This is a genomic window from Citrobacter sp. Cpo109, assembly GCF_030332565.1.
In the GTDB taxonomy this organism is placed as follows: Bacteria; Pseudomonadota; Gammaproteobacteria; order Enterobacterales; family Enterobacteriaceae; genus Citrobacter; species Citrobacter portucalensis.
In genome coordinates, this window is sequence record NZ_JAOWHQ010000062.1 from 173,015 (window position 1) to 288,357 (window position 115,343).

Here is a 115,343-nt window from a genome sequence, read left to right on the forward strand (position 1 = left end):
ACCAGATTGAGTTTGCCGCCTTTGAGCTGCATATTCTCAAACGTCCGGGAGCCGAAGCAGATTACACCGCGGATGAGATAGCTCAAGTGGGTGAGCGTTTCGCCACCATGAGCGAAGAGGACAAGGCGCGGCTGACACGAAACATTATTGCCGGTCTGCCAGGCGCCGAAGAAGGTTACACGTTGGACCAATTCCGTAGCCACCTGGCGACTTATCAAAATATCGACAAAGCGGCCCTGCGCGAGCACTTTGCCTTTTTCCTGCGGGCTATCATCCCGGTTGCGGAAGAGGTTGGCGTACGCATGGCCGTGCACCCAGACGATCCGCCGCGCCCAATTCTTGGTCTGCCGCGTATTGTCTCCACCATCGAAGATATGCAGTGGATGGTGGAAACCGTCAACAGTATGGCGAATGGCTTCACAATGTGTACAGGCTCTTATGGGGTGCGCGCAGACAACGATCTGGTAGATATGATTAAACAGTTCGGCCCACGGATTTACTTTACCCATCTGCGCTCCACGCAACGCGAAGATAATCCCAAAACCTTCCATGAAGCGGCACATCTTTCCGGTGATGTCGATATGTACAACGTGGTGAAAGCGATAGTCGAAGAAGAAGAGCGCCGTAAAAATGATGGTAACGCCGTCTTGATCCCCATGCGACCAGACCATGGTCACCAGATGCTTGACGATCTGAAAAAGAAAACCAATCCCGGTTATTCCGCTATTGGGCGTCTGAAAGGTCTGGCTGAAGTACGTGGTGTTGAGCTGGCTATCCGGCGCGCCTTTTTCAGTTAATCAGATTATTGCCGCATGGTGTCCATCGCTATGCGGTTTTTCATTCCGTCAGGACCGGTCTTTGATAGCACATCATCAAAGAAGATCTTCAATGACAGGAGGTTGTCATGGAACAAAATCTCGCCAACGCTCAGATTTCCACCCCGCGCCCATGCTGGGATCGTTCACGCCTGGTTTCTCGAATCGTACATCTTGGCTGTGGGGCCTTTCACCGAGCCCACCAGGCACTTTATACCCATCATCTGCTGGAAAGCAGCGATAGCGACTGGGGTATCTGCGAGGTTAACCTGATGCCCGGAAACGATGCCACGCTAATTCAAAATCTAAAGGCGCAGGATCTGCTTTATACCGTTGCCGAGCGTGGGGCGCAAAATACAGAACTTAAAATCATCGGTTCGATGAACGAAGCTCTGCATCCAGAATTCGATGGCGGAGATGCAATTATCCGCGCAATGGCGCGCCCGGAAACCGCCATTGTTTCACTGACGATTACCGAGAAAGGTTATTGTACCGATCCCGCCAGCGGCGAACTGGATCTGAATCACCCGTTTATCCAGCATGACATTGTAAACCCGCAGTCACCAAAATCGGCGATTGGCTATATTGTCGAAGCTCTGGCATTGCGTCGCAAGCAGGGATTAAAGGCCTTTACCGTGCTTTCCTGCGACAACGTGCGAGAGAACGGCCATGTCGCGAAAGCAGCTGTCCTGGGGCTGGCAGCGACCCGCGACCCGCAACTGGCCGATTGGATAGCCGCGCATGTTACGTTTCCTTGTACGATGGTGGACCGCATTGTCCCAGCGGCAACGGATGAGGCATTAGCGCAAATCGCCGGGCAGCTTGGCGTGTACGATCCCTGTGCCATTGCCTGCGAGCCGTTCCGCCAGTGGGTTATCGAAGATAACTTTGTTAATGGTCGTCCGGACTGGGATCGGGTTGGCGCGCAGTTTGTGGAAGATGTAGTGCCGTTTGAAATGATGAAGCTGCGTATGCTCAACGGCAGTCACTCTTTCCTCGCATACCTTGGTTATCTGGGTGGCTACGAGACGATTGCCGATACGATGACAAACCCGGCGTATCGCAACGCTGCGCTGGCGTTAATGCTTGATGAACAGGCTCCAACGCTGTCGATGCCTGAAGGTACAGACCTGGCAGGTTATGCGGAGTTGCTGATCGCAAGGTTTAGCAATCCATCGTTGAAGCACCGAACCTGGCAAATTGCTATGGATGGCAGTCAGAAATTACCGCAACGCTTGCTGGACCCCATTCGGCTTCATCTTGAACAAGGAGACAACTACCGTCGCCTGGCTCTGGGCGTTGCAGGCTGGATACGCTACGTCAGTGGTATAGATGAAAAAGGCAATCCAATTGAAGTGGTCGATCCTTTGGCGGAACAGTTTAGGGCTATTTATCAGCACTATCCATCAACTGGGGAGCGTGTCAGGGCACTACTGGCAATTGACACCATCTTTGGGCGGGATCTGCGCGATAACACCGACTTTGTTGAGCATGTCACCGCTGCCTGTCAGCAATTGCACAGCTTAGGCGCGCGTGCAGCGGTAGCCGCTCTGAGTTATTAACGCTTATTGTTTCAAAGACCCACGATCTGCCTGACGTAAGCCAGATGTTCCAGAGATTTTTGATAAGCGCCGTCAGCATCCGCCTGGCGAATCGCATCCACAATTGCTTTATGTTGCTGATTCATACTGGTTAACACATCCCGGTTGCCGGAGCGTTTGTCCAGTCCGGCATACGGGATGTTAACGCGTTGCTCCCACAACATACGCGACATATCGAGCAAAACGCGGTTCTGACTGGCTTCAGATACCGTTAAATGGAATAGCTTATCGAGAGAGTAAAAACCGTGGACATTGTTTTCACTAATGGCTTTTTCCATGCTGAGGTGCAGCGCTTCAAGCTGGCTAATTAGCTCATCTTTCCCGGCCTGGGCAGCAAGACGCGCACAATGGCTGTCGACTAACTCACGTGAATAGAGGATTTCTTCAACCGTATAATCACTGGCAGAATGCTTTTTATCAGTAACAATCACGCCATTACCGGACTGGATGGTGATCCACCCTGAGATCTCAAGCACAATCAACGCTTCTCTGAGCGATGCCCGACTCACGCCAAGTTGCTTCGCCAGTTCACGTTCAGGGGGCAAGAAGCTTCCCGGCGGAAAAATACTATCGTTGATGAGCTTAATGATGAGATTGGCTATCTTTTGATAGAGCCGCTCCTGTTTTACCTCAGGAATAACCATGTGCATCCCGTTCCCTTCTGTGTACGATTTTTAACTGATTTATCTTATCATTCCCGGAGTTAAGAAACGCATGCCTGAGTCAGTTCCTTGTAACAGAGGTAAACAAATTCACTCACCAGATACCAAATCCTGTGCGCATGCCCAGGCACTCGACCACGCCCACTGGAAGTTATAGCCTCCCAACCAGCCGGTGACGTCCATCACTTCGCCGATAAAGTAGAGCCCTGGCACTTTGCGGGCTTCCATCGTGCGCGATGACAGCTCGTTGGTATCGACGCCGCCCAACGTGACTTCAGCGGTACGATACCCTTCCGTACCGTTCGGCTGTACCCGCCACTCGGTCAGCGTCTCAACCAGCGTTTGCTGATCGCGCATGTTAAGCTGCTTCAGCGAAACATCTGGGATTTGCCCTAACTGCTGTAAACATTCCACCAGGCGCTTTGGCAACTGCATCGCTAACGTGTTCTTTAAGCTCTGGTTAGGGTGTGCGCTACGTTGTTCGTCGAGGAAGCTTGCGAGGTCAACATCCGGCAACAAATTAATGCTGACAAATTCGCCTGGCTGCCAAAAACTGGAAATCTGCAAAACAGCTGGGCCCGAAAGTCCTCGGTGTGTAAAGAGCAGATTTTCACGAAATACGGTGCCGTCTTCGGCGGTGATAACGGAGGAGACCGACACGCCAGAGAGCACCTGAAGCTGCTCCAGCAGTGGCTTATGCAACGTAAAGGGCACCAGTCCCGCGCGCGTTGGCAACACCTTCAGACCAAACTGTTCGGCAATTTTATAACCAAACGGCGTTGCCCCCAGACCCGGCATGGAAAGCCCACCTGAAGCGATAACCAGTTTTTTCGTGCCGACCGTCATGCCATTCAGTTCGAGGGTGAAACCTTCATCATCCTGCACCACGCTCAGGACTTCGCTCCGTAACCGCATAGTTACGTTACCTTTTTCACACTCGTCTACCAGCATATCGACAATTTGCTGAGCGGAATCATCGCAGAACAGCTGACCCAGCGTTTTTTCATGCCAGGCAATACCGTGTTTGCCCACCAGGTCGATAAAATCCCACTGCGTGTAACGCGCAAGTGCCGATTTGCAAAAATGGGGGTTTTGGCTCAAATAGGCGGCCGGTTCGACATAAAGATTGGTAAAGTTGCAGCGTCCCCCGCCAGACATGAGAATCTTGCGCCCTGGCTTTTTACCATTATCAATCAGCAGTACTCGACTACCTGCTTGTCCTGCCTGCGCGGCACAAAACATACCCGCTGCGCCAGCGCCTATAATAACGGTATCAAACCTTTCCACGTTGCGATCCTCTCTAAAAAGCGGGTGTGAATTGTAAAGATTCCTCAGTGGTCGCACCAGCACCAAACTACCGATAAAGTGTATTTAACTGAAATATATAGGATAATTCTTTAGTGGTGTAAAACAAAGCAGGAGACAAATCAAAAAAACTCTATATTTCACTTTGCCCGCGCCGCCAAAGTCACTGATAATGCGCCGCGTTCATGTCCTCAAAATGGCGTAACGTCCTATGCTACATTTGTTTGCTGGCCTGGATTTACATACCGGGCTTTTACTATTGCTTGCTCTGGCTTTTGTGCTGTTCTACGAAGCAATTAACGGCTTCCATGACACAGCCAATGCTGTCGCAACCGTGATCTATACCCGTGCAATGCGTTCGCAATTGGCGGTGGTCATGGCTGCGTTGTTCAACTTCTTTGGTGTTTTGCTGGGTGGTCTCAGCGTGGCATATGCCATCGTGCATATGCTACCAACGGATCTGCTGCTTAATATGGGATCGTCACATGGCCTTGCCATGGTGTTCTCCATGCTGCTGGCGGCAATTATCTGGAACCTGGGTACCTGGTACTTTGGTTTACCTGCATCCAGCTCCCACACGCTGATTGGCGCCATTATCGGTATTGGTTTAACCAATGCACTGATGACCGGCACCTCGGTGGTGGACGCACTTAACATTCCGAAAGTTATCGGTATTTTTGCTTCGCTTATCATCTCGCCAATTGTTGGTCTGGTGGTTGCAGGCGGTCTTATTTTCATTCTGCGTCGTTACTGGAGCGGTACAAAAAAACGTGCCCGTATCCACCTGACGCCAGCAGAACGTGAAAAGAAAGATGGCAAGAAAAAGCCGCCGTTCTGGACCCGTATTGCACTGATCCTCTCCGCTATCGGCGTAGCGTTCTCTCATGGCGCTAACGACGGGCAGAAAGGCATTGGTCTGGTGATGCTGGTGCTGATTGGCGTAGCGCCTGCAGGCTTCGTGGTGAATATGAATGCTTCCGGTTACGAGATTACCCGTACCCGTGATGCAATCAATAACGTCGAAGTCTTCTTCCAGCAGCGCCCTGACCTGCTTAAACAGGCCACAGGCGTAGACCAGCTGATTCCGTCCCCGACGGACGCGGCCCCCGCGACGACGACAGAGTTCCATTGCCACCCGGCGAATACAATCAACGCGCTGGAACGTGCGAAAGGTATGCTGGCGAACCTGGAAACCTATGACAAGTTAAGCGTCGAACAGCGTGGTCAGCTGCGCCGTATTATGCTGTGCATCTCTGATACCACCGATAAAGTGGTTAAGCTGCCTGGCGTAAGCGCTGACGATCAGCGTCTGCTGAAAAAACTGAAAGCTGACATGCTGAGCACCATTGAGTACGCGCCTATCTGGATCATTATGGCCGTCGCACTGGCGCTGGGTATTGGTACGATGATTGGCTGGCGTCGCGTTGCCACCACCATCGGCGAGAAAATCGGTAAGAAAGGCATGACTTATGCCCAGGGGATGTCGGCGCAGATGACCGCCGCAGTCTCTATCGGCCTCGCCAGCTACACCGGTATGCCCGTTTCCACCACCCACGTTCTCTCTTCTTCCGTTGCGGGGACGATGGTTGTTGATGGCGGCGGATTGCAGCGTAAAACGGTAACCAGCATTCTGATGGCCTGGGTCTTCACCCTGCCGGCTGCGATTATTCTTTCCGGGGTGCTTTACTGGCTGTCCCTGAAGCTTATCTAAGCGAATGCACGGTAAAAAAGCGGGTCAGGAAGCTGACCCGCTTTTTTTGTATCTGTTGTTGGAATCAGTGCCAGATAATCAGCGCAACCATGCTGATTAGCACCAGGCCACATAGCGCGCTGGTGAGAATGAACTGACCGCGAACCCGCTCACAGCGGCGAATAAATTCATCATCATGATGATCGCGGTAACGCTGAGCGTAGATATACCACACCAGACGCATCTGCTTGTTCGGTTGCCCATGCGAGGTAAAAAAGCCCCCTCCATCTACATACTGGTAAAGTAATGGATCGCAACCACGAAGTACCACTAACAGTGCGCGTAGCGAAGAAAAATAGCGCGCCATATTAACAATGCAAACGACACATAAAGCCCAGAATAATGCAATGGTGCTTATCATACCTCCTCCCCGGCGACCCGCCCACGGAACTCCTTTCCGGGACTACCGCTCCCCGATACCCTGCCAAACCATTCAATGAAGAGTGCAGCCGAAACCGTTCGTGTTAGTATCACGCATCCGAACGCCTCTTTAGATAGTGTAGGAGATTAGTTAATTTTTTTGCCATAAGGTTAATCGCTATCAATGCAATTAACTAAAAAATTTGTTTAACTATTTGGCAAGCAAGGCGGATTGACGGATTATCCTGGTCGCTATAATGTAAGGATAGTCCTTATATGGTACGTTTTTACGACTGGGCTAGCCCCGCGCACAAGGTTCGCAGGACGCGGATGACGCGGCGGCATATAACGCCAGCAGGCTAGTCATCGACAACTTATGGAAGGAGTAACACTATGGCTTATAAACACATTCTTATCGCGGTTGATCTTTCTCCGGAAAGCAAAGTTCTGGTTGAAAAAGCGGTTTCTATGGCGCGACCTTACAATGCTAAAGTCTCCCTTATCCACGTTGACGTAAACTATTCTGACCTGTACACCGGGCTTATCGACGTGAATCTGGGCGACATGCAGAAACGCATTTCTGAAGAAACCCACCACGCGTTAACCGAGCTGTCCACCAATGCAGGCTACCCTATCACCGAAACCCTGAGCGGTAGCGGCGACCTGGGTCAGGTTCTGGTTGATGCCATCAAAAAATACGACATGGATCTGGTCGTCTGTGGTCACCACCAGGATTTCTGGAGCAAACTGATGTCCTCCGCGCGCCAACTGATCAACACCGTCCACGTCGACATGTTGATTGTTCCGCTGCGTGACGACGAAGAAGCATAAAATGCTTGCCGCCGGAAGTTAACCCGGCCCACTGCAAGTCGTTAAGCCTGTAAACGCCCGCCTTTGCGGGCGTTTTTGTTTTTATCATTCGGTCACAATTAGTACATCCATCCAGCTAATAAATCATAATTAGTGTGATCAACTAATTGGATCGAAAACCATCTCTATAATACTCTACCCTTGCGGCCAATAACCGCAGTCTATAACAAAATAAGACTTTTTCGGCGCGTTTAAGCATACGCGTTCATACTTTTCGGGATGGCTTTGAAAGGCGATGGAATATGAATAAAACTGCACCTACGGGCTTGCTGCAGCAACCTCGTCCGTTCTTCATGATCTTCTTTGTGGAATTATGGGAACGATTTGGCTATTACGGCGTACAGGGCATCCTGGCGGTATTTTTTGTTAAGCAGCTCGGATTTTCACAAGAACAGGCATTTGTCACCTTTGGTGCCTTTGCCGCACTGGTTTACGGCCTGATCTCGATCGGCGGCTACGTCGGCGACCACCTGTTAGGCACCAAGCGCACGCTGGTACTCGGTGCCATTGTGCTGGCAATCGGCTACTTCATGACCGGAATGTCGCTGCTTAAGCCGGATCTAATCTTTATTGCTTTGGGTACCATTGCCGTTGGTAACGGGCTATTTAAAGCCAACCCGGCAAGCCTGCTGTCAAAATGCTATCCCCCGAAAGACGCCCGTCTGGACGGTGCTTTCACCCTGTTTTATATGTCGATTAACATCGGTTCGCTGCTGTCACTGTCGCTGGCGCCGGTGATTGCCGATAAGTTTGGCTACGCTGTGACTTACAACCTGTGCGGAGCCGGACTAATCGTCGCGCTGCTGGTCTACTTTGCCTGCCGCGGAATGGTGAAAAATATCGGCTCTGAGCCAGACCATAAGCCACTGAACTTCCGTAACCTGCTGTACGTGCTGGCCGGTACGGTAGTGATGGTATTTATCTGCGCCTGGCTGATGCACAACGTGCAGATTGCCAACCTGGTGCTGATCGTCCTGTCGATTGTCGTGACCATCATCTTCTTCCGTCAGGCATTCAAACTGGATAAAACCGGGCGCAACAAGATGTTCGTGGCCTTTATCCTGATGCTGGAAGCGGTGGTGTTCTACGTGCTGTACGCGCAGATGCCGACATCGCTGAACTTCTTTGCGATCAATAACGTACACCATGAAATTCTTGGTTTCGCCATCAACCCGGTGAGCTTCCAGGCGCTGAACCCGTTCTGGGTGGTACTGGCGAGTCCGGTACTGGCCGCAATCTATACCCGTCTGGGCAACAAAGGCAAAGACCTGACCATGCCGATGAAATTTACGCTCGGTATGTTCCTGTGCTCATTGGGCTTCCTGACGGCCGCCGCTGCCGGGATGTGGTTTGCCGATGCACAAGGGCTGACGTCGCCGTGGTTTATCGTGCTGGTGTATCTGTTCCAGAGCCTGGGTGAACTGCTGATTAGCGCCCTGGGACTGGCTATGGTCGCTGCTCTCGTGCCACAACATCTGATGGGCTTCATTCTTGGGATGTGGTTCCTGACGCAGGCCGCGGCCTTCCTGATGGGGGGTTATGTCGCTACGTTCACCGCCGTACCAGAGAACATCACCGACCCGCTGCAAACGCTGCCTATCTATACCAACGTCTTCAGTAAGATTGGCCTTGTCACCCTGGCCGTAACGGTCGTGATGGCGATTATGGTGCCATGGCTGAACCGCATGATTAATACGCCGAGCACCGAGCAATAACCTTCAGTGCCGGATGGCGGCTATTGCCCCTGTCTGGCCTACATTCAACATGCCCGGTCGCCTTGCGCTATCGGGCATTTTCACTCACTACCCTTTACGCGCGTCTATCCACTCCTGCACTTCTACCACAAAAGTGTCCGGCGCTTTGCGGTACATTTTGCGCGCCAAGTCCAGAATCGTATGCTGGCCGAGCGCTTCTTCCATTCGCTGCTGGGCCATGTCCATTACCGAACGCACGCCACAAATGCCTTCACAGGCCCACTCCGGTGGATGTTCCTCAAATACCGCCAGCCGCTGGCGAATTTCACGACACTCAAAGATGCGCTTATCGCCATCAATAGCATTCACCACATCCAGCACCGTGATGTGTTCAGCGGGTTTAGCTAACTGGAAACCGCCACCTTTGCCTTCAATGCTGCGCACCAGACCCGCTTTGGACAGACGGGTGAAAATTTTTGCCAGATAGTCATACGGTACGCTTTGCAGTTCGGCTATTTCCCGCACGCTCATATCCCGCGCGTCGCCCTTACTGTCGACCATACACATCAGGCTATGAATGCCGTACTCAACTCCCGAACTGTAGAATGCCATTCTCTTATCTCAGCCAAAATGAATCTGAGTTTATTGTAGCTTTTTCATCTCATTCATTCCAGACAGCAAAGTAACCCCTTTTCAAAACATAACTTTAAATACATATTTATCAAACAGATAATCAAAAAACATCGCTCTTTGAGGCAAAAAGGATCTCGATCGCATTGCAATTCATAACTACGACAAATAAAATCCGAGTAAATAATTCGTAGTCACCAGTGAGAAAACCCCAATGCGTAAACAAATTCTGATCGTGGGCGCCGGCTTTGCCGGTATGTGGGCAGCATTAAGCGCCGCACGACTAGCGGATAAACATCAGCAGGCAATTGATATTACAGTAATTGCGCCACAGCCGGAGCTGCGTGTCCGCCCACGATTTTATGAAAGCGCCGTTCATACGCTGGTCGCACCACTGCAACCGTTGTTTGACGTTACCGGCGTCAACTTCCTGCAAGGTCACGTCGAGCAAATCCTCCCGGACTCTAAAGAGGTGAGCTGGAAAGATGCCAACGGTGACACTCATCTGCGTCGCTATGACCGCCTGGTGCTCGCCAGCGGAAGTCATGTAAACCGCGACGCCGTCGCCGGTGCCGCCGCGCACGCGTTTGACCTCGACCAACTCGAAAGCGCCGCCGTACTGGAGCAGCACATTAACAATCTGGCATTACAACCGGAAAGTGAGGCTCGCAATACCGTGGTGGTCTGTGGTGGTGGTTTCACCGGGATAGAGATGGCGCTGGAATTACCGGGTCGTTTGCGCGAAATATTGGGTGCTGATGCTAAGACCAGAGTTGTCGTAGTTGAACGCGGTGCTCAGCCAGGCGGACGCTGGAGCCAGGAATTACGTGACGTGATTATCGAAGCCTCTGCTGAACTGGGCGTCGAGTGGCTGGTCAATGCGGAAGTAGAAAGCGTGGATGCCTCCGGCGTCACGCTGAAAAATGGGCAGGTGATTGCCTCTCAAACGGTTATCTGGACCGTCGGCGTACAGGCCAATAGCCTGACAGCACAGATTAATGCCCCGCGCGATCGCCAGGGCCGTCTGCATGTGAATACCAATCTGCAGGTTGTGGGTCACGATGATATCTACGCCACTGGCGATGTGGCCTATGCCGCCACCGACGACAAAGGCAACCATGCGTTAATGACCTGTCAGCACGCGATTTTGTTGGGTAAATTTGCCGGTAATAACGCTGCGGCAGACCTGTTAAACGTAACACCACTGCCATATCGTCAGGAAAACTACGTCACCTGCCTGGATCTTGGTGCCTGGGGTGCGGTGTATAGCGAAGGATGGGATCAGCAGGTAAAACTGACGCGCGCAGAAGCGAAGAAGCTGAAGGTGTCGATTGTCAGCGAGCTGATTTACCCACCGAAAGCAGACCGAGCAGTAGCATTTGAGATTGCCGACCCGCTGGCACCGTTTGTTTAATGGATAATGCCGGATGCGGCTAACGCCTTATCCGGCCTACAAAGACACGCTGCCGTAGACCTGATAAGCACAACGCATCAGGCAGCACAGCGCACAGACCTACAAACTATGCTGTCCCAGCGTAGATATCAAACCGATGCCCTTTCGTCACAACCGCGTTCGGCGTGGCGACATCCGCCAGCGGCGGCGCGTAATCTGGGCGCTTCACCACCACACGTTTGGTGGCCAACTGACGCGCAGGCTCCAGCAGCCCATCCGCATCTAAATCCGGCCCCACCAATGACTGAAACACCCGCATTTCTTTTTTCACCAGCGCGCTTTTCTGCTTATGTGGAAACATCGGATCGAGGTACACCACCTGCGGGCGCGGCGTGATATCGGTTAACGCCGTCAGACTCGACGCATGGATCAGCTGTAAACGTTCCTGCAGCCACGGACCGATTTCCGGGTCGGCATAGCCGCGCGCCAGGCCATCATCAAGCAGTGCCGCAACCACCGGATTACGTTCCAGCATTCGTACGCGGCAGCCTACCGAGGCCAGTACAAACGCATCGCGCCCCAGCCCAGCTGTCGCATCGACCACATCCGGCAGGTAATCGCCTTTAATGCCAACCGCCTTCGCCACCGCTTCACCGCGTCCACCGCCAAATTTGCGCCGATGGGCCATCGCACCGCCCACGAAATCCACGAAGATACCACCGAGTTTGGGTTCATCACGTTTGCGCAGTTCCAGATGTTCCGGCGTCATCACCAGCGCCATCAGGTTATCTTCATCGTGTTCCAGTCCCCAGCGGGCGGCAAGAACAGATAAGGCGCCGTCTCCGGCGCCTGTTTCATCTACTAAGCAGATTTTCACGTGAATAATCAGCCTTTGATCCCGTAATGCTCCAGCATTGCATCCAGCTGCGGCTCGCGGCCACGGAAGCGCTTGAACAGTTCCATCGGCTCTTCAGAACCGCCACGGGTAAGGATATTATCGAGGAACGATTGTCCGGTCTGACGGTTGAAAATCCCTTCATCTTCGAAGCGAGAGAAGGCATCTGCCGCCAGTACGTCTGCCCACAGATAGCTGTAGTAACCCGCTGCATAGCCACCAGCAAAAATATGGCTGAAGGCATGCGGGAAGCGGCCCCACGTTGGGCCCGGCACCACGGCGACCTGTTTTTTAATTTCCGCCAGCGTCTCGAGGATTTTAGCCCCTTGCTGCGGGTTAAACTCCGCGTGCAGACGGAAATCAAACAGACCGAACTCCAGTTGACGCAGAATAAACAGCGCTGCCTGGTAGTTTTTCGCCGCCAGCATTTTATCCAGCAGTTCCTTCGGCAGCGGTTCACCGGTCTCAAAGTGACCAGAGATAAACGCCAACGCTTCCGGCTCCCAACACCAGTTTTCCATAAACTGGCTCGGCAGTTCGACCGCATCCCATGGCACACCGTTGATACCGGAAACGCCCGCGGTTTCGACACGGGTCAGCATATGGTGCAGACCGTGGCCGAACTCGTGGAACAGGGTGATCACTTCATCGTGGGTAAACAGCGCAGGTTTACCGTTCACCGGACGGTTAAAGTTACAGGTCAGGTAAGCGACCGGCTTTTGCAATGTGCCGTCTGTCTTACGCATCTGGCCGACACAGTCGTCCATCCACGCCCCACCGCGTTTGTGTTCACGGGCATACAGATCAAGATAGAAGCTGCCGCGCAGCTCGTTGTTTTCGTCGTACAGCTCGAAGAAACGAACTTCCGGATGCCAGACGTCAACATCGGTGCGCTCTTTGGCGGTGATGCCATAAATACGTTTAACCACTTCAAACAGGCCGTTAACGGCTTTGTTTTCCGGGAAGTAAGGACGCAGCTGCTCGTCGCTGATGCTGTAGAGATGCTGTTTTTGTTTCTCGCTGTAGTAAGCGATATCCCACGGCTGCAGCTCATCAACACCAAATTCCGCTTTCGCGAAGGCGCGCAGCTGAGCCAGTTCTTTCTCACCCTGCGGACGGGCACGTTTCGCCAGGTCGGTCAGGAAGTCGAGTACCTGCTGCGGGTTCTCCGCCATTTTGGTAGCCAGAGATTTAAAGGCGTAGCTTTCAAAGCCCAGCAGCTGTGCCAGCTCGTGGCGCAGCGCGAGGATCTCTTCCATTATCGGGCTGTTGTCCCATTTGCCCGCGTTTGGCCCCTGGTCAGACGCGCGCGTGGAGTAAGCGCGATACATCTCTTCACGCAGCCCCTGGTTATCACAGTAGGTCATCACCGGCAGGTAGCTTGGGATGTCCAGCGTTAACAGATAGCCTTCCTGCTCTTTGGCTTCAGCCTGAGCTTTTGCGGCGGCCAGCGCGCTTTCCGGCATCCCGGCAAGTTCCGCTTCGTCGGTCACCAGCTTAGTCCAGCCCATCGTAGCATCGAGGACGTTATTGCTGTACAGGTTGCCGAGCTCAGACAGGCGGGTAGCGATCTCACCATAGCGCTGCTGTTTTTCCTTCGGCAGACCAATACCAGAAAGCTCAAAATCGCGCAGCGCGTTATCAACCGCTTTTTTCTGTGCAGTGTTCAGAGTGGCGTAATGATCGCCATCACGCAGATCGCGGTACGCTTTGTACAGGCCTTCATGTTGTCCAACCCAGGTGCTGTATTCAGACAGCAGCGGCAGCGTTTGTTCGTAGGCTTCTCGCAGTTCCGGGCTGTTTTTCACCGAGTTCAGGTGGCTAACAGGAGAGAAAATACGCCCCAGCACATCGTCAACTTCCGCCAACGGCTGGCAGAGGTTTTCCCAGGTGTACGGCGCGCCCTGCGCAACAACTCGCTCAACATTTTCACGGCAATCGTTCAACGCCTTAGTGACGGCAGGCACAACGTGCTCTGGCTGAATTTTAGAAAACGGCGGCAGTTCGAAGGGAGTCAGCAATGGATTGGTCATTAGCGCGGTCCTGTTGAAAAGAGTGAATGAAGCGCGTATCCGGCGCTGTGCATATTAATTTGTACAATGGGGTTAAGTGTAGAGGATTTCAATGCTAACCGTGACGGAAAGACGCCCGGTAGCGCTGCGCTTACCGGGCCTACGGGTAATCTGTGCCGATCTGCTGTAAACTGTGGCAAATCGTCATTTCAGCGGAATTTCATTACCCATGCTCAGTTATCGCCACAGTTATCACGCAGGCAACCACGCCGACGTCCTTAAACATACCGTTCAGAGCCTGATCATCGAGTCGCTCAAAGAGAAAGAAAAACCGTTTCTCTATCTGGACACCCATGCTGGCGCTGGCCGTTATCAGCTGAGCAGTGAGCATGCCGAACGTACCGGTGAATATCTGGAAGGGATCGCCCGTATCTGGCAGCAGGACGATTTGCCTGCCGAACTGGAACCCTACATTGGCGTAGTGCAGCACTTCAACCGTAGCGGTCAGTTGCGCTACTACCCAGGCTCTCCGTTAATTGCTCGCCAGCTGCTGCGCGAACAGGACAGTCTGCAATTAACTGAACTGCACCCGAGCGACTTCCCTCTGCTGCGCGGCGAATTCCAGAAAGATGAGCGCGCTCGCGTGGCCAAAGCCGATGGTTATCAGCAGCTGAAAGCAAAATTACCGCCGGTTTCCCGTCGAGGGTTGATCCTTATCGATCCACCCTACGAAATCAAAAGCGACTACCAGGCAGTAGTGACCGGTATTAACGAAGGCTACAAACGTTTCGCGACCGGCACCTATGCGTTGTGGTATCCAGTGGTTCTGCGCCAACAAATCAAGCGCATGATCCACGATCTGGAAGACACCGGTATCCGCAAAATTCTGCAAATTGAGTTGGCGGTGCGCCCGGACAGCGATCAGCGTGGCATGACGGCGTCCGGCATGATTGTGATTAACCCGCCGTGGAAGCTGGAGCAGCAGATGAACAACATCCTGCCGTGGCTACATAGCAAGCTGGTTCCCGCAGGAACCGGACACACTTCCGTAAGCTGGATCGTGCCGGAGTAATCGCAGCCATCGGTGGAACCTTTTAATTTCAGGTATACAATCGCGAATATTTTGGCGGATGGCGTAACGCTTCTCCGCCCTACAATGAACATGAAGGAGCGGTCATGACCAAGCACTACGATTACATCGCTATTGGCGGCGGCAGCGGCGGTATTGCCTCCATTAACCGTGCAGCAATGTACGGCCAAAAATGCGCACTGATTGAAGCCAAAGAGTTAGGCGGCACCTGCGTTAACGTTGGCTGCGTACCGAAGAAAGTGATGTGGCATGCCGCACAGGTCCGCGAAGCGATCCACATGTACGGTCCGGATTACGGTTTCGACACCACCATCAATAAGTTCGACTGGGATAAACTGATCGCCACGCGTACCGCTTATATCGATCGTATTCATACCTCGTACGACAACGTGCTGGGCAAAAATAATGTCGATGTGATCAAAGGCTTTGCGCGCTTTGTGGATGCCAAAACCATTGAAGTAAACGGTGAAACCATTACTGCCGATCATATTTTGATTGCCACCGGTGGTCGCCCGAGCCATCCGAACATTCCTGGCGTGGAATATGGTATTGATTCTAATGGTTTCTTTGAGCTGCCAGCGCTGCCAAAACGTGTAGCCGTTGTTGGCGCAGGCTACATCGCCGTTGAACTGGCTGGTGTGATTAACGGCCTGGGCGCAGAAACTCACCTGTTCGTGCGTAAACACGCGCCGCTGCGCAGTTTTGATCCGATGATCGTCGAGACGTTGGTTGAGGTGATGAACGCCGAAGGCCCGACTCTGCATACTCACGCGATTCCAAAAGCGGTTGTTAAAAACGCTGACGGCAGCCTGACCCTGCAACTGGAAGATGGTCGTAGCGAAACGGTAGACTGCCTGATTTGGGCGATTGGTCGTGAGCCAGAAACGGACAACTTCAATCTGGCTGTTACCGGCGTGAAAACCAATGAAAAAGGCTACATCGTCGTTGATAAATTCCAGAACACCAGCGTGCCGGGTATTTATGCCGTCGGCGACAACACCGGTGCCGTTGAACTGACGCCGGTTGCCGTTGCCGCGGGCCGTCGCCTGTCCGAGCGTCTGTTTAACAACAAACCGGACGAACATCTGGACTACAGCAACATCCCGACCGTGGTCTTCAGCCACCCGCCAATTGGCACCGTGGGCCTGACCGAGCAGCAGGCTCGCGAACAGCACGGCGATGACCAAGTGAAAGTGTATAAATCATCATTTACCGCGATGTATACCGCTGTCACCTCACATCGTCAGCCGTGCCGCATGAAGCTGGTTTGCGTCGGTCCGGAAGAGAAAATTGTCGGTATTCACGGTATTGGTTTTGGAATGGATGAAATGCTGCAAGGCTTCGCGGTCGCGCTGAAAATGGGCGCAACCAAGAAAGACTTTGATAACACCGTTGCGATTCATCCAACGGCGGCAGAAGAATTCGTTACCATGCGTTAAGCAATAAATAAACCGGATGGTGCTTTGCCATCCGGTTTTCTCTTATTTACCCTGCATATATGGCGTATACACGCCGTTTAAGCTTTCGAGGAACGCCACGATATCGTCGATATCTTCCTGCGGCAGTTCTTTACCCACCTGATAACGCAGCATCAGTTTTACCGCACCATCGAGCGTAGGCACATCACCGCGATGGAAATAAGGCGCGGTCAGCGCAACGTTACGCAAGCCCGGGACTTTTTGACGCAGCTTGTCACGTAATTCATTAGTGACGTTCATGCGGCCAATATCTGCGGCAGTGACCTCACCGAAATTAAAGTCCTTTTTCAAACCCAATGGCTCAAATGAGCGCCCGCCTAAAATAATACCGCCATGACAGGTCGCACACTTATTATCTTTAAACAATTGATAGCCATGTTTCTGCTGAGCAGTTAACGCTGCTTCATCGCCGCGTAGCCATTTATCAAACGGCGAATTTGGCGTAATTAGCGTTTTCTCAAACTCAGCAATCGCATCGGTAATATTATCCCCGCTGAATCCCTGCGGATAAACCGCGATAAACTCTTGCTTCAATTGCGGATCTTTATCCAGTTTCTGGATAATTTCATCCCAGGATTTAGACGCCATTTCGATAGGGTTCAACGGCGGGCCGCCTGCCTGCGCCTGCAATGTTGGCGCACGACCATCCCAGAATTGTTCAACGTTGAAGACCGAGTTAAACACCGTCGGCGCATTAATCGGGCCAACGGCGCCGCCTACGCCGATCGACGTTTTCCGGCCATCCACGCCGCCTGCATTCAGAGCGTGGCAATGCGCGCAAGAAATCGTGCTGTCACCTGAAATACGCGGGTCGTGGTAAAGCGTAAAGCCAAGCGCTACTTTGCGGGCATCGGTTGGGATGCTTTCTGGTATCGGCTGCACCGGTTCATTACGATGCTGCGTGGCGGTATCGTTACTGGCGTAATACTGCTCACGCTGTTTCGCAATCCAGCCCAGGATCTCGGCTCGCTCCGTATCGCTGACCTTCCCGGCCCAGTGCAGCGCGGTATATCGCGTTGGCGGCATGGTGTCGTACTGCATCACCCACTCAATTTTATTCAGGTCGCTTTGCGAAACGGGTTTATCTGCGACCAGCGCCGCACGAACGGCTTCAAGATTGAATGATTTGTATCCCAGTTGAATATCATAATTCATCAACTGCTTAGCGACAGGAAAAGAAGAATAGAAAGGTAATTCAGCTGAAGGCGTGTGACAATAATCGCATCCTTTTTCGCGTAAAAATCCTAATACCTTATTATTTTCTTCCAGCGTAGAGGCCTGAACATCAGCCTGTTTGCTACGTTGATTATCGTGATACCACACATAACCGGATAATCCAAAATAACAAATCACGATGCCAGCTATGGCAATCGCGGTAAGACGGGTAATGATTTTCATTATTTTACCCTCACCGTTGTGAGTTATTGTGACCCAGAAAATTAGAATAATTAATGCGCAGTCTTTGTCAGACCTGACCATCATAGGAAATGAGGGAATTACTATTTTGATAAGTATCAAGCAATTACATGGGGGAGAACTATCAATAGAATAGCCTGCGCCTATTATAGAGATAAGGCGTTACCTGTCTCTGTTCACACCTCGTTGCAATCGAATGCTCTGAAAATGGAATATATTCAGATCATGCAGAAATTTGAATTATCCATTATTTTCATTGGGATAGTCTGATTCTTTAAATTTTGCTCAGCATTAAAACGTGATCAACCGCACGCTTTACTCACCCGACACCGAAGCGAATGTCTACGCTTAACTGACGACCGGGCAATAGCCTTAATCTTTCAACGTCCATCGGAGGTCTTTCTCATTATGCTCAACCAGAAACTACCCCACGCCCCTTCTGAAGAAATGACGATCGACATCGATCTGCTTTATGAAATGGATCCGTGCGAGTTAAAGCTGGATGAAATGATTGAGGCGGAGCCTGAGCCGGAGATGATTGAAGGGCTCCCCGCTTCAGATGCGTTAACCCCTGCCGATCGTTATCTCGAACTGTTCGAACACGTCCAGTCATCCAAACTGTTTGCGGATAGTAAAACCTTCCCAGATTGTGCGCCCAAAATGGACCCGCTCGACATTTTAATTCGTTATCGCAAGGTTAAACGCCATCGGGACTTCGATCTGCGACGCTTCGTCGAGAACCATTTCTGGCTCCCGGAAACGCCCTCCAGCGAATACGTTTCTGACCCGGAAAGTTCGCTGAAAGAGCATATCGATCAACTGTGGCCGGTGCTGACGCGCGAGCCGCAGGATCACATTCCCTGGTCCTCGCTACTGGCGTTACCGCAGTCATACATTGTGCCAGGCGGGCGTTTTAGCGAAACCTACTACTGGGATTCCTACTTTACCATGCTGGGTCTGGCAGAGAGCGGCCGCGAAGATCTGCTGAAATGTATGGCAGATAACTTTGCCTGGATGATTGAAAACTATGGTCACATCCCGAACGGCAACCGCACTTACTATCTGAGTCGCTCACAGCCGCCGGTATTTGCGCTGATGGTGGAACTGTTTGAAGAGGATGGCGTACGCGGCGCGCGTCGTTACCTTGATCATCTAAAAATGGAGTACGCGTTCTGGATGGATGGCGCCGATTCCCTGGTACTCAACCAGGCCTACCGCCACGTGATCAGAATGTCTGACGGCTCTCTACTTAACCGCTATTGGGACGATCGTGATACGCCACGCGATGAATCATGGCTTGAAGACGTCGAGACCGCCAAGCATTCGGGTCGCCCGCCCAATGAAGTGTATCGGGATTTACGCGCGGGCGCGGCTTCTGGCTGGGATTATTCATCGCGCTGGCTACGCGACGCAGGCCGCCTTGCCAGCATACGCACCACGCAGTTCATCCCAATTGACCTGAACGCATTCCTCTACAAGCTGGAAAGCACTATTGCCAATATTTCCGCGCTAAAAGGTGACAAAGAAACGGAAGCACTTTTTCGCCAGAAAGCCAGCGATCGTCGTGATGCGGTAAACCGCTATCTCTGGGACGATGAAAACGGCTGCTATCGCGATTACGACTGGCGGCGCGAACAAATGGCCCTGTTCTCTGCCGCCAGTATTGTGCCGCTGTATGTCGGTATGGCAACGCATGAACAAGCCGATCGGCTTGCTAACGCGGTGCGCAGTCGCCTGCTAACGCCCGGTGGCATTTTAGCCACGGAGCATGAAACCGGTGAACAGTGGGATAAACCCAACGGCTGGGCGCCGCTGCAGTGGATGGCGATCCAGGGCTTCAAACTGTACGGTGACGACCATCTCGGGGATGAAATTGCCCGTAACTGGTTGAAAACGGTGAATCTCTTTTATCAGGAACACCACAAACTTATCGAAAAATACCACATAGCTGACGCCGCGCCGCGCGAAGGCGGCGGCGGGGAATATCCGTTGCAGGACGGCTTTGGCTGGACCAATGGCGTGGTGCGCCGACTCATCGGTTTGTATGGCGAACCCTAGCGGCTGACGGTCTGAGTCATCAGGCTTTCAGTTAATTGCATCGTACAGCTCGGCGTGAATTTTCTGCCATTTCTTGTTCTCAGGGCTTGGCTGGGCGCGAACACGCAGCTCGGCCTGCTCAAGATCATATTGCTGACGCGCAACGACCGCAGGCACGGAACAAAAACTTTGCAGATAACTTTTATGCAGCGAAGTGAGCGATGCCCCATTCGACATCGCATGGCTGAGCGTAGTCATAAACTGTCGGCATGGTTTGCTTTCATCCATCTGCGAAGGGTAACGCAGCAGCAGTCTCAACACCTCAGTATTGCCCGCCGAAAACGCCTGCTCCGTCCACGCCAGCTTCCAGTCCATCCCGCCCTGCAGAAAAAGTGACGTCACGCGGGTGTCATTGCGATCGATAGCCGCCCGCATGTTAAAGGCATCCCAGGTGATGCCCATTCGGGTCACCGCCTCCCGTGCGCTGGGGGCATCACGCCGTGGCTTCTCTTGTACGATTTCAACGGACTGTCCGGAAGACGCCTGTGGCGCTGGCGAAGTAAATAACCAGAACGCACCCAGCGAAATCGCCAGCACCATCACGCCGACCGCTACCCACAACATACCGGAAATCAGCTGTTCACGTTCTTCCGCCGTGCGCTTGGCCCGCTTTTCCGGCGGATCAATACTGTCTGCGATTTCATGCTTATCGCCTCCCGCTTGCTCGTCTTTTTGCTTTGCTGTTTCCCAAAACTGGCGGACCATGGCCTCATCAGATTCCAGATACGACGCAGGATTAATGCGCGTACGCCGTTCTTCAAATGCCCGTTGCACAGGATGAGTTATCTGTCGGTACTGGTAGTCCAGCAACATCAGTTGTACCGACGTCAGCGGCTGCTGCGCGATAACGCAGTTACGAGCCAGGCGGCAATCATCCAAAAACATGCGTAGCGTGATGCGCGGCTCAACAAATGACATGAGCACTGAGGTATCGTTAAAAATCTGCGTAAAGTGGCGAACGAATAATTTCTTATCGACGACCATCAGCGCCAGCTCGCTAAACATCATACCGTCCAGCGCATCTCGTCCTTCGCCCAACTTTAGCCAGCGACGCAGACGTTCACCACCAAAGTGCTGTTTCAGAAAGCTGTTGAGAGGATGTTGATCCGGCCATACCCGTGCAATCAGAGATTTGAGGGTTAATTCTATTGCGCGAAGTTGACGCTGCGCCCGCATCTGAGCATCCGGCTCCACAGGTGCAATTTCGGTTTGATACTTCAGGATGGGCTGTTGCTGGCGTAATTGTTCCAGAGAAGCCACAAAGCGCAGCGCTGAAATCAGCTGGTTTTCACTGACGTCCTGGCCATTTTCATATTGGGGTACACTCTGTTGAAGATGACGTAGCCGCAGAGTGAACTGGCTCAATTGCGCATCATTCATCTGCAACCGTCTGGCGACAGCCCCCCAGCCGCCCAGATTCAGTCGTGCCTGATCCAGCTGTTCGAGAAACCACCGCGGGTCTTTGCCTTCTGCAGCATGTACGCCTAGAAGCAGTAATATTTCTACCGACGCCTGGCGGATAATCCCCAGACAATGTTCAAAGGGTGTACATGTCGCTTGTAACGCGCTATTGGTCATCATCTTCCCTAAAAGGACCCAAAACGTGCGGCCTCACAATGGTATGTAATTATCTTTTTTAAACGCAACGTTGTGCCGATGTAGACTAGAACACATTCATATAGCAAATAAATAAGTTTTACAGTGACTTCCGCACAATCATTGAAAATTATTCTGGAGATAAGCCTGTGCCTGTACTGCAAACATCACGTCTGCTCTGCCGCCCACTGACAGAAAATGACTGGACGTTCTTCTTAACGCTACAGCAGAACCCAGATGTGATGCGTTTTGTCGCTGACGCACGTACTGAAGAGGAAGTACGGACAGCCTTCGACTCCCGCCTGCCTGAATGGTTTCCCGGCAGCCCGCACTGGCTATGTCTGCTCTTGTGCGATAAGACATCGGGAGCACCGCTTGGCGTGACCGGATACATTCAGGAGAACAATGAATGTGCCGAGGTTGGCTTTCTGCTCGCCCCAGAGGCGCAGGGTAAAGGTTATGGCGCTGAATCTCTGCATGCCGTGTGTGAATACGCCTTTGCCAGCGGCGGTCTGCGGCGACTGACCGCCTGTGTCACCGCAGGAAACGAAGCCTCACGGTGTCTGTTGGAAAAGGTCGGGTTCATTCATGAAGGCACGCTACGCGCAAGCTACTGGCTACATCAAACCTGGCACGATGACTGGATTTTTGGTCTGTTAAAACAGGAATATCAGCCGCCCAAGGCATAGGTCGTTTTGCGGTAAATACTGGCTGTCAGGCAACTAGCGTAACGGCGTGTTTTTTTTAGAATAGGTCTCTTTGCACAGAGATGATTATGCCGCTGCGTTCGACACATTTCACGCCCGCCTGTATCGCATTTATTAAGCAATGGCAGGGCCTGTCGCTGGAAAAGTATCAGGACAAAAAAGGCATCTGGGTCATTGGTTACGGGCACGAAATCTCCGCCAATGAATCCTTTGATACCCCAATTACGGTGATGCAGGCAGAAACATTGCTGCTCGCAGATATGAGTATCTGCGAGGCATTCATCCATAAGGAAATGACGCAAATAAAAGACAGGTTTCAGCTGGAAGCATTAATTACGTGGATATTCAGCGTGGGAATTACCCAATTTTGCGCTAAAAATATCTGGCCGGTGTCTATTTCACAGCCAGAAATATTCTGACTGTGAAATATGTTCCTAGTAAATAGTGTTGTTTAACATCATTGCCGCCTGCGTACGGTTTTTTACCTCCAGGCGCTGATACAACGACTCAAGATGGGCTTTTACCGTTCCGGTACTGATATTTAACAGTCGACCAATTTGTTTATTAGATTCTCCGGCGGCCAGCATGGTCAAAATCTCCCGCTGGCGCGCGCTGAGCAATCTGATATTTTGCCCACCGCTTTCGGTAGCGGTTATGCAGTCTCTGGGGATAAACATCATACCCATCGCGACGCTATTGAGGGCCAGCGTAAAGGTTTCCGCATCAGAATCGCGCGGAACAATGGCCAGCACGTTCAGTTTAGTGACCTCTTGCAACCATTTTTTACGGCAGTCCGTTGCGGTCACCAGCACCTTCACCATCGCAAAGCGCTCTGCTATCTGTTGCAGCAAGCTACAGCAGAACTCAGCATCAAGGTCGCCATCCAATATAACTAATGCCTCGGGTTTATCTTCCAGCGTCAGCCAAAGTTCACCTGCCTGACTGACACCCTGAACATCCACTCCTGGAATACGTTGCTGCAAACTTACATTCATTCCATGAATAAATATTGACTGCCTGTCAAACATTACTACCTGCATTATTTATCTCCATCCGAATAGGATATTAGCCTTAACATGCGGAAGGGTATTACCCATAGGGTAAAATAAGAAGTCACCATTTGGCGGGGGCCATTTTACCGATAGACAGAGAAGAAAGAAGCAGAAGTTATGAATAGTTACAGCTCAACCCGAAGGATCATACAAATGAACAAAAACAGGTTCGAAAACTAGGGAAAGTCTTAATATTCGATGCTCATGATAAGACAATGAATATTAATTAATATGATTTTATATTTTTAGCTAAAAATAAGATATCAACGACAATGGATAAATCTGTTACAAAATACAATCTAGCATTAAGTGCTTATTCAACGCATGCCGTGACCTGTTGAATAAGCACCTTATGGGTTTACAGGAACATTCCGCCGGATACTTCGATACGCTGTGCCGTCATCCAGGCCAGTTCATCGCTGAGCAGCGCAGCAATGGCGTCGCCAATATCATCAGGTAAACCAACGCGTCCCAGCGCCGTTTGCGATGCAATGTACGCATTCAATTGCGCATTATCCCGCACATTTCCGCCGCTAAAATCCGTTTCTATTGCGCCTGGCGCAATAATATTCGCCGTTATGCCGCGCTCTCCCAGCTCTTTTGCCTGATAACGGGTTAGCACTTCCATCGCACCTTTCATGGCTGCGTATGCGCTGTAACCCGGTAGCGCAAAGCGGGCAAGCCCGGTAGAGACATTGAGGATGCGACCACCTTTATTTATCAGCGGTAGCAGGCTCTGCGTCAGGAAAAAGGGCCCCTTAAAATGGATGTTCAAAAGTTGGTCAAATTGCGCTTCAGTAAATGCCGGATACGGTGCGTTGATGCCGATTCCGGCATTGTTCAATAAATAATCAAACGCGTTACTTTGCCACTGCGTTTGTAACGTTCCCTGCACCTGTTGAACAAACTGAGGGAATGTAGAAATATCGCCGACATTTAACGGTAATGCCGCCGCTTTACCGCCAGATTGGCGTATTTCACCCACAACCTGCTGCGCTTCTTTTTCATTGCTGTTCCACGTCAGGATAATACCGATTCCTTTACTCGCCAGCTTCAGCGCCGCGTTTTTACCGAGTCCGCGGCCGCCGCCAGTCACCAATGCGATACGTTGCGTCATAAGAAACCTCATTTCAGGTGTTGTGAAGATTGAGACAAAGCTTATTAGGTGATAGAAGAACAATAAATACTGCTAACTGCGCATTACTGTTTCATTTAGAACAACAATAGGGCATGAGAATGGATAAAATTCACGCAATGCAGTTGTTCATCCGCGTCGCAGAACTGGAGAGCTTTTCGCGCGCCGCAGACACCCTCGGACTTCCTAAAGGTAGCGTATCGCGCCAGATCCAGGCTCTGGAAAATCATCTGGGCACGCAGTTGTTGCACCGCACCACCCGCCGCGTTCAGCTCACGCAAGACGGCATGATCTATTACGAACGCGCGAAAGATCTGTTGAGTAATCTGGATGAGCTGGATGGGCTGTTCCATCACGATCCGTCCAGCATCAGCGGCAAGCTGCGCGTTGATATGCCGGTCGGTGTAGCAAGAAACCTGGTGATGCCCCGCTTACCGAGCTTTTTGCATCAGTATCCGGGCCTGGAACTCGAACTCAGCAGCAGCGACCGCCTGGTGGATTTGATCCGCGAAGGTTTCGACTGTGTGGTACGCGTGGGCGCGCTGAAAGATTCAGGGCTGATTGCGCGTCCGCTGGGGAAACTCACGCAGATTAACTGCGCCAGCCCGCAATACCTCGCCCGCTTTGGTTATCCGGAAAATCTGGAGGATCTTGCCTCGCATGCGGTGGTGCACTACTCGGTCAATTTAGGAACGCGTGCGCAAGGTTTCGAAGTGGCGACAGAAAATGGCACGCAATGGGTTAAAACCGGCGGCATGCTAACGGTAAACAGTACCGAAACCTATCACGCGGCATGCCTTGCCGGTCTGGGCATTATTCAGGTGCCGCGCGTTGGCGTGCGTGATGCCCTGCGCGCCGGTACGCTGGTCGAAGTGTTGCCGCAATATCGCGCCGAGCCAATGCCAGTCTCTTTGCTTTATCCGCATCGGCGCAACCTCTCCCGCCGGGTACATCTGTTTATGGAATGGCTGACTGGTGTGATGAAAGACTATGTGGATTAGTCCATTTTTCAGGATGCGCCCCTGAGCAGGCTATAATGTCATGAGTGAACAAAATAAGGACAACCGATCGGATGACGCAGGAACAAGACGCAAAACACCCTACGCCAGAACATAAACCAGCCTCCGCCGAGCCGGAGAAAAACGCTAAAGCGAACCAGGCGCTGAAAACGGCTCTGACCTTCGCCGATAAAATTCAACGTCAGCCCATCATCGCCCATCTTATTCGTGCCGCAGAGCGGTTTAACGATCGTATGGGAAATCAGTTTGGTGCCGCCATTACCTACTTCTCGTTTCTGTCGATGATCCCAATCCTGATGGTGTCGTTTGCCGCCGCGGGTTTTATTCTCGCTTCGCACCCTACGCTGTTGCAGGATATCTTCAGCAAGATTTTGCTGAACGTCAGCGATCCGACGCTCGCTTCTACGCTGAAAAACACCATCAATACCGCCGTTCAGCAACGTACAACTGTAGGTCTGGTAGGGCTTGGCATCGCGCTCTATTCCGGCATTAACTGGATGGGGAACCTGCGCGAAGCGATTCGTGCCCAGTCGCGGGATGTTTGGGAACGTACGCCGCAGGATCAGGAAAAAATTTGGGTCAAATATCTGCGTGATTTTGTTTCCTTGATTGGCTTACTGGTTGCGCTGATTGTTACTCTGTCCATTACCTCTATCGCCGGTTCCGCCCAGCAGATGATTATCTCTGCGCTGTATCTCGACGGTATCGAATGGCTGAAACCCGCCTGGCGGCTGATCGGCCTGACCATCTCTATTTTCGCCAACTACCTGCTGTTCTTCTGGATTTTTTGGCGGCTACCGCGTCACCGACCGCGTAAGAAAGCGCTCATACGCGGTACCTTTATCGCGGCACTGGGGTTTGAAGTCATCAAAATGATCATGACGTATACGCTGCCATCACTGGTGCAGTCGCCGTCAGGCGCAGCATTTGGTTCCGTGCTTGGACTGATGGCGTTCTTCTACTTCTTCGCTCGTCTGACCCTGTTTTGCGCAGCCTGGATTGCCACGGCGGAATACAAAGACGACCCGCGTATGCCGGGGAAAACCCACCGCTAATTCATCATTTATGGCGGATGGCGCTACGCTTATCCGGCCTACGGGAGAGTTTTGTAGGCCGGATAAGCGTAGCGCCATCCGGCAATTATAATGCCGCCTGCTCTCACTGATTTAGTGAATAAATCCAACTCGTAACTTTTATTTAACCAGAAACCAGTTTTATCATCCAAGTTTTAAATTATGTGAAGCATTTCATGGAAGTGAAATCTCAAGCCTAAAAATTATCCCCTTTTTGCTCTATTTTTGACCGATCTCAAAGTTTGTTACAGATTGAAATGTCTCTTTTGCTGTGCGTAATATGACCTTTCGTTCGGCCAAAAATAAGAAAATATTATGCAAGCAACAGCCACAACACTCGACAACGAACAGGAACACACCCCGGTCAACTCGCGCAATAAAGTTGTCGTCGCCTCGCTCATTGGCACCGCCATTGAGTTCTTCGACTTCTATATTTACGCCACCGCTGCGGTAATCGTGTTCCCGCATATCTTCTTCCCGCAGGGGGATCCGACCGCGGCTACGCTACAGTCCCTCGCCACTTTTGCTATCGCCTTTGTGGCCCGACCGATCGGTTCTGCGGTATTCGGGCATTTCGGCGATCGCGTCGGCCGTAAAGTCACGCTGGTTGCTTCACTACTCACAATGGGGATCTCGACAGTCGTCATTGGCCTGCTGCCGGGCTATGAAACTATCGGCATTTTCGCCCCGCTGCTGCTGGCTCTGGCGCGTTTTGGTCAGGGTTTAGGTCTGGGCGGTGAATGGGGCGGTGCAGCGTTGCTGGCGACGGAAAACGCGCCACCGCGCAAACGCGCGCTGTACGGATCATTTCCGCAGCTGGGCGCGCCTATCGGTTTCTTCTTCGCCAACGGTACCTTTCTGCTGCTCTCCTGGCTGCTGACCGACGAACAGTTCATGAGCTGGGGTTGGCGCGTACCGTTCATCTTCTCCGCTGTGCTGGTGATTATCGGTCTGTACGTCCGCGTTTCGTTGCATGAATCCCCGGTCTTCGCCAAAGTAGCCGCGGCGAAAAAACAGGTGAAAATCCCGCTGGGTACTCTACTGACAAAACATGTTCGCGTGACGATCCTCGGCACGTTCATCATGCTGGCGACCTATACGCTGTTCTATATCATGACCGTCTATTCGATGACGTTCAGTACCGCCGCAGCGCCTGTAGGGCTTGGCCTGCCGCGTAATGAAGTGTTGTGGATGCTGATGATGGCGGTCATTGGTTTTGGCGTCATGGTACCGGTGGCGGGCCTGCTGGCCGATGCGTTTGGTCGCCGCAAGAGCATGCTTATCATCACCACGCTGATCATTCTGTTTGCGCTGTTTGCCTTTAAACCGCTGCTCGGCTCTGGCAATCCGGTGCTGGTGTTCGCCTTCCTGTTGCTGGGCTTAAGCCTGATGGGTCTGACATTTGGCCCGATGGGCGCACTGCTGCCGGAGCTGTTCCCGACCGAAGTGCGCTATACGGGGGCGTCGTTCTCGTACAACGTTTCGTCAATTCTCGGCGCATCAGTTGCCCCATACATCGCCGCATGGTTGCAGGCGAATTATGGTCTGGCGGCTGTCGGTACGTATCTGGCATCGATGGCGGCGTTAACGCTTATTGCGCTGCTGTTGACCCACGAAACCCGCCATCAGTCGTTGTGATTCTTTTGCCGGATGCGGTGTAACCACCTTATCCGGCTTACGTTGAGCATGAAATCCAGGCTGGATAAACATCCGGCCAGACATCACTTCTTCATCTGTGACAGGATCGTCCGGCACTGATTCGCGTCACCCTCTGACGGCGAAATCAGCGCCAACAAGGCCGCCGCAGGAGTGACTAACGTGGCTAATGCGGCAGCAACCGCACCGCGCGCAATCAGCGGTCCGGCCTTCACGCCAGCCTGCGGATTCTTAAAGGTGCCGCGAACATACAGCGGCGAACGCAGAGTAATAATACGAATCCCTTTGCTCTCCGGATCGATGGTTAAATCCAGTTGCTCCGACGCAAAGCTCGCCGTACCAGTGACATTAATGACTGCGTTTTCCGTGTCGAAAGCAAAAATCTGCGGACGCGCCACGCCGTTAACAATATCCAGATTCGCCGCCGCGCAGTTCACCCGCACTTCGTCATCACCAAATATCTGCCCGACAAGATAGTTCCCCAGATTCAAGCCCACAATTTCCATCAGATTCCGGCTGATCAAGCCGTCATTCATCAGCAGTTTCAGGTTGCCATTGCTGTTACCCAGCAGCGCCGCTACCGAGTTTCCACTTCCGCTAAACCGGGCGTCCCCGTTCATTTCACCGAGCGTTTTCTGCATCAGTTCCACATCGGGCATCAGCGCTTTTAGCTTCAGCCGCCGCGCCTGAATATCCGCCTGCCCCCGCATCGGCTTTTTATCTCCTTCCAGATGGATGCTGGAGACAATGCTGCCTCCCGCAAGACCAAATTTCAGCGGTTGCAGGCGCAGGTCGGCATTTTTCAGGATGATATGAGTGGAGAGATCGCTGATCGGCAGGCTACTGCCATGCTCAATACGCCGTCCTTTGAAACGCACGTCAGCGTCCATCACGTTCCATTTATCGGTTTCAAAACGGTCATACGGCAAGACCTTGTCCACAGGCTGAACGCTCTTCTCACCTTTGCGCTGTTCAGATTGTTTTGCCCGTTCCGCCCCTTTACCTGAATCCACCCCGATCAGCGGCCCCAAATCGGCCAGCCTCAGCTGGCGTGATTCCACATCACCCTTCAGCATGGGGCGCGGCTTACCGGTGGTGTAGGCCAGCGTTCCGTGAATATCGCTGTCGCCAATACGGCCATTGAAATCGCGATAATCAAAAACAGAGGATTTTTCCGGGTCAATTTTCGCCACCAGACGTCCGTCGGTTTCAAACGGCGGCGTATCCGGGAGCAGTACGCCGGTCAAATCGTACAAATCCCCTAGCGAATCTCCCGAGAATTTAAGTCGCAGATCCGCCCCGCCCATGTTCATCGGATCGTTTATCGTGCCGATAAACGCTACGCGCGTATTGCCCGAACGGAAATCAGCCTGAATCGGGAAAGGCGTATCTTCGCCACGCAGCGCAAGCATTCCGCCTATTTTTCCGCTACCGCTTAGCGGTTCGCCGTTATATCGCCCTTGCGCTTTCAGCCCAAACACGTAGTCCTCGACGTGGGCGTTGCTCTCTTTACCTTTTGCGCCGGTCACTTCGCTAAAGGGCAACGGTTTACCCAGCGGATCGACCAGGATCTCAATCTCCGACTTCGTCACCTTATCGTTAATGGCGATACGTCCCTGGTCGAACAGAATGTTATCCAGCCGGAAAGACCATGCGGATGGCGGCGCATCAGGATCGCGGTTTTCGTCCCCAGCTAAGTTAAAGGTCCAGTTATTGTTTTTCTCCGACAGGCGGATCAGCCGCGCATCGGGTTTGACCAGCTTGACCCACGGGAGCCAGACAGTTTTTGTCAGCAGTGCCAGCGGGGCGAGCGTAGCTTCAACGCGCGGGAGATGCACCATGGTGACGTCGGGAATGTCCGGCGGGTTGCCGAGGATGATATCTTCAGCATGAACATGCGGCCACGGAACCCAGCTACGCCAGCCAGTTTCCTGCTTCTGGCGTTGCCAAACCACACCCAGATCACCCCGTATAGCAAAGGGCCGGTTGAGTTCTGTAGAGACTTTCTGGTTGATGGTCGGTTTGAGCCGGTTCCAGTCAAATGTCGCAATCACAATGATGAGTACGACGATCAACAACAAGAAAATCCCTATTACTGAAGTGGTTATTTTACCTGTTCTCGTCATGTCTAACCTCCTTACTTCCTTCCTTGCCTGTCCTAAAGATAGTCCAGCAGGATGAAAAGGAGGTGCGCTACGCCCTCATCAAAGTGACAGAATTACGTCTTCGAGGGTATCCAGGGGCACTGGACGAGAGAGAAAATAGCCTTGGGCCGCGAAAGCCGGTGAGTTTTGCACATCACGCCACTCTTCCAGCGTTTCAACGCCTTCGACAATGACACCGCGGCAATAGCGGTTCATGAGCTGTAATAGTAGTGTGAAGAGATTACGTCCCTCCGGCGTCTTGCGCAGCATGACGAACAGATCCCGCGCCACTTTGATATAGTCATAACTCACTTCACTAAGCGCCGAGAAGTTCGCCATTCCGGTACCAAAGTCATCCAGCCAGAGCGGACCGAACTCGCACATTGAGGCGAACGACGCCCCCTTCGGCAAGCGGATATGTTCCACCAGCTCAAAACGCAGCCACGGCAGGCCTTCAATGATTTTCAGGATTTCGGGATCCTGACGCATCGCAATGAGCGTTGGTCCGTCGACGTTCACAGAAGCCAGAAGGTTGTTGGCTCTGAAAAAGCCCCCTTTCAGCTCAAGCTGCAGAAGTTGCTCTTTCACTACATCAACACGATGCCGTACAGCCACTTCAGCAAAATAGCGGTCTGGTGCAATACGTTGGGAAGGGTTATCAGGATGGCTCACGACGGTCAGCAGTTCAACGGCCATCAGCCGTCCGTTGGTCTGGTAAATTGGCTGGTAGGTGTAAGCACGCTCGCACTGCAGCCAATAGCGTCTTTCCAGCAAGCTTTCAATACTCGCATCGGGCGTAATGAGCTGCTGGGTAACCTGCTTTATCATCTGAGATGTCCTGTAAATAAGAGTGTGACTGACCGGACTCGTCAAAGGTTATCGGCGCTCAGAGGAAGAACTTTACGTTCAGCTGTGCGCAAAAATAAAAACTAAGCGGCAAAAACAACGCAGAACACGTGCTGGCTCAAAAAAATAATGGAACGATGTTTTAATATAGTTGACCACTTAACACCCACAGCGCACACTAACGCTAATTTTTTTCAGAGCAGGTTACGACTATGTCCAGAAAGATTGCCGTGATTGGCGAATGCATGATTGAGCTGTCACAGAAAGGCGCTGACGTTCAGCGCGGATTCGGTGGCGACACGTTGAATACATCCGTTTATATCGCCCGTCAGGTCGATGCTGCGGCACTTTCCGTACACTATGTGACTGCACTGGGTACCGACAGTTTTAGCCAACAAATGCTGGAATCCTGGCAGGGCGAAAACGTCGATACCTCATTAACTCAGCGCATGGAAAACCGCCTGCCGGGCCTCTATTACATTGAGACCGATAGCACCGGCGAGCGCACCTTCTATTACTGGCGTAATGAAGCCGCCGCAAAATTCTGGCTGGAGAGCGAGCAGTCTGCCGCGATTTGCGAAGAGCTGGCGACATTTGACTACTTGTATCTGAGCGGAATCAGCCTGGCGATTTTAAGCCCGGCAAGTCGTGACAAGCTGCTGTCATTGCTGCGTGAATGCCGTGCCAACGGTGGAAAAGTCATTTTTGACAATAACTACCGTCCACGCCTGTGGAGCAGTAAAGAAGAGACCCAGCAGGTGTATCAGCAAATGCTGGAATGCACCAATATCGCATTCCTGACGCTGGACGATGAAGACGCACTGTGGGGTGAAAAACCCGTTGCCGAGGTAATTGCCCGTACTCACGCGGCTGGCGTACAGGAAGTGGTTGTGAAGCGTGGCGCAGACTCTTGCCTGGTTTCCATTGCAGGCGAAGAACTGATCGACATTCCGGCCGTTAAATTGCCGAAAGAGAAAGTGATCGATACCACTGCGGCCGGAGACTCCTTCAGCGCCGGGTATCTGGCGGTCCGTCTGACCGGTGGCGATGCCGCCGAAGCCGCAAAACGAGGCCATCTGACGGCAAGCACCGTCATTCAGCATCGTGGGGCGATTATCCCCCGCGACGCCATGCCGCAATAATTTATTGTTCCTGTAGGCCGGATAAGGCGTTAACGCCGCATCCGGCACTGGGTAAGCCGGGTGCGCTTCGCTTGCCCGGCCTGCAGGTTACGATACCCTTTACTGTACAGGCGGGATATCCGTCACTTCAGGGTGTGATTCATCCGTTTCAACAGACGTTGCCGCTGCGGTAACGGGCGCCATAATGCTATCCCACGTCGCCTGCAGATCCTTCATATTGAATTCAGGTTCGCCCTTCGGCTGCAGCAGAATTAACGCCATATCTTGCGATAGCTGCTGACGCAGGTCCTGATTCAGCATCTCAACGCTCAGGCTGTTGAGGAAGCTCTGGCGTAAACGCTGGTACTGTTCAGGCGCAATATCCACCACCTGATTTTGCAGCGAGCGCAAACGCTGGCTGATCAAAATATCGGTATCGGTACGACCATAGGTGGCAAACAGCTTCTGCAGTTCCAGATTCTTTTGCGCTACCAACGCATTGAACTCTTCTTCCGGCAGTCCCTTATCACGCACTTTCGCCAGCTCACGCGCAACCGTACCCAGATTGGCGTTCAGCTTATCGTTCGGCGACTCAACGTTAATCGCGCACTGCGCGCGCAGGAACAGCACCCGGCAGTCAAATCCGAGGCCAATGTCTTTGGCATTGTTTTTGGTTAGCTCTTGCTGAATGTGCCAGAACAGCGCCTCACGCGCTAAATCAGCGCGCCAGTAACGTAATAACGCGGCAGATTCACGGATCGGTTGCCACGGCGTATCCCACATAATAGACAGGCGATCCTGGCGTACCGCATCGGTCATAATGCTCACGGCTTCTGCTCGCAGCGGAGAGAGCGTGGGTACCGGTGCAGGCGTTTCGCGTTTTCCTTTTAACTCGCCAAAGGTTTTATTGATTTGCTCAGCTACGCTGCGTGCATCAACGTTACCGACGATGATCAGCGTCATCGCGTCCGGGGTATACCATTTCTGGTAGAAAGACTGAATTTTCGACGCATCTACAGGCGTTTTCAACGGATCGGCGGGATCGTGCCCCAGCAGGGTCGATCCCTTCAGACGGTAACGCCACCACCCTTCTTTGGTATCTGACGGCCAGGTTGCAACCATATCTTCGCTATTCAGCGCATGATTGACCGTTTCAGAGGTAATGCTCAGTTTACCGGAGATATTCGCCAGATAAGAAAGTGACTCTTTCAGTAGATCGTTACGGCTGTTAGGCAGACTGAGGTTATACAACGTGGAATCATAGGAGACGATAACCGGCGGCATGGGACGTTTGGGATCGAACCCCTGCTGCCACAGTGAACGGGCTTGCGAGGCATCGAGGCCACCGCTTTGCGTCAGCGCGATACGCGGGATCGCATGGCTGAAACCACTCTGTTGCGCACTTTCGGTGAGTGAACCGGTATTAACCAGCAGGCGAACCTCAATACGGTCGCTCGGGCGCTGGGGAGTGGCTAGCACTTGCCACTGTAAACCATTTGCCAGCGTGCCCTGTTGCCATGCTGGATCAGGCTGGAGCGCATCTGCCTGCACATAGCCGGCAGTGGCCATCATCAGCAAGCCGCCCGCTAAAAGTCGAATTTTTGTGCCCTGCATGTGAACCCCTGATCAACTATCCTGGAAATAAAAAGACAGCCCTCGAAAGGACTCTCTGAATATGACGTTAAAAACACTTCGTGTTAGACCGCGAGAACATAAAAATGTCACGGAAGAAGTGAAAAAATCCCGAGCCGCCGAATCGACGGTTTCAGGCACAGGGGGTAATTATGCGCAAACGCCCGCAGTCCTGGAAGGGACTACGGGCATAAGTGACGAGATTAAGAGGATAAATCGTGCGTTTTGCCATCCGGCGCACGATTATTCAACGTGTCATCCAGCTTTTTGGTATCCAATTCTTTCACCCATTTAGCCACAACAACAGTTGCAACACCGTTACCAATCAGGTTGGTCAGCGCACGGGCTTCAGACATGAAGCGGTCAATACCAAGAATCAGCGCCAGACCAGCAACCGGCAAGTGACCCACCGCAGAGATAGTCGCGGCCAGAACAATAAAGCCACTCCCGGTCACACCCGCTGCACCTTTTGAGGAGAGCAGAAGCACCACCAGCAGGGTTATCTGATGGAAGATATCCATGTGGCTGTTGGTTGCCTGAGCGATAAACACCGCCGCCATTGTCAGATAGATTGATGTCCCATCAAGGTTAAACGAGTAGCCCGTGGGTATAACCAATCCGACAACCGACTTCCGACAGCCCAGTTTTTCCATCTTATCGAGCATACGCGGCAGCGCGGACTCGGAAGAAGAAGTCCCCAGAACGATCAACAGTTCTTCACGGATATAGCGGATGAATTTAAAGATACTGAAGCCAGTTGCGCGGGCAATTGAACCCAGCACCAGCACCACAAACAGAATACAGGTGATGTAGAAGCAGATGATTAGCTGACCCAGTTGCACCAGCGTTCCGACGCCATATTTACCGATGGTAAAGGCCATAGCACCGAAAGCACCGATCGGCGCCAGGCGCATGATCATATTAATGATGCCGAAAATAACCTGCGAGAAACTTTCAATCACGTTGAAAATCATCTGGCCCTTGCTGCCCAGACGATGCAGCGCAAAACCAAACATTACCGCAAACAGCAATACCTGCAGGATGTTACCGCTGGCAAACGCGCCAATGACACTCGCCGGGATAATATCCATCAGGAAACCTACGATCCCCTGGTCTTTTGCCTGTTCGGCGTACATTGCAACCGCTTTGGCATCCAGTGTCGCCGGATCGACGTTCATCCCGGCACCGGGTTGCACCACGTTGACGATGATGAGGCCGATGATCAGCGCAATGGTACTAACAATTTCAAAATAGAGCAGTGCAACCGCGCCAGTGCGGCCTACGGCTTTCATACTTTCCATGCCTGCAATGCCGGTAACGACAGTACAGAAGATGACAGGTGCGATGACCATCTTGATGAGCTTAACGAAAGCATCACCAAGCGGCTTCATTTGGGCGCCTAATTCAGGGTAGAAATGGCCAAGGAGAATACCTATGGCAATCGCTGTCAGGACCTGAAAGTAAAGGCTTTTGAATATAGAGGTTTTCATAGGGTGTCCTTAAAGTAAAAACCACAGGTCTTGTAAGGTTTTGTTTAACCTGCGGCCTTAAGGTAACACCCACACAACTTGACAGAAATGTACCTGGATCATAATTGATACAGAAATGTTAAAAATTTTGAGCTGGCTCGCACAAGCGAGACCTTTTTTAACTTTTGTAATCAGCGCTTTCCGGCGCCAGATAACGTTCTTCGAAGATATTTGCCGGGACCGGTCGGGCAAACAGGAACCCTTGTGCCACTTCCACCCCGGCTTGTGATAGCCATTCACGCTGCGCTTCGGATTCGACACCTTCGGCGATCATCTGCAAATTAAGGCTGTGGGCCAACTGAATGATGGCGGAGATCATGCTGCAATCCTCAGGTACCCCATCGACAAACATCTTATCGATTTTGAGGACATCCACCGGTAGCGACTTCATGTGCTGCAGCTGTCGCAGGCCCGCATACCCCATGCCAAAGTCATCCAGTGCGATACGTACTCCCGCATTACGCAATGGGCGCAAAATGGCCACCGCAGCGTGGGGATCATCGATATGTCGGCTTTCAGTCACTTCCAGGATCAACGTACCAGGCTTGATGCGATAGCGGTTTAACAACTCCAGCAGGTCCGAGACCATACTCGGGTGCATCAGCTGTAGCGCGGACAAATTCACCGACAGCGGCAGCATCAGACCCCGTTCCTGCCACGCTGACAGCTGGCGGCACGTCTCTTCCAGCACCCAGTAACCAACCGTCACCATCAGGCCGCAGGACTCAATCCTGTCGATTAACCCTTCGGGCAGCTCCCAGCTTCCGTCCGGCTGCTGCATCCGCAATAATGCTTCTGCGCTCAATACCTTACCGCTGGACATTTCCACCTGCGGCTGCATCCAAAGCGCGAACTGCTGATTATCCAGCGCGCTGAGAATATCGTTCTCTTCCGTCAAACGCTGCTGCGCCTCTTCCATCTGTAACGGATCAAAGAACTGAATTTGATTTTTACCCTTATGGCGCGAGGTTAACACGGCCGACAGGGCGCGGCGGTAAAGCTGTTCTGCGGTCAAATCACCATAGAACATTGCTACCCCAATGTTGCAGGTAGGACGCAGTTGAATACCCTGAATAGGTAATCGCTCGTTAACGATAGTGAGTACTTGCTGACCTAAAGTAATAGCGTGCCAGGGTTCTTTTACACCATGGGCGATGATGGCGAAGTCATAGCCACTCACCTGGGAAAGCACCATCCTGGGGGCTAATACCGACTTGAGTTTTTCGACCAGCGTAAGCAGCAGGATTTCCCGCTGAGTTTCGGTTAACACCCCCGCGGTGTCACGTAGGGTTTCGCAGGTGACAATCATCAGCGCCGTCGTCTGCTGGCGGGTAACAACCTGCTCCAGCAGCCCCATTAAAAACGACTTATTGGGCAGTTCGGAAACCGGGAAACGCATTGCAAAGTCGCTTTGCTCTTCACTATGTCGCTGAATCAACTGCTGATTAAGATTGTAGCTACGCACCAGCATACCAATCTCATCATCCTGATGTAGACGCGGCAATGCCAGTTGATAGCCAATCAGATCCTGCTGTTGGATGTCGTTCAGCTCACGGGCAATTTTACGTAAGGGGTGCACAATCAAGCGGTTAATGCACCAGGAGATGGCGACGGTCAATATTAACGACAAAAGTAAGTAAATGGTCACTAACGTCGAGAGCGTACTCATCACGAATTTGTACATGCGGTACGAATCCGCCTGCAGTACCAGATACGCCAGCGGTTGCGGGTTAGCTGAACGCTCAAGGGAATAGATCGGCAGCGAAATTTGTACCGGAAGCTCAAACAGGCGAGTCACCGTAACAGGAACGGGGCGTTCAGGGATAAAGCTCATCCGCAACGCCTGAAACTGATTGGGCAGCACCACATCGGCGCGACTTACCACGCCCGCTGGCCGAATACTTTTTAAAATGGCTTCCGCTTCGGGAATATCCCCTTTCAGGATAGTGTCCGACAGAGGCTCACGGACGGAGCGAGCGATACTTTCCAGTTGCGTAGCCGTGTTATAGCGGTTTTGCTGGACCAGATGGAACAACAAAACGGTGCAAAAAATAAAAACGAACACCATAACAACGGCCGCAACCATTGCCATCTGCTTAATTGTTAACGAGCGACTGACACGCAAACTGACTCTCCACGGATAGACGAAACTGCCGTCAGAGTATACCCGATCGTAGCGGTATTAAGAGAGGCGGTATCTGAAAACTTCCCAGCGTGCATTATCGCGACAGGATAGGCACCTGGCGACGAGATTTATCTGCATTTAAGCCGAAAAAGGCAGCAAGGTCGCCCCCTGCGGCCTGGTTCGGGCGCATGTTGCCATCACGGCAGGCAGACGCCTACAAAGCGCATTACTTCCTGTTACGCAGCCAGCTCACAATCAGGCTGGCAATGGTGCCAGCGATGATTGGAGCCGCTAAATCGTGCCAGAAGGCCACGCCTAACTGTGCGAGCGTCATATAGCCGCCTGTGTTGCAATGGCAACTGTTCACGGCTATCCTTGAGTTGTTCAGGTTCAAGTCAGCCCCCGTTTTGTTGCCAGGTTTATACCGAACAACGTGCGGGGGTTTTCTCTTTCCAGCAACCGATGCCGCCGGGGATCAAGCCCCCGCAACATTGCGCCTCACCGAGAATTCCCGGCTTGCCGCTGATTCTACGGCAGCCCACTTGCCATATCACTGCGCAATATTGCGCTCTGCGTAGCACCTCGCAATTCACCCATTTTCTCACCAGCACGCTGGAAAGATTCTTTCCAGTTGGCAACATTCCTGCCGACCATTAGTTCAGACAAAAACATAACGCATTGATATCTATCAGTTCATTTTCTGGCACAGCGATTGCTATTTGACTGTGAGCTGTTCTGTTCCGAATTAAAGGAGATATCATGTCTGACTGTCGTACTTACGGATTCAACACCCAGATCGTTCACGCGGGGCAACAACCCGACCCTTCAACTGGCGCGCTTAGTACGCCTATTTTCCAGACCTCAACGTTTGTTTTTGACAGCGCCGAACAAGGTGCCGCCCGCTTTGCGCTCGAAGAGTCCGGGTACATTTACACCCGCTTGGGTAACCCCACCACCGATGCGCTGGAGAAAAAGCTGGCTGTACTGGAAAGAGGTGAAGCCGGGTTGGCAACCGCGTCCGGTATTTCCGCTATCACCACAACGCTGTTGACGCTTTGCCAGCAGGGTGACCATATCGTTTCCGCCAGCGCGATTTACGGCTGCACCCACGCGTTTTTGTCGCACAGCATGCCGAAGTTTGGGATTAACGTCAGCTTTGTCGACGCGGCAAAGCCTGAAGAAATCCGCGCCGCCATGCGACCAGAAACCAAAGTTGTGTATATCGAAACGCCCGCCAACCCAACGCTGTCGCTGGTCGACATTGAAACGGTGGCCGGTATCGCCCATCAACAGGGCGCATTGCTGGTGGTGGATAACACCTTTATGTCGCCGTACTGTCAGCAGCCTTTGCAACTGGGCGCGGATATTGTGGTTCACAGCGTCACCAAATATATCAACGGTCACGGGGATGTGATTGGGGGTATCATTGTTGGTAAGCAGGAGTTTATCGACCAGGCGCGGTTTGTAGGCCTGAAAGATATCACCGGCGGCTGCATGAGTCCTTTCAATGCGTGGTTAACACTGCGCGGCGTTAAAACGCTGGGCATTCGTATGGAACGTCACTGTGAAAATGCGCTGAAAATCGCCCGCTTCCTCGAAGGGCATCCATCCATTACTCGGGTGTATTATCCTGGCCTGACTTCGCATCCGCAGTATGAGCTGGGCCAGCGGCAAATGAGCCTGCCAGGTGGAATTATCAGCTTCGAAATCGCCGGCGGCCTCGAGGCTGGTAGGCGGATGATCAATTCTGTAGAATTGTGCCTCCTCGCGGTCAGTCTCGGTGATACCGAAACCCTCATTCAGCACCCAGCGTCTATGACACATTCGCCCGTTGCACCTGAGGAACGGCTTAAAGCAGGTATTACCGACGGGCTTATCCGTCTTTCTGTGGGTCTTGAAGATCCAGAAGATATTATTAACGACCTTGAACACGCCATCAGAAAGGCAACATTCTGACCAATATGGCCTGAACCGACGCCGTTCGGTTCAGGTTGTTGAGAATCAAGGCACAACAGTCTGGCAATACGCGTGATCCTCTTTCGGGGAGAACGTGTATTTTGGGCAGGGGGTTCTATGCAGGACAACACATTACAATTAAGCAACAATACAGCAACCGCCGTACCATTCTCAAAAAAAATACCGTTTACGAAATACGATTTTGGCTGGGTATTACTGTGCATCGGCATGGCCATTGGTGCCGGAACGGTACTGATGCCGGTACAAATTGGCTTAACAGGCATTTGGGTATTTATCGTTGCCTTTATTATTGCTTATCCGGCAACTTATATTGTGCAGGATATTTATTTAAAAACATTATCAGAAAGCGAAACCTGCAATGACTACACGGATATTATAAGTCATTACCTTGGAAAAAACTGGGGCGTATTTCTTGGCGTCATCTATTTTCTGATGATTATTCACGGCATATTTATTTATTCCTTATCCGTGGTTTTTGACAGCGCCTCATATATCAAAACCTTCGGCTTGACCGAGGCCGATCTTTCGCAGTCGATAATCTATAAAGTGGCCATTTTTGCCGTGCTGGTCGCCATTGCTTCCGGGGGAGAAAAGCTGCTGTTCAAAATCTCCGGCCCGATGGTGGTGGTCAAAGTAGGTATCATCATCGTATTTGGTTTTGCGATGGTTCCGCACTGGAACTTCGCTAATATCAGCGCCTTCCCTGAAGCATCTGTCTTCTTTCGTGATGTACTGCTAACCATCCCGTTCTGCTTCTTCTCAGCGGTGTTTATTCAGGTGTTGAACCCAATGAACATCGCCTACCGCAAACGGGTGACGGATCGGGTGCTGGCTACGCGTATGGCAATCCGTACGCATCGCATCAGTTACATTACTCTGATTGCTGTCATTCTGTTTTTCTCCTTCTCTTTTACCTTTTCTATTAGCCATGAAGAGGCCGTTTCGGCTTTCGAACAAAATATTTCCGCACTGGCACTGGCGGCTCAGGTCATTCCTGGGCAGATTATTCATATCACCTCAACAGTATTAAATATCTTCGCCGTATTAACCGCGTTCTTTGGTATTTATCTGGGATTCCACGAGGCGATCAAAGGTATTATTCTCAACGTTCTGAGCCGCGTCATTGACGTTGAGAAAATTAATCCGTTAGTACTCACGCTGGGTATTTGCACCTTTATTGTTATCACTCTGGTCATTTGGGTGTCATTTCGCGTATCGGTACTGGTATTCTTCCAGCTAGGTAGTCCGCTTTACGGGATTGTGTCGTGTATTATTCCGTTCTTCCTGATCTATAAAGTAACGCAACTGGAAAAACTACGCGGGCTGAAAACCTGGTTGATCCTGCTGTACGGAATTCTGCTGTGCCTGTCGCCCTTATTGAAGCTGATTGAATAACCCACGTATATCGCGCCGTCAGACGCTGGCGGCGCTTAACCCACACTCTCCAGCTGATAGCCGCGAATTTTATTCAGCACCGTGGTGTGCGACACGCCCAGCGCTTTGGCAATATGCCGTGACGACACATTATCTTCCACCATCTGTTCAATGAGCTGGCGTTCAGCACACAGAACCTGCTCTTTAAAAGGACGTTCTGTCGCGCCCCGCTCAACGGCAGGCAAATTCACCATCCCTAATTCTTCCCGCGTAATAACATCGGATTCAGCCATCAGCATCAGGCGAATAATGGTATTTTCCAGTTCGCGCACGTTTCCCGGCCAGGTGTGATGGTGCAGGGCATCAAAACAGGCTTTATCCAGAATGATCCGCCGCTGGAATTCCTTCGCGTATTTCTGCACAAAGTGGCGAATCAGCAGGCTGATATCCTGTGGGCGCTCGCGCAAAGGTGGGATGGTCAGTGAAAGCACGTTGATGCGGTAATAGAGATCGGCGCGCAGCAGACGTTGTTCCACCATCTCTTCCAGATTGGCATTGGTTGCCACAATAATGCGCACATTGACCGGAATAATATGTGCCCCGCCAACGCGCCGAATCCCGCCATCCTGAAGCACGCGCAGGAGTTTAGCCTGTAAGCTCAGCGACATTTCGCCAAACTCATCGAGAAAAAGGGTGCCTTTATCGGCCATTTCAAACAGCCCTTTTTTGCCTTTACAATCCGCGCCGCTGAAAGCCCCTTTCTCATAGCCAAAGAATTCACTCTCCATTAGCGACTCAGGTAGCGCAGAGCAGTTGACCGGAATAAACGGATAAAAACGTCGCTGCCCGGAATTATGGATAGCCCGGGCCAGCAGCTCTTTACCAGTCCCCGTATCGCCACGGATCAGAACGGTATATTTGCTGTCGGCAATTTTTATCGCCTTTTCGATAAGCGCGTGCATGCTCTGGCTGCTGCAAATAATGTCAGAGAAATAACGCGGGCGTTCCGGCTCCGGCGTTGACAGCTCGCTTATCTCCTCACAGAGATAAGCAACATTAATAATATCGGCGCGCTGGCTTAAACAGGATTGCACACAGGAAATATCCTGTAGCTGGCGGCACCAGGATTTAATCAGGATCCGCCCAGGCGTCACTTTCATGGAGATGATATTGATATCACAGCAGGAAAATTCCTTCAGGACATCCTCAACCATCGACAGACGATCAATTGTTTTAATATCCCAGCGTATCGTGACCACATTTGCTCCTGGTAGTTAGCAACTGCGAAATAGATATTTCTGTGACTAGAGGAAATCTGACTACATTCTAGACGCTGTGGAATAATGTTCTGCCAAAGGACTCACATTGTGGACGTAAAGAGAAAATATAAAAAAACCGGAGCACAAGGCTCCGGTTATCGGGTCATAACCCAGGTTTATTGCTGTGGGTTTTCATCCTGGTCAACGGCAAAACAAGCTACCAGCTGACCGCCGTAATCTTTCAACTGCGGTTGAAGCTGGGTACACGGACCAAAGCGACGACGGCAGCGGGCGTTGAACGCACAGCCCGGCGGCGGATTCAGCGGGCTTGGCAGTTCACCGGTCAGCTTGATACGCTCACGGCGATCGTCCGGGTTCAGGCGCGGTGTTGCGGAGAGCAGCGCTTGCGTGTACGGATGACGCGGATTATTGAAGATTTGGTCCTTCGTCCCTTTCTCCACACAGCGGCCTAAATACATCACCATCACTTCATCGGCAATGTGCTCGACCACCGACAGGTCGTGCGAGATAAAGACGTATGACAGCCCCAGTTCCTGCTGCAAATCCATCATCAGATTCAGCACCTGCGCACGCACCGAAACGTCCAGCGCTGAGACCGGTTCATCGGCAATCACCACGTCCGGGTCAAGCATCAGACCACGAGCGATGGCAATACGCTGACGCTGACCGCCGGAGAACATATGCGGATAGCGGTCGTAGTGCTCGGTTTTCAGCCCCACTTTCGCCATCATCGCCAACGCTTTTTCACGACGCTCCTCTTTGCTGAGCGTGGAGTTGATCAGCAGCGGCTCTTCCAGAATCTGTCCCACTTTTTTACGCGGGTTCAGGGAACCGTACGGGTTCTGGAATACAATCTGGATTTTCTGCCGACGCAGCTTTTGCGCCTGCGGGTCGTGCTTAAGCAGATCCTGTCCCTGGTAATACAGCTCACCGCCGGTCGGGACTTCAATCATCGTCAGCAGGCGGCCAAGGGTGGATTTCCCACAGCCCGACTCGCCTACCACCGCCAGCGTTTTACCACGCTCTAAGGTAAAGGAGACGCCGTCCAGCGCTTTCACCAGGCGCTCCGGGGCGAACATACCCTTTTTCACCGGGTAGTGTTTTTTCAGATCAATAGCCTGCAACAGCGGCTGTGGCAAAGCGGCCTTTTGCGTACTCATAGCCCAGGCCTCCCGGCATCATCAAGTGGGTAGTGGCATTTCGACTGGCGACCGCCTTCCAGCAGGTTCAGTTCAGGTTCTTCAGCGCGGCATTTGTCGGTCGCATAGGGACAGCGCGGGTTCAGCAAACAACCGCTCGGGCGGTCATATTTACCGGGAACCACGCCCGGCAGTGAGGCCAGACGCGCTTTGTCCTGAGCAAACTCCGGCAGCGCGCGCAGCAGCGCCTGGGTGTAAGGATGACGCGGCGCGCGGAAGATATCCTGCGCGGCCCCGGTTTCCACTACCTGACCGGCGTACATCACGATGATTTTGTGTGCCGCTTCAGCCACCAGCGCCAGATCGTGCGTGATTAAGACCAGCGCCATGTTCTCTTTTTGCTGCAATTCCAGCAGTAGCTCGATAATCTGCGCCTGAATAGTCACATCCAGCGCCGTTGTCGGTTCGTCGGCAATCAGCAGTTTCGGACGACAGGCAATCGCCATCGCGATCATCACGCGCTGGCTCATTCCACCGGACAACTGGTGCGGATAGACATCCAGACGCGAGGCCGGATCGGGGATCCCCACCAGCGTCAGCAGGTCAATTGCCCGCTGAATACGCGTTTTTTTGTTGCCGCCCTGGTGCACCTTGATGGCTTCCATAATCTGGTAGCCGACGGTATAGCAGGGATTAAGGCTGGTCATCGGGTCCTGGAAGATCATCGCCACTTCCGCGCCCACTAACTGGCGACGCTCTTTCTCAGAAATGCGCTTCAGGTCGCGATCATTAAACTCCAGATTTTCGGCCATAACGCGGCCAGGGTAGTCAATCAGTCCCATAATCGCCAGCGAACTGACGGACTTACCAGAGCCGGACTCTCCTACAATGCCAACCACTTCACCCTGATCCACACTGTAGCTAATGCGGTCTACGGCGCGGAATTCGGAACCTACGTCGCCGAAATGCACCGATAATTTATCTACATTTAATAACGCCATCTCGAACCTCTTACTGCTTCAGTTTGGGATCGAGCGCGTCACGCAGACCGTCACCCATCAGGTTAAATGCCAGCACCGTCAACAGGATCGCCAGCCCCGGGAAGGTCACAACCCACCAGGCGCTTTGGGCAAACTGCAGAACGTCAGAGAGCATGGTGCCCCATTCCGGCGTAGGCGGCTGTGCGCCCATCCCCAGGAAGCCGAGGGCAGCCATATCGAGAATGGCGTTAGAGAAGCCAAGCGACGCCTGAACAATCAGCGGCGCAAGACAGTTAGGAAGAATGTTGACGAACATCTGGCGCATCGCGCCGGCTCCCGCCACGCGAGATGCAGTGACGTAGTCGCGGTTAACTTCCACCAGCACAGCGGCGCGCGTCAAACGGACATAGTGCGGCAATGCCACGAACGTCAGCGCCAGCGCGGCGTTGCCAATCGAGGGGCCAAATACCGCCACCAGCACCAGCGCCAGCAACAGGCTCGGCAATGCCAGCATGATATCGACCACACGCATGATGACGTTATCGACAATCCCGCCAAAGTAACCGGCGATCAGCCCAAGAACCACGCCCATCAGCAGGGAGAGAACTACCACCAGACAGCCGACCAACAGCGACAGACGCGCACCGTACATCAGGCGGGACAGCACGTCGCGGCCTACATCATCAGTACCAAACAGATGCGCCATGGTACCGCCTTCCTGCCACGCGGGAGGAGCCAGCAGCGTATCGCGGAACTGGTCTGCCGGGTTGTAGGGTGCGAGGACGTTGGCAAAGACCGCAATCAGGATCATCACTACAACGTACACCAGCCCAACAACCGCACCTTTGTTGCGTTTAAAATAGTGCCAGAACTCCTGCAACGGAGTCATCGGCACCGGTGCAGCAATAACTTTATTTTCAGTAACCTGTGACATGATGGCCCCTTACTTCTTATGCCGAATACGCGGGTTCACCACGCCGTACAGCAGGTCTACCAGCAGGTTGACGAGGATAATCATCGTCGCGACCAGCAGCACCCCGCCCTGCACCACCGGATAATCGCGGCGTTGCAGCGCATCGATCAGCCAGCGCCCCAGTCCCGGCCACGAGAAGATGGTCTCGGTCAGGATCGCCCCGGCCAGCAACGTACCAACCTGCAGGCCGATAACGGTCACCACGGGCAGCATCGCGTTACGCAGAGCGTGAATAATGATGACGCGCATACGGGTCAGGCCTTTGGCGCGCGCGGTACGGATGTAATCTTCACCCAGCACTTCCAGCATCGATGAACGGGTCATACGCACAATGACCGCCAGAGGAATGGTACCCAGCACCATCGCAGGCAGGATCATATGCACCAACGCATCAATAAAGTTGCCCTCTTCACCCCAGATGGCGGTGTCGATAAGCATAAAGCCGGTTAGCGGATTGGAATCATCAAGGAACACCATGTCGCTCACCCGCCCAGAAACTGGCGTCAGGTTCCACTGCACGGAAACCAGCATGATCAGCATCATGCCCCACCAGAAAATCGGCATGGAGTAACCGGTCAGCGCCAGGCCAACGGCGGTATGATCGAAAATAGAGCCGCGCTTAACGGCAGCAAGTACACCCACTGGGATACCCACTGCGACGGCGAAAATCATCGCGCAGACGCCGAGTTCCAGCGTTGCTTTGAAGCGAGGTACGAACTCTTCCCACACCGGTAAGCGGCTTTTCAGTGAGATACCTAAATCACCATGCATAACCCCCCAGATATAGTGGAGGTACTGCTGCCACATCGGCTTATCCAGACCGAGTTCAGCCAACAGTTGAGCATGACGCTCAGGGGAGATCCCACGTTCACCCGCCATGATCATAACCGGATCGCCGGGGATCATATGGACGAAGGCAAAGGTGAGAAGAGTGATACCGATAAACGTGGGGATGACGAGTCCCAAACGTCGGAGAATGAACTGCAACATAACCCGGATTCTCTCTAATGACGCACGGCCTGGAACCGTGAGTCTGTATTGCTCACAAATCTTATCCCACGCAAACTGCATCGCGGGTAAAGCATTACGCCGGAGGGCGCTGCGCTTATCCGGCCTACACATCACCGGGGCGCAGCGCTTCCTTAATTGCTTTTAATTATTCGACAGAGACGTTTTCGAAGTGGTGTTTGCCTAATGGATCAACCACATAGCCTTTCACTTCTTTACGCACTGGTTCGTACACGGTGGAGTGAGCAACAATCAGAGCCGGAGCCTGGTCGTGCATAACAACCTGAGCTTGCTTGTACAGTTCAATACGTTTGTTGTGATCGTCGGTCGCACGCGCCGGCTGGATCAGGTCTTCAAACGGCTTGTAGCACCAGCGAGAGTAGTTGGAACCGTCTTTCGCTGCCGCACAGCTGAACAAGGTGGCGAAGAAGTTGTCCGGATCCCCGTTGTCGCCGGTCCAGCCCATCATCACCGCCTGATGTTCACCCGCTTTGGCGCGTTTCAGATACTCGCCCCACTCGTAGGTCACAATCTTGGCCTGAACGCCAATTTTCGCCCAGTCAGCCTGAACCATTTCTGCCATACGACGTGCGTTCGGGTTATATGGACGCTGTACCGGCATAGCCCACAGCTCAACGGTAAAGCCTTTGTCCTGACCAGCTTCCTTCAGCAGCGCTTTGGCCTTCTCAGGATCGTAGGTGTAGTCTTTAACGTCATCGTTATAGCCCCACATGGTCGGCGGGATCAGGTTTTTCGCGGCAACGCCAGCGCCCTGATAAACCGCTTTGATGATCGCTTCTTTGTTTACCGCGTAGGTCAGCGCCTGACGAACTTTCACGTCATCAAACGGTTTCTTCTCGGTGTTGAAAGAGAGGTAGCCAACGTTCAGACCCGCCTGCTCCATCAGGTTGATGTTTTTATCCTGCTTCATGCGCGCGATGTCTGCCGGGTTCGGGTACGGCATCACCTGGCACTCGTTCTTCTGCAGTTTGGCGTAACGCACGGAAGCGTCAGGCGTAATGGAGAAGACCAGACGGTCGATCTGCGGCTTGGTGCCCCAGTAACCTTCGAATGCTTTATACAGAATACGGGAGTCTTTCTGGTACTGCTGCAGCTGGAACGGACCGGTACCAATTGGGTTCAGATCCACTTTCTCCGGAGAACCGGCTTTCAGCATGTTGTCAGCATATTCTTTGGAAAGAATAGAAGCGAAGTCCATCGCCAGGTCAGCCAGGAACGGCGCTTCCGGGCGAGTCAGCACGAACTGAACGGTTTTATCGTCCACTTTTTTCACTTCGGAGATCAGATCCGGCAGACCCATCCCTTCGAAGTATTCATAGCTGCCGCCAGAGACTTTATGGTACGGGTTCTGGGCATTTTTTTGACGATCGAAAGAGAACACCACGTCATCGGCGTTAAAATCGCGCGTCGGTTTAAATTCTTTGTTGTCCTGCCACTTCACGCCCTGACGCAGGTGGAAGGTGTAGGTTTTGCCGTCTTCGCTGATTTCCCACTTCTCAGCAAGGCCCGGGATCACTTCAGTCGTACCGGTTTTGAACTCGACCAGGCGGTTATAGATCGGTACGGAGCTGGCATCATAGGTGGTGCCAGAGGTGAAAAGCTGCGGGTTAAAGCCTTCAGGAGATCCTTCTGAACAATAAACCAGAGTTTTAGCCTGTACGCTTGCTGCGACGGTCATAGCCACCAGGCTCAGACCAAGCTTCAGCATCCCTGACTTCTTCAAGGAAATACTCATTCTTCTGCTCCAAATGTGATGTTTGTTGTTTTACCCTTTGCAGTGGGTTTGCACCGCCTGGCCTTTTTTGTTTTTTACCCGGCCGGGTCGGCGTTAAGAGGATGGGGATTCCGTTCACATAAGCGACTGAGTTGCAGTGCGGATTCTCCATGAAATGCCCCTCATACCCTACAATCTGTCAACAGAATGTGAAAACGTCAATACAGGTCACCGTGATTTACGCCAACGGTGAGAATTCACAAACAAAGATTAAAAAAAGTGCGGAAGGACATTTTCAGCAGGGAAATTTGTGCTACGCGTACTATGCCAGAATAAACATCTTCATATTTCGCAACATTTGGTGATTAACATTTATGCAATTTATTCAAACTTTCTAAATTAATGCTGCATATCTGAGCGATTAATACCATGAACGTTAAAGCGCACAGCGTAAAATGCCAGCTTCAGCCATAAGTAGCGCAAAAAAAGTTTCAAGCAAATATAAAAAAAGGCAATGGAATATGTCACAGAATCGTTAACAGTCAGTGGGAAGTGGTGCACAATTTTTGCAGATAAAATGAAGGTCAAACATGGGGTCGGAAAAACAAAAAATACGCCCTGCCAGCGCTTTGCCTGTAGGCCGGATAAAGCGCTTGCGCCGCCATCCGGCAGTGTCTGTTATAGCGTGATGTTTTGCCTGATGGCACTTCGCTTATCAGGCCTACAAAAGCCACAAATGCAAAAAGCCCGCTCAGAGAGCGGGCTTTTTAAATTTGGTCGGTGATAGAGGATTCGAACCTCCGACCCCTTCGTCCCGAACGAAGTGCGCTACCAGGCTGCGCCAATCACCGAATGCGGGGCGCATCTTACTGCTCAGCTGCGCGCCCGTCAATCCCTTAGTATCAAAATGCCATTTGATCGGTGAGAAAGTCAGCAGCTCAGTTACTGGGCTGTAGCCTTATTCGCGTCCGGGATACGGCACCAGTTGTTATTCTCGTTAATACCACCATTTGGCGAGGTATAACCGAGGCAACCCAAAATGGTGTCGTACAGTTCAACATGACGACGCGGCACCTTCATATCAGCTTCTTGCTTAAGGTGTTCAAACGCCTTCGCATGGTCGGGGTCTTCTAGATACTTGTCAGACATCCACACCATCATAGGAACGCGGAACTGCTCAGGTGGCGCCATTTTACGCGGCGTACCGTGCAGGTGCTCGCGCTCGTTAATCGACTCACCGTGATCGGCGGCGTAGAACACGATCGCTTTCTTATCGCGTAGTTGATCAAACACTTTGGTAATAAAGTGATCAACATAGGTTACCGAGTTATCGAATGAGTTGATCATCTGGGCCTTCGAGCAGCCACTATCAACATTGACACATTCCGGCTTCCACTGCGCATATTCGCGGGTGTAGCGCTGGGTGTAGTTAAAATGCGAGCCCTTAGTATGCAGAATAATCAGATGCTTGCCACCATCTTCATTATTTTGTAGAGACTGCTGCATCTCGGTAATCAACAGCATATCGTCAACGTTCTTGCCACGGTTGCGCGGCTCTGCGCCAATCTGCTCACGATAGGCGATGTTCTCCGCCATGGTGTTACTGTAGAACCACATCTCGCTTTGCATCGCGTAAAGATCGGTCTTGAACCCTAACTGGCCGAGCACGGAGAAGACGTTTTGTTCTTTCAGAGTACGCTGCGGGTTTTCTTCTGCCCCACCCTCACGCACGAACATACAACGCAGCGATAGTTTTGTTGCCGTATCACAGGAATATCCACGGAAGGCGGCCAGATTTTTCTCCTGGGCGAGCCTTGGCGTGGTATTACGCTCATAGCCAAAAATCCCCATATGATCCCAGCGGGTCGTTTCGCCGATAATAAAGACCACATAGGTGTCGTCGAGGTTTTTGGGGGCAACATAGGTAAACTTCTTCGCCGGGTTCATCAACGATTTGTTGTCTGAGGATTCATCCACCTGTGCCCAGGCGTACAGACCCAGCGCGGAGAGCCAGTTTGACGGCAGATAGGAATTCGCCACTACCCCGCCATAGCTGGGTAAATCGATTCCCGTTGCTCGCTCAACGCTTCTCTGTTGCATGCTCAGCAGGCGAATCGGCGCCCATACCATCAAGCCAGCCAACAATACCACCGCCACGCTACGCCATCTCATGCCAGGCGTACGGATCTGTTTCATCAGGGTATAGCGGCAGCGATTACTCCAAATCAGAACCAACGGTAAAATGCTGACCGAAACCAGCCACACGACAAAATGCCAGCCAACAACTTCTTTCGATAAATCAATATCCGTGGTCATTACGGAGGCAATAATACCGTAACCAATTACCACATTCAGGAAGGTCATGTAATAGCTGGCACCGGCAGAACACAGCACCACTAAGGTTGTCAGGACACGCCAGGCGCGCCGACCAAATAAAGAGAGAAGCCGTAGTAAAAAGAAGGTTACCAGCACAGTGCCGGCTAATTCAACAACCGCAGAGAGTCCTTTCCAGACGGTAAACTCGTGTGCATATCCGCTAAAGCGCCGGAAAAATACAGCACAGTTCATAAACAAACCGATATAGATTGCCAGCAGGAAACTGAGTTTCTGCTGCGTCATCGACTTAATGTATCTCATGCAAACAAACCCTGGGAATCGGGATAAAAACACCCTGTGCAGTAGTCAAACAGACCAGGCAGGGGAAAATGCGACAACAGCAGAGGTGAAATGTCTACGGGCGCGGGTAAGTAGACCACAGGAGGGTGAAAAAGTGCTTATGGAGAATGCAAATGGCGCATATATTTTTGTAAATATATGCGCCAGGTATTAATCAGACTACTAATAGGTTTAGGCGTGCGCCTCGGTATATACGCTACGCTGTGGCTGGCGGATGGTGGTGGAGAGTGCCAGTGAGATAATTAACAGCGCAAAGATAACGCAGAAGGTCACATAGAAACCGCCGAACAGCGAGGCGATAATGGAACCACAAATGCTGCCGATACCGAAACCTAAGTAAATGACACCGTAGTTTTTAGCCAGGTTGTTCAAACCGAAGAACTCGCTCACCAGTGACGGGAACACGGTGATGGTACCGCCAAAGTTAAATGCTACACAGGCAATCGCCGCAAAGAAGGTCACATCATTCAGCGGGGCGAACAGCAGTGCCGCCATACCGACCAGCGAAACGACCTGCCCAATGGTGATAACGCGAATACGAGAGATTTTGTCGGACAGAATCCCCAGAACCAGACGACCGGACAGGTTAGCTATAGAAATGACGGTAACCGCATTTGCCGCCGTTGCCACATCCATATGCGCCAGGCTTTGTGCAATATCTTTCGCCACGCCAATCACATACAGCCCACTCATACACGCCGTCAGGAACATCACTGCCAGCATCCAGTACTGCGGTTTACGCATGGACTGCGCCAGGGTGTAGTCATTCTCAACCACGCCATTTTTCGTTTTCACTTCCTGATTCGGCGCGTCTTTCATCAGCGTGGAGCCAAATACGATCATCACCAGCACAATCGCGCCCCAAATCATGAAGGTTTTTTCCAGACCCACAGTGCTCAACAGTTGGCTGTCGATGAATTTAAAACCGAGGCTGCCAAGACCGTAAGAACCGATGGCAAAGGCGGAAATCAGCCCTTTACGCTCAGGGAACCATTTTACACAGTTGGAAAGTGTTAACAGGTAGCCTGCTCCATCCGCCAGACCGACCAATACACCTGCGCTCAGCCACAGCATAATCAGGCTGTCAGAGTGGGCGGTTAAGAAGAAGCCGACACCCAGTAAAATACCGGAGGCCATGGTGACGCATTTCACGCCAAAACGTTCCTGCAGTTTCCCGGCGACGGAAGAAGAAATTGCCAGCCCGAGGCTCAGCAGGCCAAAGGAAAAGGCAACCTGACTCACTGGCGCATCAAGCTTAGAAGAGAGCGCACCGTTAAACAGGCTCCAGGTATAAACAGAACCTAAAGCAAATTGAGTAATGATGGTGCCGATCAGTGTCAGCCAGCGGGTACGCTGATAATCAGAAGTTTTCATGGCAGTCTTCCTGCATAAACAAAATGGGAAATTCTCTGCCAACAACCATACCGAAGCGCTTTTATGAGCAGGAGAAAACGGCATGAAATGCCGCCAGGACGGAATGAAATGCCTGGAATGTGGAATGAATGACGAGACAAAAAGTCGGGTTACTGAATTTTATCGCATGAGTTAGTACACGCTATCGCTGGAGTGCGTGTGATTGTTGATCTCAACATGTAATCAAGATGTTTATGTGCTGATTACTTACGTTAAAATTTGGCGCTCACTCCCATGGTGTACATATAGTCGCTGTTGTTGGTGCTGTTTTCAGCCTGCGAAAGCGCTGCGTAAGCCGCCATGTGCGGGTTCAACAGCATATCCGCACCGACGGTGACATCCACCCAGTTACCGTCCTGACCCGCTGCTGACATGCGGCTGAGACCCGACTGCGCCTTCCAGATATTCTCGCCAAACTGCTGGTTATAGCTGATTTGCGCCCACGGTCGCACATCACCGAACTGCGAATTGACTCGCCAGCCCAACGAGCTCACGCTGGCATGCCACAGCGGATCGTTCTGCGTTACCGAAGTCGCGCTGTCGCCAAATTCGTTGTAAGTAGATGTGGTTGAACCGTCATAATGCAGTGCGGCAACCGGACCGGTCGTTACCTGCCTGGACAGCGGGAAGTTCCAGCCCATACTCATGCCGCTGGTCGCATCCATAGGCGTCTCATCCGCAAGATTCACCACGGGACCCGCCACGTTCTGAGTGGAACGAATACGTTCTTCCAGAATGTCGTTATAACGTGGTTGGTGATCGCTGTCCCATGTATAACGTTCAGCCGTATGCCCTGACATAGCATCAACGATATATTCTTGTTGCCAGCCATATGCTGTATTGATGGACAGCGCACAAACTACGACGCTCGCCAGAGTTAACCTTTGGCGACCACTACTGTTTCTTATAATCATCAACGCGACTCCAGAAAAGAGCCGAATTCGGCGATATTATTGTCATTGTGTGAAGGATATCGGGCCCATCAGGCCCTGTATTAAATATTGTCTTTTTAGCTGGCGCGTCAAGGCGGGCCGAATGAAATTTTTACGCCAGTAAAAACAGCGAGGAAGAATATGCAGCGTTGCGGATGGGTCAGCCAGGATCCACTTTACATTGCCTACCACGACAAGGAATGGGGCGTCCCCGAAACTGATGGTAATAAACTGTTCGAAATGATCTGCCTGGAAGGTCAGCAGGCCGGGTTATCGTGGATTACCGTACTCAAGAAACGGGAAAATTATCGCCACGCTTTCCACCATTTTGATCCGGAAAAAGTGGCGGCCATGACCGAAGAGGATGTGGAAAGGCTGGTACTGGATGCCGGCATTATTCGTCATCGCGGAAAAATTCAGGCCATTATCGGCAACGCTCGCGCTTTTCTGACGATGGCGCAAAACGGAGAGTCGTTTAGCGAATTCGTCTGGTCATTTGTTGATAACCAACCGCAAGTGACTCGCGCCGCCAACCTGAGTGATATTCCCACCTCCACGCCTGCGTCAGACGCGCTGTCTAAAGCGTTAAAAAAACGCGGATTTAAGTTTGTCGGTACCACCATTTGTTACTCCTTTATGCAGGCGTGCGGCCTGGTCAACGATCATGTCACCAGCTGCATCTGTTATCCGGGAGAACAACATGATTCGTGAATCCAAGGCTGAAGATCTGCCGTCAATTCTGGCGCTGTGGATGGAAAGCACAATCCATGCCCATCCGTTTATCGAAGAGCGCTACTGGCGCGAAAGTGAATCCGTGGTGCGGGATGTTTATCTGCCAGCCGCGCAAACCTGGGTTTGGGAAGAAGAAGGCGAGCTCAAAGGCTTTGCCAGCGTGATTGATGACCGCTTTCTCGGCGCGCTGTTTGTCGCACCTGCCGCCATCAGAAGCGGGATCGGCAAAGCGCTGGTGCAGCATGTCCAGCAGCGCTTTTCGATACTCAGCCTTGAGGTCTACCAGAAGAATCAATCAGCGGTGAACTTCTACCATGCGCTGGGTTTTCGCATTGAAGACGGCGCATGGCAGGAAGAGACTCACCACCCCACGTGGATTATGGGCTGGCAGGCGGATCAAACGCCGTAAGCGCCAACATTGGTCCGCTATATTTTTCAAGCCACGCCAGCGCAGTATTGCCCGCGCAGCCATTCCCCAACTTCGAGCTGGGGAGATCTTTGGTCAGCACGTTGACGGCGCCATTTTTACAAATACCGTTCGCTGCGAGATCCAAATCAGGCCACGCGCCTTCATGAATACAGATGACGCCGGGTTTAATACCCGCCGTCACCACCGCGCCCGCCAGAACTTGCCCGCGCTGGTTCCACACCCTGACCGTATCGCCATCCGCAATGCCGCGCGCGTGGGCGTCCTGCGGATGAATCGTTATCGGCTCACGATCCGCTACCGCGTACTGCTCACGTAGCGCACTGTAGTTAAGCTGACTATGCAAACGGTGCGCCGGATGGGCGGAAAGCAGCTGTAGCTGGTCCGGTTCGGCGTTACCGAACCACTCATCCGGCTCCAGCCACATCGGGTGCCCCCCGCAGTCCGCGTAACCGTAACCTGCAATCCTCGCGGAGTAGATTTCAATTTTTCCGCTGTCCGTTTTCAGCGGATGCGCCTGCGGGTCGCGGCGAAAATCCGCAAAACGGATAAACTGTGCGCTGGCGGCGTTTTCCGGCATTTCGATCAGGGCGTTGCGCTGCCAAAACTCGGCGAAAGGCGGCAATGTCACCTGCTGACTGGCCCCACGTTGCCCGGCAATATTGTAAAAAGTCTCCAGCCACGCCAGTTCGCTTTTACCTTCGGTGAACCGTTCATATCCGCCCTTTTCCCAGCGCTCACTCAGCTCGGCAAAGACATCAAAATCATTTCGCGCTTCGTCCTGCGGCGGTACGACCTGCTTCATCGGCACCAGGTGCTGGTTGCTGTAATCGCCGGTCATGGTCAAATCATTACGCTCAAAGGAGGTGGTTGCTGGCAGCACGATATCGGCATGCTTTGCTGCTGCGGTCCAGAAACACTCCGAGATGACCACCAGCTCCGGTTTTTGCCAGGCGCGAATTAAACGGTTAGTGTCCTGATGATGGGTGAAGTTAGCGCCACCCGCCCACCACAACATGCGAATGTCCGGGAAATGACGGTCCATGCCGTTGTGCTGGTAAAAACCACCGGGGTTCTCCAGCGCTTCAACAATTCGTGCCACCGGAATTTTATCTACCGCGTCGGTGCCGCCTTTAACGCTGCCCTGCATTGAAGCCAGTACCGCAGCCCGGCGCGTTGGGTTGCCGCCGTTGGCAAAATGGTACGACAGCCCAAAACCGCCGCCTGGCGTCCCGATTTGTCCGAGCATGGCGGCCAGGGTGACAATCATCCAGTGTTTCTGCTCGCCATACTGCTGGCGCTGCATTCCCCATCCGGCCATCAGCATGGTGGTATTTTGGTGAAATATCGCCGCAAGTTCGCGTATCTTCGCCGCCGGAATGCCACAAATATCTGCCGCCCATTCTGCCGTTTTTGCAACATCATCAGATTTACCCAGCAGGTAGTCGGCAAAACGGTCATATCCGGTGGTACACCGGGCGAGAAAGTCCTCGTCATGCCAGCCGTTTTCCACCAGCGTATGCGCGATGCCCAGCATCAGCGCTACGTCGGTCCCCATATGCGGGGCAATCCATTCCATCTTATCGCCAAAGAAATCGACGCTTTCCGATCGCATCGGATCGATACAGATCAAACGTTTACCGCTGTCGCGCAATGCCTCAAAGTACGCGAGGCCCTGCTCATCGGACGCGTTCCAGGCAATCTTGAGAGTGTTGAGCGGATTGGCGCTCCACAACACCACCACTTCGCTGTGCTCCAGCACCACCGGCCAGCTGGTTTGCTGCTGGTAAACTTCGTTCCCGCCCACCACGTACGGCATGATCGCCTGCGCAGCCCCCGTCGAGTAATCCCCCAGATGCCCGGTATAACCGCCCGCCAGCGTCATATAACGCTGTAACAGGGTCGCCGCTTTGTGTAACACGCCGTTGGAACGCCAGCCGTACGAACCGGCAAAAATTGAGGCCGGGCCGTAGCTGTCACGGATGCGTTTATGCTGCGTATGGATAAGATTCAGCGCGTCGTCCCAACTGACGCGAACAAACTCATCCTGCCCACGTACGCCCTGTGGGTTCTCCGGCGAGGCGAGAAACCCTTTACGCACCATCGGAAAACGTACCCGCGTTTTACTGTGAACCTGGTCGCGCACCACGGTTTGCAAAGAGTTGGGATGAGCGGTGGGCAGCGCGCCACGCGAGGAGAAAACCGTCTCACCATCAGTGTCGACGAGGATTGGTCCCCAGTGGGCGGCGGTTAACACCGAGTAATGTGCGGGTGAATTAGCCAAGATGGCGCTCCTGAATGCGATGTAACGGCTTATTTATTATGCCGTTCAATGTTACTTACAAATTTCAGAGTCTTCCCTGGAATTTTCTTCATGTTCACACGTCATAATCAACCGCCACGGTCGCTGTGGCAAAGAAGAAAAAGTCATTAAGGAATTAAGATGAAGAAACGTGTATTTGTTATTGCTGCCATCGTGAGCGGCGCCCTGGCGGTTTCTGGCTGCACAACAAACCCTTACACCGGCGAACGCGAAGCGGGTAAATCCGGCATTGGCGCAGGTATTGGCTCTCTGGTCGGCGCGGGCATTGGCGCACTCTCTTCTTCGAAGAAAGATCGCGGCAAAGGCGCACTGATTGGCGCAGCGGCTGGCGCGGCCGTTGGCGGTGGTATCGGCTATTACATGGACGTGCAGGAAGCGAAACTGCGCGAAAAAATGCAGGGAACGGGCGTCAGCGTGACGCGCAGTGGCGATAACATCATTCTGAACATGCCAAACAACGTCACCTTCGACAGCAGCAGTGCCAACCTGAAGCCTGCGGGTGCTAACACCCTGACCGGCGTGGCGATGGTACTGAAAGAGTATAATAAAACCGCCGTCAACGTGCTGGGCTTCACCGACAGCACCGGTAGCCAGGATCTGAATATGCGTCTGTCGCAGCAGCGCGCAGACTCCGTTGCCAGCGCCTTGATCACTCAAGGGGTCGCAGCTAACCGCATCCGCACTCAGGGTATGGGCCCGGCAAATCCAATCGCCAGCAACAGCACAGCGGAAGGTAAAGCGCAAAACCGCCGCGTAGAAATTACCTTAAGCCCGATCCAGTAACGTTTTGTGCCGGATGGAGACAGTCCGCGTCCATCCGGCATGAAGCACTTGCCATCGTTGATTTTCGCGTTAAGGTGTTGTCACCAAATTCAGGGAAATCAGCGATGAGCAAATCAACACGGGCAACCATCAGCGATGTGGCGAAAGCTGCAAAAACCGGCAAGACCAGCATTTCACGTTATCTCAACGGTGAAAAGCACCTGCTTTCCGACGCGCTGCTGGCCCGCATTGAACAAGCCATTGCCGATCTCGACTACCGTCCCAGCCTGATGGCAAGAGGCCTGAAACACGGTCGTACCCGCCTGATTGGCCTGATCATCGCCGATATTACTAATCCCTACTCCGTCAACGTGCTAAGTGGTATTGAAGCCGCCTGCCGCGATAAAGGCTTTACCCCGCTGGTGTGTAACACCAACAACGAAGTGGATCAGGAACTGCATTATCTCGATCTGCTGCGCAGCTACCAGGTCGAAGGGATTGTGGTCAACGCCGTCGGAATGCGCGAAGAGGGGCTGAACCGCCTGCAACAGTCTGCGCTGCCGATGGTGCTGATTGACCGTAAAATTCCCGATTTCGCCTGTGATATGGTCGGGCTGGATAACACCCAGGCGGCAACGGTTGCCACCGAACATCTGGTCGAACAAGGTTTTGAAGCCATCCTGTTCCTCAGCGAACCACTCGGCATGGTGAATACCCGCCGCGAACGCCTGAGCGCTTTTCGCACCACGCTCGCGCAATACCCCGGTGTTATCGCGCAAAATGCCGAAGTCCCGCTCACGGACAATACGCAACTGGACGACACCCTGCGCCAGTTTCACCAGCAGCATCGTGGCATGCGCAAAGCCGTTATCTCTGCCAACGGTGCCCTCACGCTACAAGTAGCCCGCGCCCTGAAACGCATTGGCCTCAACTGGGGGAGCGACATTGGCTTACTCGGCTTTGACGAACTGGAATGGGCAGAGCTGGCGGGCGTTGGTATTACCACGTTGAAACAACCCACCTGGCAGATTGGTTACACCGCCGTTGAGCAGGTTGTGCGCCGGATTGATGGCGGCTCCGCTGCCATTCAGGAACAGGTCTTCTCCGGCGAGCTGATCGTGCGCGGCTCTACCGCCCGTTAAATTACCTTCGTGATGGTGATCATAAATTCGACATCATGGACTTTTCTTTGGAACCGGTTCCATCTAGCGTTATAACAAGAACGCTAGTCTGGAGTTTCCATGAAAAGAAAAATTATGGTGGTCACAGCCGCTTACGGTCACGACCAGGTACGGGCCGCAGGCGGGCAAACGTCAATGCTGCCCATTATCGCTGAAGCCGGTGCTGACGGCGTCGAAATCCGCCGCGAGCTATTAACCGAGGTCGAGCTGAAAACGCTGTCAACGATGGCCTCTGCGATCGAAATCTTCGGCCTCCTGGCCTGTTACTCTGCGCCTGAACCGTTGTTCCTTGAGGACGGTAACCTCAACCCCCGTCTTCCAGAACTACTTGAGGAAGCGCAGGCCTTGCAGGCACTGTGGTTAAAAGTCTCCCTCGGCCATTTTTCCCATACCGAACAGTTCGACGTTCTACGCCAATGGCTGGACAACAGCGGAATGGAGCTGGTTGTCGAGAACGATCAGACCGACTGCGGACGCCTGCAGCCGATGCAGCGCTTTAACAAAGCCTGTCAGGCGCAAAACCTGCCGATATCTCTGACCTTCGATATGGGCAACTGGCTGTGGGTGGGCGACTCCCCAGAAGAAGCAGCACAAAACCTGGCGTCAACCGTTGGCTATATCCATGTCAAAGCCGCAGTTGCATATCACGACAGCTACCGCGCCGTACCGCCTGATGAAGCCGATCCGCGCTGGCTGGCGCTGCTAAAAACGCTGCCCAACGATGTCCCACGCGGCATTGAGTTCCCCCTGGAAGGGCAGGATTTGGTGGCGGTTACCCGCCGCTACGTTGAGCTGTTACGCGAGGAGTAACGCATGAAAAATTCACTGGATGTGGTCACTATTGGTGAAGCGATGGCGATGTTTGTCGCCACGCAAACCGGCGAACTGGCGGATGTGGAGCAGTTTATCAAGCGCGTTGCAGGCGCGGAGCTCAACGTGGCGACCGGTCTTGCCCGTCTGGGCCTGAAGGTCGGTTGGGTGAGCCGTGTAGGCAACGACAGTTTTGGACGTTTTATCGTTAAGTCGCTGGAAAAAGAAGGGATTGATGCGCAGGGAGTCACCCAGGACGGGCGTTACGCTACTGGCTTTCAGCTTAAATCTAAGGTCGAAAATGGAACCGATCCCATTGTGGAATATTTCCGTAAAGGTTCCGCTGCCAGCCACCTCAGCATTGAGGATTACCACGAGGCCTATTTCGCCAGCGCGCGCCACCTGCACCTGAGCGGCGTAGCAGCAGCACTTTCTGCCAGCTCTTATGAACTACTGGCGCATACCGCCCGCACCATGAAGGCCCAGGGGAAGACCATCTCGTTCGACCCGAACTTGCGCCCGGTATTGTGGAAAAGCGAAGCCGAAATGGTGGAAAAACTGAACCGCCTGGCATTTCAGGCAGACTGGGTTTTACCAGGGTTAAAAGAGGGCATGATTTTAACCGGTCAGCAAACGCCTGAAGCCATCGCCGACTTTTATCTGCGCCATGGCGTGAAGGCCGTGATCGTGAAAACCGGGGCTGATGGCGCCTGGTACAAAACCGCCAGCGGCGAACAAGGCTGCGTGGCACCGGTAAAAGTCGACAATGTGGTCGATACGGTCGGCGCAGGAGATGGCTTTGCCGTAGGCGTTATTAGCGCCCTGCTGGAAGGCCGCTCGCTGCATCAGGCGGTGACCCGCGGCAATAAAATTGGCGCACTGGCCATTCAGGTTCAGGGCGACAGCGAAGGATTACCCACACGTGAACAATTAGGGGAATAAACTCCCGGCCAACTCTGTACCCTACATACAGAGGCGGCGTATCAGCATAACCAGAGGGCAGTCTATGAATAGCTCAACTAATGCAGCAAAACGCTGGTGGTACATCATGCCAATCGTGTTTATCACGTATAGCCTGGCGTACCTTGACCGCGCGAACTTCAGCTTCGCCTCCGCCGCCGGTATCAACGAGGACCTCGGCATTACCAAGGGGATCTCTTCCCTGCTGGGCGCACTGTTTTTCCTCGGCTATTTCTTCTTTCAGATCCCGGGCGCAATTTACGCTGAACGCCGCAGCGTACGAAAACTGATTTTTGTCTGTCTGATCCTCTGGGGCGCATGCGCGTCGTTAACCGGCATGGTCAGCAATATTCCAATGCTTGCCGCCATCCGCTTTATTCTTGGCGTCGTTGAAGCCGCCGTGATGCCGGCAATGCTGATTTATATCAGCAACTGGTTTACGAAATCTGAACGCTCGCGCGCAAACACTTTCCTGATCCTCGGTAATCCGGTCACCGTCCTGTGGATGTCCGTGGTTTCCGGTTACCTGATTCAGGCGCTGGGCTGGCGGGAAATGTTCATCATCGAGGGCTTCCCGGCCATCATCTGGGCGTTCTGCTGGTGGGTGCTGGTAAAAGACAAACCGTCTCAGGTCGGTTGGCTGTCAGAATCTGAAAAAGCCGCCCTTCAGGCACAACTGGAAAAAGAGCAGCAAGGCATCAAAGCCGTACGTAACTATAGCGAGGCTTTCCGCTCACGTAACGTCATCCTGCTGTGTATGCAGTATTTCGCCTGGAGTATTGGCGTCTATGGTTTTGTCCTGTGGCTGCCGTCGATTATCCGCAACGGCGGCGCAAACCTGGGGATGGTGGAAGTTGGTTGGCTGTCATCCGTACCGTATCTGGCGGCAACGGCGGCGATGATCCTCGTCTCCTGGGCGTCCGATAAGCTGCAAAACCGTAAGCTGTTTGTCTGGCCACTGTTACTGATCGCGGCGTTCGCATTTATCGGCTCCTGGGCCGTAGGCGCAGACCACTTCTGGATTTCTTACACGCTGTTGGTTATTGCAGGCGCGGCAATGTATGCCCCCTATGGTCCCTTCTTCGCCATCATCCCGGAAATGCTGCCGCGCAATGTCGCCGGTGGGGCAATGGCGCTGATCAACAGCATGGGCGCGCTAGGTTCATTCTTTGGTTCATGGTTTGTCGGCTACCTCAATGGCGCTACCGGCAGCCCGTCTGCCTCGTACATTTTTATGGGGGTAGCGCTTTTTGTCTCAGTGTGGCTAACTCTCATTGTTAAGCCTGCTAATAATCAACAGCTACCTATTGGCGCACGCCACGCTTAAATTTTAACTTACGGAGATTCGCATGAAGCCGTCCATTATTCTCTATAAAGCGTTACCTGACGATTTACTGCATCGCCTGGAAGAACATTTTACTGTGACTCAGGTGCCTAACCTGCGCCCGGAAACGGTCGCACAGCACGCCGACGCTTTTGCCAATGCAGAAGGTCTGCTGGGCTCCAGTGAAGCCGTCAATACCGCTCTGCTGGAGAAAATGCCCAGGCTGCGTGCGACATCTACGATTTCCGTAGGCTATGACAACTTCGACGTCGATGCCCTCAACGCGCGTAAGGTGCTGTTGATGCACACGCCAACCGTGCTGACGGAAACCGTCGCCGATACGGTAATGGCGCTGGTGTTAAGCACCGCTCGCCGCGTAGTGGAAGTTGCCGAACGGGTAAAGGTCGGCGAATGGACCAAAAGTATCGGACCGGACTGGTTTGGTACCGATGTACACCACAAAACGCTGGGGATTGTCGGTATGGGCCGCATTGGGCTGGCGCTGGCACAACGTGCGCATTTCGGCTTTAGCATGCCGATTCTCTATAATGCGCGCCGTCATCATCAGGAAGCAGAAGAACGCTTTAATGCACGTTACTGCGACCTCGATACGCTGTTGCAGGAGTCTGATTTTGTCTGCCTGATCCTGCCGTTAACCGACGAAACGCATCATCTGTTCAGCACCGAGCAGTTTGCCAAAATGAAGTCTTCCGCCATTTTCATTAACGCCGGACGTGGCCCGGTGGTCGATGAAAAAGCGTTGATTGCCGCCCTGCAAAAAGGCGAAATTCATGCCGCTGGCCTGGATGTATTTGAGCAAGAGCCATTACCGGTAGACTCACCGCTGCTGTCACTGCCCAACGTGGTGGCCGTACCGCACATTGGTTCAGCCACGCACGAAACGCGCTACAACATGGCGGCCTGTGCGGTGGATAACTTAATCGATGCGCTGCAAGGACGCGTTGAGAAGAACTGCGTAAACCCGCAGGTCGCATCATAAACAAAAGGCCGGGTGCGCTTACGCTCACCCGGCCTTTCATGTATTACCGTATCTTAATTACTGAGCGGCATTCACCGCAGCAGTCCAGGCCTGATTAAATGCCTGATGCTGAGCAGCCAACGGGCCAATCAGCGTATTGTACTGACTTGCCTGCTGTGACGTTGGGAACTGGATACCGTTGGCGACAAAGCTCACCTGCGTATCCTGCTGCGCCACAAAATCACCAACCTGCACCAACTGCTGCGTGAAAATTTGCGCGGCAGGGATCAGCGGCTGTAAGGCCTCTGCTGGTGCAGTAACAACTTTGTTGTACACCTGATCAAAGACCGGCTTCAGATCTTCGCCCTGCTTCAGCGCGCCATGCGCAGCATCTGCCTGTAGTTTCGCATTCTGCAACTGTTGCCCTAATACACCTAGCGCACCATTTGCCTGACGCAGCGGTTCACGCTGAGTCACATAATCCTGAGGAACACGAATCGCATTTACGCTATCAACCACCGGGCGCAGACCGGAGTCCATCGCCTGATTAACCTGCTGCGAATAGCCATACAGAATCGCGTAATCGGACACAAACGGGCCAAACTGTTTTTTCTGATCGGCGGTCAGCGTTGGTAAACGCTCTCCGCTACGCATTGCAGTATTCTGCAGAAAATCGATAAACGCTTTGCGTTGATCGCCTTCTTTATCAAAACACCCACTCAGGCCAACTACCATTAAGAGCGCCAAAACAGGCGCAAACCAGCGAGAGCAGGACTTACCTGTCGCCATTTTAATACTCCTTTCACCCAAAAATGCGCACAACGACACCCGCGTGCCTGACGTTGACAAGGATAGTCCAGGTCAGCCCCGCAAGATACCCTTTCCGCGTAATCTTGTGGGGGAAAATAACCGTTCCCACCACCGTTCGTTTTGCTAAACAATGCTGCATTTACCACTCGGCGTCATATTTTAGTCATCTTTACAATCGGAATCGATCGTTCGGAGATCCCGACCTTTATCAGTTCGTTAGCCAGCAAAAGATTATCACCTGCGATCCGCTGAAACGAATCCATCACACAAACCTTAAATCCGGCTTCATTTTTTCCGACTACTCTTAATGAGCTTCGAAGAAATTCACGATCCCGCTGTGTGATTTGTAGGAGTTCTCAATGGAATACAAAGATCCTATGTTTGAACTGCTAAGCAGTCTGGAGCAGATTGTTTTTAAAGATGTATCGCAGACGGTCACTCTGCCGCAAAAAACCAACCCTTTCACCGAATTTGAACAGCTACGACGAGGGACAGGTTTAAAAACAGATGATTTTGCCCGAGTGATGGGCGTGACGGTCGCGATGGTTCATGAATGGGAGTCTAAACGCGTAAAGCCTTCCACTACCGAATTGAAGTTAATGCGCCTGATTCAGGCAGACCCTAGGTTAAGTAAGCAACTGATGGATTGAACTATTTTTCAATTTTGCTTAAGAACGGTCCTGTTACAGGGCCGTTCTCTTACGAAGGTTATCCACAAAAAAGAAAATAGTAGTTGCATCCACATGCGTAAAATGAGTTAATGCCCTCAACGGTTTGACGTACAGACCATTACAGCAGTTAGTAAGGCAAGTCCCTTCAAGAGTTATCGTTGATACCCTTCGTAGTGAGCATTTCCTTTACTGTTAAAAAATCTGTAAAGCACGCCATATCGCCGAAAGGCACACTTATTTTTTAAAAGGTAATACACTATGTCCGGTAAAATGACTGGTATCGTAAAATGGTTCAACGCTGACAAAGGTTTCGGCTTCATCACTCCTGACGATGGCTCTAAAGACGTGTTCGTACACTTCTCTGCTATCCAGAACGATGGCTACAAATCTCTGGACGAAGGTCAGAAAGTTTCCTTCACCATCGAAAGCGGCGCTAAAGGCCCGGCAGCTGGCAACGTAACCAGCCTGTAAGCTTAAAAAGCTCAAAAATTCTGAATCCCTGCCAAACGGCGGGGATTTTTTTTATCTGTACTTCGCAGCACATCCCACCTAAACGCTTCTTTGCATTACTTTACCCGTCGCCCCTTTGACCTTTCCCTAAGGGCAAGCTTTATAGTGAGCCAGTCTATATTCCACAATTTTCACAAGGAATTGAAGCTATGTCGAAATCCTCACTGCTGCTGATTTTAGGTTTGCTCACCACTGGTACTGCGTTCGCGGCAACGCCGGAAGCTACTTTTCTGGCCGAACACGGACTTAGCGGGAAATCCGTCGAACAAATCGTAGAAACGATCGATCAATCACCGCAGAGTCGCCCGCTGCCGTATTCAGCGTCCATCACCAGCACCGCGCTGAAGCTCTCTTCGGGCGATCAGGTTTATACCCTGCCGCTCGGTGACAAGTTCTATCTGTCGTTTGCCCCGTATGAATGGCAAACACATCCTTGCTTCAACCACAGCCTTTCTGGCTGCCAGGGCGAAATGCCGGAGAAGACATTCAATGTCAAAGTGACGGATAACAAGGGTGATGTGGTGGTACAAAAAGCGATGAAGAGCGGCCGTAATGGCTTTGTCGGGGTATGGCTACCGCGCAATATGGAAGGCACCATCGCAGTGAGCTACAACGGTAAAACGGCGAAGTATCCTATTAAGACGATGGAAGACAGCCAGACCTGTCTGACAAAATTGCAGTTGCGCTAATAACATAAAAAAATGCCGGATAAGGCGAAGCCGCCATCCGGCATTTTCTAAGTCAGCGCAGGGCCATTACTGCAGCAGAGAAATATCCGCCACGCGCAGGAACAGCTCGCGCAGTTTTTCGAGCATAGACAGACGGTTAATACGCAGATCTTTATCTTCTACGTTGACCATCACTTTCTCGAAGAACGCATCAACCGGTTCACGCAGTTCCGCCAACTCAACCAGCGCTTCCTGGTAACGACCGGCAGCGAAGACAGGCTCCAGCTTATCGCGCAGCACAACCACCTGCATTGCCAGCGCAATTTCTTCCGGCTCTTTCAGCGTCGCCGCATTCACGCGGTCATTCAGCGTCTCTTCAGACTTCGCAAGGATGTTCGATACACGCTTGTTCGCGGCAGCCAGCGCGGACGCGGCTTCCAGCGTACGGAAGTGCGAAACCGCCTTCATACGTGCGTCAAAATCAGCCGGACGAGTCGGACGACGTGCCAGTACGGCCTGAATGGTGTCGACGGTGTAACCTTCGTCCTGATACCAGGCGCGGAAGCGACCGAGCATAAAGTCGATAACGTCATCCACCACGTTGGAGTTGGTCAGCTTGTCACCATACAGATGAACCGCTTCTTCGGTCAGCGTTTGCAGATCCAGATTCAGGTTCTTCTCAACGATAATACGCAGCACACCCAGCGCAGCACGACGCAGCGCAAACGGGTCTTTGTCGCCTTTCGGATGCTGACCAATACCGAAGATACCCGCCAGGGTGTCCATCTTGTCAGCAATCGCCACGGCACAAGCTACCGGGTTCGACGGCAGATCATCACCGGCAAAACGCGGCTGATACTGTTCGTTCAGCGCCACGGCTACATCTTCCGCTTCGCCATCGTGACGCGCGTAGTGCATGCCCATCACACCCTGGGTGTCGGTGAACTCGAAGACCATGTTGGTCATCAGGTCACACTTGGACAGCAGGCCAGCACGCGTTGCGTGGTTAACATCAGCGCCAATCTGACCAGCAATCCAGCCCGCCAGAGCCTGGATACGGTCAGTCTTGTCGCGCAGCGTACCCAGTTGCTGTTGGAACAGCACGGTTTGCAGACGCGGCAGATGGTCTTCCAGACGTTTTTTACGGTCGGTATTGAAGAAGAACTCGGCATCCGCCAGGCGCGGACGAACGACTTTCTCGTTACCGGAGATAATCTGGATCGGATCTTTCGATTCGATGTTGGCAACGAAGATAAAGTTCGGCAGCAGTTTGCCGTCGTTCGCGTAAACCGGGAAGTACTTCTGGTCACCTTTCATGGTGTGTACCAGCGCTTCAGACGGAACTGCGAGGAATTTCTCTTCGAACTTCGCGGTCAGCACTACCGGCCATTCCACCAGCGAGGTGACTTCTTCCAGCAGGCTTTCGCTCAGATCAGCGTTACCGCCAATCTTACGCGCCGCTTCTTCAGCATCGGCTTTGATTTTCGCTTTACGCTCAGCGTAATCCGCAATTACTTTGCCGCGCTCACGCAGGATTTCCGGGTACTGATCGGCAGAATCGATGGTGAATTCCGGCTCGCCCATAAAGCGGTGCCCGCGGATCACGCGATCGGACTGAATGCCCAGAATCGTTGCCGGAATCACTTTGTCGCCCAGCAGCAGGGTCACGGTGTGAACCGGACGCACGAAGTGGACATCAGACGCGCCCCAGCGCATCAGTTTCGGGATAGGCAGCTTCGCCAGTGACGTGGCGATCATGTTTGGCAGCAGCGTTTCTGCGCTTTCGCCTTTTACATACGCACGGTACAGCAACCATTCGCCTTTGTCGGTAGTCAGACGCTCAGCCTGATCAACCGTGATGCCGCAGCCACGTGCCCAACCTTCTGCCGCTTTGCTCGGTTTGCCTTCAGCGTCAAACGCCTGGGCAATGGCCGGACCGCGTTTTTCAACTTCGCGATCGGGTTGAGATTCCGCCAGATTCGCGACTTTCAGCGCCAGACGACGCGGCGCGGCGAACCACTCAACGTTGCCGTGCGCGATGCCAGCGTTATCCAGCTCCGCGGTAAAGTTTGCAGCAAAGGACTCAGCCAGGCTGCGCAGTGCTTTTGGTGGCAGCTCTTCAGTGCCGATTTCCACCAGAAAAGTTTTCTCAGACATGGCCGCCTCTTATTTGTCTTTGTTGCACATCGGGAAGCCAAGGGCTTCACGGGAAGCGTAGTAAGCTTCTGCCACTGCTTTGGTCAGGGTGCGAATGCGCAGGATATAGCGCTGACGCTCGGTGACGGAGATGGCTTTACGTGCATCCAGCAGGTTGAAGCTATGGGCGGCTTTCAGAATACGTTCATACGCAGGCAGCGGCAGCGGATTTTCCAGCGCCAGCAGCTGCTGCGCTTCTTTCTCGTACTGCTCGAAGCAGGTGAACAGGAAGTCCACGTCGGCGTATTCGAAGTTGTAGGTGGATTGCTCCACTTCGTTCTGATGGAACACGTCGCCGTAAGTGGTTTTACCCAGCGGGCCGTCGCTCCAGACCAGGTCGTAAACGCTGTCTACGCCCTGAATGTACATGGCCAGACGTTCCAGACCGTAGGTAATTTCCCCGGTTACTGGTTTACATTCCAGACCACCAACCTGCTGGAAGTAGGTGAACTGCGTCACTTCCATGCCGTTCAGCCACACTTCCCAACCCAGCCCCCAGGCACCCAGCGTCGGGTTTTCCCAGTTATCTTCCACGAAACGGATATCGTGAATGGTCGGGTCCATACCCAGTTCTTTCAGAGAACCCAGGTACAGCTCCTGAATGTTGTCCGGAGACGGCTTAATCACTACCTGGAACTGATAGTAGTGCTGTAAGCGGTTCGGGTTTTCGCCATAGCGGCCATCGGTCGGACGACGAGAAGGCTGCACATAAGCAGTCGCCATCGGCTCCGGCCCCAGCGCACGCAGGCAGGTCATTGGGTGAGATGTTCCCGCGCCGACTTCCATGTCCAATGGTTGAACAATGGTGCAGCCCTGGCGAGCCCAGTAATCCTGTAAGGTCAGGATCAAGCCCTGGAAGGTCCTGGTATCAAACTTTTGCATATTATTTCGTGCTGGATACGTGTGGATTTAAAGGAAGCGATCAGTATACCCGCTGGCTGCAAGATATACAGTACGAAACGGGAAAAAGGGGGAACTTAGCGCATGGAAAGGTGCAAAAACTGCCCGTCTGCATCAAAAGAACAGACAAAACTCTCTTTACGGAAGGTAGAACCACGCATCTCATAGCTGCCCTGGAATTGTTCCAGGCCGGAGATATCAATTTTCTGCGTGCCAGTGTTGTAGCGTTGCGCCGCCTCATTTTTGCACAATGACTCCATATCCAGCGAACGCGTGGCACTGACCTTAACCTTTTGCGCTTTCTGCGCAGGTGCAGACGATTGTGTTTCAGCGCACGCTACCAGCAAAAGGGTAGCGATTGCGGGAAAGAAATACTTCATCATCATTTTATTACCGCCTGGTTTGCTGGTCAGTCTTATTATTAGTGTCTGGAAACAGATCCTATTTTGAGAATCTCATCAGACCATCTCAAGCTTTAGCGTAAGAACTCGGATTATTCCAGTGAGCTACGTTCGCAAAATATCGGTCAGACTTTTTTTAATGGACACAGAGGAACTGATGCAGCCCAAAATTTTCTGGATTGATAACCTGCGCGGGATAGCCTGTTTAATGGTCGTGATGATCCACACCACAACCTGGTACATCACCAATGCGCAAAGCGTCAGCCCGTTGAATTGGGATCTGGCTAACGTGCTCAATTCAGCCTCTCGCGTCAGCGTTCCGCTGTTCTTTATGATTTCGGGCTATCTGTTCTTTGGTGAGCGTAGCGCCAAACCGCGCCATTTCCTGCGCATCGCGCTTTGCATTCTGTTTTACAGCAGCGTGGCGCTGGCCTATATCCTGCTGTTTACCTCGATCAACGCTGAGCTGTCGCTGAAGAACCTGCTGCAAAAGCCGGTGTTCTATCATCTGTGGTTTTTCTTCGCGATCGCCGTCATCTACCTGGTTTCTCCGCTGATACAGGTGAAAAATATCAGCGGCAAGATGCTACTGGCGCTCATGGTTGTGATTGGGGTGATTGCCAATCCCAACACCGTCTCGCAAAAAATCGGCGGCTTTGAGTGGCTCCCTGTCAACCTGTACATCAGTGGCGATACTTTCTATTACATCCTGTACGGCATGCTGGGCCGGGCGATTGGCATGATGGATACGCAAAAGCGTGCGCTCAGCTGGCTCTGTGCGACGGTATTTATTACCGCAGTATTTATTATTTCTCGTGGCACATTGCATGAACTGCGCTGGCGAGGCAATTTTGCCGATACCTGGTACCTCTACTGCGGCCCAGCGGTATTTATTTGCGCCGCCTCGCTCCTGACGCTGGTCAAAAATACGCTCAGCACACGTACTCTGCCGCTACTGGGCCTTATTTCTCGCCATTCATTGGGCATATATGGTTTTCATGCGCTGATCATTCACGCACTACGTACCAACGGAATTGAACTCAAAAACTGGCCACCGCTGGATATGCTGTGGATTTTCAGCGCCACGCTGGCGGGAAGCCTGCTGCTGTCCGTATTGTTGCAACGTATCGATACGCGCAGGCTGGTGAGTTAGGTGTCTCCAGGCAGCGCCTGATTACGCGAACGCTGCAGTAAAAATTGCCCCATTAAACAGACGAAGAATGCTGCCGGGTATAACCCTATTTCAAAGGGTGCCAACGGGGCATTCCACACCCCCACCAGCAACAACCCTATCGTGATGAGCGCCACCATCTGACACACGGAAGCGAAGCGTTCATCAATTTGATTGAGATTTACTGCACGTTGATAGGCATACGTAACGAACATCCCCGTCATCAGCGCCCCCAAAAAATACCCCTTGCCGCTCAGTAACGGGCATGCGCGCCATAAACCGATACTGTAAGTCAGTATGCCTGAGAGGAATAATATCCATGGCAACAGCCTGGTTGTCTTCATTGGGATCTCCTTATCCATCATGGATACAATATGAATAACCCGCTAAAGACAACACAGAAAAAAGCGACTAAACAGGACTTTCAGAATACATCCATACGTGTAATTTATTATTTTTGTGGATATATGCATGCGGCAAATTCCCCTCTGCTAGCCAGAGGGGAAAGTGGTCAGGACATCAGCGGTTGTAATTGCTGATAGATACGACGGAAGGTTTCTCGACGCTGTTGATAACGAGCATGACGCTCCGCGTCAGGATAATGCGCCTGCTCCAGCGTAAGCTGAGGCAGTAACTCTGATAACGACGTTTGCGGATTCATGGCAACTTGCGCCAGGCGCGCCGCGCCGAGTGCAGGGCCAACGTCACCGCCGGTACGGTAATCCAGCTGCAATCCGCTGATGTCAGATAGCATCTGACGCCAGTATTCGCTACGTGCCCCGCCGCCGATCAGCGTAATGCTGGCGGGCTGAATGCCACAGGCATGTACCACGTCCATACCGTCAGCCAGCGCAAAACCCACACCTTCCAGCACCGCCTGTGCCAGTTCTGCCGGACCATGCTGATGCGTCAGACCGAAAAAAACGCCCTTGGCCTGCGGATTGTTATGCGGCGTACGCTCGCCGGACAAATAAGGTAAAAACCAGACCGGCTCCGCGTGTTCATCCGCCTGTTGCGCAGCGTCAATCAACGCAGGAACGCTCACCAGTCCGGTTAATTTTGCCGCCCAGTCCAGACACGATGCCGCACTTAACATTACAGACATCAGATGCCATCGCTCAGGCAAAGCATGGCAAAAACTGTGAACCGCACTTTCCGGTTTGCTTAGGAAACCATCACTCACCGCAAAATAGACGCCGGATGTCCCCAGCGAAAGCATCGCCTGACCGGCATTCATCATGCCTACGCCAACCGCGCCCGCCGCGTTATCACCGCCTCCGGCAACCACCGCAACCTCCTCCATTCCCCAGGCTTTGGCGACGTCTGGCAATAAGGTTCCGGTAATCTCGCTGCCTTCATAGAGCGCAGGCATATGTGCTCGAGTCAGTTTACAGGCAGCCAGCATGACATCGCTCCAGTCACGCTTCGCGACATCCAGCCACATTGTCCCTGCCGCATCAGACATATCGCTGGCAAAATCACCGGTCATGCGCAAACGCAGGTAATCTTTCGGCAGCAGGACTTTATCAATCTGGTTGAAAATCTCCGGCTCGTGGCGTTGCACCCATAGCAGTTTTGGCGCGGTAAAGCCAGGCATCATCAGGTTGCCAGTGATCGCTCGAGACTGCGGAACCTGATTCTCCAGCATCACGCACTCTTCAGCACAGCGACCGTCGTTCCATAAGATAGCCGGACGCAATACCTTCTGTTGTTCATCCAGTAGCGTCGCGCCGTGCATCTGCCCGGCAATCCCCAACGCTTTCACCTTGCGGAGTGAATGCTGCTGACCCAGTGCTTTTACCGCGCGATCCGTTGCCAGCCACCACTGCTCAGGGTCTTGTTCTGACCATAACGGATGCGGGCGCGAGACGGTGAGTTTCTCCGTTTGTGAAGCCACCACATCGCCCTGCTCATTGAGCAGAATGGCCTTTACGCCTGATGTGCCAAGATCTATCCCGATATACATAAGGCATCGTTCCTTAAAGAAAGGCCCGGTAGCGCTAGCTGACCGGGCTTACGGACGTTCTCAGAGACCCGTTATTTGTCGAACAAATAATGGTTTACCAGATTTTCCAGCAATTCCTGATGACCGCTCTGGTGCACTGGCGCCAGGTTGTGTTGTTCAGCGTACTGCGCAATTTCTGTCAGCGTCATCTGGCCTTTCAGAATTTGCTGGCCCAGCTCACCATTCCAACCGGCATAACGTTTAGCCACACGCTGATCCAGGCCACCGTCTTCAATCATACGGGCCGCAATTTTCAGCGACAGTGCCATGGTATCCATCGCGCCAATATGACCATAGAACAGATCGTATTTATCGGTGCTCTGACGACGTACTTTGGCATCAAAATTCAGGCCGCCGGTGGTGAAGCCACCCGCTTTCAGGATTTCGTACATCACCAAGGCATTCTCTTCTACGCTGTTCGGGAACTGGTCGGTATCCCAGCCCAGCTGTGCATCGCCGCGGTTGGCATCGACAGAGCCAAACAGACCCAGCGCGATAGCGGTGGCGATTTCGTGATGGAACGAATGGCCTGCAAGCGTAGCGTGGTTGGCTTCAATATTCAGTTTGATCTCTTTTTCCAGACCGAACTGCTTGAGGAATCCGTACACGGTCGCCGCATCGTAGTCGTACTGGTGCTTGGTCGGTTCCTGCGGTTTCGGCTCGATAAGCAAAGTGCCCTGGAAACCAGTTTTGTGTTTGTGTTCCACGACTAATTGCATGAAACGACCAATCTGCTCACGCTCCTGACGCAGATCGGTATTCAGCAGCGTTTCATAACCTTCACGACCGCCCCACAGAACGTAGTTTTCACCACCTAACTTGTGCGTGGCATCCATGGCCGTAACCACCTGCGTGGCTGCCCAGCTGAACACTTCTGGATCTGGGTTTGTGGCCGCACCCGCACCGTAGCGTGGGTTAGTGAAGCAGTTTGCTGTACCCCACAGCAGCTTCACGCCGCTCTGTTCCTGTTTTGCCGCCAGCACATCAACCATCTGCGCAAAGTTGTTTTTGTACTCTTTCAAAGACGCACCTTCCGGCGAAACATCCACGTCATGGAAGCAGTAGTAAGGCACGTTCAGCTTGTGGAAAAACTCAAATGCCACATCCGCTTTGCGTTTCGCCAGCGCCAGAGCTTCACCAGGCTGCTGCCATGGACGATCGAAAGCGCCCATACCGAACATATCCGCCCCGTTCCAGCAGAAGGTATGCCAGTAGCAGGCAGCAAAACGCAGATGATCTTCCATGCGCTTGCCCAATACGATTTCGTCAGGGTTGTAATGGCGAAATGCGAGCGGGTTGGTGGATTGAGTGCCTTCAAAACGAACACGATCGAGTTGGTCAAAATAAGCCGGCATAATAAGCTCCATAATCAGGTAATACGGTAAGTAAACTGCGATGTAGCTATACTGGAATTTCCTGATTTATTGCTCAATTACGTTATTTCACACCGCTATTAAGAGAATACCCAAACGTGCGCTGGCTCCCAAAAAAACGCTCTGAAAAACGAAATAAAAAAGCGATCGCGATCGAAGGTTAGCCAATAAACAAAAAACCGTAATGCGCAGATAAAAAATGGCAATTGTCATCCCACTGGCAGTATGTGAATTTTGCGTAGCACCAGGCAAATAAGAAATTTGTCACGCTTCATCAAGCAGTCGTACCTGCGATTTTGCTAGTATCGACAGGCCCACGTTAACCTTTCCAGGACAGGTTCTTATGTTTGATAAACGTCACCGCATCACTCTGTTATTTAATGCCAATAAAGCCTATGACCGCCAGGTGGTAGAAGGAGTGGGTGAATATTTACAGGCATCGCAATCCGAGTGGGATATATTCATTGAGGAAGATTTCCGCGCCCGTATCGATAATATTAAAGACTGGTTAGGCGACGGCGTTATTGCTGATTATGACGATGATGACATTGCACAATTACTTGCCGATGTGGAGGTTCCCATTATCGGCGTTGGAGGCTCCTACCATCTGGAGCAAGATTATCCCCCAGTACATTACATCGCCACCGATAACCACGCGTTGGTAGAAAGCGCTTTCCTGCATCTGAAAGAGAAAGGGGTTAACCGCTTTGCGTTTTATGGTCTGCCTTCTTCAAGCGGCAAACGCTGGGCCGCGGAACGTGAATATGCGTTTTGCCAGCTGGTTGCCAAAGAGAAGTACCGCGGCGTTGTCTATCAGGGGCTGGAAACCGCACCGGAAAACTGGCAGCACGCGCAAAATCGTCTGGCGGACTGGCTACAAACACTACCGCCGCAAACCGGTATTATCGCCGTTACCGACGCGCGGGCACGGCACGTCCTGCAAGTCTGCGAGCACCTGCATATTCCAGTACCGGAAAAGCTGTGTGTGATTGGGATCGACAACGAAGAACTGACCCGCTATCTGTCGCGGGTGGCGCTGTCATCCGTGGCCCAGGGGGCCAGGCAGATGGGGTATCAGGCCGCTAAACTCTTACATCGTTTACTGGCAAATGAAGAGCTGCCGCTGCAACGTACACTGGTTCCTCCGGTGCGCGTCATTGAACGCCGCTCAACCGACTACCGTTCATTAACCGATCCGGCGGTGATTCAGGCGATGCACTTTATCCGCAACCATGCCTGTAAGGGTATTAAGGTTGAACAAGTGCTGGATTCAGTGGGGATTTCTCGTTCGAATCTGGAGAAGCGTTTTAAAGAAGAGGTCGGAGAGACTATCCACGCCGTGATTCATGCCGAAAAGCTGGAAAAAGCGCGCAGCCTGTTGATTTCTACCACGCTTTCAATCAACGAAATTTCACAGATGTGCGGCTATCCGTCTCTGCAATACTTTTATTCGGTCTTTAAGAAAGAGTATGACACGACGCCCAAAGAGTATCGCGATGTGAACAGCGAAGTGTTGCTGTGAGGAATATTGCCGGATGCGGCGAAGCCGCCATCCGGCACACAGAATTACATATGCGCGGCGATTAAACGCTGGTTATCCTGATACATTGCGAACAGATAGTTGTTGTAGCTCTGTCCTTTAGTGGAATAACCCTTCAGCTTATGAATCATCGCGGTAGCGGTGACTTCCTGATCGGCTTTACGCAGCTGCGCACGTGACTTACGGAAAGAAGAGTAAGCCGGATGCGTGTTCAGGTTAATGACGTAGGCATTCACCGACTCTTTCACCGATTCAAACTGTGAGTAGCCTTTCACTTTACCCGGTGCATTGTTACAACGACCTTTGCCACATTTCATGCCAAACAGGTTGTTGTTGCTACGCGCCAGCTTCGACGTACCCCAGCCACTTTCAGCCGCAGCCATGGTTGCCACCATACTGGTCGGGATAATGTCTACGCGCTCAAGCAGCGTATTCCACGGAATTTTACGCGTGTTGCCAGACCAGTTCACCTTGTAGCGCTTCGCGATGTCTTTCATACGCGTACGCTCAGTCGGTGACCAGCGGTTCTGGTACTGTTTTGAAATCAGCCAGTTACGGTCTGCCGTAATGGCAGCATTTTGACTGGTAATATAAGGCATAACCGTCCGGAGAAACGCTTTTTTCCTTGGTGTTCCGGAAGGGTATTTTCGCAAATCAGGAAGTGAACTACTCTTTGCACTATTGCGAGAATACTCTTGTTTACTGCTTACCTGTGTATTACTTGTCTTGATTACTTGGGGCTTGTGACTCGTTGTCGCCGTGTGTGTCTTTGCCAGCACCTCACCCGAAAATGCAACGGTGAGTAACATAAGAATCATTGCCCCATATCGTCGAATGGGAGTCAATATCATTAGGTCTCCTGGTCGGATTTATACATTCCAACACCTTATATTTTTCACAAAAATGAGAGATGAATCTCAAATCATATCAAAAATAGCCGTCAAGAGCACCCAAAGGAATAGTCCAATTCTGAAACCATGTCACGCATTAACGGTTCAGGGTGCTATTAATTCGAAGAAAATGTGGAGGTTATCGCAAAATAAGTTCATTTTTTGCGCGCGATCGCTCACCCTCACTTCTCCTCCTGGCGGAATCGACTCAAAGGAGGAGTTTCCGGCCTGATTTCACTGGCAAACTGGCGAAAATTGCAGCACCAAGGACAGCATTATGAAACTTGCCGCCGTTGCGCTGGCGCTCATGCCCGGCATTGCCATCGCCTCATCATGGACTTCTCAGGGACTCCCCACCTTCGAAGCGGAAGGTACGGGTAAATTCGTCAGCCATGCAGCGTTGACGAAGGGTACTCGTCCTCTAATCCTGAATTTTGACCAACAGTGCTGGCAGCCTGCTGATGCAATAAAACTCAACCAGATGCTGTCGCTAAAACCGTGTGAAGGCGCCCCGCCGCAGTGGCGCTTATTCAAAGACGGCGATTACACGCTGGAAGTGGATACCCGCTCCGGAACGCCAACGTTGATGCTCTCGGTAAAAAGCGCCGCTGACCCTGTCACGACCCAGATTCGCCAGTGCCCGAAATGGGATGGTTCGCCGTTAACACTGGATGTGAGCCAGACCTTTCCGGAAGGTGCCGTGGTACGTGATTTCTACAGCCAGCAAACGGCAACGGTAAAAAATGGGTCGATTACCCTACAGCCTGCTGCAGCCAGTAACGGACTGTTGCTGCTGGAGCGGGCGGAAACTGACGCCCCAGCCGCTTTCGACTGGCATAACGCTACGGTGTACTTCGTCCTGACGGATCGCTTTGTAAATGGTGACCCAAGCAACGACCACAGCTACGGGCGTCGCAACGACGGCATGCAGGAAATTGGCACTTTCCACGGGGGCGATTTGCGCGGTCTGGCCAGCAAACTCGACTATCTACAACAGTTAGGCATCAACGCCCTGTGGATCAGCGCGCCGTTTGAGCAAATTCACGGCTGGGTCGGCGGTGGCACCAAAGGTGATTTCCCCCATTATGCTTACCACGGCTATTACACTCAGGACTGGACCACGCTCGACGCGAATATGGGTAATGAAGCTGACCTGCGTGCGCTGGTTGACGGTGCGCACCAGCGCGGCATTCGCATCCTGTTCGATGTCGTCATGAACCATACCGGCTACGCCACGCTGGCGGATATGCAGGAGTATCAGTTTGGGACCCTGTACTTGTCGGGCGATGAACTGAAAAACACGCTCGGTGAACGCTGGACGGACTGGAAGCCAGCCGCCGGGCAAAGCTGGCACAGCTTTAATGATTACATCAACTTCAGCGATAAAGCAGGCTGGGAAAAATGGTGGGGGAAAAACTGGATCCGCACCGATATTGGCGATTACGACAATCCGGGTTTTGACGACCTGACCATGTCGCTGGCTTTCCTGCCCGATCTGAAAACCGAATCCACCACGCCTTCCGGGCTACCAAACTTTTATCAACACAAACCGGATACGCACGCTAAAGCTATTGCTGGTTACACGCCCCGCGATTATCTGACCCACTGGCTCAGCCAGTGGGTGCGTGATTACGGGATTGACGGGTTTCGGGTCGATACCGCCAAACACGTCGAACTTCCCGCCTGGCAGCAGTTAAAAACACAGGCCAGCGCGGCACTGGTTGAATGGAAGAAAGCGAACCCGGATAAAGCGCTTGATGACAAACCTTTCTGGATGACCGGCGAGGCTTGGGGTCACGGCGTGATGCAAAGCGACTATTACCGTCACGGCTTTGATGCGATGATCAATTTCGACTATCAGGAACAGGCGGCAAAGGCCGTCGATTGTCTGGCGAGTATGGATGTCACCTGGCAACAGATGGCTGAAAAATTGCAGGATTTCAACGTTCTGAGCTATCTTTCCTCGCACGATACACGTCTGTTCCGCGAAGGTGGAGACAAAGCCGCCGAGCTATTGCTGCTGGCGCCAGGCGCGGTACAACTCTTTTACGGCGACGAGTCGGCCCGGCCCTTTGGACCAACAGGTTCAGACCCATTGCAGGGTACGCGCTCAGAAATGAACTGGCCGGATGTGACCGGGAAATCTGCCGCCAGCGTCGCTCACTGGCAACGCATCAGTCAGTTCCGGGCCAGACATCCCGCCATCGGTGCCGGTAAACAGACCACGCTGACATTGAAGCAGGGATACGGATTTATCCGCGAGCATGGCGACGATAAGGTGATGGTGGTGTGGGCCGGTCAGCCCTGATCCCAACAGGCTTCTCGCTGTGCATACAGCGGGAAGCCCAACACAAAATAAAAAACCAGCCAGGAAAGCATCTGTAGCACAAAACATCAACCCAGCCCGATCCCCCTGATTTGCACCCTGCCATAGGTAGCGCTATGGTTAGCCACTTTACTACTCAGTTCGACAGACCCCCTGCTATGACATTCTCACTTTTTGGCGACAAATTTACCCGCCATTCAGGCATCACCCGCCTGATGGAGGACCTCAACGACGGTTTACGCACCCCAGGCGCCATCATGCTCGGCGGTGGTAATCCGGCGCAAATTCCAGAGATGCAAAATTACTTCCAGTCTCTGCTGACAGATATGCTGGAAAACGGCAAAGCCACTGATGCGCTTTGCAATTATGACGGTCCGCAAGGGAAAACCGAGCTACTGTCTGAACTGGCGAAACTGCTACGTGAGAAGCAGGGTTGGGATATCGAACCACAAAATATTGCACTGACAAATGGCAGTCAGAGCGCGTTTTTCTACTTATTCAATCTGTTCGCCGGACGCCGCGCTGACGGAACAACGCAAAAAGTGTTATTCCCGTTAGCGCCGGAATACATTGGCTATGCCGATTCCGGACTGGAAGAAGATCTCTTCGTCTCTGCACGTCCGAACATTGAGCTGTTACCGGAAGGCCAGTTTAAGTATCACGTTGATTTTGAACACCTGCACATCGGTGAAGAGACGGGGATGATCTGCGTGTCGCGCCCCACTAACCCGACAGGCAACGTGATCACCGACGACGAGTTGATGAAGCTGGACCGGTTGGCCAACCAGCATGGGATCCCACTGGTGATTGATAACGCCTATGGGGTACCGTTCCCTGGCATCATTTTTAGCGAAGCACGCCCGCTGTGGAACCCCAACATTGTGTTGTGCATGAGCCTTTCCAAGCTGGGTCTGCCGGGTTCCCGCTGCGGTATCATTATCGCGAATGAAAAAATCATCACTGCGATTACCAATATGAACGGCATCATCAGCCTTGCACCTGGCGGGATGGGACCGGCGATGATGTGCGAGATGATTAAACGTAACGATCTGCTGCGCCTGTCCGAAACGGTTATCAAGCCGTTTTACTATCAGCGCGTTCAGGAGACGATTGCGATTATTCGCCGCTACTTGTCTGAAGATCGTTGCCTTATCCATAAACCTGAAGGCGCGATTTTCCTGTGGCTATGGTTCAAAGATTTACCGATCACCACCGAACTGTTGTATCAGCGCCTGAAAGCGCGCGGCGTACTGATGGTTCCTGGTGACTACTTCTTCCCAGGTCTGGATAAACCCTGGCCGCATACCCATCAGTGCATGCGGATGAACTACGTACCAGAACCTGAGAAAATCGAAGCTGGCGTGAAGATTCTGGCTGAAGAGATCGAACGCGCCTGGCTGGAAGGCTAACGCAAACCCGACCCAGGTGTGGGTCGGGCTCACTTCACAGCGGCTGTGAACGCAGGCGCTGGCGCTGAATACTGACGGCATCAACACACTGCAACGCGCTGGTCGGGCAGGCTTCGACACACGCTGGCCCCGCCTCGCGATGCCAGCACAAATCGCATTTTATCGCCTGCACCCGCGACGAACGGGCAACGACATTCATTGCCCCAAACGGGCAGGCCAGCATACAGCTTTTACAACCAATACAACGTGCCTGTTCAACGAAGATATGCCCATGTTCACGACGAATGGCGTGAGTTGGACAAACATTCGCACAGGGAGCGTCTTCGCATTGATGGCAGGCGACCGCCGTGGTAAAGGCGTCGTCTTTGATTACCCGAATCCGCGGGATAAACGCAGAAGAAGAGACCGACGCACAGTCCTGGTTTTGCTGATGCGCGACGACACAGGCAACTTCACAGGTACGACATCCAATACATTTTGCCGCATCCGCCATAATAAACGCGTTCATTGCCCCCTCCTTCTGCGTGAAAACCACAGAGTGCCAGAGAGACCGCCCCTGACGCTTTGATCGGACAGGGGAAACGGTTAAATAGTGTCAGGTGCCTGAACGACGCCTGGCATGTGCCTAATCGCGAACGGTAAAACCCAGCTCATTTGAAATGGCCTGCGCGGTTTCCCGTAGCGGCTTGAGTAGATTTTTTTCCCCTATCTGCTTAAGTCGCGAGGTAGAGAGTGAAATTGACACTGCGTACGGCACCCGACCATGAATATCAAACACCGGCACGGCAATACAGGAAACGCCCAATTCGTTCTCTTCCCGATCCATCGCCATACTGCTTTCGCGGATCTGCGCCAATTCGTCGTACATCGCCGGTAAACCGGTAATGGTATTGCGGGTCAGCGGCTGAATAAGATCCTGATGGCTCTCCCAGTAAGATTTCACATAATCCGCATGCCCAAACGCCATGTAAATTTTACCCATCGCGGAGCAATACAGTGGCATATGTTGACCGATATAAGCGCGAGTACGCAGCATGCCCGTCGTCGGTTCCAGCTTATAAATCAGAATCGCGTGGTCATCTTCACGGCTGGAGAAGTTGATTGTTTCACCAGTAGCAATATTCAACGCTTCGAGGTGCGGAGCGGCAACATGGATGATATTCAGTGACGACAGTGCCTTCTGCCCAACGGCGATAAATTTGGTGGTCAGCCTATAGCTACCCGCAGCAGGTGCAGGCGTGACATATCCGCAGGACTGCAGCCCTTGCAGGAGTCGATGCACAGTACTTTTGTTCAGCCCGGCCAGTTCAGACAGATGGGCCAATGGGCACCCATTCGGATAGTTACTCAGAATCTCAATCAACATCAAACCACGGAACAGGCTCTGACTTCCGGCTGGCCTCTCTTTGTCTTGCGTCATTTCACTCTCTTTTGTGCCCATCGCTTCCGCTCCCCTTTTCGTCGCGCTCTGATGGTAGCGCAAAGTGTGTTTCAGTTCACGATCTGAACCGAAAAAACACAACTATTTGATTTTGATGATTTTAAAAAATAGACCACCCCGTTGATCTGTCAAAATTTGATCGCTATATTTGAAATCAGATTTCGCATAGTGAAATTTAGAGATAAAAAAGCGATCAAATTTAAACAAGGAAACAGGAATGAAAGTCACTTTTGAGCAGTTGAAAGATGCGTTCAATCGGGTACTGCTGGCACGCGGTATTGCCGTTGAAACCGCCGATGCCTGTGCCGAAATGTTTGCGCGCACTACCGAGTCCGGCGTTTATTCGCACGGTGTGAATCGTTTTCCTCGTTTTATTCAGCAATTGGATAACGGCGACATCATTCCTGAGGCCAAACCGCAACGCATTACCAGCCTGGGGGCGATTGAACAATGGGATGCTCAGCGTTCGATCGGCAATCTGACGGCGAAAAAGATGATGGACAGAGCCATTGAGCTGGCCTCCGATCACGGTATTGGCCTGGTCGCACTGCGTAACGCCAACCACTGGATGCGCGGCGGCAGCTATGGCTGGCAGGCGGCGGAGAAAGGTTACATCGGTATCTGCTGGACTAACTCGATTGCTGTCATGCCGCCGTGGGGTTCGAAAGAGTGCCGCATTGGCACTAACCCACTGATCGTCGCGATCCCCTCATCGCCAATCACCATGGTTGATATGTCGATGTCGATGTTCTCCTACGGCATGTTGGAAGTGAATCGCCTGGCCGGTCGCGAACTGCCGGTAGATGGTGGCTTTGATGATGAAGGCAATCTCACCAAAGAGCCGGGCGTTATAGAAAAAAACCGTCGCATATTGCCAATGGGTTACTGGAAAGGTTCAGGTCTGTCGATTGTGCTGGATATGATTGCCACTCTGCTTTCTGATGGCTCTTCCGTTGCGGAAGTCACCCAGGATAACAGCGATGAATATGGCGTTTCACAGATATTTATCGCCATTGAAGTAGATAAGCTGATTGATGGCGCCACCCGTGATGCCAAGCTACAGCGGATTATGGATTTCATCACCACCGCCGAACGCGCAGATGAAAACACGCCTGTCCGTCTGCCGGGCCACGAGTTTACAAAGCTACTGGAAGAAAATCGCCGGAACGGTATCACCGTTGACGACAGCGTCTGGGCAAAAATTCAGGCCCTGTAAGGAGCAACACCATGATCTTCGGACATATTGCTCAACCTAACCCATGCCATTTGCCTGCTGCGATTGAAAGGGCGCTCGACTTTCTGCGCACCGCAGATTTTCGCAAACTGGAGCCGGGCGTGGTGGAGATCGACGGTAAAAATATCTTCGCGCAAATTATTGATTTAACCACGCGTGACGTTGCCGAAAATCGTCCTGAGGTGCATCGCCGCTATCTGGATATTCAGTTTCTGGCCTGGGGTGAAGAGAAAATCGGGATTGCCATTGATACCGGGAATAACCAAATCAGTGAATCGCTATTAGAACAGCGCGATATTATTTTTTATCACGCCAGCGAACATGAATCTTTTATTGAAATGATTCCGGGAAGTTACGCCATATTTTTCCCGCAGGATGTTCATCGTCCAGCATGTCATAAAACTGTCGCCACACCGATCCGCAAAATAGTCGTGAAGGTTGCTATTTCAGTTTTATAAAAGGAGCACAAAAAATGAAAGCTAACACTACCGGTTATATTATCGGTGCGTACCCCTGTGCACCCTCATTTCACCAAAAGAGTGAAGAGGAAGAGAAGGAATTCTGGCGACAACTCTCCGATACCCCGGATATTCGCGGACTGGAGCAGCCCTGTCTTGAACATCTGCACCCGTTAGGCGACGAATGGTTATTACGCCATACGCCGGGCGACTGGCAAATCGTGGTCACGGCCATTATGGAAACCATGCGCCGTCGCGGTATTAATGGTGGTTTCGGGCTGGCCTCCAGCGATGAAGAACAGCGTAAAGCCTGCGTGGCGTATTACCGTCATCTGCAGCAGAAAATCTACCATATCAATGCGGCCAACGGCGGAAAAGTGATTGCACTGGAGTTGCATGCTGCCCCGCTGGCGGGCAACCCGAACGTCGCTCAGGCCACCGACGCGTTTGCTCGTTCGCTGAAAGACATTACCCGCTGGGACTGGTCCTGTGATCTGGTGTTGGAACATTGCGATTCCATGACAGGCCCCGCGCCACGCAAAGGATTTTTACCGTTAGACAACGTGCTGGACGCGATAGCCGGATATGACATCAGCGTGTGCATTAACTGGGCGCGCTCGGCTATTGAAGGGCAGAGCCCCACTCTACCGCTGACCCACACGCAGCAGACCAAACGGGCTGGGAAACTGGGCGCACTGATGTTCTCCGGCACCACGCTTACGGGGGAATACGGCGAGTGGCAGGACTTACATGCACCGTTTGCCCCTTTCTGTCCAGAAGGTCTAATGACCACAGAGCATGCCCACGAATTATTCGCCTGCGCAGGAGCTGAGCCATTGCAATTTTCTGGCATTAAATTGCTGGAAATAAATGCCAGTGCAGATGTGAACCATCGTGTAGCGATATTGCGCGACGGTATCGCCGCATTAAATAAAGCAAAACTATAAAAATAAAATACTACTCTACGAGAATATTAATATGAACATGACCTCTCGCCCTACACTTCAAGACATACCCCGTCAGCGCTGGCTACGGATTATTCCACCTATTCTCATCGCCTGTATTATTTCTTATATGGACCGCGTCAATATCGCATTCGCGATGCCCGGCGGAATGGATGAGGAATTAGGTATTTCCGCCACCATGGCCGGTCTGGCCGGCGGTATTTTCTTTATCGGCTATCTGTTTTTGCAGGTTCCAGGCGGAAAAATTGCCGTTCACGGCAGCGGCAAGAAATTTATCGGCTGGTCCTTGGTTGCCTGGGCGGTCATTTCCGTTCTGACGGGCTTAATCACAAATCAGTATCAACTGCTGGTTTTGCGCTTCTTACTCGGCGTTGCCGAAGGCGGCATGCTGCCGGTCGTGCTGACGATGATCAGTAACTGGTTCCCCGATGCAGAACGCGGTCGCGCCAATGCGATTGTGATTATGTTTGTGCCGATTGCCGGGATCATCACCGCCCCGCTCTCGGGTTGGATCATTACCGTTCTCGACTGGCGTTGGCTGTTTATCATTGAAGGTTTATTGTCTGTCGTCGTCCTGGTGCTGTGGGCCTATACCGTTTACGACCGTCCACAGGAAGCGCGCTGGATCTCTGAGGCCGAGAAAAATTACCTCGTTGAGACGCTGGCCGCCGAGCAAAAAGCCATTGCCGGAACCGAAGTCAAAAATGCCTCTCTGAGTGCAGTGCTGTCCGATAAAACCATGTGGCAGCTAATCGCGCTGAACTTCTTCTATCAGACCGGGATTTACGGTTACACCCTGTGGCTGCCGACCATCCTCAAAGAGTTGACGCACAGCAGCATGGGACAGGTCGGCATGCTCGCCATTCTGCCATACGTCGGCGCAATTGCCGGGATGTTCCTGTTCTCTTCACTCTCTGACCGCACCGGTAAACGCAAGCTGTTCGTCTGCCTGCCGCTGATTGGCTTCGCCTTGTGCATGTTCCTCTCTGTGGCGCTGAAAAATAACGTCTGGCTGGCTTATGCCGCGCTGGTCGGCTGCGGATTCTTCCTGCAATCGGCTGCAGGCGTGTTTTGGACTATTCCGGCGCGTTTGTTCAGCGCAGAAATGGCCGGTGGCGCACGTGGGGTCATCAACGCTCTCGGCAACCTCGGTGGCTTCTGCGGCCCTTACGCGGTCGGCGTTCTCATCACCCTGTACAGCAAAGATGCGGGCGTTTATTGCCTGGCAATTTCACTGGCTCTGGCCGCGCTGATGGCCCTGTTGCTGCCAGCGAAATGCGATGCTGGTGCCGCGCCGCTAAAGACGCTGAATCCACATAAACGTACAGCTTAAAACAATGCCCGGTGGCGCTTCGCTTACCGGGCCTACAGCTAGCAACCGTCCCAGGCCGGATAAGCGCAGCGCCATCCGGCAAAAATGAGATAACAAAGATGAGTGAGAAAGCGACCTTCTGGCTGGGTATTGATTGCGGCGGTACATATCTGAAAGCAGGTTTGTATGATGCCAAAGGTCATGAACAGGGAATTAACCGGCAATCGCTGCAGACAATATCGCCATTACCAGGTTACGCCGAACGCGATATGCACCAACTGTGGCAACAGTGCGTCGCGACCATTGCCGGGCTGTTAAAGCGTACAGGCGTGTGCGGTGAGCAAATCAAAGGCGTCGGCATATCCGCTCAGGGCAAAGGTCTGTTCCTTCTCGATAAGCAAGATAAGCCGCTAGGCAATGCCATTCTCTCTTCTGACCGACGCGCGATGGACATCGTTCAGCGCTGGCAGCAGGATGGGATCCCTGAGCAGCTCTACCCGGTCACCCGCCAGACATTGTGGACCGGGCATCCGGCATCGCTCCTGCGCTGGGTGAAAGAGAACACCCCTCAGCGCTACGCGCAAATTGGAAGCATCATGATGGGTCATGACTACCTGCGTTGGTGCTTAACCGGCGTCAAAGGCTGCGAAGAGAGCAATATCTCCGAGTCGAACCTCTACAACATGACCACGGGTCAGTACGACCCGAGGCTGACCCAGTGGCTGGGCATCAGTGAAATCGACAATGCCCTGCCCCCCATCGTTGGTTCAGCAGAAATATGCGGGGAAATCACCGCTCAGACAGCCGCCATCACCGGTCTGGCGGCGGGTACCCCCGTCGTCGGCGGACTGTTTGATGTGGTTTCCACCGCACTCTGCGCCGGTATCGAAGATGAACGCACCCTCAACGCGGTGATGGGTACCTGGGCCGTCACCAGCGGGATCGCTCACGGCCTGCGCGACCACGAGCCCCATCCCTATGTCTATGGTCGCTATGTAAATGACGGGCAGTACATCGTTCACGAAGCCAGCCCAACCTCTTCCGGCAATCTGGAATGGTTTACCGCCCAGTGGGGCGAACTCTCTTTTGATGAGATTAATCAGGCCGTTGCCAGCTTACCGAAAGCCGGTAGCGAGCTTTTCTTTCTGCCCTTTTTGTACGGCAGCAACGCCGGGCTGGAGATGACCAGCGGCTTTTATGGCATGCAGGCTATACACACTCGTGCCCACTTATTACAAGCCATCTACGAAGGCGTGGTTTTCAGCCATATGACCCACCTGAACCGCATGCGCGAACGTTTTCCGCAGGCACATACCCTGCGCGTTACTGGAGGTCCGGCCCACTCCGACATCTGGATGCAAATGCTGGCAGACGTCAGCGGTTTACGTATCGAATTGCCACAGATTGAAGAGACCGGCTGCTTTGGCGCTGCGCTCGCCGCCCGCGTAGGCACCGGCGTTTATCACAATTTCAGCGACGCGCAGCGCAGCTTACAGCACCCGGTTCGCACACTGCTGCCAGACGCTACGGCGCATGCGAGCTACCAGCGTAAATACCGCCAATACCAGAATTTAATTACCGCACTACAGGGCTATCACGCCCGCATTAAGGAGCACGAATGATGAGTCGACCATTACTGCAACTGGCGCTCGACCACACCAACCTGCAGGCGGCCCAAAACGATGTCGCACTGCTACAAGAGAGCGTCGATATCGTTGAGGCAGGGACGATTCTCTGCTTAACCGAAGGTCTGGCTGCCGTGAAAGCGCTGCGTACTCAGTGTCCAAATAAAATCATCGTCGCCGACTGGAAGGTTGCCGATGCGGGTGAAACCCTCGCACAGCAAGCATTTGGCGCTGGCGCTAACTGGATGACCATCATCTGCGCTGCCCCACTGGCGACGGTGGAGAAAGGCCATGGCGTCGCGCAGTCCTGCGGCGGCGAAATTCAGATGGAACTGTTCGGCAACTGGACGCTGGATGATGCCCGTGACTGGTATCGCGTTGGGGTTCGCCAGGCAATTTACCATCGTGGCCGCGATGCTCAGGCCAGCGGACAACAATGGGGAGAAGCGGATCTGGCGCGCATGAAAGCGCTTTCCGATATCGGTCTGGAGTTGTCGATTACCGGCGGGATTACGCCCGCCGACCTGCCGCTGTTTCGCGATATCAACGTTAAAGCCTTTATCGCCGGACGCGCGCTGGCTGGGGCGCAAAACCCAACGCAGGTTGCCGCTGAATTCCATGCGCAAATCGACGCCATCTGGGGAGCACAGTATGCGTAATCATCCGTTAGGTATCTATGAAAAAGCGCTGGCGAAAGACCTCTCCTGGCCGGAGCGTCTGGTGCTGGCGAAAAGCTGCGGTTTTGATTTCGTCGAGATGTCGGTGGATGAAACCGATGAACGTCTGTCGCGTCTCGACTGGAGTCCTGCTCAGCGTGCATCGCTGGTGAGCGCAATGTTAGAAACCGGCGTGGCAATCCCTTCAATGTGCCTGTCCGCCCACCGTCGGTTTCCCTTTGGCAGCCGCGATGAATCAGTCCGTATTCGGGCACGCGACATCATGACCAAAGCCATTCGTCTCGCGCGCGATTTGGGTATCCGCACTATTCAACTGGCAGGTTACGACGTCTATTACGAGGAACATGACGAAGGTACGCAGCAGCGCTTTGCCGAAGGGCTGGCATGGGCAGTCGAGCAAGCCGCCGCCGCGCAGGTCATGCTGGCGGTAGAAATCATGGATACCGCTTTTATGAACTCAATTAGCAAGTGGAAAAAGTGGGATGAAATGCTGTCATCGCCGTGGTTCACCGTCTATCCGGACGTGGGCAACCTCAGCGCATGGGGTAATGACGTCACTGCCGAATTGACGCTGGGCATCGACCGTATCGCCGCTATCCACCTGAAAGACACGCTGCCGGTAACCGAAACCCATCCGGGCCAGTTTCGCGATGTGCCTTTTGGCGAAGGGTGCGTGGACTTTGTTGGTATCTTCAAAACGCTGCATGAGCTGAACTATCGCGGGTCGTTTCTGATTGAAATGTGGACTGAAAAAGCAAAAGAGCCGGTACTGGAAATTATCCAGGCACGACGTTGGATAGAAGCACGTATGCAGGAAGGAGGATTTCCATGTTAGAACAACTGAAAGCCGATGTGCTGGCGGCCAATCTGGCGCTTCCGGCTCATGGTTTAGTCACCTTTACCTGGGGTAACGTCAGCGCTGTGGATGAAACGCGTAAGCTGATGGTGATTAAGCCGTCCGGCGTGGAATATGACGTGATGACCGCCGACGATATGGTGGTGGTGGATATTGCCAGCGGCGACGTGGTTGAAGGCAGTAAAAAACCCTCATCTGACACGCCAACCCATCTGGCGCTGTACCGTCGCTACCCTGAGATCGGTGGGATCGTCCATACTCACTCACGCCACGCGACGATCTGGTCACAGGCGGGTCTTGATCTCCCGGCATGGGGCACCACGCATGCCGATTATTTCTATGGTTCAATTCCGTGTACCCGGCTGATGACCGTTGAGGAAATCAATGGTGAATATGAATATCAAACCGGTGAAGTGATCATTCAGACCTTTGAGCAACGCGATCTCAATCCGCTGCAGGTTCCGGCAGTGTTAGTACATTCACACGGTCCGTTTGCCTGGGGTAAAGATGCCGCAGACGCTGTACATAACGCAGTGGTACTCGAAGAATGCGCCTACATGGGGCTTTTCTCGCGCCAGTTAGCTCCGCAGTTGCCGGATATGCAGCCTGAGTTGCTGGATAAACACTATCTGCGTAAACACGGTGTGAATGCGTATTACGGGCAAAACTAACGTCCGGTGGCGCTGTGCTTGCACTGGTCTGTCATTTTGTAGGCCGGGTAAGCATAGCGCCACCCGGCGATCCTCATTTACGCCGAATTAATATGCTCTTTGCAGTAGCGCCGTTTCCACGCCGCAGGCGTCAGGCTGGTATGTTTACGAAAGATTTTGCGAAAGTAACCCACATCATTAAACCCACATTTAATCGCCACTTCGGTAAGCGACAGCGAGTCACTGATCAACAGCTTTTCTGCCGCCCTTACCCGCTGGCGATGCAACGCTTCAGTTAGCGTCAGCCGGAAAACGCTCCGGAATACACGCCCCAGATAGTCGGCATTGCAATGCAGTTCTTTCGCCAGAGTTGAAGCACTAATCGGCAGGTGGAACTGGGTGTGGATTATTTGTTGCGCTTTCCATGCCAGCGCATTACCGGGGCTATCTGCGGGTTGCTCGCTAGCCGCCGCGGAGATTTGTTGCAAAATCAGCAGTAGGATCAGTTCCAGCGCTATGCTGCGATGAATATTTTCCTGCTCGCGTAAGAACTGGCGAAACAGCGAAATAATATATTGTGGCTCGCTAACCCGGGCATGCTGAGGAATCGCAAGCAACGGTTCTGTAAGTGAAGCATCGTTTTCTGCTGTCACCTCAAAGTGTAGCCAGTAAAATTTCAAATCAGCCGGAAACTGTCCCACACCAATATGCGAACGCTGCGGCCATAGCAGCAAACTTTCTCCGGCATTCACGCAAAAAACGGTCTGGCCTTCGCGAATCGTTAATGTCCCTTTTTCGACAAAGATAATTTCCCAGGATTGCAATTGCCGCGCCGGATGGCTTCCCACGCCTCGGGAAATAAATAGCCCACCATTTTGCACTTTAATCGGAAGAGACATGGATAATTCGAGCATATATATTCAAATTCCCGCTTATTGCATTATTTAAACCGATCTTTATCATTGATTATTCACGATAAACTTGCTTTTCGCCGGATCGAAATCACATTTTTATAATGAAGTCGGAATTGTTATCTTTTTATACTTTTCTCTTCCCTTGTTGACCCAAACATTTCGTGCAGAATAAATAACGTACTTTGCAAATTACAAACAAATAACCCGCAACGTAGCGGGATACTTTCTGAACATCCTCTCCGGGAGTTATTTATGACTTCGGCTCCGATTACGACATCTGATTTGGCACAGCGTGCCCAGGACGACAAATTATCCCTGCGTGAAAAAATAGGTTATGGGTTAGGCGATGCTGGCGGGACGGTAATTACCTGTCTGATCATGAACTTCCTGACATTTTTCTACACCGATGTCTTCGGGTTAACGCCCGCGCTGGTCGGCACATTGTTTATTGCCCTGCGCGTATTTGATGCCATTTCCGATCCGATAATGGGCATACTTGCCGACCGCACGCAAAGCCGCTGGGGGCGTTTTCGCCCATGGCAGCTGTGGGTGGCAATTCCCATTGGCATCATTGGCGTACTCACGTTTACCGTCCCTGACGCCAGCATGAGCGTAAAAATCGCCTGGGCATTCGGCACCTATCTACTGCTTTCTGTCGGCTATACCGCCATCAACGTACCGTATTGTGCGCTGATCAACACCATGACGACCCGCCATAACGAGGTGATCGCCTGTCAGTCCTGGCGCTTTGTGCTGTGCGGCGTGGCGGGATTCCTTGTCTCCGTTGGTCTGCCGTGGATGGTGGATATTCTGGGTCAGGGCAATGCCGCGCAGGGTTATCAGTTCGGCGTGGGCATCCTGTGCGTCATCGCTGTGGTGATGTTCCTGTGCTGCTTCTTCTGGGTTCGCGAGCGTGTGCCGCTGGCGATGATGGGGAAATTTACCCTGCGTGAACACATTGGTGGGCTACGCAAAAATGACCAGTTGCTGCTGATGCTGGTGATGTCTTTCCTGCTGATTAACGTCTTCAATATTCGTGGCGGCGGGTACATGTATTTCATTACCTACGTGCTGGAAGGCAGTACAGCTTACACGTCGCTGTTTTTCACCATGGTGACCTTTGCGTCCATCATCGGTTCAGTGGTTGTCAGCCCGCTGACCCGCCGTATAGATACCGTCAAACTCTATTACTACACCAACCTGGTGCTGGCAGCCCTGGCAGTGATGATGTGGTTCCTGCCGACCGGTCCGGCTTATCAAACATTATGGCTGGCGGTGATCCTCGGCAACGGCATTATTCTGGGCTTCACGCTGCCACTGCACTTCTCGCTGATGGCCTTTGCCGACGACTACGGCGAGTGGAAAACCGGCGTGCGTTCTTCCGGCATGAATTTCGCCTTCAACCTGTTTTTCATCAAGCTGGCCTGGGCCTCGAGCGCGGGGATCATCAGCCTGCTGTTTATTTTTGTCGCCTATCAGCCAGGCGCTGGTAATCAAACCGCCAGTTCGCTGCAAGGAATTACCGCGATGGAAACGCTGCTGCCCGCACTGTTCCACCTGCTGCTGGCGCTGTCTGTCCGCATCTGCAAACTCAATAATCCGATGATGTCGCGCATTGCCACCGATCTGCGTCAGCGTCATGTACAGCCTTAAGGAGCACGAAATGAACGTACTGGAAGTCGACCTGCATAAGCTCACCGTCAGCGATCCGTTCCTCGGACAATACCAACAGTTGGTCCGTGATGTCGTGATCCCCTACCAATGGGATGCGCTCAATGACCGCATTGCAGAGGCGGAACCAAGTCATGCAATAGAGAACTTTCGTATCGCCGCAGGACTGCAGGATGGCGAATTTTACGGCATGGTTTTTCAGGATAGCGACGTAGCGAAATGGCTGGAGGCAGTCGCCTGGTCCCTGTGCCAGAAATCTGATGCGGAACTTGAGAAAACCGCAGATGAGGTCATCGAGTTGGTAGCCGCTGCGCAGTGTGAAGACGGCTATCTCAATACATACTTTACAGTAAAAGCCCCGGATGAACGCTGGACTAACCTTGCCGAGTGTCATGAGTTGTACTGTGCAGGTCATTTGATCGAAGCAGGCGTCGCGTTCTTTCAGGCGACGGGAAAACGTCGTCTTTTAGACGTAGTGTGCCGCCTGGCAGACCACATCGATAACGTTTTCGGGCCTGGAGAGAATCAACTGCGCGGCTATCCGGGACACCCGGAAATTGAGCTGGCGTTAATGCGCTTATACGAAGTGACCCAGCAACCACGCTATATGGCGCTGGTAAATTACTTTGTGGAACAGCGCGGCGCGCAACCCCATTTCTATGATGAAGAGTACGAAAAGCGTGGCCAAACCTCTTACTGGCATACTTACGGCCCGGCATGGATGGTGAAGGATAAACCCTATAGCCAGGCTCATCAGCCCATTTCAGAACAGCAAACGGCGATCGGTCATGCAGTACGTTTTGTTTATCTGATGACCGGCGTGGCGCATCTGGCACGCTTGAGCCAGGACGAAGGCAAACGTCAGGATTGCCTGCGTCTGTGGAAAAACATGGCCCAGCGTCAGTTGTACATTACCGGCGGGATCGGTTCACAAAGCAGCGGCGAGGCGTTTAGCAGTGATTACGATCTGCCTAACGACTCCGTGTATGCGGAAAGCTGCGCCTCAATCGGTCTAATGATGTTCGCCCGCAGAATGCTGGAGATGGAGGCAGACAGCCAGTATGCCGACGTGATGGAGCGCGCCCTGTATAACACTGTATTGGGCGGGATGGCGCTCGATGGCAAGCACTTCTTCTATGTGAACCCGCTGGAAGTGCATCCTAAATCATTAAAATTCAATCATATTTATGACCACGTGAAACCCGTTCGTCAGCGCTGGTTTGGCTGCGCCTGTTGCCCGCCGAATATCGCCCGCGTGTTAACCTCAATTGGTCATTACATCTACACACCACGTCAGGACGCGCTGTATATCAATATGTACGTGGGCAATAGCATGGAAGTCCCCGTGGCGGATGGCTCGCTCAAGCTGCGCATTAGCGGGGATTATCCATGGCATGAGCAGGTGAAAATCGCCATCGAATCACCGCAGTCGATATATCACACCCTGGCCCTGCGCCTGCCAGACTGGTGCACCGCACCGCAGGTTTTACTGAATGGTCAGCCAGTTGAGCAGGATATTCGCAAAGGCTATTTGCACATCAGCCGAACCTGGCAGGAAGGCGATACGCTCAGTCTGACCCTGCCAATGCCGGTGCGTCGGGTGTACGGAAATCCATTAGTGCGCCATGTTGCTGGTAAGGTCGCTATTCAGCGTGGACCGCTGGTGTATTGCCTGGAGCAAGCCGACAACGGCGAGGAATTGCATAATCTGTGGTTGCCAAAAGAGAGTGAGTTCAGAGTATTCGAGGGTAAGGGGCTGTTCAGCCATAAAATGTTAATTCAGGCTGAAGGCGTGAAGCAAAGTACAGCCGATGCAGCACAACAATCGTTGTGGCACTACGATGTTTCCCCAACTTCGCGTCAGGCGCATACATTGACGTTTATTCCGTGGTTTAGCTGGGCAAACCGTGGTGAAGGCGAAATGCGTATCTGGATAAACGAGCAGTAATTAAACCGTGCCGGATGGCGACGCTTCACGTCTTATCCGGCCTACAAAACCCATCCACGTAGGCCTGATAAGCAAAGCGCCATCAGGCACATATTTAAATCAGAAACGCCAGGTCAGACCGGACATAAAGGTGAAGCTGTCATCGCGATCAACCATTGGGCTATTTTTAATGTCATCCGGCAGTGCGCTATAGTTGGCGCTTGCCAGCAGCGTCAGGTTAGTGGTCAATGCGTATTTAGCGGACAGGCCAACATACGGTGTCCAACTATCGCCTGGGGAATAGCTTGATAAGCCACTACGACGGGACTCATTACCCGATATGCCGTAGTAGTATTCATTGAATTTTTCGTCATAGTAGAGCACGCCAATCGATGGTGTCAGCGTCAGCTTGCCCATCGGCATTGGACGGAACAGTGAAACTTCCCCTACCCAGCCATTACTGTTGTCCAGCACATCCGCAGCGGCGGAGACTTTCACGCTACCCCATCTTTCATGGTGATACCACGCGGCACCCGCCATTGCAGTTGCGTCACGCTTATCCAGCTTTTTCATCGCATGATCGTCATTATCGCCGGGATCAAACTCAAGCGGCATATAAGAGGCAGTAATACTAAATTCATTACTTTCACTCTTAGACAAAATATAACCTAGCGTTGTTTGCCTAAAATAAAATGATTCACTTTCGTAACTGACAAGCGGTACTGCGTGAACATTATCATTATATCCGCGATAAGGTGATTCATTATATACAGCACCAGCGCCAATAGAAAACTCTGCGGCAGTTGCACTCGCCATAAAAGAAAAGGCGAGCAGCGCCACAATATTGTGTTTAATTAACATGCCAACATTCCATTTTAAAATAAGCTACAAAGCTGGTGCATAATAATGCTTACAATTTCATCGGTGCAAGGTTCATATTTATATAGTAATATATAAAAAATTATATATATTGGGCTTGGCGATGAATAAATTACAACTTAAACACCGGGAGCTGAAGATTATTTCGGTAATCGCTGCCAGTGAAAATATCAGTCATGCCGCTACTGTTCTCGGCATCGCGCAGGCCAATGTCAGTAAATATCTTGCTGATTTTGAATCAAAAGTTGGATTAAAGGTGTTTGACCGCACCACCCGGCAGCTGACCCTCACGCCGTTTGGTATAGCGTTACTTCCTTACATCAATGACATGTTAGACAGAAACGAGCAGTTAAATAATTTCATTGCTGATTATAAGCACGAGAAACGTGGCAAAGTAACGGTATATGCCCCAACCGGTATTATTGCTTACTTATCGCAACATGTTATTGCAAAAATCCAAAATATCGGCGACATTAGCCTCTCACTTAAAACATATAACCTTGAACGAAAGGCATTTTATGAGGGTGTCGACTTTCCTGATGATTGTGATGTTTTAATCACCTATGCACACCCTAAAGATGAATCACTGGTCGCTAGTTTCATTACCAAATATGCAGTAACGGCTTTTGCCAGCCCTGAATATATCAAAGAACATCCTATTAAGAGTCCGGATGAACTGGAAGAACATTCCTGTATCCTTATTGATTCCATGATGATAGATGATGCCAATATCTGGCGCTTCACCTCCGCTGGCAGCAAGGAAATGCACGATTATCGGGTGACCGGAAATTATGTCTGCGACAATACACAGTCTGCATTGGCGCTGGCACGTAACCATCTGGGCATTGTTTTTGCGCCGAATGCGAGTGTACAAAAAGACGTTCAATCAGGATTGCTGGTTCCATGTTTCTCAGAACAACATGAATGGTGGCTGGATTTGGTGGCAATTTTCCGCAAGCGCGAATATCAGCCATGGCGGGTACAGTTTATTCTTGATGAGATGCTGGCAGAGATCCGCCAGCAGCTTACTCAGTCGCTGGAGCAGCAGACTGAGCAAGCAAAATAGCCTGCGTCTAATGGTCGAGATACAGGTAATGCACCCAGCTGGTCATCCGTAGTAAGACCTTGCGCATGACCGACACATGTTCGAAGTGGTCAGAGTAAACGGCGACCTGGGCGTAAATCCCATCAGGTAACGCGTTCACATCCGCATTGTCGTTCAGCTCAATCGTGGCGATCACCCCTTCCGAACCGGGCGTAGAGTTTAAAGATTGCAGTGCCCCGTTCGACTGGTATGTACCACCCGGTACTGCCGGACTAATGGCGGCCAGTTTACCGCTAAACACCTTACCCGGCAGAGCGTTAAATACCACTTCCGCTTCATCGCCTGGCTCCAGCCGCAACAGCGAGTTTTGACGGAACTGGGCGATAATTTGTCTTTTTTGATCCGGGATGAATACCATTACCGGACGCATCGGCAGTGCGGCGGCATAGGTTCCTGGGCGCATCAGCACCTGCGTGACGTAACCATCGCTGGGCGCGCGTACCACGGTCTGGTCCAGGTTGAACTCTGCTTCCGCTAGCTGTGCTTTCAGGCTGGCAATTTGCGAATTCTCACCCAGTACCAGGCTGTCTAACTGACTCTGAATTTGCTGCTGTTCTGCAACGGAGGATTTCACCGAGGCTTCCTGCGCCAGGTAGTTTTGGCGCGCCGCATCGATATCGCGTTCAGAAAAAGGATTCACCTTCGCCTGACTCCCCTGCGCATAGCGCTGGTAATCTTTTGCCAGTTTGTCACGCGTGGCCTTTGCCCGCTGCGTGTTGGCTTTCATTTCGTCTAACTGCGCAACCAGAGCCTGCTCTTTATGCTGTGCGGTGACAATATCAGCCTTCAGGCGATCGACCCGCGCCTGATAACGCCCTGGATTAAGCTTAAACAGAACCTCGCCTTTTTTGATTAGCGTATTCTTCTTATCCGTCACTTCTGTCACTACACCCGTTACCTGCGGCACCACGGGAATAGAAATTACCGCTTTTTGTGCCTTAAATGTATACGGATGGTTATAATTCATCAGTAATATAAGTCCGCAAACAATGAATATACCGCCTAATGCCGCGGTAGGAACTGTCCATTTATTTACAGGAATTTTAAAAATTTTAAATATTGACCATGCACACGCCACATAGGTCAGAACAATCAGTAAATCCATCGATATTACTCCGCCGGAGAGGTCTTGGCCTCGCCCAGTTTCTTTTCCAGATCCGCAACCCTTGCCTGAAGCTGGATCAGGGAAGAATCCGCGCTCTGCATACCCCATCCGCGCTCCGGGCGATAAAGCGTTGCCCAGATCCATAAAAAGGGCCAAATAACATGTAAGGTAAACAAACTAACCCAACCCGCAACATGTATTGCGTCGGCATGAGGATGGTTACGTTTCTTTGCAATTAGATAGGGAATATCATGCAGAATAATAATCCCGTAAAAAATGACCAGGAATACAAAAATAAGCACTCCTAATGCAAAATAATTAAGGAACATATTTGCCTCAGGGATTTAAATTAAGAATTTCGGATGCAATTTGATTTAAACAATAGAGTTGATAATAGTATTGGAATGACCAGATTGGATGCAATTATCTTATTTATATAACGATATATGGGTTTATATATACCCGTCGTCTTTTGAGCTGCTTCTTTGTTGGCTGCGTTCGTTCACCCCAGCCACATACCTGAGGACATAACTTGATGCCCGGTACGCTAAACGCGACCGGGCAGTAGGTGACGTGAAATTAAAACAGCCCCAGTGGTTTATCAGAGTAGCTCACTAACAGGCATTTGGTTTGCTGATAATGCTCAAGCATCATCTTATGCGTCTCGCGCCCGATACCCGACTGCTTATAGCCACCAAACGCCGCATGAGCAGGGTAAGCATGGTAACAGTTGGTCCAAACTCGCCCCGCCTGAATCCCACGTCCCATTTTGTACGCCAGATTTCCATTACGACTCCAGACGCCAGCGCCAAGCCCATATTGGGTGTCATTAGCGATTTCCAGCGCCTCTTCCATGGTTTTAAACGTCGTGACAGCCAGCACCGGCCCGAAGATCTCCTCCTGGAAAACCCGCATGTTGTTCTTACCAAACAGAATGGTCGGTTCGAGGTAGTAACCCTCTTTTAACTCGCCATCCAGCTGCTTGCGCCGCCCGCCGGTGAGAACATCTGCTCCTTCTTTCTTACCAATGTCGATGTAATTCAGAATGGTTTCCAGTTGACCATGCGACACCTGCGCGCCCATTTGCGTCACGCTGTCTAACGGGTTGCCGCTACGGATACTTTCCACCCGACGAATGGCTCTTTCCATAAAACGTTCGTAAATGGATTCTTGTACCAGCGCACGACTTGGACAGGTACACACTTCGCCCTGGTTGAAGGCAAACAATGCAAAACCTTCCAGCGCTTTGTCAAAGAACGCATCTTCTTCATCCATCACGTCCGCGAAGAAGATATTGGGTGATTTCCCGCCCAGCTCCAGCGTGACAGGAATAATGTTCTGCGTAGCGTACTGCATGATCTGCTGCCCGACTTCCGTTGAGCCGGTAAACGCCACTTTCGCAATACGTTTTGACGTCGCCAGATACTCACCGATTTCCCCCCCTGCGCCGTTGACCACGTTCACCACGCCAGGCGGGAGCAGATCGCCGATGACTTCCATCAGCAACAGTACGGACAGTGGCGTCAGGCGCGCGGGTTTCAGCACCACGCAGTTACCGGCTGCCAGGGCGGGCGCCATCTTCCAGCTGGCCATCAATAGCGGGAAGTTCCACGGGATAATTTGCCCTACCACGCCAAGAGGTTCATGGAAGTGATAAGCCACGGTTTCGCTATCAACCTCGCTTATTCCCCCTTCCTGTGCACGAATACAGGACGCGAAATAGCGGAAATGGTCAATCGCCAGCGGCACATCTGCCGCGCTGGTTTCACGGATGGGTTTACCGTTATCCCAGGTTTCTGCCGTCGCCAGCAGTTCCAGGTTTTGCTCCATACGATCGGCGATTTTGAACAGAATCGCCGCTCTGTCCTGCACGGATGTCTGCGCCCACTTGTCTTTTACTTTGTGCGCGGCATCCAGTGCCAGATCGATGTCCTTTTTGCCGGAAGAGGCCACTTCGCACAGTAGTTGCCCGGTCACCGGTGTCAGGTTTTGGTAATACTCACCGTCCGCCGGGGCGACCCAGTCACCGCCGATAAAGTTATCGTATCGGGCTTTTAACTTCAGAGGGTAACCATACTCGCCGGGGTAAATACGCGTTGAAGGGGGGTTATTGGTCATGACCGTCTCCTTGCTGTAGGGGTACTACAAGGGTAGACGGGGCTGGCGAATAATTCGCCAGCCTTTTACTGCTTTACGACAGGTATCACGAATTACATGGCAGCACGATAAATCGCCATGATTTCTTCATGTGTCGCCTGAATCGGGTTAGTGAAACCACATGCATCTTTCAGGGCGTTAGTCGCCAGAACGGCAAAATCTTCTTCTTTCACGTTCAGCTCACGCAACCCGGCTGGAATGTTCACTTTCTGCGCCAGTTCGCGGATCGCTGCGATGCAGGCTTCTGCCCCTTGATCTTCGCTCAGACCAGCAACGTTCACACCCATTGCCGAGGCGCAATCGCGCAGGCGGGCGGCAGCCACTTTGCTATTAAATACCTGTACATGCGGCAGCAGTACGGCATTACATACTCCGTGTGGCAAATCGTAGAAGCCACCCAGCTGGTGCGCCATCGCATGCACGTATCCCAGAGAGGCATTGTTAAAGGCCATACCTGCGAGGAACTGCGCATAGGCCATGGCTTCGCGCGCCTGAGCATTGCTGCCCTCTTCCACGGCGACCGGCAGGTTTTCCGCAATCATGGTGACGGCTTTAAGCGCGCACGCATCGGTAATAGGGGTCGCGGCAATAGAAACATAGGCTTCAATAGCGTGAGTCAGCGCATCCATACCGGTAGCCGCCGTCAGAGACTTCGGCATACCGACCATCAGCGAGGAGTCATTGACGGACAGCAGCGGCGTAACATGCTTATCCACAATCGCCATTTTAATGTGGCGTACTTCATCGGTAATGATGCAGAAGCGGGTCATTTCAGATGCCGTACCCGCCGTAGTGTTGATGGCAATCATCGGCAGTTGCGGTTTTGCAGAGCGGTCAACGCCTTCGTAATCACTAATATCGCCGCCGTTAGCCGCCACCAGCGCAATCCCCTTCGCACAATCGTGCGGGGAACCGCCGCCGAGAGAAATAACACTATCACAGTCATTTTCTTTCAGCATTTTCAGGCCAGCAGCAACGTTACTGGTCGTAGGGTTAGGATGCGTACCATCATAAATTACGCTGAAAATATCACGTTCCTGCAGCGCTTTTTGAATTTCACTCGCCATACCTAATTTCGCCAGCATGGCGTCCGTGACAATCAGCGTACGGCGAAAACCATATTCCGCCATTGTATTCATTGCATCTTTTAATGAACCAGCGCCAATTACATTCACAGAAGGAATAAAAAATGTTGAAGCAGCCATTGTACGATCCTTAATTACTCAAAAGAGGTAGGAAGCATACGAGTGAAATTTCCAACAAAATATGATCGTGGTTGTTATTTTAATAACACTCACAATTAAAAAGCACATTAGGTTCATAATCTAATGTGCTTATTTCAATCAACATCTATTTTGTATTAATTCATTTAATCCATGAATTAATTGTTTCATTATTTTTCAGGGAACAGCAATGCATCGCGTAATAAATGATCATTTCCCCGACGACGAGTAAAACCAATGCGGTCAAAATATTCCAGAATCTGAATAGCCAATTTGCGCCCGACGTTAAGTCTGTCGCGAAAATCGGCTGCACAGGTCGATCCCCGTTCCTGATCCAGTTCGCGGATCATATTGGCAAAGGCCACAATTCGATCGTTACGGTAATAACGATCTTTCACGATCGCGGTGATGATGCCTTGCTGCGCCGCCTGACGTAATGACACACGCATCATCTGCTCATCCGTGCCCGTCTGTTTTGCCAAATCGCGCACCCACCACGGCTCATCGCCAAAAAGCGGTTCTACTTTTTGCCAGATTGCCAACTGCTCATCGCTGAAACCCGCCTTATGTTCCGGCAAATGCAACCAGCCATGATGGCTATGGATGGCGCCACTCTCGCGCATCTTTTCAATCAGCAGCAAGACCAGCGCTTCGTCTTCCATCGGCAAAGCCATACGGCGCAGGCGCTCGCGCCCGGGCCCTGGTTCATCACGGTGCTGCTCATGGTAGGTCGCCAGCGTATCGAGAACTTTCCGCTGCCAGCGCGCGGCAACGGGGGCATTCAACAGGCTGTATCCCGCCTGAATAAATCCATGTTGCTCAATCAACGGACGCATACCGTTGCCATTGAGCTGACGCGCCCAGGCAAAGTCAGGAATATTCACCGCCCCACGCGTCAGGTGCAGCGCCAGAGCGTCACCGTCAGTCTGCGCGTTTTCCAGCGCCGACAGCCACTGCAAATACTCCGGCTTACGTTTTCCGCGACGCGGCGGATTGAGCGTGACCACGCGCGCGCCAGCCAGCGTCGTACGGGCAGAAATATCGCGCAGCACCAGACGGTCGTTATCGGCGAGCCAGAGTGGTGTATCAAACACTAGTTCCGCCAGTGTCCCTTCAAGCAGCGAGATACGTCCGGTAACATGGCTAGCCGCGTGGTGAATATGCAGCGGTTGCCACTGCATCAGCGGCGCGGCATGTTCTAAAGAAACAATCACGCGGGTAAAAGCCTCTGGCGGCGCATCGGAAAGCAGCCAGTCGCCACGGTTTAGTTCTTCTTTTTGCGCATCGCCGGCAATATTCAGCGCAATACGTTGTCCCGCTTGCGCGCGGTCGGTGGCCTGATTTTGTGCATGCAGGCTACGTACGCGCATCGGTTTGTTGACGCCCGTGAGCCACAGCGTGTCACCGACATTCACTTCACCGCTGAGCGCCGTCCCGGTCACCACCAGCCCTGCACCTTTGACCGTAAAGGCGCGGTCAATCGCCAGGCGGAAGCTGTGATCGCGGGCATGCTCGCGCGACGTTAATTGCAACAAATGGTCACGCAGTTCCTCGATGCCACGGCCTTCACTGGCCGCAGTGACGAAAAGCACCGACTCCGCGAAACCATAATTCCCCAGCGTGGCCTGAATCTCCGCACGCACCTCTTCAATTCTTGCTTCGTCTACGCGGTCGGCTTTCGTGAGCGCCACGGTGATCTGCGGATTGCCCGTCAGCTGCAGAATTTGCAAATGCTCACGGGTTTGCGCCATTACGCCATCATCACACGCCACCACCAGCAACGCGTGATCGATGCCGCCGACCCCCGCCAACATGTTGGACAGAAACTTTTCGTGTCCAGGAACGTCGATAAACCCCAGCACCCGCCCGTCCGGCTGCGGCCAGTAGGCATAACCGAGATCGATGGTCATGCCGCGCTTTTTTTCTTCCGGCAGACGGTCGGCATTTACGCCAGTAATCGCCTGTAATAACGTTGTTTTTCCGTGGTCAACGTGTCCGGCGGTTGCAATAATCATTTCAGCATCATCTCCATAAACCGGGTCTCGTCTTCAAGGCAGCGCAGATCCAGCCATAAGCGGCCATCATAAATTCGCCCAATAATCGGCACGGGCAGCGTACGCCAACGGGCTGCCAACGCTTCGAGGCGGCTCCCGCGCCCGTCATGTGGGGTAAAGGTTAGCGCCGCGCTGGGCAGCCTATCAACAGGTAGTGAGCCGCTGCCAATCTGCGACAGGCAAGGCATCACATTCAGGGCGAACTCATCACCGTAATGTTCTGCAAGCTGTGCCTGTAATTGCTGTGCCTGCGCGTGGATTGCCTCTTGTGAGCGGGTGAGCTGGCGCAACGTCGGCAACTTCGCCGCCAGTGCTTCAGGGTGCAGGTAGAGCCGTAGCGTCGCTTCCAGAGCAGCCAGCGTCATTTTATCTGCCCGTAATGCGCGTTTCAGCGGATGGCTCTGCAAACGAGCGATCATCTCTTTTTTACCGACAATTATCCCGGCCTGCGGCCCGCCCAGCAGTTTATCGCCGGAGAAACTCACCAGACTGACGCCAGCAGCAATCAGTTGCTGCGGCATCGGCTCCTGCGGCAAGCCATACTGGCTGAGATCGACCAGCGAACCGCTGCCCAAATCCGCCACCACCGGAACATCCAGCTCCTGGCCAATGACGGCCAGCTCCGCCTCATCCACCGACTTTGTGAAGCCTTCAATGCTGTAATTACTGGTATGCACTTTCATCAGCAGAGCGGTATTTTCATTCACCGCCTGGCGGTAATCTTTCGCATGCGTCCGGTTGGTGGTCCCCACCTCGCGTAGAATGCATCCGGCCTGACACATGACGTCCGGAATACGAAACGCGCCGCCTATTTCCACTAGCTCGCCGCGAGACACAACCACCTCTTTGCCGTTCGCCGTGGCAGCCAGCATAAGCAGAACAGCTGCCGCATTGTTATTGACGATACAGGCGTCTTCCGCCCCCGTCAGACGGCAGAGTAAATCCGCCAGGGCCCGATCCCGATGTCCCCGACCGGCATCATCCAGACTGTATTCCAGCGTCACCGGCGTGCGCATCGCCTGTACCACCGCCTCAATTGCTTCTTCGGCCTGCGACGCGCGACCAAGGTTGGTGTGCAGCACCGTTCCGGTCAGGTTAATCACTGGACGCAGTGCGCTTTGTGATTCTCGTTCCAGCCGGGCACTGGCTTCTTGCGCCCAGTCTTCACACCATGCCGGGAGCGCATGCGTGTCGCGAATAGCTTCTCTGGCTTCGTCGAGCATGTGACGCAGCAGGTCAACCACCCGGGTATGACCGTGAGATTCACGTAAGGCTGAGAAGGCGCTATCGCGCAATAAACGATCGATAGCAGGAAGCTGGCTGTAGAGTGAACGCAAGTCGCTTGTCATGAAAGGGCCTGGCTGTTGGTGACCCTCTCCACCGTAGAGAGGGATATCGATATAGGAAGGATTGTACCGTGACTTTGCTCAGGCGGACATAATACGCATCAAGCCTTTGGCGGTTCTGTACGGGCAAAACTCTCGCGTTGAAAGAGTGTTTCCACCAGTTTGACGAGACGCGGACGGTCCACACACCAGCCAGGTGCGACCCGACGGAAATTGAGATAACCGACGGCGCAGGCAATCGCAATGGTTGCCAGGTTAACCGTATCCGTTTTCAGTGTACCGCCCTCCAGATAACCTTCCAGCACATCCAGACTACGGGTGATCTTCTCACGCTGACGTAACAATTCAGTTTCTGACTGCTGCGCTGCAGGGCGAGCCTGTTCGCGCACCGAAACTAAACCGGCATCCATAATACCGTCTGCCAACGCTTCCAACTGGCGTACCTTCAGCGCAGCCAGCGGATCACGCGGCAGCATGGCTGGTGCAATATCCAGTAGCTCTATATATTCCGCGATGACAGGAGAGTCAAACCAGTACTCGCCCTCATCGGTGACCAACGCAGGTACTTTGCCTAACGGGTTATAGCGCGCCACGCCGCTATCCGCGTTGTAGGGGAGTTCATTCACAAATTCGAAAGTGATGCCCTTTTCCAGTAACAGAATCGAAATTTTACGCACAAAAGGGCTGGTATAGCTGCCAATGAGTTTCATGCCGGGTCCTTTTTGCCAACAAAAAAGCGGTGCCCAACGATAGTGGGACACCGCTTAGTATGGCTCAGGTCACTGAAAATGGCAGGTGATGGCAGTCTCAATGATCCAAATAAAGGTAATGCATCCAACTGGTCATGCGCAGCAGCACTTTACGCATTACCGACACGTGGGCGAAATGGTCAGAATAGACCGCGACCTGGGCATAGATACCGTCCGGCAGCGCATCCACATCGGCATTCGGATCCAGCTCAATTGTTGCCAGCACGCCATCGGTACCCGGCACCACCGTTAAGGACTGTAACGCCCCCTGCGCCTGATAAGAACCACCCGGAACGACCGGAAGAATACTGGTTAGCTTGCCGGTGAAAACCTGGCCAGGCAGCGCGTTAAACACCACTTCCGCTTCATCGCCTGGTTTAAGGCGCAGCAGCGAGTTCTGGCGGAATTGCGCCACGATTTGCCGTTTTTGTTCAGGAATAAACACCATTACCGGACGCAAAGGTAATGCTGCTGCGTAAGTCCCCGGACGAATTAAAATCTGCGTGGCATAACCGTTGCTGGGGGCACGAACTACCGTCTGTTCAAGATTATATTTAGCCTCGGCGAGCTGGGCACGCAGGGATGCAACCTGAGATTGCTCCCCGTTGACCATACTGTCTAATTGACTCTGAATCTGCGTCTGTTCTGCCACCGAGCCTTTGACCAGCGCATCCTGTGCCAGATAGTTTTGCCGGGCGTTATCGATATCGCTTTCAGAGAACGGGTTAACCTTCGCCTGGCTGCCTTTCAAATAACGTTGATAATCCTTATACAGGCGATCACGTTCCGCAGACACGCGGGTAGTATTAGCGACCGCTTCCGACAGTTGCGCTTTTAGGTTGTCGATATTATGCGTCGCGGTTACCAGGTCGGCCTGCAGTCTGTCTACACGCGCCTGATAACGTACCGGATCGAGCTTAAACAGCACATCGCCTTTTTTAATGAGCTGATTATTCTTATCCGTTACCTCACTAACAATTCCTGTGACTTGCGGAGTGACCGGAATTGAAATAACCGCTTTTTGCGCCGTAAAGGTATACGGGTGGTTATAGTTCATTAATAAAATCAATCCCGCAACAATGAACACCCCACCTAATGCAGCGGTAGCAAGCGTCCATTGGTTTACCGGAATACGGAATATTTTAAAGATGGCCCAGGCAAAGGCCACATAGGTCAGGACTATCAACAAATCCATGATTAAATCTCCGGAAAGGTGGAGTTATCGGTTTTTTTCTCCCCATCCAGTCTTTTTTCCAACTGGGTGATTCGCGCTGCCAGCGCGGCAATCTCAGGGTCTGACTCCTTTCCGGTCGGTGTGATGTGTGACTGCATTCCCCATCCCTTTTCAGGCTGGTAGAGCGTGGCCCAGATCCACAGGAACGGCCAAATAACATGAAGAGTGAACAAGCTCACCCATCCTGCAGTATGGATGGCATCGGCATGGGGATGGTTACGTTTTTTAGCCATGTTATAGGGAATATCATGAATGGCGATGATTCCGTAAAACAGAACCAGAAAAACGAAGATCAGCACGCCCAGTGCGAAATAATTTAGAAACATACCTGCCTCGAATTCACGCTAATTAGAGTTTTTTTATGCCGGCAGCCGTATGCACCCTGGCTGATGTTTTGAACATAACTGCAGTTAGGGGTTTTCGCCATATCACAAAAAAAATATTTTTTCTGGCGAGAAGTTGCTTTGTTTTGCAATAAAAATGTCAGGAGTAGAATCTGCCGCAGATCACATCTGCTCAAATCCAGATAAAAATACTTTGCGATCCACATCACAAAGATTCAACAAACAGCAAAACCAAAAATGTGAATTAGTTCACATTTAATCCCCATTTTTCATTAAATCTAACCCTGTGATGTTTTTTTGTACCGTTAATTTGTGATGCAAATCACATTAACTAACGCCATACACCCTATATTTACGTGACGAATGTCACATAAAAGGCCGTCGACTGGACAGTTGAACGATTCAGTGCCAGATTTCGCAGTATCTACAGGGTCCGGCTACCTCCTGCCGCTACATTAACAAACCTCGGGCTTTCAGCCTGCGCGATAGCAAACATAAGAAGGGGTGTTTTTATGTCATCCGATATTAAGATCAAGGTGCAAAGCTTTGGTCGATTCCTCAGCAACATGGTGATGCCAAATATCGGCGCGTTTATCGCGTGGGGTATTATCACCGCATTATTCATTCCGACAGGGTGGTTGCCGAACGAAACGCTGGCGAAGCTAGTCGGCCCGATGATCACCTATCTGCTGCCGCTGCTGATCGGTTATACCGGTGGTAAGCTGGTTGGCGGCGAGCGTGGCGGCGTGGTTGGCGCTATCACCACCATGGGCGTTATCGTCGGTGCAGATATGCCAATGTTCCTCGGCGCGATGATCGCAGGTCCGCTGGGCGGCTGGGCTATCAAACATTTCGACAACTGGGTAGACGGTAAGATCAAATCCGGTTTTGAGATGCTGGTGAATAACTTCTCCGCTGGCATCATCGGTATGATCCTCGCCATTCTGGCATTCCTTGGCATTGGCCCATTGGTTGAAGCGCTGTCAAAAATTCTGGCGGCAGGCGTTAACTTCATGGTTGTCCATGACATGCTGCCGCTGGCATCTATCTTCGTTGAACCGGCGAAAATCCTGTTCCTCAACAACGCCATTAACCACGGTATTTTCTCACCGCTGGGTATTCAGCAGTCCCATGAGATGGGCAAATCCATCTTCTTCCTGATTGAAGCTAACCCGGGTCCGGGTATGGGCGTCCTGCTGGCGTACATGTTCTTCGGTCGCGGCAGCGCTAAGCAGTCTGCAGGCGGCGCGGCTATCATCCACTTCCTGGGTGGTATCCACGAAATTTACTTCCCGTACGTTCTGATGAACCCGCGCCTGATCCTGGCCGTTATTCTCGGCGGTATGACTGGCGTATTTACCCTGACTATCCTGAACGGCGGTCTGGTTTCTCCGGCGTCTCCGGGTTCTATCCTGGCCGTGCTGGCAATGACGCCGAAGGGTGCTTACTTCGCTAACATCGCTGCTATCTGCGCGGCTATGGCAGTCTCTTTTGTGGTCTCAGCCATTCTGCTGAAAACCAGCAAAGTGAAAGAAGATGATGACATTGATGCCGCAACCCGTCGTATGCACGACATGAAAGCGGAATCCAAAGGCGCATCTCCGCTGGCGGCTGGCGATGTAACCAACGACCTAAGCCATGTGCGTAAAATCATCGTTGCCTGCGATGCTGGTATGGGTTCCAGCGCCATGGGTGCGGGCGTACTGCGTAAGAAAGTGCAGGATGCGGGGCTGTCTCAGATTTCCGTCACTAACAGCGCGATTAACAATCTGCCGCCGGATGTGGATCTGGTCATTACCCACCGTGACCTGACTGAACGCGCGATGCGCCAGGTGCCTCAGGCACAGCACATTTCGCTGACCAACTTCCTCGACAGTGGCCTGTACTCCAACCTGACCGAACGTCTGGTCGCTGCGCAGCGCCACAACGTGAACGAGGAGAAAGTTCGCGACCACCTGAAAGACAGCTTTGAAGAGGGTGATACCCACCTGTTCAAACTGGGTGCGGAGAACATCTTCCTTGGCCGTAAAGCGGCTAACAAAGAAGAAGCGATTCGCTTTGCTGGTGAGCAACTGGTGAAAGGCGGTTACGTTGAGCCAGAATACGTTGAGGCGATGCTGGACCGTGAAAAACTGACCCCGACTTACCTGGGTGAGTCCATCGCAGTACCGCACGGTACGGTTGAAGCCAAAGACCGCGTGCTGAAAACCGGTGTGGTGTTCTGCCAGTACCCGGAAGGCGTTCGCTTCGGTGAAGAAGAAGACGATATTGCCCGCCTGGTGATTGGCATCGCAGCGCGTAACAACGAGCACATCCAGGTGATTACCAGCCTGACCAACGCTCTGGATGATGAATCCGTGATCGAACGTCTGGCCCATACCACCAGCGTGGATGAAGTTCTGGAACTGCTGGCGGGTAAAAAAGCTTAACGCTTAAGTATCTCCAAAATAGTTCGAGCTGCAGGAAGGCGGCAACGCAGTGAATCCTTAGGAGCGTACATAAGTACGTGACTGGGGTGAGCGAGGAGAGCCAACGCATCTGCAGTTCGAAATATGAAGGCGATATCCTCTCCCTTGTGGAGAGGGTTAGGTTGAGGGAAAAGCCTCACCCCAGCCCTCTTGGGTAAAAACATTAATGAAGGTTAATACTATGAAAGCATTACATTTTGGCGCAGGTAATATCGGTCGTGGCTTTATCGGCAAACTGCTGGCGGACGCGGGGATACAGCTGACGTTCGCGGATGTAAATCAGGTCGTGCTCGATGCCCTGAATGCCCGTCATAGCTATCAGGTTCATGTCGTGGGTGAAAACGAGCAGGTTGATACCGTCTCCGGTGTCAACGCCGTGAGCAGCATCGGCGATGATGTTGTTGAACTGATTGCCCACGTAGATTTAGTCACTACCGCCGTCGGTCCGGTCGTGCTTGAGCGTATCGCTCCGGCCATCGCCAAAGGGCTGGTTAAACGCAAGGCGCAGAGAATCACTACTCCACTAAATATCATCGCTTGTGAAAACATGGTGCGCGGAACGACTCAGTTGAAAGGCCATGTAATGAACGCGTTAGCAGATGAAGATAAAGCCTGGGTTGAAGAACATGTTGGCTTTGTCGATTCTGCCGTGGACCGCATTGTTCCGCCTTCGGCTTCAGCAACCAACGATCCGCTGGAAGTTACCGTAGAAACCTTCAGTGAGTGGATTGTCGACAAAACACAGTTCAAAGGTGAACTGCCAAATATCCCAGGAATGGAATTAACTGATAACCTGATGGCATTTGTCGAACGTAAACTCTTCACGCTGAACACCGGGCATGCTATAACCGCGTACCTCGGAAAATTGACCGGTCATCAGACCATCCGTGACGCGATTCTCGACGAGAAAATCCGCGCAGTGGTAAAAGGTGCGATGGAAGAGAGCGGCGCGGTACTGATCAAACGCTATGGCTTTGATGCAGCAAAACATGCGGCATACATTCAGAAAATCCTCGGCCGTTTTGAAAACCCGTATCTGAAAGATGACGTTGAGCGTGTGGGTCGTCAGCCGCTGCGTAAACTTAGCGCAGGCGACCGCCTGATTAAACCACTGCTGGGTACGCTGGAATATGGTTTGCCGCATGCGAATCTGGTTACCGGTATTGCGGCAGCGATGCACTATCGCAGCGAAGAAGATCCGCAGGCACAGGAACTGGCCGCACTGATTGACGAAAAAGGTCCACAGGCCGCGCTGGCGCAAGTTTCCGGGCTGGATGCCAACAGTGATGTCGTGCTTGAGGCTGTTAACGCGTATAACGCAAAGAAATGATGCAGGACCTGGCGCAGGATATCCTGCGCCTGAATAATAGATTGTCAGATATGCAGGCAATAATGGAACAAACGCAGGCCTTTGAAAATCGTGTGCTTGAGCGTCTGAATGCTGGCAAAACCGTACGCAGCTTCCTCATCACCGCCGTAGAACTGCTCACCGAGGCGGTGAATATCCTTGTGCTTCAGGTATTTCGCAAAGACGACTATGCGGTGAAATACGCCGTAGAACCGCTGCTCGACGGCGATGGTCCGTTGGGCGATCTTTCTGTTCGTCTGAAGTTAATCTACGGCCTGGGCGTACTCAGTCGCCCGGAGTACGAAGATGCGGAGCTCCTGATGGCGCTGCGGGAGGAGCTGAATCACGACGGCAACGAATACGCATTCACCGACGACGAAATTCTTGGACCGTTTGGTGAACTTCACTGCGTGACGGCACTCCCGCCGCCACCCCAGTTTGATACCTCAGACTCTGGTTTGCATGCCATGCAGATCCAGCGTTACCAGCAGATGGTACGATCCACCATGGTCCTTTCCCTGACCGAGCTGATTTCTAAAATCAGCTTAAAAAAAGCCTTTCAAAAATAAGACGATGTTTGCTTATTTCTCTTCCTGCTGCGGTCGATACAGCTGCCGATAGTACGCCAGACGTTGCAGATACAGCTGCGCGTTTTCCTGCGGTATTTCTGAAGGGACAACGTTGCGCGGCGGTGTTTTATTCAAATATTCGCGAAAAGCCTGGCTTGAAGCCATAAAATCGACAGTTTTATCAATCAGGACCGAAACGTTCTCACCTATTTTCGCCATAATCTTCCCTCCTCCATGTATTAACCGCGCTCAGCCTGTGCGGTTGATCATTTAAGTTTAGGATCAGTTGGGTGTTTATATTGAGGAAAACGTGCTTCACCACGAACACGCCAATAAAAAGCACCACGGCCGATCTTATCGCTTAAAACTCCTTGTTAATCAATGCAGTAACATTATCATTAGCTAATTAATACTTACGGTATTTGATTATTTATCTTCGAGCAGTTGTGAATAATCCCGCTCTGCGCGCATACTATAGGATATTCATCCTATTTTTATCAGAAGCTATCCTATGAAAGAAGTCGAAAAAAACGAAATTAAACGCCTGAGCGATCGTCTGGACGCTATTCGCCACCAGCAGGCAGACCTGTCCCTGGTTGAAGCCGCCGACAAATACGCCGAGCTGGAAAAAGAGAAAGAAACTCTGGAAGCCGAGATCGCACGCCTGCGTGAAGTTCACAGCCAGAAGCTGAGCAAAGAAGCGCAAAAGCTGACAAAACTTCCGTTCCGTCGGGCCATCACCAAAAAAGAGCAGGCTGACATGGGCAAACTGAAGAAGAGCGTGCGCGGCCTGATCGTCGTCCACCCGATGACCGAGCTTGGCCGTGAAATGGGCCTGAAAGAGATGACGGGCTTCGCGAAGAGCGAGTTCTAATCTCCCACCGGGCAACATCCGCTTGCCCGGTCCTTCATTTCCCCTCGCAATTGGCCCTACCAATTTTAACCAGATCCTACCAGCACCTCACATTTCATTAAAATGTGCGTACAATACCGTTGCCAATAAATAACATTTGATTAACCATTCATTGTCATTACCCCTACACAACAATATTGGCAGGGCCACTTTTACACATAATGTGACCTGGAGATGAGCACAGACTCATTCCATTATGTCGGCGGCCCCCAGGAGACCTGCAATGAATCTCTGGCAACAGAACTACGACCCGGCCGGTAACATCTGGCTTTCCAGTCTGATCGCATCGCTCCCTATCCTGTTCTTTTTCTTCGCCCTGATTAAGCTCAAGCTCAAAGGCTATGTTGCGGCGTCATGGACGGTGGTGATCGCTTTGTCGGTCGCCCTGCTGTTTTACAAAATGCCGGTCGATCACGCTCTGGCATCCGTAGTGTACGGTTTCTTCTATGGTCTGTGGCCGATTGCCTGGATCATTATCGCCGCGGTATTCGTCTATAAAATCTCGGTGAAGACCGGGCAGTTCGACATTATCCGCTCCTCGATACTCTCGATTACCCCAGACCAGCGTCTGCAAATGCTGATTGTTGGTTTCTCCTTTGGGGCATTCCTCGAAGGAGCGGCAGGCTTTGGCGCTCCGGTAGCGATTACCGCCGCACTGCTGGTTGGTCTTGGCTTTAACCCGCTGTATGCGGCAGGTTTGTGCCTGATCGTAAATACCGCGCCGGTCGCTTTTGGCGCAATGGGCATTCCGATTCTGGTTGCCGGTCAGGTTACCGGACTGGACAGCTTCGAGATTGGCCAGATGGTAGGGCGTCAGCTGCCGTTCCTGACCATTATCGTGCTGTTCTGGATTATGGCGATTATGGATGGCTGGCGCGGCGTCAAAGAAACCTGGCCTGCGGTGATGGTCGCTGGCGGCTCGTTTGCTATCGCGCAGTATCTCAGCTCTAACTTTATCGGGCCGGAACTGCCGGACATTATCTCTTCTCTGGTCTCACTGGTGTGTCTGACGCTGTTCCTGAAACGCTGGCAGCCGGTACGCATCTTCCGTTTTGGCGATATGGGCGCTTCGCAGGTCGATATGGACCTGTCGCGCACCCGCTACACCGCTGGGCAGGTGGTACGCGCCTGGTCACCGTTCCTGTTCCTGACCGCTACCGTCACGCTGTGGAGCATACCGCCGTTTAAAGCACTGTTTGCGCCCGGCGGCGCGATGTACCACTGGGTGGTCAATATTCCGGTTCCGTTCCTCGACAAGCTGGTTGCCCGTATGCCGCCGGTCGTACACGAAGCCACGGCCTACGCGGCGGTGTACAAATTTGACTGGTTCTCCGCGACCGGTACCGCAATACTGTTTGCCGCCCTGCTGTCTATCGTCTGGCTGAAGATGAAGCCATCTGCTGCGCTGCAGACCTTTGGCAGCACGTTGAAAGATCTGGCGCTGCCTATCTACTCCATCGGGATGGTGCTGGCGTTCGCGTTTATCTCTAACTACTCCGGGCTTTCATCCACCCTGGCACTGGCCCTGGCGCACACCGGCAGCGCGTTTACCTTCTTCTCGCCATTCCTCGGCTGGCTGGGGGTATTCCTGACCGGGTCCGACACCTCATCAAACGCATTGTTCGCCGCCCTGCAGGCCACGGCCGCTCAGCAAATCGGCGTTTCGGATGTGCTGATGGTGGCCGCAAATACCACCGGCGGCGTGACCGGCAAGATGATCTCTCCGCAATCTATCGCTATCGCCTGTGCGGCAGTGGGATTAGTGGGGAAAGAGTCTGATCTGTTCCGCTTTACCGTGAAGCACAGCCTGATTTTCACCTGCATGGTGGGTGTGATTACCACGCTGCAGGCCTATGTCTTAACCTGGATGATTCCATGATAGTGATGCCCAGACGCCTGTCAGACGAAGTCGCATCTCGTGTGCGGGCGCTGATTGAAGAACAACAGCTGGAGGCGGGCATGAAGTTGCCCGCTGAGCGCCAACTGGCCGTACAGCTCGGCGTATCGCGCAACTCGCTGCGCGAGGCGTTAGCCAAGCTGGTGAGTGAAGGTGTGTTGATTAGCCGTCGTGGCGGCGGGACGTTTATCCGCTGGCAGCATGAAGCATGGTCTGAACAAAACATCGTTCAGCCGCTGAAAACCCTGCTGGCGGACGATCCTGATTACAGTTTCGATATTCTGGAAGCCCGCCACGCCATCGAAGCCAGCACCGCCTGGCATGCAGCTATGCGTGCCACTGCTGCCGACAAAGAGAAGATCAGACTCTGTTTCGAGGCCACACAAAGCGAAGATCCAGATCTCGCCTCGCAGGCAGACGTTCGCTTTCATCTCGCCATTGCGGAAGCCTCGCACAACGTGGTGCTGTTACAGACCATGCGCGGTTTCTTCGACGTATTGCAGTCTTCGGTGAAACAGAGCCGCCAGCGTATGTACCTTGTGCCGCCCGTATTTTCGCAACTGACGGCGCAGCATCAGGCCGTCCTGGATGCGATTGTTGCCGGAGATGCCGACGGAGCGCGTAAAGCAATGATGGCGCACCTCAGTTTTGTCCACACCACGATTAAACGATTTGATGAAGATCAGGCCCGCCAGGCGCGTATCACCCGCCTGCCCGGTGACCCTGGTGAGAATAGCAGGGAGAACAACGCATGATTATTTCAGCAGCCAGCGACTATCGCGCCGCAGCCCAGCGCATCCTACCCCCCTTCTTGTTCCACTATATAGACGGTGGGGCGTATGCAGAGCACACTCTGCGCCGTAACGTGGCAGACCTGTCGGAGGTGGCGCTGCGCCAGCGCGTGCTGAAGAATATGTCCGACCTGAGCCTGGAGACAAAGCTGTTCAACGAAACGCTCTCCATGCCGGTGGCCCTTGCACCTGTCGGTCTGTGTGGCATGTACGCGCGCCGGGGCGAAGTTCAGGCCGCCGCCGCCGCTGATGCCAAAGGCATTCCGTTTACGCTTTCCACGGTATCCGTATGTCCGATTGAAGAGGTCGCTCCAACCATCAAACGTCCGATGTGGTTTCAGCTATATGTTCTGCGCGATCGCGGCTTTATGCGCAACGCGCTGGAGCGCGCCAAAGCGGCGGGTTGCTCCACGCTGGTCTTTACCGTCGATATGCCAACACCGGGCGCACGCTACCGTGACGCACATTCCGGGATGAGCGGCCCAAATGCCGCACTACGCCGCTACTGGCAGGCAGTCACCCATCCACAGTGGGCATGGGACGTTGGCCTGAACGGTCGCCCACATGATTTAGGTAATATCTCGACTTATCTTGGTAAACCTACCGGTCTTGAGGATTACATCGGCTGGCTGGCGAATAACTTCGACCCGTCGATTTCCTGGAAAGACCTCGAGTGGATCCGCGAATTTTGGGATGGTCCGATGGTGATCAAAGGGATCCTCGATCCCGAAGATGCCCGAGACGCCGTACGCTTTGGCGCGGATGGTATTGTTGTCTCTAACCACGGTGGTCGCCAGTTAGACGGCGTGCTGTCTTCAGCTCGCGCGCTACCCGCCATTGCCGATGCGGTAAAAGGCGATATCACCATTCTGGCAGACAGTGGGATCCGCAACGGCCTGGACGTCGTACGCATGATTGCGCTGGGCGCAGATAGCGTTCTGCTGGGACGTGCTTATCTGTACGCGCTGGCCACCCACGGTCAGGCCGGGGTGACGAATCTGCTGAATCTGATCGAGAAAGAGATGAAGGTGGCAATGACTCTGACCGGTGCAAAATCGATTAGCGAAATCAGCCGTGATTCACTGGTACAAGAACTGGGCAAACAGGTGGCTGACTACCCGATGCAGCCCAAACGTGGAAATGCGGCGTAAACGTTAATTTGCTATGCTGCCCCGTACTTAAGGGGGCAGCATGCTAAACATCGTATTATTCGAACCAGAAATCCCGCCAAATACCGGCAATATTATCCGTCTTTGCGCCAACACCGGCTTTCGTCTGCATATTATTGAGCCAATGGGCTTTACCTGGGACGACAAGCGCCTGCGCCGCGCGGGGCTGGATTACCATGAATTTGCCGCCGTGCAACGCCACCCTGATTACGCCGCCTTCGTCGCCGCAGAAAATCCGCAACGTCTGTTTGCCCTGACCACCAAAGGTACGCCAGCGCATAGCGCGGTAAGCTATCAGGATGGGGATTATCTGATGTTTGGCCCGGAAACTCGCGGTCTGCCAGCCAGCATCCTCGACGCACTGCCAGCTGAACAAAAAATTCGTATTCCGATGATGCCGGACAGTCGCAGCATGAACCTGTCGAATGCGGTGTCGGTGGTGGTGTATGAGGCCTGGCGCCAGTTAGGTTATCCCGGCGCGGTATTGCGTAGTTGATTTTTGTCGGATGGCGGCTGACGCCTTATCCGACCTACGAAAGAATTTACCATTATTTTTCGAGCGTTATCGGAGCAGTCAGGTTGGACACGGACTGCGCTTGCCGACCTTCGCGTACACGTAGTACGTGAGGATGGCGAGCACAGCCCGGGTTCAAGATGACAAGTAAGATAGCTCGAAATCAGATTCCATCGCCGTATTCGAACGT

General features: G+C 52.6%; 101 protein-coding genes and 1 tRNA gene (2 of these 102 running past the window's edge). 51 read left to right on the forward strand and 51 right to left on the reverse strand.

Annotated features, from left to right (window positions below):
* Both uxuA and OGY71_RS14920 read left to right on the forward strand, forming a co-directional pair.
* Nucleotides 1-797: the 3' portion of a mannonate dehydratase gene (uxuA, locus tag OGY71_RS14915; protein ID WP_286613451.1), read on the forward strand. 385 nt of this gene lie to the left of the window's left edge; the window shows 797 of its 1,182 coding nt (coding positions 386-1,182); its start codon lies off the left edge, out of view; its stop codon occupies nucleotides 795-797.
* A 107-nt stretch (nucleotides 798-904) separates the two neighbouring features.
* Nucleotides 905-2,377 carry a fructuronate reductase gene (locus OGY71_RS14920; protein WP_193134819.1) on the forward strand — a complete coding sequence of 491 codons (1,473 nt, stop codon included), beginning with the start codon at nucleotides 905-907 and terminating at the stop codon, nucleotides 2,375-2,377.
* Between the two features lie 11 nt (nucleotides 2,378-2,388).
* Here the strand turns inward: OGY71_RS14920 and OGY71_RS14925 are convergent, their stop codons facing one another.
* On the reverse strand, nucleotides 2,389-3,066 hold the full coding sequence (locus OGY71_RS14925; protein WP_003827476.1) for a FadR/GntR family transcriptional regulator: 678 nt from the start codon (nucleotides 3,064-3,066) through the stop codon (nucleotides 2,389-2,391).
* A gap of 102 nt (nucleotides 3,067-3,168) precedes the next feature.
* On the reverse strand, nucleotides 3,169-4,365 hold the full coding sequence (locus OGY71_RS14930) for a BaiN/RdsA family NAD(P)/FAD-dependent oxidoreductase (RefSeq protein ID WP_063941417.1): 1,197 nt from the start codon (nucleotides 4,363-4,365) through the stop codon (nucleotides 3,169-3,171).
* 229 nt (nucleotides 4,366-4,594) lie between these two features.
* Between OGY71_RS14930 and pitA the strand changes: the two genes are divergently transcribed.
* A complete protein-coding gene (pitA, locus tag OGY71_RS14935; protein ID WP_003827471.1) occupies nucleotides 4,595-6,094 on the forward strand; it encodes an inorganic phosphate transporter PitA in 1,500 nt (499 codons plus the stop codon).
* Nucleotides 6,095-6,158: 64 nt separating this feature from the next.
* On the opposite strand, the gene uspB is transcribed toward pitA, so the two are convergent.
* Complete coding sequence (gene uspB / locus OGY71_RS14940; protein WP_003023371.1) at nucleotides 6,159-6,494, reverse strand: universal stress protein UspB; 336 nt, start codon at nucleotides 6,492-6,494, stop codon at nucleotides 6,159-6,161.
* Nucleotides 6,495-6,886: 392 nt separating this feature from the next.
* Between uspB and uspA the strand changes: the two genes are divergently transcribed.
* Nucleotides 6,887-7,324 (forward strand): universal stress protein UspA, encoded by a 438-nt coding sequence (gene uspA / locus OGY71_RS14945; RefSeq protein ID WP_003023368.1) that lies wholly within the window; start codon nucleotides 6,887-6,889, stop codon nucleotides 7,322-7,324.
* Nucleotides 7,325-7,605: 281 nt separating this feature from the next.
* On the forward strand, nucleotides 7,606-9,078 hold the full coding sequence (gene dtpB / locus OGY71_RS14950; RefSeq protein WP_003827469.1) for a dipeptide/tripeptide permease DtpB: 1,473 nt from the start codon (nucleotides 7,606-7,608) through the stop codon (nucleotides 9,076-9,078).
* Between the two features lie 87 nt (nucleotides 9,079-9,165).
* On the opposite strand, the gene OGY71_RS14955 is transcribed toward dtpB, so the two are convergent.
* Nucleotides 9,166-9,669, reverse strand: coding sequence for an RrF2 family transcriptional regulator (locus OGY71_RS14955; protein ID WP_003023361.1), 504 nt, complete (start codon nucleotides 9,667-9,669; stop codon nucleotides 9,166-9,168).
* Between the two features lie 232 nt (nucleotides 9,670-9,901).
* Between OGY71_RS14955 and OGY71_RS14960 the strand changes: the two genes are divergently transcribed.
* On the forward strand, nucleotides 9,902-11,101 hold the full coding sequence (locus OGY71_RS14960) for an NAD(P)/FAD-dependent oxidoreductase (protein ID WP_286605726.1): 1,200 nt from the start codon (nucleotides 9,902-9,904) through the stop codon (nucleotides 11,099-11,101).
* 106 nt (nucleotides 11,102-11,207) lie between these two features.
* Here OGY71_RS14960 and rsmJ read toward each other — a convergent pair whose 3' ends face one another.
* On the reverse strand, nucleotides 11,208-11,957 hold the full coding sequence (gene rsmJ, locus OGY71_RS14965; RefSeq protein ID WP_003827462.1) for a 16S rRNA (guanine(1516)-N(2))-methyltransferase RsmJ: 750 nt from the start codon (nucleotides 11,955-11,957) through the stop codon (nucleotides 11,208-11,210).
* 8 nt (nucleotides 11,958-11,965) lie between these two features.
* Entirely contained in the window at nucleotides 11,966-14,008 is a 2,043-nt protein-coding gene (gene prlC / locus OGY71_RS14970; RefSeq protein WP_060682916.1) for an oligopeptidase A, read from the reverse strand.
* Nucleotides 14,009-14,216: 208 nt separating this feature from the next.
* Between prlC and OGY71_RS14975 the strand changes: the two genes are divergently transcribed.
* Nucleotides 14,217-15,059 carry a 23S rRNA (adenine(2030)-N(6))-methyltransferase RlmJ gene (locus OGY71_RS14975; RefSeq protein WP_106902573.1) on the forward strand — a complete coding sequence of 281 codons (843 nt, stop codon included), beginning with the start codon at nucleotides 14,217-14,219 and terminating at the stop codon, nucleotides 15,057-15,059.
* A gap of 104 nt (nucleotides 15,060-15,163) precedes the next feature.
* On the forward strand, nucleotides 15,164-16,516 hold the full coding sequence (gene gorA / locus OGY71_RS14980; protein ID WP_003827456.1) for a glutathione-disulfide reductase: 1,353 nt from the start codon (nucleotides 15,164-15,166) through the stop codon (nucleotides 16,514-16,516).
* 42 nt (nucleotides 16,517-16,558) lie between these two features.
* On the opposite strand, the gene OGY71_RS14985 is transcribed toward gorA, so the two are convergent.
* Nucleotides 16,559-17,953, reverse strand: a complete 1,395-nt coding sequence (locus OGY71_RS14985) for a cytochrome-c peroxidase (RefSeq protein WP_003827455.1) — start codon at nucleotides 17,951-17,953, stop codon at nucleotides 16,559-16,561.
* A 426-nt stretch (nucleotides 17,954-18,379) separates the two neighbouring features.
* Here OGY71_RS14985 and OGY71_RS14990 point away from each other — a divergent pair, with 426 nt between their 5' ends.
* Nucleotides 18,380-20,029 (forward strand): alpha,alpha-trehalase, encoded by a 1,650-nt coding sequence (locus tag OGY71_RS14990; protein ID WP_003827453.1) that lies wholly within the window; start codon nucleotides 18,380-18,382, stop codon nucleotides 20,027-20,029.
* A 27-nt stretch (nucleotides 20,030-20,056) separates the two neighbouring features.
* Here the strand turns inward: OGY71_RS14990 and OGY71_RS14995 are convergent, their stop codons facing one another.
* The gene (locus OGY71_RS14995) at nucleotides 20,057-21,646 is read right to left on the reverse strand and encodes an STY4199 family HEPN domain-containing protein (RefSeq protein WP_164563295.1); all 1,590 of its coding nucleotides are present in this window, start codon (nucleotides 21,644-21,646) and stop codon (nucleotides 20,057-20,059) included.
* 167 nt (nucleotides 21,647-21,813) lie between these two features.
* Between OGY71_RS14995 and OGY71_RS15000 the strand changes: the two genes are divergently transcribed.
* Nucleotides 21,814-22,353 carry a GNAT family N-acetyltransferase gene (locus OGY71_RS15000; RefSeq protein ID WP_063941878.1) on the forward strand — a complete coding sequence of 180 codons (540 nt, stop codon included), beginning with the start codon at nucleotides 21,814-21,816 and terminating at the stop codon, nucleotides 22,351-22,353.
* An 86-nt stretch (nucleotides 22,354-22,439) separates the two neighbouring features.
* Complete coding sequence (locus tag OGY71_RS15005; RefSeq protein ID WP_148361349.1) at nucleotides 22,440-22,790, forward strand: glycoside hydrolase family protein; 351 nt, start codon at nucleotides 22,440-22,442, stop codon at nucleotides 22,788-22,790.
* A 15-nt stretch (nucleotides 22,791-22,805) separates the two neighbouring features.
* Here OGY71_RS15005 and OGY71_RS15010 read toward each other — a convergent pair whose 3' ends face one another.
* Both OGY71_RS15010 and OGY71_RS15015 read right to left on the reverse strand, forming a co-directional pair.
* Complete coding sequence (locus tag OGY71_RS15010) at nucleotides 22,806-23,411, reverse strand: helix-turn-helix transcriptional regulator (protein ID WP_286613452.1); 606 nt, start codon at nucleotides 23,409-23,411, stop codon at nucleotides 22,806-22,808.
* 370 nt (nucleotides 23,412-23,781) lie between these two features.
* Nucleotides 23,782-24,540, reverse strand: a complete 759-nt coding sequence (locus OGY71_RS15015) for an SDR family NAD(P)-dependent oxidoreductase (protein ID WP_003827444.1) — start codon at nucleotides 24,538-24,540, stop codon at nucleotides 23,782-23,784.
* A gap of 119 nt (nucleotides 24,541-24,659) precedes the next feature.
* On the opposite strand from OGY71_RS15015, the gene OGY71_RS15020 reads away from it, so the two are divergent.
* The 3 genes from OGY71_RS15020 (at nucleotide 24,660) to OGY71_RS15030 (ending at nucleotide 28,288) form a co-directional block, all read left to right on the forward strand.
* Nucleotides 24,660-25,559: a LysR family transcriptional regulator gene (locus OGY71_RS15020; RefSeq protein ID WP_003827442.1), complete on the forward strand. Its 900-nt coding sequence runs from the start codon at nucleotides 24,660-24,662 to the stop codon at nucleotides 25,557-25,559.
* 71 nt (nucleotides 25,560-25,630) lie between these two features.
* Nucleotides 25,631-26,632: an inner membrane protein YhjD gene (gene yhjD / locus OGY71_RS15025; RefSeq protein WP_063941879.1), complete on the forward strand. Its 1,002-nt coding sequence runs from the start codon at nucleotides 25,631-25,633 to the stop codon at nucleotides 26,630-26,632.
* 333 nt (nucleotides 26,633-26,965) lie between these two features.
* Nucleotides 26,966-28,288 carry an MFS transporter gene (locus OGY71_RS15030; protein ID WP_003023312.1) on the forward strand — a complete coding sequence of 441 codons (1,323 nt, stop codon included), beginning with the start codon at nucleotides 26,966-26,968 and terminating at the stop codon, nucleotides 28,286-28,288.
* A gap of 83 nt (nucleotides 28,289-28,371) precedes the next feature.
* Here the strand turns inward: OGY71_RS15030 and OGY71_RS15035 are convergent, their stop codons facing one another.
* On the reverse strand, nucleotides 28,372-30,432 hold the full coding sequence (locus OGY71_RS15035) for an AsmA family protein (protein ID WP_286613453.1): 2,061 nt from the start codon (nucleotides 30,430-30,432) through the stop codon (nucleotides 28,372-28,374).
* A 78-nt stretch (nucleotides 30,433-30,510) separates the two neighbouring features.
* Nucleotides 30,511-31,278, reverse strand: coding sequence for a cyclic-guanylate-specific phosphodiesterase (gene pdeH, locus OGY71_RS15040; protein WP_003827436.1), 768 nt, complete (start codon nucleotides 31,276-31,278; stop codon nucleotides 30,511-30,513).
* Between the two features lie 230 nt (nucleotides 31,279-31,508).
* Here pdeH and kdgK point away from each other — a divergent pair, with 230 nt between their 5' ends.
* Nucleotides 31,509-32,438, forward strand: coding sequence for a 2-dehydro-3-deoxygluconokinase (gene kdgK, locus OGY71_RS15045; protein ID WP_003827433.1), 930 nt, complete (start codon nucleotides 31,509-31,511; stop codon nucleotides 32,436-32,438).
* Between the two features lie 99 nt (nucleotides 32,439-32,537).
* On the opposite strand, the gene OGY71_RS15050 is transcribed toward kdgK, so the two are convergent.
* From OGY71_RS15050 to OGY71_RS15065, 4 genes are all read right to left on the reverse strand, one after another.
* Nucleotides 32,538-34,031, reverse strand: a complete 1,494-nt coding sequence (locus tag OGY71_RS15050) for a M16 family metallopeptidase (protein WP_003827432.1) — start codon at nucleotides 34,029-34,031, stop codon at nucleotides 32,538-32,540.
* Between the two features lie 221 nt (nucleotides 34,032-34,252).
* Nucleotides 34,253-35,539 (reverse strand): C4-dicarboxylate transporter DctC, encoded by a 1,287-nt coding sequence (gene dctA, locus OGY71_RS15055; RefSeq protein WP_003827429.1) that lies wholly within the window; start codon nucleotides 35,537-35,539, stop codon nucleotides 34,253-34,255.
* Nucleotides 35,540-35,696: 157 nt separating this feature from the next.
* Nucleotides 35,697-37,703, reverse strand: coding sequence for a biofilm formation regulator HmsP (gene hmsP / locus OGY71_RS15060; RefSeq protein ID WP_032934148.1), 2,007 nt, complete (start codon nucleotides 37,701-37,703; stop codon nucleotides 35,697-35,699).
* A 226-nt stretch (nucleotides 37,704-37,929) separates the two neighbouring features.
* Nucleotides 37,930-38,037, reverse strand: a complete 108-nt coding sequence (locus OGY71_RS15065) for a type I toxin-antitoxin system toxin Ldr family protein (protein ID WP_003827426.1) — start codon at nucleotides 38,035-38,037, stop codon at nucleotides 37,930-37,932.
* Between the two features lie 425 nt (nucleotides 38,038-38,462).
* Here OGY71_RS15065 and megL point away from each other — a divergent pair, with 425 nt between their 5' ends.
* Both megL and OGY71_RS15075 read left to right on the forward strand, forming a co-directional pair.
* Nucleotides 38,463-39,659, forward strand: a complete 1,197-nt coding sequence (megL, locus tag OGY71_RS15070) for a methionine gamma-lyase (protein ID WP_008786414.1) — start codon at nucleotides 38,463-38,465, stop codon at nucleotides 39,657-39,659.
* Nucleotides 39,660-39,776: 117 nt separating this feature from the next.
* Nucleotides 39,777-41,075 carry an aromatic amino acid transport family protein gene (locus OGY71_RS15075; RefSeq protein WP_003827423.1) on the forward strand — a complete coding sequence of 433 codons (1,299 nt, stop codon included), beginning with the start codon at nucleotides 39,777-39,779 and terminating at the stop codon, nucleotides 41,073-41,075.
* Between the two features lie 35 nt (nucleotides 41,076-41,110).
* Here the strand turns inward: OGY71_RS15075 and OGY71_RS15080 are convergent, their stop codons facing one another.
* From OGY71_RS15080 to OGY71_RS15130, 11 genes are all read right to left on the reverse strand, one after another.
* Nucleotides 41,111-42,313, reverse strand: a complete 1,203-nt coding sequence (locus tag OGY71_RS15080; protein WP_003827420.1) for a sigma-54 interaction domain-containing protein — start codon at nucleotides 42,311-42,313, stop codon at nucleotides 41,111-41,113.
* A gap of 176 nt (nucleotides 42,314-42,489) precedes the next feature.
* Nucleotides 42,490-43,494: a dipeptide ABC transporter ATP-binding subunit DppF gene (gene dppF / locus OGY71_RS15085; RefSeq protein ID WP_003827418.1), complete on the reverse strand. Its 1,005-nt coding sequence runs from the start codon at nucleotides 43,492-43,494 to the stop codon at nucleotides 42,490-42,492.
* Nucleotides 43,491-44,474, reverse strand: a complete 984-nt coding sequence (gene dppD, locus OGY71_RS15090) for a dipeptide ABC transporter ATP-binding protein (protein WP_286613455.1) — start codon at nucleotides 44,472-44,474, stop codon at nucleotides 43,491-43,493. Before dppD ends, dppF begins: the two co-directional genes overlap by 4 nt.
* A 10-nt stretch (nucleotides 44,475-44,484) precedes the next feature.
* Nucleotides 44,485-45,387, reverse strand: a complete 903-nt coding sequence (gene dppC, locus OGY71_RS15095; RefSeq protein WP_003024315.1) for a dipeptide ABC transporter permease DppC — start codon at nucleotides 45,385-45,387, stop codon at nucleotides 44,485-44,487.
* A gap of 9 nt (nucleotides 45,388-45,396) precedes the next feature.
* Nucleotides 45,397-46,416, reverse strand: coding sequence for a dipeptide ABC transporter permease DppB (dppB, locus tag OGY71_RS15100; protein WP_126956453.1), 1,020 nt, complete (start codon nucleotides 46,414-46,416; stop codon nucleotides 45,397-45,399).
* A 166-nt stretch (nucleotides 46,417-46,582) separates the two neighbouring features.
* Nucleotides 46,583-48,190, reverse strand: coding sequence for a dipeptide ABC transporter periplasmic-binding protein DppA (gene dppA / locus OGY71_RS15105; protein WP_003827414.1), 1,608 nt, complete (start codon nucleotides 48,188-48,190; stop codon nucleotides 46,583-46,585).
* Nucleotides 48,105-48,341 (reverse strand): hypothetical protein, encoded by a 237-nt coding sequence (locus OGY71_RS15110; protein ID WP_162604169.1) that lies wholly within the window; start codon nucleotides 48,339-48,341, stop codon nucleotides 48,105-48,107. Before OGY71_RS15110 ends, dppA begins: the two co-directional genes overlap by 86 nt.
* Nucleotides 48,342-48,943: 602 nt before the next feature.
* Nucleotides 48,944-49,020: transfer RNA gene (locus tag OGY71_RS15115), tRNA-Pro, on the reverse strand.
* 91 nt (nucleotides 49,021-49,111) lie between these two features.
* Nucleotides 49,112-50,806 carry a kdo(2)-lipid A phosphoethanolamine 7''-transferase gene (eptB, locus tag OGY71_RS15120; RefSeq protein WP_200922933.1) on the reverse strand — a complete coding sequence of 565 codons (1,695 nt, stop codon included), beginning with the start codon at nucleotides 50,804-50,806 and terminating at the stop codon, nucleotides 49,112-49,114.
* Between the two features lie 210 nt (nucleotides 50,807-51,016).
* Complete coding sequence (locus OGY71_RS15125; protein ID WP_193134831.1) at nucleotides 51,017-52,219, reverse strand: L-lactate MFS transporter; 1,203 nt, start codon at nucleotides 52,217-52,219, stop codon at nucleotides 51,017-51,019.
* 251 nt (nucleotides 52,220-52,470) lie between these two features.
* Nucleotides 52,471-53,172, reverse strand: coding sequence for an autotransporter outer membrane beta-barrel domain-containing protein (locus OGY71_RS15130; protein WP_003827405.1), 702 nt, complete (start codon nucleotides 53,170-53,172; stop codon nucleotides 52,471-52,473).
* 159 nt (nucleotides 53,173-53,331) lie between these two features.
* On the opposite strand from OGY71_RS15130, the gene tag reads away from it, so the two are divergent.
* Both tag and OGY71_RS15140 read left to right on the forward strand, forming a co-directional pair.
* Nucleotides 53,332-53,901, forward strand: coding sequence for a DNA-3-methyladenine glycosylase I (gene tag / locus OGY71_RS15135; protein WP_003827403.1), 570 nt, complete (start codon nucleotides 53,332-53,334; stop codon nucleotides 53,899-53,901).
* Complete coding sequence (locus tag OGY71_RS15140; RefSeq protein ID WP_003827401.1) at nucleotides 53,891-54,331, forward strand: N-acetyltransferase; 441 nt, start codon at nucleotides 53,891-53,893, stop codon at nucleotides 54,329-54,331. The genes tag and OGY71_RS15140 overlap by 11 nt, the downstream gene beginning before the upstream one ends.
* On the opposite strand, the gene OGY71_RS15145 is transcribed toward OGY71_RS15140, so the two are convergent.
* Complete coding sequence (locus tag OGY71_RS15145) at nucleotides 54,300-56,633, reverse strand: molybdopterin guanine dinucleotide-containing S/N-oxide reductase (RefSeq protein WP_286613457.1); 2,334 nt, start codon at nucleotides 56,631-56,633, stop codon at nucleotides 54,300-54,302. The two genes, OGY71_RS15140 and OGY71_RS15145, sit on opposite strands and share 32 nt — an antisense overlap.
* Before the next feature lie 159 nt (nucleotides 56,634-56,792).
* Here OGY71_RS15145 and OGY71_RS15150 point away from each other — a divergent pair, with 159 nt between their 5' ends.
* The 6 genes from OGY71_RS15150 (at nucleotide 56,793) to ghrB (ending at nucleotide 62,709) form a co-directional block, all read left to right on the forward strand.
* Nucleotides 56,793-57,455: an OmpA family lipoprotein gene (locus OGY71_RS15150; RefSeq protein WP_003827397.1), complete on the forward strand. Its 663-nt coding sequence runs from the start codon at nucleotides 56,793-56,795 to the stop codon at nucleotides 57,453-57,455.
* Nucleotides 57,456-57,559: 104 nt separating this feature from the next.
* Complete coding sequence (locus tag OGY71_RS15155; protein ID WP_100271779.1) at nucleotides 57,560-58,576, forward strand: LacI family DNA-binding transcriptional regulator; 1,017 nt, start codon at nucleotides 57,560-57,562, stop codon at nucleotides 58,574-58,576.
* A gap of 99 nt (nucleotides 58,577-58,675) precedes the next feature.
* Complete coding sequence (locus OGY71_RS15160) at nucleotides 58,676-59,425, forward strand: sugar phosphate isomerase/epimerase family protein (RefSeq protein WP_286613458.1); 750 nt, start codon at nucleotides 58,676-58,678, stop codon at nucleotides 59,423-59,425.
* Between the two features lie 3 nt (nucleotides 59,426-59,428).
* A complete protein-coding gene (locus OGY71_RS15165; protein WP_071446719.1) occupies nucleotides 59,429-60,367 on the forward strand; it encodes a sugar kinase in 939 nt (312 codons plus the stop codon).
* 64 nt (nucleotides 60,368-60,431) lie between these two features.
* Complete coding sequence (locus OGY71_RS15170; protein WP_003827389.1) at nucleotides 60,432-61,712, forward strand: MFS transporter; 1,281 nt, start codon at nucleotides 60,432-60,434, stop codon at nucleotides 61,710-61,712.
* 22 nt (nucleotides 61,713-61,734) lie between these two features.
* Complete coding sequence (gene ghrB, locus OGY71_RS15175) at nucleotides 61,735-62,709, forward strand: glyoxylate/hydroxypyruvate reductase GhrB (RefSeq protein ID WP_063941887.1); 975 nt, start codon at nucleotides 61,735-61,737, stop codon at nucleotides 62,707-62,709.
* A gap of 57 nt (nucleotides 62,710-62,766) precedes the next feature.
* Here the strand turns inward: ghrB and OGY71_RS15180 are convergent, their stop codons facing one another.
* Nucleotides 62,767-63,477 (reverse strand): DUF3053 domain-containing protein, encoded by a 711-nt coding sequence (locus tag OGY71_RS15180; protein ID WP_003827386.1) that lies wholly within the window; start codon nucleotides 63,475-63,477, stop codon nucleotides 62,767-62,769.
* Between the two features lie 380 nt (nucleotides 63,478-63,857).
* Between OGY71_RS15180 and OGY71_RS15185 the strand changes: the two genes are divergently transcribed.
* The 3 genes from OGY71_RS15185 to cueP all read left to right on the forward strand — a co-directional run bounded on the left by OGY71_RS15185 (nucleotide 63,858) and on the right by cueP (nucleotide 65,368).
* The gene (locus OGY71_RS15185) at nucleotides 63,858-64,148 is read left to right on the forward strand and encodes an HTH-type transcriptional regulator (protein WP_003827383.1); all 291 of its coding nucleotides are present in this window, start codon (nucleotides 63,858-63,860) and stop codon (nucleotides 64,146-64,148) included.
* A 279-nt stretch (nucleotides 64,149-64,427) separates the two neighbouring features.
* The gene (gene cspE / locus OGY71_RS15190; protein WP_000014594.1) at nucleotides 64,428-64,640 is read left to right on the forward strand and encodes a transcription antiterminator/RNA stability regulator CspE; all 213 of its coding nucleotides are present in this window, start codon (nucleotides 64,428-64,430) and stop codon (nucleotides 64,638-64,640) included.
* A gap of 188 nt (nucleotides 64,641-64,828) precedes the next feature.
* A complete protein-coding gene (gene cueP, locus OGY71_RS15195) occupies nucleotides 64,829-65,368 on the forward strand; it encodes a copper-binding periplasmic metallochaperone CueP (RefSeq protein WP_003827382.1) in 540 nt (179 codons plus the stop codon).
* A 66-nt stretch (nucleotides 65,369-65,434) separates the two neighbouring features.
* Here the strand turns inward: cueP and glyS are convergent, their stop codons facing one another.
* The 3 genes from glyS to OGY71_RS15210 form a co-directional block, all read right to left on the reverse strand.
* Entirely contained in the window at nucleotides 65,435-67,504 is a 2,070-nt protein-coding gene (gene glyS / locus OGY71_RS15200) for a glycine--tRNA ligase subunit beta (protein ID WP_191222038.1), read from the reverse strand.
* A gap of 9 nt (nucleotides 67,505-67,513) precedes the next feature.
* Complete coding sequence (gene glyQ / locus OGY71_RS15205; RefSeq protein WP_001168551.1) at nucleotides 67,514-68,425, reverse strand: glycine--tRNA ligase subunit alpha; 912 nt, start codon at nucleotides 68,423-68,425, stop codon at nucleotides 67,514-67,516.
* A 95-nt stretch (nucleotides 68,426-68,520) separates the two neighbouring features.
* Nucleotides 68,521-68,829: a YsaB family lipoprotein gene (locus OGY71_RS15210; RefSeq protein WP_286605714.1), complete on the reverse strand. Its 309-nt coding sequence runs from the start codon at nucleotides 68,827-68,829 to the stop codon at nucleotides 68,521-68,523.
* Nucleotides 68,830-69,001: 172 nt separating this feature from the next.
* Between OGY71_RS15210 and OGY71_RS15215 the strand changes: the two genes are divergently transcribed.
* On the forward strand, nucleotides 69,002-69,997 hold the full coding sequence (locus tag OGY71_RS15215) for an acyltransferase (RefSeq protein WP_003827371.1): 996 nt from the start codon (nucleotides 69,002-69,004) through the stop codon (nucleotides 69,995-69,997).
* On the opposite strand, the gene yiaB is transcribed toward OGY71_RS15215, so the two are convergent.
* From yiaB to xylA, 3 genes are all read right to left on the reverse strand, one after another.
* Complete coding sequence (gene yiaB / locus OGY71_RS15220; RefSeq protein WP_003827369.1) at nucleotides 69,994-70,359, reverse strand: inner membrane protein YiaB; 366 nt, start codon at nucleotides 70,357-70,359, stop codon at nucleotides 69,994-69,996. The two genes, OGY71_RS15215 and yiaB, sit on opposite strands and share 4 nt — an antisense overlap.
* A gap of 167 nt (nucleotides 70,360-70,526) precedes the next feature.
* Entirely contained in the window at nucleotides 70,527-71,981 is a 1,455-nt protein-coding gene (xylB, locus tag OGY71_RS15225; protein WP_003827367.1) for a xylulokinase, read from the reverse strand.
* Nucleotides 71,982-72,052: 71 nt separating this feature from the next.
* Nucleotides 72,053-73,375 carry a xylose isomerase gene (xylA, locus tag OGY71_RS15230; RefSeq protein ID WP_003024252.1) on the reverse strand — a complete coding sequence of 441 codons (1,323 nt, stop codon included), beginning with the start codon at nucleotides 73,373-73,375 and terminating at the stop codon, nucleotides 72,053-72,055.
* A 361-nt stretch (nucleotides 73,376-73,736) separates the two neighbouring features.
* Between xylA and xylR the strand changes: the two genes are divergently transcribed.
* Nucleotides 73,737-74,915, forward strand: a complete 1,179-nt coding sequence (gene xylR, locus OGY71_RS15235; RefSeq protein ID WP_003827365.1) for a D-xylose utilization transcriptional activator XylR — start codon at nucleotides 73,737-73,739, stop codon at nucleotides 74,913-74,915.
* 44 nt (nucleotides 74,916-74,959) lie between these two features.
* Here the strand turns inward: xylR and OGY71_RS15240 are convergent, their stop codons facing one another.
* The gene (locus OGY71_RS15240; RefSeq protein ID WP_003827364.1) at nucleotides 74,960-75,784 is read right to left on the reverse strand and encodes a protein bax; all 825 of its coding nucleotides are present in this window, start codon (nucleotides 75,782-75,784) and stop codon (nucleotides 74,960-74,962) included.
* A 316-nt stretch (nucleotides 75,785-76,100) separates the two neighbouring features.
* Between OGY71_RS15240 and malS the strand changes: the two genes are divergently transcribed.
* Both malS and avtA read left to right on the forward strand, forming a co-directional pair.
* Nucleotides 76,101-78,131, forward strand: a complete 2,031-nt coding sequence (gene malS, locus OGY71_RS15245) for an alpha-amylase (RefSeq protein ID WP_191222036.1) — start codon at nucleotides 76,101-76,103, stop codon at nucleotides 78,129-78,131.
* A gap of 176 nt (nucleotides 78,132-78,307) precedes the next feature.
* Entirely contained in the window at nucleotides 78,308-79,558 is a 1,251-nt protein-coding gene (gene avtA / locus OGY71_RS15250) for a valine--pyruvate transaminase (protein WP_126956466.1), read from the forward strand.
* Between the two features lie 34 nt (nucleotides 79,559-79,592).
* Here avtA and OGY71_RS15255 read toward each other — a convergent pair whose 3' ends face one another.
* Entirely contained in the window at nucleotides 79,593-80,066 is a 474-nt protein-coding gene (locus tag OGY71_RS15255) for a 4Fe-4S dicluster domain-containing protein (protein WP_008786443.1), read from the reverse strand.
* A gap of 117 nt (nucleotides 80,067-80,183) precedes the next feature.
* Nucleotides 80,184-80,999: an IclR family transcriptional regulator YiaJ gene (yiaJ, locus tag OGY71_RS15260; protein WP_003827359.1), complete on the reverse strand. Its 816-nt coding sequence runs from the start codon at nucleotides 80,997-80,999 to the stop codon at nucleotides 80,184-80,186.
* 217 nt (nucleotides 81,000-81,216) lie between these two features.
* Here yiaJ and yiaK point away from each other — a divergent pair, with 217 nt between their 5' ends.
* From yiaK to araD, 8 genes are all read left to right on the forward strand, one after another.
* Nucleotides 81,217-82,215 (forward strand): 3-dehydro-L-gulonate 2-dehydrogenase, encoded by a 999-nt coding sequence (yiaK, locus tag OGY71_RS15265; RefSeq protein WP_003827358.1) that lies wholly within the window; start codon nucleotides 81,217-81,219, stop codon nucleotides 82,213-82,215.
* Nucleotides 82,216-82,226: 11 nt separating this feature from the next.
* Nucleotides 82,227-82,691 (forward strand): YhcH/YjgK/YiaL family protein, encoded by a 465-nt coding sequence (locus tag OGY71_RS15270; RefSeq protein WP_003827357.1) that lies wholly within the window; start codon nucleotides 82,227-82,229, stop codon nucleotides 82,689-82,691.
* 14 nt (nucleotides 82,692-82,705) lie between these two features.
* Nucleotides 82,706-83,638, forward strand: a complete 933-nt coding sequence (locus OGY71_RS15275) for a DUF4862 family protein (protein WP_286613459.1) — start codon at nucleotides 82,706-82,708, stop codon at nucleotides 83,636-83,638.
* A 31-nt stretch (nucleotides 83,639-83,669) separates the two neighbouring features.
* Nucleotides 83,670-84,989: an MFS transporter gene (locus OGY71_RS15280; RefSeq protein ID WP_003827355.1), complete on the forward strand. Its 1,320-nt coding sequence runs from the start codon at nucleotides 83,670-83,672 to the stop codon at nucleotides 84,987-84,989.
* A gap of 98 nt (nucleotides 84,990-85,087) precedes the next feature.
* Nucleotides 85,088-86,590, forward strand: coding sequence for an FGGY-family carbohydrate kinase (locus OGY71_RS15285; RefSeq protein WP_003827354.1), 1,503 nt, complete (start codon nucleotides 85,088-85,090; stop codon nucleotides 86,588-86,590).
* Nucleotides 86,590-87,252, forward strand: a complete 663-nt coding sequence (gene ulaD / locus OGY71_RS15290; RefSeq protein WP_032934169.1) for a 3-keto-L-gulonate-6-phosphate decarboxylase UlaD — start codon at nucleotides 86,590-86,592, stop codon at nucleotides 87,250-87,252. Before OGY71_RS15285 ends, ulaD begins: the two co-directional genes overlap by 1 nt.
* A complete protein-coding gene (locus OGY71_RS15295; protein WP_003827352.1) occupies nucleotides 87,245-88,105 on the forward strand; it encodes an L-ribulose-5-phosphate 3-epimerase in 861 nt (286 codons plus the stop codon). Before ulaD ends, OGY71_RS15295 begins: the two co-directional genes overlap by 8 nt.
* Nucleotides 88,099-88,797, forward strand: coding sequence for an L-ribulose-5-phosphate 4-epimerase (araD, locus tag OGY71_RS15300; protein ID WP_003827351.1), 699 nt, complete (start codon nucleotides 88,099-88,101; stop codon nucleotides 88,795-88,797). Before OGY71_RS15295 ends, araD begins: the two co-directional genes overlap by 7 nt.
* 77 nt (nucleotides 88,798-88,874) lie before the next feature.
* On the opposite strand, the gene OGY71_RS15305 is transcribed toward araD, so the two are convergent.
* Nucleotides 88,875-89,690 (reverse strand): helix-turn-helix domain-containing protein, encoded by an 816-nt coding sequence (locus OGY71_RS15305; RefSeq protein ID WP_191222032.1) that lies wholly within the window; start codon nucleotides 89,688-89,690, stop codon nucleotides 88,875-88,877.
* Between the two features lie 252 nt (nucleotides 89,691-89,942).
* On the opposite strand from OGY71_RS15305, the gene OGY71_RS15310 reads away from it, so the two are divergent.
* Nucleotides 89,943-91,343, forward strand: a complete 1,401-nt coding sequence (locus OGY71_RS15310) for an MFS transporter (RefSeq protein WP_286613460.1) — start codon at nucleotides 89,943-89,945, stop codon at nucleotides 91,341-91,343.
* A gap of 10 nt (nucleotides 91,344-91,353) precedes the next feature.
* Nucleotides 91,354-93,309, forward strand: a complete 1,956-nt coding sequence (locus OGY71_RS15315) for a glycoside hydrolase family 127 protein (RefSeq protein ID WP_198579408.1) — start codon at nucleotides 91,354-91,356, stop codon at nucleotides 93,307-93,309.
* A gap of 99 nt (nucleotides 93,310-93,408) precedes the next feature.
* On the opposite strand, the gene OGY71_RS15320 is transcribed toward OGY71_RS15315, so the two are convergent.
* A complete protein-coding gene (locus OGY71_RS15320) occupies nucleotides 93,409-94,149 on the reverse strand; it encodes a MipA/OmpV family protein (RefSeq protein ID WP_003827347.1) in 741 nt (246 codons plus the stop codon).
* A 121-nt stretch (nucleotides 94,150-94,270) separates the two neighbouring features.
* Here OGY71_RS15320 and OGY71_RS15325 point away from each other — a divergent pair, with 121 nt between their 5' ends.
* Complete coding sequence (locus OGY71_RS15325) at nucleotides 94,271-95,233, forward strand: LysR family transcriptional regulator (RefSeq protein WP_286613461.1); 963 nt, start codon at nucleotides 94,271-94,273, stop codon at nucleotides 95,231-95,233.
* Between the two features lie 7 nt (nucleotides 95,234-95,240).
* On the opposite strand, the gene OGY71_RS15330 is transcribed toward OGY71_RS15325, so the two are convergent.
* The 9 genes from OGY71_RS15330 to OGY71_RS15370 form a co-directional block, all read right to left on the reverse strand.
* On the reverse strand, nucleotides 95,241-96,377 hold the full coding sequence (locus tag OGY71_RS15330; RefSeq protein ID WP_003827345.1) for an HlyD family secretion protein: 1,137 nt from the start codon (nucleotides 96,375-96,377) through the stop codon (nucleotides 95,241-95,243).
* A gap of 5 nt (nucleotides 96,378-96,382) precedes the next feature.
* Nucleotides 96,383-96,706 carry a DUF3302 domain-containing protein gene (locus OGY71_RS15335; RefSeq protein ID WP_003024200.1) on the reverse strand — a complete coding sequence of 108 codons (324 nt, stop codon included), beginning with the start codon at nucleotides 96,704-96,706 and terminating at the stop codon, nucleotides 96,383-96,385.
* A 250-nt stretch (nucleotides 96,707-96,956) separates the two neighbouring features.
* A complete protein-coding gene (gene aldB, locus OGY71_RS15340) occupies nucleotides 96,957-98,495 on the reverse strand; it encodes an aldehyde dehydrogenase AldB (protein WP_003827344.1) in 1,539 nt (512 codons plus the stop codon).
* A gap of 92 nt (nucleotides 98,496-98,587) precedes the next feature.
* On the reverse strand, nucleotides 98,588-99,739 hold the full coding sequence (yiaY, locus tag OGY71_RS15345) for an L-threonine dehydrogenase (RefSeq protein ID WP_149280787.1): 1,152 nt from the start codon (nucleotides 99,737-99,739) through the stop codon (nucleotides 98,588-98,590).
* 188 nt (nucleotides 99,740-99,927) lie between these two features.
* The gene (selB, locus tag OGY71_RS15350; protein ID WP_126956482.1) at nucleotides 99,928-101,772 is read right to left on the reverse strand and encodes a selenocysteine-specific translation elongation factor; all 1,845 of its coding nucleotides are present in this window, start codon (nucleotides 101,770-101,772) and stop codon (nucleotides 99,928-99,930) included.
* Nucleotides 101,769-103,160 carry an L-seryl-tRNA(Sec) selenium transferase gene (gene selA, locus OGY71_RS15355; RefSeq protein ID WP_003827341.1) on the reverse strand — a complete coding sequence of 464 codons (1,392 nt, stop codon included), beginning with the start codon at nucleotides 103,158-103,160 and terminating at the stop codon, nucleotides 101,769-101,771. The genes selB and selA overlap by 4 nt, the downstream gene beginning before the upstream one ends.
* Before the next feature lie 98 nt (nucleotides 103,161-103,258).
* Nucleotides 103,259-103,867: a glutathione S-transferase gene (locus tag OGY71_RS15360; RefSeq protein WP_286613462.1), complete on the reverse strand. Its 609-nt coding sequence runs from the start codon at nucleotides 103,865-103,867 to the stop codon at nucleotides 103,259-103,261.
* A 97-nt stretch (nucleotides 103,868-103,964) separates the two neighbouring features.
* Nucleotides 103,965-105,101, reverse strand: coding sequence for an HlyD family secretion protein (locus tag OGY71_RS15365; RefSeq protein WP_003827339.1), 1,137 nt, complete (start codon nucleotides 105,099-105,101; stop codon nucleotides 103,965-103,967).
* A 2-nt stretch (nucleotides 105,102-105,103) separates the two neighbouring features.
* On the reverse strand, nucleotides 105,104-105,466 hold the full coding sequence (locus OGY71_RS15370; RefSeq protein WP_003827338.1) for a DUF3302 domain-containing protein: 363 nt from the start codon (nucleotides 105,464-105,466) through the stop codon (nucleotides 105,104-105,106).
* A gap of 530 nt (nucleotides 105,467-105,996) precedes the next feature.
* Here OGY71_RS15370 and mtlA point away from each other — a divergent pair.
* The 3 genes from mtlA (at nucleotide 105,997) to mtlR (ending at nucleotide 109,869) form a co-directional block, all read left to right on the forward strand.
* Nucleotides 105,997-107,913: a PTS mannitol transporter subunit IICBA gene (gene mtlA / locus OGY71_RS15375; RefSeq protein WP_003827337.1), complete on the forward strand. Its 1,917-nt coding sequence runs from the start codon at nucleotides 105,997-105,999 to the stop codon at nucleotides 107,911-107,913.
* A gap of 220 nt (nucleotides 107,914-108,133) precedes the next feature.
* Entirely contained in the window at nucleotides 108,134-109,282 is a 1,149-nt protein-coding gene (mtlD, locus tag OGY71_RS15380) for a mannitol-1-phosphate 5-dehydrogenase (RefSeq protein WP_003827336.1), read from the forward strand.
* The gene (gene mtlR / locus OGY71_RS15385; RefSeq protein ID WP_003024179.1) at nucleotides 109,282-109,869 is read left to right on the forward strand and encodes a mannitol operon repressor MtlR; all 588 of its coding nucleotides are present in this window, start codon (nucleotides 109,282-109,284) and stop codon (nucleotides 109,867-109,869) included. The genes mtlD and mtlR overlap by 1 nt, the downstream gene beginning before the upstream one ends.
* 12 nt (nucleotides 109,870-109,881) lie before the next feature.
* Here the strand turns inward: mtlR and OGY71_RS15390 are convergent, their stop codons facing one another.
* Entirely contained in the window at nucleotides 109,882-110,088 is a 207-nt protein-coding gene (locus tag OGY71_RS15390) for a hypothetical protein (protein WP_003827334.1), read from the reverse strand.
* Nucleotides 110,089-110,380: 292 nt separating this feature from the next.
* On the opposite strand from OGY71_RS15390, the gene OGY71_RS15395 reads away from it, so the two are divergent.
* The 5 genes from OGY71_RS15395 to trmL all read left to right on the forward strand — a co-directional run bounded on the left by OGY71_RS15395 (nucleotide 110,381) and on the right by trmL (nucleotide 115,135).
* The gene (locus OGY71_RS15395; protein ID WP_003827333.1) at nucleotides 110,381-110,743 is read left to right on the forward strand and encodes a YibL family ribosome-associated protein; all 363 of its coding nucleotides are present in this window, start codon (nucleotides 110,381-110,383) and stop codon (nucleotides 110,741-110,743) included.
* 262 nt (nucleotides 110,744-111,005) lie between these two features.
* Entirely contained in the window at nucleotides 111,006-112,661 is a 1,656-nt protein-coding gene (gene lldP / locus OGY71_RS15400; RefSeq protein ID WP_003827332.1) for an L-lactate permease, read from the forward strand.
* On the forward strand, nucleotides 112,658-113,434 hold the full coding sequence (lldR, locus tag OGY71_RS15405; RefSeq protein WP_003827331.1) for a transcriptional regulator LldR: 777 nt from the start codon (nucleotides 112,658-112,660) through the stop codon (nucleotides 113,432-113,434). The genes lldP and lldR overlap by 4 nt, the downstream gene beginning before the upstream one ends.
* Nucleotides 113,431-114,621, forward strand: a complete 1,191-nt coding sequence (gene lldD, locus OGY71_RS15410) for an FMN-dependent L-lactate dehydrogenase LldD (protein ID WP_149335516.1) — start codon at nucleotides 113,431-113,433, stop codon at nucleotides 114,619-114,621. The genes lldR and lldD overlap by 4 nt, the downstream gene beginning before the upstream one ends.
* A 40-nt stretch (nucleotides 114,622-114,661) precedes the next feature.
* Complete coding sequence (trmL, locus tag OGY71_RS15415) at nucleotides 114,662-115,135, forward strand: tRNA (uridine(34)/cytosine(34)/5-carboxymethylaminomethyluridine(34)-2'-O)-methyltransferase TrmL (RefSeq protein ID WP_032945354.1); 474 nt, start codon at nucleotides 114,662-114,664, stop codon at nucleotides 115,133-115,135.
* A gap of 181 nt (nucleotides 115,136-115,316) precedes the next feature.
* On the opposite strand, the gene cysE is transcribed toward trmL, so the two are convergent.
* A protein-coding gene (gene cysE, locus OGY71_RS15420; RefSeq protein WP_003024160.1) for a serine O-acetyltransferase crosses the window boundary here: on the reverse strand, nucleotides 115,317-115,343 show its end. 795 nt of this gene lie beyond the right edge of the window; only the last 27 of its 822 coding nucleotides appear in the window; its start codon lies beyond the right edge, outside the window; it ends in the stop codon at nucleotides 115,317-115,319.

What these genes read in the sequence shown, in the direction of transcription:
- OGY71_RS14920 (WP_193134819.1), top strand. Translation starts at nt 905, where the DNA reads ATGGAACAAAATCTCGCCAACGCTCAGATTTCCACCCCGCGCCCATGC.
- OGY71_RS14925 (WP_003827476.1), bottom strand. Translation starts at nt 3,066, where the DNA reads ATGCACATGGTTATTCCTGAGGTAAAACAGGAGCGGCTCTATCAAAAG.
- pitA (WP_003827471.1), top strand. Translation starts at nt 4,595, where the DNA reads ATGCTACATTTGTTTGCTGGCCTGGATTTACATACCGGGCTTTTACTA.
- uspB (WP_003023371.1), bottom strand. Translation starts at nt 6,494, where the DNA reads ATGATAAGCACCATTGCATTATTCTGGGCTTTATGTGTCGTTTGCATT.
- uspA (WP_003023368.1), top strand. Translation starts at nt 6,887, where the DNA reads ATGGCTTATAAACACATTCTTATCGCGGTTGATCTTTCTCCGGAAAGC.
- dtpB (WP_003827469.1), top strand. Translation starts at nt 7,606, where the DNA reads ATGAATAAAACTGCACCTACGGGCTTGCTGCAGCAACCTCGTCCGTTC.
- OGY71_RS14955 (WP_003023361.1), bottom strand. Translation starts at nt 9,669, where the DNA reads ATGGCATTCTACAGTTCGGGAGTTGAGTACGGCATTCATAGCCTGATG.
- OGY71_RS14960 (WP_286605726.1), top strand. Translation starts at nt 9,902, where the DNA reads ATGCGTAAACAAATTCTGATCGTGGGCGCCGGCTTTGCCGGTATGTGG.
- prlC (WP_060682916.1), bottom strand. Translation starts at nt 14,008, where the DNA reads ATGACCAATCCATTGCTGACTCCCTTCGAACTGCCGCCGTTTTCTAAA.
- OGY71_RS14975 (WP_106902573.1), top strand. Translation starts at nt 14,217, where the DNA reads ATGCTCAGTTATCGCCACAGTTATCACGCAGGCAACCACGCCGACGTC.
- gorA (WP_003827456.1), top strand. Translation starts at nt 15,164, where the DNA reads ATGACCAAGCACTACGATTACATCGCTATTGGCGGCGGCAGCGGCGGT.
- OGY71_RS14985 (WP_003827455.1), bottom strand. Translation starts at nt 17,953, where the DNA reads ATGAAAATCATTACCCGTCTTACCGCGATTGCCATAGCTGGCATCGTG.
- OGY71_RS14990 (WP_003827453.1), top strand. Translation starts at nt 18,380, where the DNA reads ATGCTCAACCAGAAACTACCCCACGCCCCTTCTGAAGAAATGACGATC.
- OGY71_RS14995 (WP_164563295.1), bottom strand. Translation starts at nt 21,646, where the DNA reads ATGACCAATAGCGCGTTACAAGCGACATGTACACCCTTTGAACATTGT.
- OGY71_RS15005 (WP_148361349.1), top strand. Translation starts at nt 22,440, where the DNA reads ATGCCGCTGCGTTCGACACATTTCACGCCCGCCTGTATCGCATTTATT.
- OGY71_RS15010 (WP_286613452.1), bottom strand. Translation starts at nt 23,411, where the DNA reads ATGCAGGTAGTAATGTTTGACAGGCAGTCAATATTTATTCATGGAATG.
- OGY71_RS15015 (WP_003827444.1), bottom strand. Translation starts at nt 24,540, where the DNA reads ATGACGCAACGTATCGCATTGGTGACTGGCGGCGGCCGCGGACTCGGT.
- OGY71_RS15020 (WP_003827442.1), top strand. Translation starts at nt 24,660, where the DNA reads ATGGATAAAATTCACGCAATGCAGTTGTTCATCCGCGTCGCAGAACTG.
- yhjD (WP_063941879.1), top strand. Translation starts at nt 25,631, where the DNA reads ATGACGCAGGAACAAGACGCAAAACACCCTACGCCAGAACATAAACCA.
- OGY71_RS15030 (WP_003023312.1), top strand. Translation starts at nt 26,966, where the DNA reads ATGCAAGCAACAGCCACAACACTCGACAACGAACAGGAACACACCCCG.
- OGY71_RS15035 (WP_286613453.1), bottom strand. Translation starts at nt 30,432, where the DNA reads ATGACGAGAACAGGTAAAATAACCACTTCAGTAATAGGGATTTTCTTG.
- pdeH (WP_003827436.1), bottom strand. Translation starts at nt 31,278, where the DNA reads ATGATAAAGCAGGTTACCCAGCAGCTCATTACGCCCGATGCGAGTATT.
- kdgK (WP_003827433.1), top strand. Translation starts at nt 31,509, where the DNA reads ATGTCCAGAAAGATTGCCGTGATTGGCGAATGCATGATTGAGCTGTCA.
- OGY71_RS15050 (WP_003827432.1), bottom strand. Translation starts at nt 34,031, where the DNA reads ATGCAGGGCACAAAAATTCGACTTTTAGCGGGCGGCTTGCTGATGATG.
- dctA (WP_003827429.1), bottom strand. Translation starts at nt 35,539, where the DNA reads ATGAAAACCTCTATATTCAAAAGCCTTTACTTTCAGGTCCTGACAGCG.
- OGY71_RS15065 (WP_003827426.1), bottom strand. Translation starts at nt 38,037, where the DNA reads ATGACGCTCGCACAGTTAGGCGTGGCCTTCTGGCACGATTTAGCGGCT.
- megL (WP_008786414.1), top strand. Translation starts at nt 38,463, where the DNA reads ATGTCTGACTGTCGTACTTACGGATTCAACACCCAGATCGTTCACGCG.
- OGY71_RS15075 (WP_003827423.1), top strand. Translation starts at nt 39,777, where the DNA reads ATGCAGGACAACACATTACAATTAAGCAACAATACAGCAACCGCCGTA.
- dppF (WP_003827418.1), bottom strand. Translation starts at nt 43,494, where the DNA reads ATGAGTACGCAAAAGGCCGCTTTGCCACAGCCGCTGTTGCAGGCTATT.
- dppD (WP_286613455.1), bottom strand. Translation starts at nt 44,474, where the DNA reads ATGGCGTTATTAAATGTAGATAAATTATCGGTGCATTTCGGCGACGTA.
- dppC (WP_003024315.1), bottom strand. Translation starts at nt 45,387, where the DNA reads ATGTCACAGGTTACTGAAAATAAAGTTATTGCTGCACCGGTGCCGATG.
- dppB (WP_126956453.1), bottom strand. Translation starts at nt 46,416, where the DNA reads ATGTTGCAGTTCATTCTCCGACGTTTGGGACTCGTCATCCCCACGTTT.
- dppA (WP_003827414.1), bottom strand. Translation starts at nt 48,190, where the DNA reads ATGAGTATTTCCTTGAAGAAGTCAGGGATGCTGAAGCTTGGTCTGAGC.
- OGY71_RS15110 (WP_162604169.1), bottom strand. Translation starts at nt 48,341, where the DNA reads ATGGAGAATCCGCACTGCAACTCAGTCGCTTATGTGAACGGAATCCCC.
- eptB (WP_200922933.1), bottom strand. Translation starts at nt 50,806, where the DNA reads ATGAGATACATTAAGTCGATGACGCAGCAGAAACTCAGTTTCCTGCTG.
- OGY71_RS15125 (WP_193134831.1), bottom strand. Translation starts at nt 52,219, where the DNA reads ATGAAAACTTCTGATTATCAGCGTACCCGCTGGCTGACACTGATCGGC.
- OGY71_RS15130 (WP_003827405.1), bottom strand. Translation starts at nt 53,172, where the DNA reads ATGATTATAAGAAACAGTAGTGGTCGCCAAAGGTTAACTCTGGCGAGC.
- tag (WP_003827403.1), top strand. Translation starts at nt 53,332, where the DNA reads ATGCAGCGTTGCGGATGGGTCAGCCAGGATCCACTTTACATTGCCTAC.
- OGY71_RS15140 (WP_003827401.1), top strand. Translation starts at nt 53,891, where the DNA reads ATGATTCGTGAATCCAAGGCTGAAGATCTGCCGTCAATTCTGGCGCTG.
- OGY71_RS15150 (WP_003827397.1), top strand. Translation starts at nt 56,793, where the DNA reads ATGAAGAAACGTGTATTTGTTATTGCTGCCATCGTGAGCGGCGCCCTG.
- OGY71_RS15155 (WP_100271779.1), top strand. Translation starts at nt 57,560, where the DNA reads ATGAGCAAATCAACACGGGCAACCATCAGCGATGTGGCGAAAGCTGCA.
- OGY71_RS15160 (WP_286613458.1), top strand. Translation starts at nt 58,676, where the DNA reads ATGAAAAGAAAAATTATGGTGGTCACAGCCGCTTACGGTCACGACCAG.
- OGY71_RS15165 (WP_071446719.1), top strand. Translation starts at nt 59,429, where the DNA reads ATGAAAAATTCACTGGATGTGGTCACTATTGGTGAAGCGATGGCGATG.
- OGY71_RS15170 (WP_003827389.1), top strand. Translation starts at nt 60,432, where the DNA reads ATGAATAGCTCAACTAATGCAGCAAAACGCTGGTGGTACATCATGCCA.
- ghrB (WP_063941887.1), top strand. Translation starts at nt 61,735, where the DNA reads ATGAAGCCGTCCATTATTCTCTATAAAGCGTTACCTGACGATTTACTG.
- OGY71_RS15180 (WP_003827386.1), bottom strand. Translation starts at nt 63,477, where the DNA reads ATGGCGACAGGTAAGTCCTGCTCTCGCTGGTTTGCGCCTGTTTTGGCG.
- OGY71_RS15185 (WP_003827383.1), top strand. Translation starts at nt 63,858, where the DNA reads ATGGAATACAAAGATCCTATGTTTGAACTGCTAAGCAGTCTGGAGCAG.
- cspE (WP_000014594.1), top strand. Translation starts at nt 64,428, where the DNA reads ATGTCCGGTAAAATGACTGGTATCGTAAAATGGTTCAACGCTGACAAA.
- cueP (WP_003827382.1), top strand. Translation starts at nt 64,829, where the DNA reads ATGTCGAAATCCTCACTGCTGCTGATTTTAGGTTTGCTCACCACTGGT.
- glyS (WP_191222038.1), bottom strand. Translation starts at nt 67,504, where the DNA reads ATGTCTGAGAAAACTTTTCTGGTGGAAATCGGCACTGAAGAGCTGCCA.
- glyQ (WP_001168551.1), bottom strand. Translation starts at nt 68,425, where the DNA reads ATGCAAAAGTTTGATACCAGGACCTTCCAGGGCTTGATCCTGACCTTA.
- OGY71_RS15210 (WP_286605714.1), bottom strand. Translation starts at nt 68,829, where the DNA reads ATGATGATGAAGTATTTCTTTCCCGCAATCGCTACCCTTTTGCTGGTA.
- OGY71_RS15215 (WP_003827371.1), top strand. Translation starts at nt 69,002, where the DNA reads ATGCAGCCCAAAATTTTCTGGATTGATAACCTGCGCGGGATAGCCTGT.
- yiaB (WP_003827369.1), bottom strand. Translation starts at nt 70,359, where the DNA reads ATGAAGACAACCAGGCTGTTGCCATGGATATTATTCCTCTCAGGCATA.
- xylB (WP_003827367.1), bottom strand. Translation starts at nt 71,981, where the DNA reads ATGTATATCGGGATAGATCTTGGCACATCAGGCGTAAAGGCCATTCTG.
- xylA (WP_003024252.1), bottom strand. Translation starts at nt 73,375, where the DNA reads ATGCCGGCTTATTTTGACCAACTCGATCGTGTTCGTTTTGAAGGCACT.
- xylR (WP_003827365.1), top strand. Translation starts at nt 73,737, where the DNA reads ATGTTTGATAAACGTCACCGCATCACTCTGTTATTTAATGCCAATAAA.
- OGY71_RS15240 (WP_003827364.1), bottom strand. Translation starts at nt 75,784, where the DNA reads ATGATATTGACTCCCATTCGACGATATGGGGCAATGATTCTTATGTTA.
- malS (WP_191222036.1), top strand. Translation starts at nt 76,101, where the DNA reads ATGAAACTTGCCGCCGTTGCGCTGGCGCTCATGCCCGGCATTGCCATC.
- avtA (WP_126956466.1), top strand. Translation starts at nt 78,308, where the DNA reads ATGACATTCTCACTTTTTGGCGACAAATTTACCCGCCATTCAGGCATC.
- OGY71_RS15255 (WP_008786443.1), bottom strand. Translation starts at nt 80,066, where the DNA reads ATGAACGCGTTTATTATGGCGGATGCGGCAAAATGTATTGGATGTCGT.
- yiaJ (WP_003827359.1), bottom strand. Translation starts at nt 80,999, where the DNA reads ATGGGCACAAAAGAGAGTGAAATGACGCAAGACAAAGAGAGGCCAGCC.
- yiaK (WP_003827358.1), top strand. Translation starts at nt 81,217, where the DNA reads ATGAAAGTCACTTTTGAGCAGTTGAAAGATGCGTTCAATCGGGTACTG.
- OGY71_RS15270 (WP_003827357.1), top strand. Translation starts at nt 82,227, where the DNA reads ATGATCTTCGGACATATTGCTCAACCTAACCCATGCCATTTGCCTGCT.
- OGY71_RS15275 (WP_286613459.1), top strand. Translation starts at nt 82,706, where the DNA reads ATGAAAGCTAACACTACCGGTTATATTATCGGTGCGTACCCCTGTGCA.
- OGY71_RS15280 (WP_003827355.1), top strand. Translation starts at nt 83,670, where the DNA reads ATGAACATGACCTCTCGCCCTACACTTCAAGACATACCCCGTCAGCGC.
- OGY71_RS15285 (WP_003827354.1), top strand. Translation starts at nt 85,088, where the DNA reads ATGAGTGAGAAAGCGACCTTCTGGCTGGGTATTGATTGCGGCGGTACA.
- ulaD (WP_032934169.1), top strand. Translation starts at nt 86,590, where the DNA reads ATGAGTCGACCATTACTGCAACTGGCGCTCGACCACACCAACCTGCAG.
- OGY71_RS15295 (WP_003827352.1), top strand. Translation starts at nt 87,245, where the DNA reads ATGCGTAATCATCCGTTAGGTATCTATGAAAAAGCGCTGGCGAAAGAC.
- araD (WP_003827351.1), top strand. Translation starts at nt 88,099, where the DNA reads ATGTTAGAACAACTGAAAGCCGATGTGCTGGCGGCCAATCTGGCGCTT.
- OGY71_RS15305 (WP_191222032.1), bottom strand. Translation starts at nt 89,690, where the DNA reads ATGCTCGAATTATCCATGTCTCTTCCGATTAAAGTGCAAAATGGTGGG.
- OGY71_RS15310 (WP_286613460.1), top strand. Translation starts at nt 89,943, where the DNA reads ATGACTTCGGCTCCGATTACGACATCTGATTTGGCACAGCGTGCCCAG.
- OGY71_RS15315 (WP_198579408.1), top strand. Translation starts at nt 91,354, where the DNA reads ATGAACGTACTGGAAGTCGACCTGCATAAGCTCACCGTCAGCGATCCG.
- OGY71_RS15320 (WP_003827347.1), bottom strand. Translation starts at nt 94,149, where the DNA reads ATGTTAATTAAACACAATATTGTGGCGCTGCTCGCCTTTTCTTTTATG.
- OGY71_RS15325 (WP_286613461.1), top strand. Translation starts at nt 94,271, where the DNA reads ATGAATAAATTACAACTTAAACACCGGGAGCTGAAGATTATTTCGGTA.
- OGY71_RS15330 (WP_003827345.1), bottom strand. Translation starts at nt 96,377, where the DNA reads ATGGATTTACTGATTGTTCTGACCTATGTGGCGTGTGCATGGTCAATA.
- OGY71_RS15335 (WP_003024200.1), bottom strand. Translation starts at nt 96,706, where the DNA reads ATGTTCCTTAATTATTTTGCATTAGGAGTGCTTATTTTTGTATTCCTG.
- aldB (WP_003827344.1), bottom strand. Translation starts at nt 98,495, where the DNA reads ATGACCAATAACCCCCCTTCAACGCGTATTTACCCCGGCGAGTATGGT.
- yiaY (WP_149280787.1), bottom strand. Translation starts at nt 99,739, where the DNA reads ATGGCTGCTTCAACATTTTTTATTCCTTCTGTGAATGTAATTGGCGCT.
- selB (WP_126956482.1), bottom strand. Translation starts at nt 101,772, where the DNA reads ATGATTATTGCAACCGCCGGACACGTTGACCACGGAAAAACAACGTTA.
- selA (WP_003827341.1), bottom strand. Translation starts at nt 103,160, where the DNA reads ATGACAAGCGACTTGCGTTCACTCTACAGCCAGCTTCCTGCTATCGAT.
- OGY71_RS15360 (WP_286613462.1), bottom strand. Translation starts at nt 103,867, where the DNA reads ATGAAACTCATTGGCAGCTATACCAGCCCTTTTGTGCGTAAAATTTCG.
- OGY71_RS15365 (WP_003827339.1), bottom strand. Translation starts at nt 105,101, where the DNA reads ATGGATTTGTTGATAGTCCTGACCTATGTGGCCTTTGCCTGGGCCATC.
- OGY71_RS15370 (WP_003827338.1), bottom strand. Translation starts at nt 105,466, where the DNA reads ATGTTTCTAAATTATTTCGCACTGGGCGTGCTGATCTTCGTTTTTCTG.
- mtlA (WP_003827337.1), top strand. Translation starts at nt 105,997, where the DNA reads ATGTCATCCGATATTAAGATCAAGGTGCAAAGCTTTGGTCGATTCCTC.
- mtlD (WP_003827336.1), top strand. Translation starts at nt 108,134, where the DNA reads ATGAAAGCATTACATTTTGGCGCAGGTAATATCGGTCGTGGCTTTATC.
- mtlR (WP_003024179.1), top strand. Translation starts at nt 109,282, where the DNA reads ATGCAGGACCTGGCGCAGGATATCCTGCGCCTGAATAATAGATTGTCA.
- OGY71_RS15390 (WP_003827334.1), bottom strand. Translation starts at nt 110,088, where the DNA reads ATGGCGAAAATAGGTGAGAACGTTTCGGTCCTGATTGATAAAACTGTC.
- OGY71_RS15395 (WP_003827333.1), top strand. Translation starts at nt 110,381, where the DNA reads ATGAAAGAAGTCGAAAAAAACGAAATTAAACGCCTGAGCGATCGTCTG.
- lldP (WP_003827332.1), top strand. Translation starts at nt 111,006, where the DNA reads ATGAATCTCTGGCAACAGAACTACGACCCGGCCGGTAACATCTGGCTT.
- lldR (WP_003827331.1), top strand. Translation starts at nt 112,658, where the DNA reads ATGATAGTGATGCCCAGACGCCTGTCAGACGAAGTCGCATCTCGTGTG.
- lldD (WP_149335516.1), top strand. Translation starts at nt 113,431, where the DNA reads ATGATTATTTCAGCAGCCAGCGACTATCGCGCCGCAGCCCAGCGCATC.
- trmL (WP_032945354.1), top strand. Translation starts at nt 114,662, where the DNA reads ATGCTAAACATCGTATTATTCGAACCAGAAATCCCGCCAAATACCGGC.